Source organism: Pseudomonas extremaustralis (genome assembly GCF_900102035.1).
In the GTDB taxonomy this organism is placed as follows: Bacteria; Pseudomonadota; Gammaproteobacteria; order Pseudomonadales; family Pseudomonadaceae; genus Aquipseudomonas; species Aquipseudomonas extremaustralis.
Window position 1 is genome coordinate 3616576 of the sequence record NZ_LT629689.1, and the last position, 115343, is coordinate 3731918.

Annotated in this window: 97 protein-coding genes and 2 pseudogenes (1 of these 99 running past the window's edge); 44 read left to right on the forward strand and 55 right to left on the reverse strand. The window is 61.5% G+C overall.

Annotated features, from left to right (window positions below; all coding sequences use genetic code 11):
• Window positions 1-591, forward strand: partial view of an ABC transporter ATP-binding protein gene (locus tag BLR63_RS16765; protein ID WP_010564132.1) — the 3' portion only. 516 nt of this gene lie to the left of the window's left edge; 591 of the gene's 1107 nt are visible here — the last part of the coding sequence; its start codon lies off the left edge, out of view; it ends in the stop codon at window positions 589-591.
• Between the two features lie 7 nt (window positions 592-598).
• Here BLR63_RS16765 and ybaK read toward each other — a convergent pair whose 3' ends face one another.
• Window positions 599-1069: a Cys-tRNA(Pro) deacylase gene (ybaK, locus tag BLR63_RS16770; RefSeq protein ID WP_010564131.1), complete on the reverse strand. Its 471-nt coding sequence runs from the start codon at window positions 1067-1069 to the stop codon at window positions 599-601.
• A 326-nt stretch (window positions 1070-1395) separates the two neighbouring features.
• On the opposite strand from ybaK, the gene BLR63_RS16775 reads away from it, so the two are divergent.
• The 11 genes from BLR63_RS16775 to BLR63_RS16825 all read left to right on the forward strand — a co-directional run bounded on the left by BLR63_RS16775 (window position 1396) and on the right by BLR63_RS16825 (window position 13829).
• Window positions 1396-2250 carry an MIP/aquaporin family protein gene (locus BLR63_RS16775; protein ID WP_010564130.1) on the forward strand — a complete coding sequence of 285 codons (855 nt, stop codon included), beginning with the start codon at window positions 1396-1398 and terminating at the stop codon, window positions 2248-2250.
• 77 nt (window positions 2251-2327) lie between these two features.
• Window positions 2328-3833 carry a glycerol kinase GlpK gene (gene glpK, locus BLR63_RS16780; RefSeq protein WP_010564129.1) on the forward strand — a complete coding sequence of 502 codons (1506 nt, stop codon included), beginning with the start codon at window positions 2328-2330 and terminating at the stop codon, window positions 3831-3833.
• Between the two features lie 95 nt (window positions 3834-3928).
• A complete protein-coding gene (locus tag BLR63_RS16785; protein ID WP_010564128.1) occupies window positions 3929-4684 on the forward strand; it encodes a DeoR/GlpR family transcriptional regulator in 756 nt (251 codons plus the stop codon).
• Window positions 4685-4962: 278 nt separating this feature from the next.
• Window positions 4963-6501 (forward strand): glycerol-3-phosphate dehydrogenase, encoded by a 1539-nt coding sequence (gene glpD, locus BLR63_RS16790; protein WP_010564127.1) that lies wholly within the window; start codon window positions 4963-4965, stop codon window positions 6499-6501.
• 312 nt (window positions 6502-6813) lie between these two features.
• Window positions 6814-7740 (forward strand): glutamate/aspartate ABC transporter substrate-binding protein, encoded by a 927-nt coding sequence (locus BLR63_RS16795; protein ID WP_010564126.1) that lies wholly within the window; start codon window positions 6814-6816, stop codon window positions 7738-7740.
• A 194-nt stretch (window positions 7741-7934) separates the two neighbouring features.
• The gene (locus BLR63_RS16800) at window positions 7935-8681 is read left to right on the forward strand and encodes an amino acid ABC transporter permease (protein ID WP_010564125.1); all 747 of its coding nucleotides are present in this window, start codon (window positions 7935-7937) and stop codon (window positions 8679-8681) included.
• Window positions 8681-9352 (forward strand): amino acid ABC transporter permease, encoded by a 672-nt coding sequence (locus BLR63_RS16805; protein ID WP_010564124.1) that lies wholly within the window; start codon window positions 8681-8683, stop codon window positions 9350-9352. Before BLR63_RS16800 ends, BLR63_RS16805 begins: the two co-directional genes overlap by 1 nt.
• Complete coding sequence (locus BLR63_RS16810) at window positions 9349-10083, forward strand: amino acid ABC transporter ATP-binding protein (protein WP_010564123.1); 735 nt, start codon at window positions 9349-9351, stop codon at window positions 10081-10083. The genes BLR63_RS16805 and BLR63_RS16810 overlap by 4 nt, the downstream gene beginning before the upstream one ends.
• A 158-nt stretch (window positions 10084-10241) precedes the next feature.
• Window positions 10242-12143 carry a two-component sensor histidine kinase AauS gene (aauS, locus tag BLR63_RS16815; protein WP_010564122.1) on the forward strand — a complete coding sequence of 634 codons (1902 nt, stop codon included), beginning with the start codon at window positions 10242-10244 and terminating at the stop codon, window positions 12141-12143.
• A 56-nt stretch (window positions 12144-12199) separates the two neighbouring features.
• Complete coding sequence (aauR, locus tag BLR63_RS16820; RefSeq protein WP_231998189.1) at window positions 12200-13480, forward strand: two-component response regulator AauR; 1281 nt, start codon at window positions 12200-12202, stop codon at window positions 13478-13480.
• 10 nt (window positions 13481-13490) lie between these two features.
• Entirely contained in the window at window positions 13491-13829 is a 339-nt protein-coding gene (locus BLR63_RS16825; RefSeq protein WP_010564120.1) for a GlpM family protein, read from the forward strand.
• A gap of 28 nt (window positions 13830-13857) precedes the next feature.
• On the opposite strand, the gene BLR63_RS16830 is transcribed toward BLR63_RS16825, so the two are convergent.
• The 6 genes from BLR63_RS16830 to BLR63_RS16855 form a co-directional block, all read right to left on the reverse strand.
• Complete coding sequence (locus BLR63_RS16830) at window positions 13858-15255, reverse strand: sigma-54-dependent transcriptional regulator (protein WP_010564119.1); 1398 nt, start codon at window positions 15253-15255, stop codon at window positions 13858-13860.
• Window positions 15245-17014 carry a sensor histidine kinase gene (locus BLR63_RS16835; protein WP_010564118.1) on the reverse strand — a complete coding sequence of 590 codons (1770 nt, stop codon included), beginning with the start codon at window positions 17012-17014 and terminating at the stop codon, window positions 15245-15247. The genes BLR63_RS16830 and BLR63_RS16835 overlap by 11 nt, the downstream gene beginning before the upstream one ends.
• Window positions 17011-18138, reverse strand: a complete 1128-nt coding sequence (locus BLR63_RS16840) for a GNAT family N-acetyltransferase (protein WP_042946592.1) — start codon at window positions 18136-18138, stop codon at window positions 17011-17013. Before BLR63_RS16840 ends, BLR63_RS16835 begins: the two co-directional genes overlap by 4 nt.
• A 92-nt stretch (window positions 18139-18230) precedes the next feature.
• Window positions 18231-19106, reverse strand: a complete 876-nt coding sequence (locus BLR63_RS16845) for an alpha/beta hydrolase (protein ID WP_010564116.1) — start codon at window positions 19104-19106, stop codon at window positions 18231-18233.
• Window positions 19103-20497, reverse strand: coding sequence for an aspartate aminotransferase family protein (locus BLR63_RS16850; RefSeq protein ID WP_010564115.1), 1395 nt, complete (start codon window positions 20495-20497; stop codon window positions 19103-19105). The genes BLR63_RS16845 and BLR63_RS16850 overlap by 4 nt, the downstream gene beginning before the upstream one ends.
• A complete protein-coding gene (locus tag BLR63_RS16855; RefSeq protein WP_010564114.1) occupies window positions 20490-21191 on the reverse strand; it encodes an MtnX-like HAD-IB family phosphatase in 702 nt (233 codons plus the stop codon). Before BLR63_RS16855 ends, BLR63_RS16850 begins: the two co-directional genes overlap by 8 nt.
• A gap of 225 nt (window positions 21192-21416) precedes the next feature.
• Between BLR63_RS16855 and BLR63_RS16860 the strand changes: the two genes are divergently transcribed.
• On the forward strand, window positions 21417-22187 hold the full coding sequence (locus BLR63_RS16860; protein ID WP_010564113.1) for a MipA/OmpV family protein: 771 nt from the start codon (window positions 21417-21419) through the stop codon (window positions 22185-22187).
• A 55-nt stretch (window positions 22188-22242) separates the two neighbouring features.
• Window positions 22243-23109, forward strand: coding sequence for a fatty acid desaturase (locus BLR63_RS16865; RefSeq protein ID WP_010564112.1), 867 nt, complete (start codon window positions 22243-22245; stop codon window positions 23107-23109).
• 39 nt (window positions 23110-23148) lie between these two features.
• Here the strand turns inward: BLR63_RS16865 and BLR63_RS16870 are convergent, their stop codons facing one another.
• The 5 genes from BLR63_RS16870 to BLR63_RS16890 form a co-directional block, all read right to left on the reverse strand.
• Window positions 23149-23553: a DMT family transporter gene (locus BLR63_RS16870; protein WP_010564111.1), complete on the reverse strand. Its 405-nt coding sequence runs from the start codon at window positions 23551-23553 to the stop codon at window positions 23149-23151.
• Window positions 23550-23930, reverse strand: coding sequence for a DMT family transporter (locus tag BLR63_RS16875; RefSeq protein WP_010564110.1), 381 nt, complete (start codon window positions 23928-23930; stop codon window positions 23550-23552). The genes BLR63_RS16870 and BLR63_RS16875 overlap by 4 nt, the downstream gene beginning before the upstream one ends.
• Window positions 23927-24847 carry an arginase family protein gene (locus BLR63_RS16880; protein ID WP_010564109.1) on the reverse strand — a complete coding sequence of 307 codons (921 nt, stop codon included), beginning with the start codon at window positions 24845-24847 and terminating at the stop codon, window positions 23927-23929. The genes BLR63_RS16875 and BLR63_RS16880 overlap by 4 nt, the downstream gene beginning before the upstream one ends.
• 204 nt (window positions 24848-25051) lie before the next feature.
• A complete protein-coding gene (locus BLR63_RS16885; RefSeq protein WP_010564108.1) occupies window positions 25052-25705 on the reverse strand; it encodes a DsbA family oxidoreductase in 654 nt (217 codons plus the stop codon).
• 54 nt (window positions 25706-25759) lie between these two features.
• Complete coding sequence (locus tag BLR63_RS16890; protein ID WP_042946608.1) at window positions 25760-26779, reverse strand: alpha/beta fold hydrolase; 1020 nt, start codon at window positions 26777-26779, stop codon at window positions 25760-25762.
• A gap of 182 nt (window positions 26780-26961) precedes the next feature.
• On the opposite strand from BLR63_RS16890, the gene metR reads away from it, so the two are divergent.
• On the forward strand, window positions 26962-27879 hold the full coding sequence (metR, locus tag BLR63_RS16895; RefSeq protein WP_010564106.1) for a transcriptional regulator MetR: 918 nt from the start codon (window positions 26962-26964) through the stop codon (window positions 27877-27879).
• 22 nt (window positions 27880-27901) lie between these two features.
• Here the strand turns inward: metR and BLR63_RS16900 are convergent, their stop codons facing one another.
• The 3 genes from BLR63_RS16900 to BLR63_RS16910 are packed head-to-tail and all read right to left on the reverse strand — an operon-like array spanning window position 27902 to window position 30220.
• Window positions 27902-28408: a GNAT family N-acetyltransferase gene (locus BLR63_RS16900; RefSeq protein WP_010564105.1), complete on the reverse strand. Its 507-nt coding sequence runs from the start codon at window positions 28406-28408 to the stop codon at window positions 27902-27904.
• A gap of 5 nt (window positions 28409-28413) precedes the next feature.
• The gene (locus BLR63_RS16905; protein WP_010564104.1) at window positions 28414-28827 is read right to left on the reverse strand and encodes an NUDIX hydrolase; all 414 of its coding nucleotides are present in this window, start codon (window positions 28825-28827) and stop codon (window positions 28414-28416) included.
• A gap of 46 nt (window positions 28828-28873) precedes the next feature.
• Complete coding sequence (locus tag BLR63_RS16910; protein WP_010564103.1) at window positions 28874-30220, reverse strand: HD domain-containing phosphohydrolase; 1347 nt, start codon at window positions 30218-30220, stop codon at window positions 28874-28876.
• 257 nt (window positions 30221-30477) lie between these two features.
• Between BLR63_RS16910 and BLR63_RS16915 the strand changes: the two genes are divergently transcribed.
• From BLR63_RS16915 to BLR63_RS16935, 5 genes are all read left to right on the forward strand, one after another.
• On the forward strand, window positions 30478-32358 hold the full coding sequence (locus BLR63_RS16915; protein WP_010564102.1) for a putative bifunctional diguanylate cyclase/phosphodiesterase: 1881 nt from the start codon (window positions 30478-30480) through the stop codon (window positions 32356-32358).
• Window positions 32359-32374: 16 nt separating this feature from the next.
• Window positions 32375-33361, forward strand: a complete 987-nt coding sequence (locus tag BLR63_RS16920) for a cytochrome-c peroxidase (RefSeq protein ID WP_010564101.1) — start codon at window positions 32375-32377, stop codon at window positions 33359-33361.
• 10 nt (window positions 33362-33371) lie between these two features.
• A complete protein-coding gene (locus BLR63_RS16925; RefSeq protein ID WP_010564100.1) occupies window positions 33372-35186 on the forward strand; it encodes a DAHL domain-containing protein in 1815 nt (604 codons plus the stop codon).
• Entirely contained in the window at window positions 35183-36586 is a 1404-nt protein-coding gene (locus tag BLR63_RS16930; RefSeq protein WP_010564099.1) for an ATP-binding protein, read from the forward strand. Before BLR63_RS16925 ends, BLR63_RS16930 begins: the two co-directional genes overlap by 4 nt.
• Before the next feature lie 185 nt (window positions 36587-36771).
• Entirely contained in the window at window positions 36772-38391 is a 1620-nt protein-coding gene (locus tag BLR63_RS16935; protein ID WP_010564098.1) for an FMN-binding glutamate synthase family protein, read from the forward strand.
• 47 nt (window positions 38392-38438) lie between these two features.
• On the opposite strand, the gene BLR63_RS16940 is transcribed toward BLR63_RS16935, so the two are convergent.
• The 4 genes from BLR63_RS16940 to BLR63_RS16955 form a co-directional block, all read right to left on the reverse strand.
• Window positions 38439-40034: a glycosyltransferase family 39 protein gene (locus BLR63_RS16940; protein ID WP_010564097.1), complete on the reverse strand. Its 1596-nt coding sequence runs from the start codon at window positions 40032-40034 to the stop codon at window positions 38439-38441.
• Window positions 40035-40127: 93 nt separating this feature from the next.
• Window positions 40128-41651: a glucosyltransferase domain-containing protein gene (locus BLR63_RS16945; RefSeq protein WP_130926086.1), complete on the reverse strand. Its 1524-nt coding sequence runs from the start codon at window positions 41649-41651 to the stop codon at window positions 40128-40130.
• Complete coding sequence (locus BLR63_RS16950) at window positions 41638-42606, reverse strand: glycosyltransferase family 2 protein (protein WP_010564095.1); 969 nt, start codon at window positions 42604-42606, stop codon at window positions 41638-41640. Before BLR63_RS16950 ends, BLR63_RS16945 begins: the two co-directional genes overlap by 14 nt.
• Window positions 42603-42977, reverse strand: a complete 375-nt coding sequence (locus tag BLR63_RS16955) for a GtrA family protein (protein ID WP_010564094.1) — start codon at window positions 42975-42977, stop codon at window positions 42603-42605. Before BLR63_RS16955 ends, BLR63_RS16950 begins: the two co-directional genes overlap by 4 nt.
• A 223-nt stretch (window positions 42978-43200) precedes the next feature.
• Here BLR63_RS16955 and BLR63_RS16960 point away from each other — a divergent pair, with 223 nt between their 5' ends.
• Both BLR63_RS16960 and BLR63_RS16965 read left to right on the forward strand, forming a co-directional pair.
• Entirely contained in the window at window positions 43201-44334 is a 1134-nt protein-coding gene (locus BLR63_RS16960) for an OpgC domain-containing protein (RefSeq protein ID WP_010564093.1), read from the forward strand.
• Between the two features lie 70 nt (window positions 44335-44404).
• Window positions 44405-50899 (forward strand): NEL-type E3 ubiquitin ligase domain-containing protein, encoded by a 6495-nt coding sequence (locus BLR63_RS16965; protein WP_010564092.1) that lies wholly within the window; start codon window positions 44405-44407, stop codon window positions 50897-50899.
• Between the two features lie 42 nt (window positions 50900-50941).
• Here BLR63_RS16965 and BLR63_RS16970 read toward each other — a convergent pair whose 3' ends face one another.
• Entirely contained in the window at window positions 50942-52360 is a 1419-nt protein-coding gene (locus tag BLR63_RS16970; RefSeq protein ID WP_010564091.1) for an amino acid permease, read from the reverse strand.
• Window positions 52361-52760: 400 nt separating this feature from the next.
• On the opposite strand from BLR63_RS16970, the gene BLR63_RS16975 reads away from it, so the two are divergent.
• Entirely contained in the window at window positions 52761-55874 is a 3114-nt protein-coding gene (locus tag BLR63_RS16975) for a transglycosylase domain-containing protein (protein WP_042946591.1), read from the forward strand.
• Window positions 55875-55927: 53 nt separating this feature from the next.
• Here BLR63_RS16975 and BLR63_RS16980 read toward each other — a convergent pair whose 3' ends face one another.
• From BLR63_RS16980 to BLR63_RS17000, 5 genes are all read right to left on the reverse strand, one after another.
• Window positions 55928-56410 carry a CS1 type fimbrial major subunit gene (locus BLR63_RS16980; protein WP_042946606.1) on the reverse strand — a complete coding sequence of 161 codons (483 nt, stop codon included), beginning with the start codon at window positions 56408-56410 and terminating at the stop codon, window positions 55928-55930.
• A gap of 5 nt (window positions 56411-56415) precedes the next feature.
• Window positions 56416-57177, reverse strand: coding sequence for a hypothetical protein (locus tag BLR63_RS16985; protein WP_010564088.1), 762 nt, complete (start codon window positions 57175-57177; stop codon window positions 56416-56418).
• Window positions 57178-57238: 61 nt separating this feature from the next.
• On the reverse strand, window positions 57239-58459 hold the full coding sequence (locus BLR63_RS16990; RefSeq protein WP_010564087.1) for a hypothetical protein: 1221 nt from the start codon (window positions 58457-58459) through the stop codon (window positions 57239-57241).
• A gap of 23 nt (window positions 58460-58482) precedes the next feature.
• Window positions 58483-61002: a TcfC E-set like domain-containing protein gene (locus tag BLR63_RS16995; protein ID WP_042946590.1), complete on the reverse strand. Its 2520-nt coding sequence runs from the start codon at window positions 61000-61002 to the stop codon at window positions 58483-58485.
• 119 nt (window positions 61003-61121) lie between these two features.
• Window positions 61122-61622, reverse strand: coding sequence for a CS1 type fimbrial major subunit (locus BLR63_RS17000; RefSeq protein WP_010564085.1), 501 nt, complete (start codon window positions 61620-61622; stop codon window positions 61122-61124).
• A gap of 500 nt (window positions 61623-62122) precedes the next feature.
• Here BLR63_RS17000 and BLR63_RS17005 point away from each other — a divergent pair, with 500 nt between their 5' ends.
• Together BLR63_RS17005 and BLR63_RS17010 are read left to right on the forward strand one after the other, a co-directional pair.
• On the forward strand, window positions 62123-62671 hold the full coding sequence (locus tag BLR63_RS17005; RefSeq protein ID WP_010564084.1) for a PadR family transcriptional regulator: 549 nt from the start codon (window positions 62123-62125) through the stop codon (window positions 62669-62671).
• Window positions 62668-63435, forward strand: coding sequence for a siderophore-interacting protein (locus BLR63_RS17010; protein ID WP_010564083.1), 768 nt, complete (start codon window positions 62668-62670; stop codon window positions 63433-63435). Before BLR63_RS17005 ends, BLR63_RS17010 begins: the two co-directional genes overlap by 4 nt.
• Window positions 63436-63466: 31 nt before the next feature.
• On the opposite strand, the gene BLR63_RS17015 is transcribed toward BLR63_RS17010, so the two are convergent.
• Both BLR63_RS17015 and BLR63_RS17020 read right to left on the reverse strand, forming a co-directional pair.
• Complete coding sequence (locus BLR63_RS17015) at window positions 63467-64093, reverse strand: Pr6Pr family membrane protein (protein WP_010564082.1); 627 nt, start codon at window positions 64091-64093, stop codon at window positions 63467-63469.
• A 4-nt stretch (window positions 64094-64097) separates the two neighbouring features.
• Complete coding sequence (locus BLR63_RS17020) at window positions 64098-64331, reverse strand: VF530 family protein (protein WP_010564081.1); 234 nt, start codon at window positions 64329-64331, stop codon at window positions 64098-64100.
• Between the two features lie 150 nt (window positions 64332-64481).
• Here BLR63_RS17020 and BLR63_RS17025 point away from each other — a divergent pair, with 150 nt between their 5' ends.
• Together BLR63_RS17025 and BLR63_RS17030 are read left to right on the forward strand one after the other, a co-directional pair.
• Window positions 64482-66500, forward strand: a complete 2019-nt coding sequence (locus BLR63_RS17025; RefSeq protein ID WP_010564080.1) for a TonB-dependent receptor — start codon at window positions 64482-64484, stop codon at window positions 66498-66500.
• A 390-nt stretch (window positions 66501-66890) separates the two neighbouring features.
• Window positions 66891-69302, forward strand: a complete 2412-nt coding sequence (locus tag BLR63_RS17030) for a glucose/quinate/shikimate family membrane-bound PQQ-dependent dehydrogenase (protein ID WP_010564079.1) — start codon at window positions 66891-66893, stop codon at window positions 69300-69302.
• A gap of 79 nt (window positions 69303-69381) precedes the next feature.
• Here BLR63_RS17030 and BLR63_RS17035 read toward each other — a convergent pair whose 3' ends face one another.
• A complete protein-coding gene (locus BLR63_RS17035) occupies window positions 69382-71718 on the reverse strand; it encodes an EAL domain-containing protein (RefSeq protein ID WP_010564078.1) in 2337 nt (778 codons plus the stop codon).
• 470 nt (window positions 71719-72188) lie between these two features.
• Here BLR63_RS17035 and lon point away from each other — a divergent pair, with 470 nt between their 5' ends.
• The 3 genes from lon (at window position 72189) to BLR63_RS17050 (ending at window position 75847) form a co-directional block, all read left to right on the forward strand.
• Window positions 72189-74609: an endopeptidase La gene (gene lon, locus BLR63_RS17040; protein WP_010564077.1), complete on the forward strand. Its 2421-nt coding sequence runs from the start codon at window positions 72189-72191 to the stop codon at window positions 74607-74609.
• Between the two features lie 190 nt (window positions 74610-74799).
• The gene (locus tag BLR63_RS17045; protein WP_010564076.1) at window positions 74800-75189 is read left to right on the forward strand and encodes a protease inhibitor I42 family protein; all 390 of its coding nucleotides are present in this window, start codon (window positions 74800-74802) and stop codon (window positions 75187-75189) included.
• Window position 75190: 1 nt separating this feature from the next.
• Entirely contained in the window at window positions 75191-75847 is a 657-nt protein-coding gene (locus BLR63_RS17050; RefSeq protein ID WP_010564075.1) for a lysoplasmalogenase, read from the forward strand.
• Here BLR63_RS17050 and BLR63_RS17055 read toward each other — a convergent pair.
• The gene (locus BLR63_RS17055) at window positions 75820-76185 is read right to left on the reverse strand and encodes a hypothetical protein (protein WP_010564074.1); all 366 of its coding nucleotides are present in this window, start codon (window positions 76183-76185) and stop codon (window positions 75820-75822) included. The two genes, BLR63_RS17050 and BLR63_RS17055, sit on opposite strands and share 28 nt — an antisense overlap.
• Before the next feature lie 179 nt (window positions 76186-76364).
• Between BLR63_RS17055 and cmoA the strand changes: the two genes are divergently transcribed.
• Together cmoA and cmoB are read left to right on the forward strand one after the other, a co-directional pair.
• Window positions 76365-77108 carry a carboxy-S-adenosyl-L-methionine synthase CmoA gene (gene cmoA, locus BLR63_RS17060; protein WP_010564073.1) on the forward strand — a complete coding sequence of 248 codons (744 nt, stop codon included), beginning with the start codon at window positions 76365-76367 and terminating at the stop codon, window positions 77106-77108.
• On the forward strand, window positions 77105-78061 hold the full coding sequence (gene cmoB / locus BLR63_RS17065) for a tRNA 5-methoxyuridine(34)/uridine 5-oxyacetic acid(34) synthase CmoB (protein ID WP_010564072.1): 957 nt from the start codon (window positions 77105-77107) through the stop codon (window positions 78059-78061). The genes cmoA and cmoB overlap by 4 nt, the downstream gene beginning before the upstream one ends.
• A 141-nt stretch (window positions 78062-78202) precedes the next feature.
• Here cmoB and tadA read toward each other — a convergent pair whose 3' ends face one another.
• The 10 genes and pseudogenes from tadA to lptF form a co-directional block, all read right to left on the reverse strand.
• Window positions 78203-78700, reverse strand: coding sequence for a tRNA adenosine(34) deaminase TadA (tadA, locus tag BLR63_RS17070; RefSeq protein WP_010564071.1), 498 nt, complete (start codon window positions 78698-78700; stop codon window positions 78203-78205).
• The gene (locus tag BLR63_RS17075) at window positions 78700-80082 is read right to left on the reverse strand and encodes a multicopper oxidase family protein (RefSeq protein ID WP_042946588.1); all 1383 of its coding nucleotides are present in this window, start codon (window positions 80080-80082) and stop codon (window positions 78700-78702) included. The genes tadA and BLR63_RS17075 overlap by 1 nt, the downstream gene beginning before the upstream one ends.
• Before the next feature lie 127 nt (window positions 80083-80209).
• A complete protein-coding gene (gene pdxJ / locus BLR63_RS17080) occupies window positions 80210-80953 on the reverse strand; it encodes a pyridoxine 5'-phosphate synthase (RefSeq protein WP_010564069.1) in 744 nt (247 codons plus the stop codon).
• Window positions 80954-81004: 51 nt separating this feature from the next.
• Window positions 81005-81694: a DNA repair protein RecO gene (gene recO, locus BLR63_RS17085; RefSeq protein WP_010564068.1), complete on the reverse strand. Its 690-nt coding sequence runs from the start codon at window positions 81692-81694 to the stop codon at window positions 81005-81007.
• A 143-nt stretch (window positions 81695-81837) separates the two neighbouring features.
• Window positions 81838-82740: a GTPase Era gene (gene era, locus BLR63_RS17090; protein ID WP_010564067.1), complete on the reverse strand. Its 903-nt coding sequence runs from the start codon at window positions 82738-82740 to the stop codon at window positions 81838-81840.
• Entirely contained in the window at window positions 82733-83422 is a 690-nt protein-coding gene (rnc, locus tag BLR63_RS17095) for a ribonuclease III (RefSeq protein WP_010564066.1), read from the reverse strand. The genes era and rnc overlap by 8 nt, the downstream gene beginning before the upstream one ends.
• Before the next feature lie 150 nt (window positions 83423-83572).
• The gene (gene lepB / locus BLR63_RS17100; protein WP_010564065.1) at window positions 83573-84427 is read right to left on the reverse strand and encodes a signal peptidase I; all 855 of its coding nucleotides are present in this window, start codon (window positions 84425-84427) and stop codon (window positions 83573-83575) included.
• Between the two features lie 5 nt (window positions 84428-84432).
• Entirely contained in the window at window positions 84433-86232 is a 1800-nt protein-coding gene (gene lepA / locus BLR63_RS17105) for a translation elongation factor 4 (RefSeq protein ID WP_042946587.1), read from the reverse strand.
• A gap of 151 nt (window positions 86233-86383) precedes the next feature.
• A complete protein-coding gene (gene lptG, locus BLR63_RS17110; RefSeq protein ID WP_010564063.1) occupies window positions 86384-87463 on the reverse strand; it encodes an LPS export ABC transporter permease LptG in 1080 nt (359 codons plus the stop codon).
• Window positions 87456-88573: pseudogene (gene lptF, locus BLR63_RS17115) on the reverse strand (LPS export ABC transporter permease LptF). Before lptF ends, lptG begins: the two are co-directional and overlap by 8 nt.
• A gap of 285 nt (window positions 88574-88858) precedes the next feature.
• On the opposite strand from lptF, the gene BLR63_RS17120 reads away from it, so the two are divergent.
• The 5 genes from BLR63_RS17120 to rlmF all read left to right on the forward strand — a co-directional run bounded on the left by BLR63_RS17120 (window position 88859) and on the right by rlmF (window position 95530).
• Window positions 88859-90349: a leucyl aminopeptidase gene (locus tag BLR63_RS17120; RefSeq protein WP_010564061.1), complete on the forward strand. Its 1491-nt coding sequence runs from the start codon at window positions 88859-88861 to the stop codon at window positions 90347-90349.
• A 159-nt stretch (window positions 90350-90508) separates the two neighbouring features.
• Complete coding sequence (locus tag BLR63_RS17125) at window positions 90509-90937, forward strand: DNA polymerase III subunit chi (RefSeq protein ID WP_010564060.1); 429 nt, start codon at window positions 90509-90511, stop codon at window positions 90935-90937.
• A gap of 7 nt (window positions 90938-90944) precedes the next feature.
• Entirely contained in the window at window positions 90945-91337 is a 393-nt protein-coding gene (locus BLR63_RS17130; RefSeq protein WP_042946586.1) for a hypothetical protein, read from the forward strand.
• 211 nt (window positions 91338-91548) lie between these two features.
• Window positions 91549-94395, forward strand: a complete 2847-nt coding sequence (locus BLR63_RS17135) for a valine--tRNA ligase (RefSeq protein ID WP_010564058.1) — start codon at window positions 91549-91551, stop codon at window positions 94393-94395.
• Window positions 94396-94507: 112 nt separating this feature from the next.
• Window positions 94508-95530 (forward strand): 23S rRNA (adenine(1618)-N(6))-methyltransferase RlmF, encoded by a 1023-nt coding sequence (gene rlmF, locus BLR63_RS17140; protein WP_010564057.1) that lies wholly within the window; start codon window positions 94508-94510, stop codon window positions 95528-95530.
• A 103-nt stretch (window positions 95531-95633) separates the two neighbouring features.
• On the opposite strand, the gene BLR63_RS17145 is transcribed toward rlmF, so the two are convergent.
• Window positions 95634-95915: an HU family DNA-binding protein gene (locus tag BLR63_RS17145; protein ID WP_010564056.1), complete on the reverse strand. Its 282-nt coding sequence runs from the start codon at window positions 95913-95915 to the stop codon at window positions 95634-95636.
• A 397-nt stretch (window positions 95916-96312) separates the two neighbouring features.
• On the opposite strand from BLR63_RS17145, the gene yejK reads away from it, so the two are divergent.
• Window positions 96313-97317, forward strand: a complete 1005-nt coding sequence (yejK, locus tag BLR63_RS17150) for a nucleoid-associated protein YejK (RefSeq protein WP_010564055.1) — start codon at window positions 96313-96315, stop codon at window positions 97315-97317.
• Entirely contained in the window at window positions 97317-97667 is a 351-nt protein-coding gene (locus BLR63_RS17155) for a glutaredoxin family protein (RefSeq protein ID WP_010564054.1), read from the forward strand. Before yejK ends, BLR63_RS17155 begins: the two co-directional genes overlap by 1 nt.
• A gap of 24 nt (window positions 97668-97691) precedes the next feature.
• Here BLR63_RS17155 and BLR63_RS17160 read toward each other — a convergent pair whose 3' ends face one another.
• The 4 genes from BLR63_RS17160 to BLR63_RS17175 all read right to left on the reverse strand — a co-directional run bounded on the left by BLR63_RS17160 (window position 97692) and on the right by BLR63_RS17175 (window position 100892).
• Entirely contained in the window at window positions 97692-98018 is a 327-nt protein-coding gene (locus BLR63_RS17160) for a DUF3325 domain-containing protein (protein ID WP_010564053.1), read from the reverse strand.
• A complete protein-coding gene (locus BLR63_RS17165; RefSeq protein ID WP_010564052.1) occupies window positions 98019-99587 on the reverse strand; it encodes a PepSY-associated TM helix domain-containing protein in 1569 nt (522 codons plus the stop codon).
• Window positions 99584-99886: a DUF3649 domain-containing protein gene (locus BLR63_RS17170; RefSeq protein ID WP_010564051.1), complete on the reverse strand. Its 303-nt coding sequence runs from the start codon at window positions 99884-99886 to the stop codon at window positions 99584-99586. Before BLR63_RS17170 ends, BLR63_RS17165 begins: the two co-directional genes overlap by 4 nt.
• Before the next feature lie 94 nt (window positions 99887-99980).
• The gene (locus tag BLR63_RS17175; protein WP_010564050.1) at window positions 99981-100892 is read right to left on the reverse strand and encodes a LysR family transcriptional regulator; all 912 of its coding nucleotides are present in this window, start codon (window positions 100890-100892) and stop codon (window positions 99981-99983) included.
• A 107-nt stretch (window positions 100893-100999) separates the two neighbouring features.
• On the opposite strand from BLR63_RS17175, the gene BLR63_RS17180 reads away from it, so the two are divergent.
• Window positions 101000-102520 carry an MFS transporter gene (locus tag BLR63_RS17180; protein WP_010564049.1) on the forward strand — a complete coding sequence of 507 codons (1521 nt, stop codon included), beginning with the start codon at window positions 101000-101002 and terminating at the stop codon, window positions 102518-102520.
• 420 nt (window positions 102521-102940) lie between these two features.
• On the opposite strand, the gene BLR63_RS17185 is transcribed toward BLR63_RS17180, so the two are convergent.
• The 4 genes and pseudogenes from BLR63_RS17185 to BLR63_RS17195 all read right to left on the reverse strand — a co-directional run bounded on the left by BLR63_RS17185 (window position 102941) and on the right by BLR63_RS17195 (window position 104671).
• On the reverse strand, window positions 102941-103351 hold the full coding sequence (locus BLR63_RS17185; RefSeq protein WP_010564048.1) for a hypothetical protein: 411 nt from the start codon (window positions 103349-103351) through the stop codon (window positions 102941-102943).
• Window positions 103338-103550, reverse strand: a pseudogene (locus BLR63_RS31910) (polymorphic toxin type 44 domain-containing protein); the annotation flags it as partial. The gene BLR63_RS17185 and the pseudogene BLR63_RS31910, both read right to left, overlap by 14 nt.
• On the reverse strand, window positions 103463-103912 hold the full coding sequence (locus BLR63_RS17190) for a hypothetical protein (protein WP_010564047.1): 450 nt from the start codon (window positions 103910-103912) through the stop codon (window positions 103463-103465). The pseudogene BLR63_RS31910 and the gene BLR63_RS17190, both read right to left, overlap by 88 nt.
• Before the next feature lie 348 nt (window positions 103913-104260).
• Complete coding sequence (locus tag BLR63_RS17195) at window positions 104261-104671, reverse strand: HPF/RaiA family ribosome-associated protein (protein ID WP_010564046.1); 411 nt, start codon at window positions 104669-104671, stop codon at window positions 104261-104263.
• Window positions 104672-105224: 553 nt separating this feature from the next.
• Between BLR63_RS17195 and BLR63_RS17200 the strand changes: the two genes are divergently transcribed.
• The gene (locus BLR63_RS17200; protein ID WP_010564045.1) at window positions 105225-105542 is read left to right on the forward strand and encodes a DUF3509 domain-containing protein; all 318 of its coding nucleotides are present in this window, start codon (window positions 105225-105227) and stop codon (window positions 105540-105542) included.
• On the opposite strand, the gene BLR63_RS17205 is transcribed toward BLR63_RS17200, so the two are convergent.
• Window positions 105539-106027 carry a phosphate-starvation-inducible protein PsiE gene (locus BLR63_RS17205; RefSeq protein WP_010564044.1) on the reverse strand — a complete coding sequence of 163 codons (489 nt, stop codon included), beginning with the start codon at window positions 106025-106027 and terminating at the stop codon, window positions 105539-105541. The genes BLR63_RS17200 and BLR63_RS17205 overlap by 4 nt on opposite strands.
• Before the next feature lie 301 nt (window positions 106028-106328).
• Between BLR63_RS17205 and BLR63_RS17210 the strand changes: the two genes are divergently transcribed.
• Entirely contained in the window at window positions 106329-106589 is a 261-nt protein-coding gene (locus BLR63_RS17210) for a YebG family protein (RefSeq protein ID WP_010564043.1), read from the forward strand.
• 42 nt (window positions 106590-106631) lie between these two features.
• On the opposite strand, the gene BLR63_RS17215 is transcribed toward BLR63_RS17210, so the two are convergent.
• Window positions 106632-107660, reverse strand: a complete 1029-nt coding sequence (locus BLR63_RS17215) for a Leu/Phe/Val dehydrogenase (RefSeq protein WP_010564042.1) — start codon at window positions 107658-107660, stop codon at window positions 106632-106634.
• 186 nt (window positions 107661-107846) lie between these two features.
• Between BLR63_RS17215 and BLR63_RS17220 the strand changes: the two genes are divergently transcribed.
• Window positions 107847-108650, forward strand: a complete 804-nt coding sequence (locus tag BLR63_RS17220) for a SirB1 family protein (protein ID WP_010564041.1) — start codon at window positions 107847-107849, stop codon at window positions 108648-108650.
• A gap of 14 nt (window positions 108651-108664) precedes the next feature.
• Here BLR63_RS17220 and maiA read toward each other — a convergent pair whose 3' ends face one another.
• The 3 genes from maiA to hmgA are packed head-to-tail and all read right to left on the reverse strand — an operon-like array spanning window position 108665 to window position 111889.
• Window positions 108665-109303, reverse strand: a complete 639-nt coding sequence (maiA, locus tag BLR63_RS17225) for a maleylacetoacetate isomerase (protein WP_010564040.1) — start codon at window positions 109301-109303, stop codon at window positions 108665-108667.
• Window positions 109304-109315: 12 nt separating this feature from the next.
• Window positions 109316-110602: a fumarylacetoacetase gene (fahA, locus tag BLR63_RS17230; protein ID WP_010564039.1), complete on the reverse strand. Its 1287-nt coding sequence runs from the start codon at window positions 110600-110602 to the stop codon at window positions 109316-109318.
• Between the two features lie 3 nt (window positions 110603-110605).
• Window positions 110606-111889 carry a homogentisate 1,2-dioxygenase gene (gene hmgA, locus BLR63_RS17235; RefSeq protein WP_010564038.1) on the reverse strand — a complete coding sequence of 428 codons (1284 nt, stop codon included), beginning with the start codon at window positions 111887-111889 and terminating at the stop codon, window positions 110606-110608.
• Window positions 111890-112009: 120 nt separating this feature from the next.
• Here hmgA and BLR63_RS17240 point away from each other — a divergent pair, with 120 nt between their 5' ends.
• Complete coding sequence (locus tag BLR63_RS17240; protein ID WP_010564037.1) at window positions 112010-112789, forward strand: IclR family transcriptional regulator; 780 nt, start codon at window positions 112010-112012, stop codon at window positions 112787-112789.
• Between the two features lies 1 nt (window position 112790).
• Here the strand turns inward: BLR63_RS17240 and dacB are convergent, their stop codons facing one another.
• On the reverse strand, window positions 112791-114248 hold the full coding sequence (gene dacB / locus BLR63_RS17245) for a D-alanyl-D-alanine carboxypeptidase/D-alanyl-D-alanine endopeptidase (protein ID WP_042946604.1): 1458 nt from the start codon (window positions 114246-114248) through the stop codon (window positions 112791-112793).
• 154 nt (window positions 114249-114402) lie between these two features.
• A complete protein-coding gene (locus BLR63_RS17250) occupies window positions 114403-115338 on the reverse strand; it encodes a glutathione S-transferase family protein (protein WP_010564035.1) in 936 nt (311 codons plus the stop codon).
• Window positions 115339-115343: the final 5 nt, after the last annotated feature.

The following is a 115343-nucleotide window of genomic DNA, read 5'->3' on the forward strand; positions in this document are numbered from 1 at the left end:
CGCAAGCTCAGCCTCGAGGTGCGCGAGATCCTCAAGGCACGGGGCACCAGCGCGATCCTGGTGACCCATGATCAGGAAGAGGCGTTCGCTGTCAGTGATCAGGTCGGCGTTTTCAAGGAAGGTCGCCTTGAGCAGTGGGACACGCCCTACAACCTCTATCACGAACCGCAGACGCCCTACGTCGCCAGCTTTATCGGCCAGGGCTATTTCATTCGCGGTCAATTGAGTTCGCCAGAGTCCGTGAGCACCGAGCTGGGCGATCTGCGCGGTAATCGCGCGTACACCTGGCCGACCGGCGGCGCGGTGGATGTATTACTGCGTCCGGATGACATCGTCTATGCGCCCGACAGTCCGTTGAACGCGCGGATCGTCGGCAAGACATTCCTCGGCGCATCGACCTTGTACCGCCTGCAGCTGCCGACCGGCGCACAGCTGGAATCGATTTTTCCCAGCCATGCCGATCATCAGGTGGGCGCGCTGGTGGGCATTCGTGTCGCCGCCGAACACCTGGTGCTGTTCCAGGCTTCCGGCAGCGTCGCGGCGCAGATACCTCGATCCGACTCCGGCGTGAGACGCTACAGCCCGGCCTGATACCCACTCATGCCCGGCCAATTTCCGCGAATTTGGCTTGGGTATGCTCAGCCAGCACCGCAGCGGGCAGTTCGACTTCCAACCCCCGCCTCCCGGCACTGACAAAAATCGTCGCGAACGGCTGCGCACTGACATCGATAAAGGTGCGCAAACGCTTCTTCTGTCCCAGCGGGCTGATGCCTCCCAACAGGTAACCGGTCGAGCGCTGCGCCGCCGCCGGATCGGCCATCTCGACTTTCTTCACCCCTGCCGCGTGGGCCAGCGCTTTCAAGTCCAGACTTCCGACGACCGGCACCACGGCCACCAATAATTCGCCCTTTTCGCTGCTGGCCAGCAAGGTCTTGAATACCTGTGCCGGGTCGAGGCCCAATTTTTCCGCGGCCTCCAGGCCATATGAAGCGGCCTTGGGATCGTGTTCATAACTGTGGATGCGATGTTCGGCGCGAACTTTTTTCAACAAATCCAATGCAGGGGTCATGGCGTCTCCAGGCGTGGCAAACAGGTGGCCAATTCTAGGCCAAGCGCGCACAAAACGCTCTAGCGCGCCCGTGCCTGGGGTACGCCTTGGATGGAATAAGCGTGATCATTCATCAGGCTAATACTTTGAAAGTGACCGATGGTTCACTTTCGACCTTTGACAGCCGTGATTCTTGTCTATATTTTTTCGTTTCCGAATCCTGTAGGAATAGACTCACGGGATTCGAGCAGTAAGCCGTGTCGGAGATGGGGATCTCCTCCACGGTGAAAATCGCGCATGGCACGATGAGGCCAAACGCCAGACAAGAACAACAATCGAGGTTTTCCATGACAACTGCTCTTCAACAGCCTTCACTTTCGAGCCAATGCATGGCCGAATTCCTGGGGACTGCGCTTCTGATCTTCTTCGGTACCGGCTGTGTCGCTGCGCTCAAGGTCGCGGGTGCCAGCTTTGGCTTGTGGGAAATCAGTATCATCTGGGGGATCGGCGTGAGCATGGCGATCTACCTGAGCGCCGGGATTTCCGGGGCTCACCTCAACCCGGCGGTGAGTATCGCCCTGTGTATTTTCGCCGACTTCGACAAGCGCAAACTGCCCTTCTATATCCTCGCCCAAGTCGCCGGCGCCTTTTGTTCGGCGGCCTTGGTGTACACCCTCTACAGCAACCTGTTTTTCGATTACGAACAAACCCACCACTTGGTACGCGGCACTCAAGCCAGCCTGGAATTGGCCTCGGTGTTCTCCACCTACCCCCATGCCCTGCTGAGCACGGCCCAAGCGTTCCTGGTGGAAGTGGTCATCACGGCGATCCTCATGGGCGTGATCATGGCCCTGACCGACGATAACAACGGCTTGCCCCGCGGCCCGCTGGCGCCCCTACTGATCGGCCTGCTGATCGCGGTGATTGGCAGCGCCATGGGCCCCTTGACCGGCTTTGCGATGAACCCGGCGCGGGACTTCGGGCCCAAGCTGATGACCTTTTTCGCCGGCTGGGGTGAAATAGCCTTTACCGGCGGCCGTGATATTCCTTACTTCCTGATTCCGATCTTCGCGCCGATTGTCGGCGCATGCCTCGGCGCCGCGGCCTATCGCGGGCTGATCGCCCGCCATCTGCCGAGCGCCGCACCTGCTATCGCTGAAACAACTGACACGGCTGTCAACGGCAAAACTCGTATTTCCTGAAAGCGCCAGCCTGATCCCCCTGCCCTTCGCGGTCCAGGCTGATTTCCGACTTCCTTATTTCGTCCAAGGCAATTGACATGACCGACATTCAGAATAAGAACTACATCATTGCCCTCGATCAGGGCACCACCAGTTCCCGGGCGATCATCTTTGATCGTGACGCCAACGTGGTCTGCACTGCCCAGCGTGAATTCGCCCAGCATTACCCACAGGCCGGCTGGGTCGAGCATGACCCGATGGAGATCTTCGCCACCCAGAGCGCGGTGATGGTCGAAGCCCTGGCCCAGGCCGGCCTGCACCATGACCAGGTCGCCGCCATCGGCATCACCAACCAGCGTGAAACCACCGTGGTCTGGGACAAGGTCACCGGCCGTCCGATCTACAACGCGATTGTCTGGCAGTGCCGCCGCAGCACCGAGATCTGCCAGCAGCTCAAGCGCGATGGCCACGAGCAATACATCAGCGACACCACCGGCCTGGTCACCGACCCGTACTTCTCCGGCACCAAGCTCAAGTGGATTCTCGATAACGTCGAAGGCAGCCGCGAGCGCGCGCGTAACGGCGAGCTGCTGTTCGGCACCGTCGACAGCTGGCTGATCTGGAAATTTACCGGCGGCAAGACCCACGTCACCGACTACACCAACGCCTCGCGCACCATGCTCTTCAACATCCACACCCTGGAGTGGGATGGGAAGATGCTGGAGATCCTCGACGTTCCGCGGGAAATGCTGCCGCAAGTCAAATCCTCCTCGGAAATCTACGGCCGCACCAAGAGCGGCATTGCCATCGGCGGTATTGCCGGTGACCAGCAAGCGGCACTGTTCGGCCAGATGTGCGTGGAAGCCGGCCAGGCCAAGAACACCTATGGCACCGGCTGCTTCCTGCTGATGAACACCGGCGACAAGGCAGTGAAATCCAAGCACGGCATGCTCACCACCATCGCCTGCGGCCCTCGTGGCGAAGTGGCTTACGCCCTCGAAGGTGCGGTCTTCAACGGCGGTTCCACCGTGCAGTGGCTGCGCGATGAACTGAAAATCATCAATGACGCCCACGACACCGAATACTTCGCCGGCAAGGTCAAGGACAGCAACGGCGTGTACCTGGTCCCGGCCTTCACCGGCCTGGGCGCTCCGTACTGGGACCCCTACGCCCGTGGCGCGCTGTTCGGCCTGACCCGCGGCGTACGCGTGGATCACATTATTCGCGCAGCCCTGGAGTCGATTGCCTACCAGACCCGCGACGTATTGGACGCCATGCAGCAGGATTCCGGCGAACGCCTCAAGTCCCTGCGCGTGGACGGCGGTGCGGTGGCCAACAACTTCCTGATGCAATTCCAGGCCGACATCCTCGGCACCCAGGTCGAGCGCCCGCAAATGCGCGAAACCACGGCACTCGGCGCGGCCTACCTGGCTGGCCTGGCGTGCGGTTTCTGGGGCAGCCTGGAAGAATTGCGCGATAAGGCGGTGATCGAGCGCTTCTTCGAACCTCAGCTGGAAGAAACTGCCAAGGAGAAACTCTACGCCGGCTGGCAAAAGGCAGTGAGCCGCACCCGTGACTGGGAGCCCCACGAAGGCGCTGAATAAGCACTGCGCCGACCCCATATAGGGTTGTAACTGGCAGGGAGCGGATTCCTGCGTCATCATGGGCCACTTTTGTATGGCAGCCCAAAGGACGCCCCATGAATCTGCCTCCCCGCCAGCAACAAATCCTCGAACTGGTCCGCGAACGCGGCTATGTCAGTATCGAGGAAATGGCGCAGCTATTCGTTGTCACCCCGCAAACCATCCGCCGCGATATCAACCAACTGGCGGACGCCAATCTGCTGCGTCGCTACCACGGCGGCGCGGCCTATGACTCCAGCGTCGAGAACACCGCGTACGCCATGCGGGCCGACCAGATGCGCGACGAGAAACAGCGCATCGGCGAAGCCATCGCCGCGCAAATCCCCGATAACGCCTCGCTGTTCATCAACATTGGCACCACCACCGAATCCATCGCGCGGGCGCTGCTCAATCACAACCACCTGAAAATCATCACCAACAACCTCAATGTCGCCACCATGCTCAGTGCCAAGGACGACTTCGATGTGCTGCTGACCGGCGGTAACGTGCGCCGTGACGGCGGCGTGGTGGGCCAGGCCAGTGTCGACTTCATCAACCAGTTCAAGGTCGACTTCGCCCTGGTGGGGATCAGCGGTATCGACGAAGACGGCAGCCTGCTCGACTTCGATTACCAGGAAGTACGGGTTTCCCAAGCGATCATCGCCAATGCGCGCAAGGTGATCCTGGCGGCCGACTCCAGCAAGTTCGGGCGCAATGCCATGATTCGCCTGGGGCCGATCAGCCTGGTGGACTGCCTGGTGACTGATCAGGAGCCGGTGCCGGCGCTGGTGCAGCTGTTGAACCAGCATAAGGTTCGGCTGGAGGTCGTGTAGCGCCTGTACTGACGCTATCGGGAGTAGCCCCCCTCCCACACCGAGCCCCCATGTCGGAACCTAGTCGAATGTGGGGGCTTGCTCCCGATGATGCGCCATCAGAAAGCCCATTTCTGAATCCTGCCCCTGAGCTCATGTTCATAAATTTTCCTTTTCCTGCCCTTCGATGAGTATTTTCAATCGAATGCGGGTGGCTGTGTTCGCGTTTATCAGCTACCATTTTCGCAAATGAACATTAATGTTCGATTTCCAATACGAAAAGATCGCGAGGCCAGCCGATGAACCCTTTTACCTTGCCTGCTCCACCGCTTGCCGAAGTCTATGACGTCGCCGTTATCGGCGGCGGGATCAATGGCGTCGGTATTGCAGCAGACGCAGCCGGGCGCGGTTTGTCGGTATTCCTTTGCGAAAAGGACGACCTGGCCAGCCACACCTCTTCGGCCAGCAGCAAGCTGATCCACGGTGGCCTGCGTTACCTCGAACATTACGAGTTCCGCCTGGTGCGCGAAGCCCTCGCCGAACGTGAAGTGCTATTGGCCAAGGCCCCGCACATCGTCAAACAGATGCGCTTCGTGCTGCCGCACCAACCGCACCTGCGCCCGGCGTGGATGATCCGTGCAGGTCTGTTCCTGTATGACCACCTGGGCAAACGCGAAAAACTGGCCGGCTCGAAAAGCCTCAAGTTCGGCCCCGACAGCCCACTGAAAAGCGAAATCACCAAAGGTTTCGAGTACTCCGACTGCTGGGTCGACGACGCCCGCCTGGTGGTACTCAACGCCATGGCCGCCCGGGAAAAAGGCGCACACATTCATACCCAGACCCGTTGCATCGGTGCACACCGCAGCAGAGGCCTGTGGGAAATGAACATGGAACGCGCCGATGGCAGCCTGTTCTCGATCCGCGCCAAGGCGCTGGTGAACGCCGCCGGGCCGTGGGTGGCCAAGTTCATCAAGGAAGACTTGAAGCTGGATTCGCCCTACGGCATCCGTCTGATCCAGGGCAGCCACCTGATCGTGCCGAAACTGTACGAAGGCGCCCACGCGCATATCCTGCAGAACGAAGACCAACGCATCGTGTTCACGATTCCGTACCTGAACGACCTGACCATCATCGGCACCACCGACCGCGAATACACCGGCGACCCGGCAAAAGTGGCGATTACCGAGGGCGAGACCGACTACATGCTCAAGGTGGTCAACGCGCACTTCAAGAAGCAGCTGAGCCGCGATGACATCGTCCACACCTACTCCGGTGTGCGTCCACTGTGCAACGACGAGTCGGATAACCCCTCGGCCATCACCCGCGACTACACCTTGTCGCTTTCCGGCACCGCGGGCGAGGCGCCGATCCTGTCGGTGTTCGGTGGCAAGCTGACCACTTACCGCAAGCTCGCCGAGTCGGCCATGGCACAGTTGGCGCCCTACTTCCCCCAGATGCGTCCCAGCTGGACCGCTACCGCCAGCCTGCCCGGCGGCGAAGACATGACCACGCCAGAAGCCCTGGCCGAAGCGATTCGCAGCAAATTCGACTGGGTTCCCAAGGAAATTGCGCGGCGCTGGTCCACTACTTATGGCAGCCGTACCTGGCGCCTGCTGGAGGGTGTGCAATCGCTGGCTGACCTGGGCGACCATCTGGGTGGTGGCCTGTACACCCGCGAAGTCGACTACCTGTGTGCCGAAGAATGGGCCACCCAACCGCAGGACATACTGTGGCGCCGTACCAAACTCGGCCTGTTCACCACCCCGCAAGAACAGGACAACCTGCAGCGTTATCTGTGCAAGGTCGAACAAAGCCGCAGCAAGATCGAAGCAGCCTGACAGACCGTTCGTACAAAAGCCCCTGCACCGCGAGGTCCAGGGGCTTTTTCATGCACAGGCTTTCATTCGGTTTTCCGAACGCGATACATCAGCCTATTCGGTTTGCCGTACCCAACAGCTGAAAATTCGTCGCAACCAAAACTTAATATACTTACAAATCAAATAGTTAGTCTTTTACACCGGGTCTGGCACGACTCATGCTCTACACTGCTAGACGATGCCCTGGACGCCTCAGGAGCCGTCACGGGCATTCGCTGTACAAGAGAGCCGTTCAGCGGCTTCATAAAAAAAACAAATGTCGAGGAAGTATTGATGCGCATCGTTCCCCACATCCTGGGCGCAGCTATCGCTGCTGCTCTGATCAGCACTCCAGTATTCGCCGCCGAACTCACCGGCACGCTGAAAAAAATCAACGACTCCGGCACCATCACCCTCGGGCACCGCGACAGTTCCATTCCGTTTTCCTACATCGCGGATGGTTCGGGTAAACCCGTGGGCTACTCCCACGACATTCAGCTGGCCATCGTTGAAGCCCTGAAAAAAGACCTGAACAAACCCGACCTGAAGGCCAAGTACAACCTGGTCACTTCGCAGACCCGTATTCCGCTGGTCCAGAACGGCACCGTCGACATCGAGTGCGGTTCCACCACCAACAACGCCGAACGCGCCCAGCAAGTCGCGTTCACCACCAACATCTTTGAAATCGGCACCCGCCTGCTGGTCAAGAAAGACAAGGATGGCAAGCCGTCCTACAGCGATTTCGCTGATCTGAAAGGCAAGAACGTCGTGACCACCGCCGGTACCACCTCCGAGCGCATCATCAAGGCGATGAACGCCGACAAGCAGATGGGCATGAACGTCATCTCCGCCAAAGACCACGGCGAGTCCTTCCAGATGCTGGAAAGCGGCCGCGCCGTCGCATTCATGATGGACGACGCCCTGCTGGCCGGTGAAGAAGCCAAGGCCAAGAAGCCGGACGACTGGGTCATCACCGGCACGCCACAGTCCTTTGAAGCCTACGCGTGCATGGTTCGCAAAGACGACCCAGCCTTCAAGAAAGCCGTGGACGACGCCATTGTCGGCCTGTACAAATCCGGCGAAATCAACAAGATCTACAGCCGCTGGTTCGAAAGCCCGATCCCGCCCAAGAACCTGAACCTCAACTTCCCGATGAGCGACAAGGTCAAGGAACTGATCAAGAACCCGAGCGACAAACCGGCTCCGGAAGTAAAGATCTAAATCCTGACTAACCTTATCTCCTGAGGGAGCCCTGCTTCCTCAGGCGTCTGTTATTACCTGCTGGCTTTATTTTTTGGAACACTCGACTGGCGGTTTTCGAGCCGATCGTGTGTGCCTGGCGTTCACCGCCAGGTGGGAATGGATTTTCCCCAAGCGGGTGCTTGTACATCGATCGATTTCGAGGGGAGACCCTAATGAATTACAACTGGGACTGGGGCGTGTTCTTCAAGTCCACCGGCGTTGGCAGCGAGACATATCTCGACTGGTACATCGCCGGCCTGGGCTGGACCATCGCCATCGCCGTCGTGGCATGGATCATCGCCTTGCTGCTGGGCTCCATTCTGGGGGTCATGCGCACCGTGCCAAACCGCATCGTATCGGGCATCGCGACCTGCTACGTGGAGCTGTTTCGTAACGTGCCGCTGCTGGTTCAGCTGTTCATCTGGTATTTCCTGATACCCGACCTGCTGCCGCAAAACCTGCAGGACTGGTACAAGCAGGACCTGAACCCGACCACCTCGGCCTACCTGAGCGTCGTCGTGTGCCTGGGCCTGTTCACCGCCGCCCGTGTGTGCGAACAGGTGCGTACCGGCATCCAGGCGCTGCCCCGTGGCCAGGAAGCCGCCGCACGGGCGATGGGCTTCAAGCTGCCGCAGATCTACTGGAACGTGCTGCTGCCCCAGGCGTATCGGATCATCATTCCGCCGCTTACCTCGGAATTCCTCAACGTGTTCAAGAACTCCTCCGTGGCGTCCTTGATCGGCCTGATGGAACTGCTGGCGCAAACCAAACAGACCGCCGAATTCTCGGCCAACCTGTTCGAAGCCTTCACCCTGGCCACGCTGATCTACTTCACCCTGAACATGAGCCTGATGCTGCTGATGCGCGTGGTGGAGAAGAAAGTCGCCGTGCCCGGCCTGATCTCCGTGGGGGGTAAATAATGGAATTCGATTTCAGCGGCATCATCCCCGCCATCCCCGGCCTGTGGAACGGCATGCTCATGACCTTGCAGTTGATGGTCATGGGCGTGGTCGGCGGTATCGCCCTCGGCACGGTCCTGGCGTTGATGCGCCTGTCTTCCAACAAGCTGCTGTCGCGCCTGGCCGGCGCCTATGTGAACTACTTCCGCTCGATCCCGCTGCTGCTGGTGATCACTTGGTTCTACCTGGCGGTGCCGTTCGTACTGCGCTGGATCACCGGCGAAGACACCCCGATCGGTGCGTTCACGTCCTGCGTCGTGGCCTTCATGATGTTCGAGGCCGCGTACTTCTGTGAAATCGTGCGGGCCGGCGTGCAGTCGATCCCCAAGGGCCAGATGGCCGCCGCACAAGCGATGGGCATGACCTACGGCCAGACCATGCGCCTGATCATCCTGCCCCAGGCGTTCCGCAAGATGACCCCGCTGCTGCTGCAACAGAGCATCATCCTGTTCCAGGACACCTCGCTGGTCTACACCGTGGGCCTGGTGGACTTCCTCAACTCCGCCCGCTCCAACGGCGACATCATCGGGCGCTCCAACGAGTTCCTGATCTTCGCCGGTGTCGTCTACTTCATCATCAGCTTTTCCGCTTCGCTGCTGGTCAAGCGTCTGCAAAAAAGGTTTGCCGTATGATCTCTATCAAGCACATCAACAAGTGGTATGGCGACTTCCAGGTGCTGACCGATTGCAGCACCGAGGTTAAAAAAGGCGAAGTGATCGTGGTGTGCGGGCCGTCTGGCTCGGGCAAGTCCACCCTGATCAAGTGCGTCAACGCGCTGGAACCGTTCCAGAAAGGCGACGTGATCGTCGACGGCACGTCCATCGCCGACCCGAAGACAGACCTGCCGAAATTGCGCTCGCGCGTGGGCATGGTGTTCCAGCACTTCGAGCTGTTCCCGCACCTGACCATTACCGAAAACCTGACCATCGCGCAGATCAAGGTGCTCGGCCGCAGCAAGGAAGAAGCCACCAAGAAGGGCCTGCAACTGCTGGAGCGCGTCGGCCTGTCGGCGCACGCCCACAAGCACCCTGGCCAGCTTTCCGGTGGTCAGCAGCAACGTGTGGCGATTGCCCGCGCCCTGGCCATGGACCCGATCGTCATGCTGTTCGACGAGCCGACCTCGGCCCTCGACCCGGAAATGGTCAACGAAGTGCTGGACGTGATGGTGCAACTGGCCCAGGAAGGCATGACCATGATGTGCGTGACCCACGAAATGGGTTTCGCCCGCAAAGTGGCCGACCGGGTGATCTTTATGGACGCCGGCAAGATCATCGAAGACTGCCCGAAAGAAGAGTTCTTCGGCGACATCAGCGCCCGCTCCGAGCGCGCGCAGCACTTCCTTGAGAAAATCCTGCAGCACTAAAAAGCCGCAGCTCGCTCCTCCCGTAGGAGCGAGCTTGCTCGCGAAAAAGCCAAGGACACCGCGTTCATCCAGGATGTGCGCGTCATCATTGTCGTTTTTCGCGAGCAAGCTCGCTTCTACAGGAAGGGGTGAGCGGTAGCTGACCCAAGGCATCTGTGATGAAATGCGACCCCAACCTCTATCGCGCCGCACCGCCATCACTTGCCGTGAAGCCTCGTCTGATCCGCCAATTGTTCCTGCCGCCGTTGGTCATCGCCCTGATGATCGGCCTGGGTTATATCGGCTTCTGGGTCAGCGAGTACTATGGCATCCGCACCCTCAGCGATACCGGCGAACGCCAGCTGGAGCTGCATGCCCGCACCGTCGAAAGTGAAATCAGCAAATACACCTACCTGCCCAGCCTGCTGGAGCTGGAGTCCAGCGTCTCCAAGCTGCTAGCCGAGCCGAATCAGGAAAACCGCAAGACCGTCAACGATTACCTCGAAGGCCTGAACCGACGCAGTCGCAGCCGGGCCATCTACGTGATGGACACCACCGGCCGAGTGCTGGCCACCAGTAACTGGCGCGACGCCGACAGTTACCAGGGTGAAGACCTGTCCTTCCGCGCCTATTTCCAGAATGCCGTACGCGGCCAGCCCGGACGCTTCTACGGCATCGGCAGCACCAACGGCGAACCCGGTTACTACCTGGCCCACGGCCTGGAAGAGCACGGCAAGATCATCGGCGTCGCCGTGGTCAAGGTGCGTCTCGAAGCCTTGGAAGAACGCTGGCAACGTGCCCGCCTCGAAGCCTTTGTCAGCGATGAGAACGGCATCATCATCCTCTCCAGCGACCCGGCCCGCCGCCTCAAGGCCGTGCGCCCGCTGAGCGACGACACCAAGGAACGCCTGGCCCACAGCCTGCAATATTACTGGGCCACGCTGAACGAGCTGGAACCCCTGGCCCGTGAGCGCTTGAACGCGGGCACCGAGAAACTGACCTTTCCGGCCAACAGCGAAGTGGTGAACGACGAGCACGAAGTCAGCTACCTCGCCCAGACCCGCCCGCTCAACGACACGCCGTGGAATTTCACCCTGCTCACCCCGCTCAACGACCTGCGCCGCGCGGCGATCAACCAAGGCATCCTGGTGGCCGTCGCCTTTGGCCTGGTAGCCCTTCTGCTGATTGCCTGGAACGAACGGCGCAAGGTTATCGCCACGCGCCTCGCCGCACGGGAAGCCCTGCAGGAAGCCAACAGCCAACTGGAGCGGCGGATTGCCGAACGCACCGCTGACCTGCGCGCCAGCAACGAACGGCTCAAGGGCCAGATCCGCGAACGGCGCCAGGCCGAAGAAACCCTGCGCCGCGCCCAGGACGAACTGGTGCAGGCCGGCAAGCTGGCGGCCATCGGGCAGATGTCCACCAGCATCGCCCATGAATTGAACCAACCGCTGGCCGCGCTGCGCACCTTGTCCGGCAACACCGTGCGCTTCCTCGAACGCGGCGCCCTGGACACCGCCAGCGCCAACCTCAAGACCATCAACGAACTGATCGACCGCATGGGCCGCATCACCGCCAGCCTGCGCTCGTTCGCCCGACGCGGCGATGATCAGGGCGAAGCCAGCCTGGGCAAAGCGGTGGACGCCGCGTTCCAGGTGCTCGGCGCACGCCTGGACAGCCTGCCGCTGACCCTGCACCGCGACTTCGCCCCGGCCCACGTGCAGATCGACCAGACACGCCTGGAACAGATCCTCGTCAACCTGATCGGCAATGCCCTCGACGCCATGCAGGCGCAGCCGGCCCCCGAACTGTGGCTGGAAGGCAGCGCCGCCGACGGCAAATACCGCCTGCTGGTGCGTGACAACGGCCACGGCATCGACGCCGAGGCCCGCAAGCATCTGTTCGAACCGTTCTTCACCACCAAACCCGGCGAGCAAGGCCTGGGCCTGGGCCTCACATTGTCCGCCAGCCTGGCCGCGGCCACCGGCGGCAACCTCGCCGTGGAACACCCCGCCGGTGGTGGTACTGCCTTTGTCCTCTGCCTGCCGCTGGCGGGCGCTCAAAAAGCCGAGTCGACATGAACGTAGAAAAAAACACTGACCTGACCGTGCTGATCGTCGAGGACGATCCCCATGTCCTGCTCGGCTGCCAGCAAGCCCTGGCGCTGGAAGACATCGCCAGCGTGGGCGTGGGCAGTGCCGAAGAAGCGTTGAAGCGTATCGGCGAGAACTTCGCCGGCATTGTCATCAGCGATATCCGCCTGCCCGGCATCGACGGCCTGGAGCTGCTCACTCGCCTCAAGGCCCTGGATAAAAGCCTGCCGGTGGTGCTGATCACCGGGCATGGGGATATTTCCATGGCGGTCGGCGCCATGCGTAACGGCGCCTACGACTTCATGGAAAAACCCTTCTCCCCCGAACGCCTGGTGGACGTGGCCCGCCGCGCCCTGGAACAGCGCGGGCTGGCGCGGGAAGTCTGGTCGCTGCGCCGGCAACTGGCGGAGCGTGACTCGTTGGAAGGCCGCATCATCGGCCGCTCGCCCGCCATGGAGAACCTGCGCGAACTGATCGCCAACGTCGCCGATACGTCCGCCAACGTGCTGATCGAAGGCGAGACCGGCACCGGCAAGGAACTGGTTGCGCGCTGCCTGCATGATTTCAGCCGCCGCCATGCCCACCCATTCGTCGCGCTGAACTGCGGCGGTTTGCCGGAGAACCTCTTCGAAAGCGAGATTTTCGGCCACGAAGCCAACGCCTTCACCGGTGCCGGCAAGCGCCGCATCGGCAAGATCGAACATGCCCACGAAGGCACGTTGTTCCTCGACGAAGTGGAGAGCATGCCGATCAACCTGCAGATCAAATTGCTGCGGGTCTTGCAGGAGCGCACCCTGGAGCGGCTGGGGTCGAACCAGAGCGTGGCGGTGGATTGCCGGGTGATCGCCGCCACCAAGTCCGACCTTGACGAATTGAGCCGCGCCAACCAGTTCCGCAGCGACCTCTACTACCGCCTCAACGTGGTGACCCTGGAGCTGCCGCCCCTGCGCGAACGCCGCGAAGACATCCTGCAACTGTTCGAACATTTCCTGCAGCAATCGTCGCTGCGCTTTGACCGCACCGCACCGGAACTGGACAACCAGACCCTGTCCAGCCTGATGAGCCACGACTGGCCCGGCAATGTGCGCGAACTGCGCAACGTCGCCGAACGCTTTGCCCTCGGCCTGCCCGCCTTCAAGAAAAGCGGCGCCAGCAGCGGCAGCCAGGGCCTGGCGTTTACCGAGGCGGTGGAAGCCTTCGAACGCAACCTGCTCGTGGATGCACTGCAGCGCAGCGGCGGCAACCTGACCCAGGCCAGCCAGGAACTGGGAATGGCCAAGACCACCCTGTTCGACAAGGTCAAGAAATACGGTTTGAGCCACTAAGGAGCGCAGTGTGGATCTGCTAGTGAAGGCCGCCCTGGGCGCGGCGGTGGTGTTGATATTGGCCGCGCTGGCCAAGACCAAGAACTATTACATCGCAGGGCTGGTGCCGCTGTTTCCGACCTTTGCCCTGATCGCCCACTACATCGTCGGCAAGGGCCGTTCGGTGGAGGATTTGAAGACCACGATCCTGTTCGGGATGTGGTCGATCATTCCGTATTTTGTGTACCTGGCGACGCTCTACGTGATGGTCGACCGGATGCGCCTGGAAGCGTCGCTCGCCGTGGCGGCGGTGGCATGGCTGATGGCAGCCACCGTGCTGGTCAGCGTGTGGGTACGCCTGCACACCTGACACACCCCACAGGTTTAATCGCGGTGGGTCAGCGGACGATCTTGCCCACTTGAATCCCCAGCTTCTTCAAGCGATACCAGAAGCTGCGCTCGGAAATCCCGATCTTCGCTGCCGCCGTTGCCTGTACGCCATTGCTCTCCTGCAAGGCCGCCAATATGTAGGCTTTTTCCACCTCGGCCAGCGCCGCATCGAGGTCGTGGGGAATGCCCGGCCCGTCGCTGAGGATCGCCGTCACGTCACCCTCGCGGGGTTTTGACGCAAACAGATAACCGGGCAAGTCGATATCCTCGATCACCGAGGATGCCGCCACGATAGTCGCGCGTTCAACGCAGTTCTGCAGTTCGCGGATATTGCCCGGCCAGTGATATGCCGCCATGGCCTGCAACGCCTCGGGGCTGAAGCCGGTGATGCGTTTGCCGGTGGTGGCGCTCAGGCTCTGGGCAAAGTGCCGGGCCAGGGGCGCGATGTCTTCCACCCGCTCGCGCAACGGTGGCAGCGGAATCGGGAACACGTTGAGACGGTAATACAGGTCTTCGCGAAACTCTTTGTTGGCCACCGCCTCCAGCAAGTTCTTGTTGGTGGCGGCGATGACCCGCACATCCACCTTGCGCTCGCGGGGGTCGCCCACCGGTTCGATCACCCGTTCCTGCAACGCACGCAGAATCTTGGCCTGCAACGCCAAGGGCATATCGCCCACTTCATCGAGAAACAGCGTGCCCTGATCGGCCTGCTGGAAGCGCCCTATCCGGTCGGCCACGGCGCCGGTAAAGGCGCCCTTGCGGTGGCCGAACATTTCGCTTTCCAGCAGCCCTTCCGGGATGGCCGCGCAGTTGACCGCCACGAAGGGCTTGTCGGCACGGCTGCCATGCTTGTGGATGGCGCGGGCGACCATTTCCTTGCCGGTGCCGCTTTCGCCGGTCAGCAGGATAGTGGCGCTGCTGTCGCGCACCGAGTCCACCGCTTGCAGCACTTTGCGAAACGCCGGGCTGTCGCCCACCAGGCTGTCGAACTGGGCGTGTTCGTCCAGCTCGGCGCGCAGGCGCGCGTTGTCGCGCAGGATGTCGCGAAACTGCAGGGCCTTGGCCACGGTGATGTCCAGCTCGTCGATATCGAAGGGCTTGGCGATGTAGTCGTAAGCGCCGTTGCGAATCGACTGTACGGCGTTTTTCACCGTGCTGTAGGCCGTCATCACGATCACCGGCACCTGGGGATAGCGCACCTTGATCTCGGCCAGCAGCGCCGGCCCGTCCATGCCCGGCATGCGCCAGTCGCTGATCACCAGGTCGATGTCTTCCTGCTCCAGCACCTTGAGTGCATGCAGGCCGTTGCCGGCAATGAACACCTGCACGTCGTTCTGGGCCAGGGCCGAGGCCAGCAGGTCGCAGAGCTTGGGTTCGTCGTCGACCACCAGAATGTTATGCGTCATGACTGTCCTCGTCGTCTTCGCCCACCGCCGGAATGTACAGGCTGAAGGTCGCACCGGCATCTTTCTCGCTGACGCATTCGATGCTGCCGTCGTGACTTTCCATGATCGAATAGACTTTGGCCAGACCCAGGCCCGTGCCCGAGGCCTTGGTGGTGACGAACGGCGTGAAGATGCGCTCGATCATCTCGGCGGCAATCCCCTGGCCGGTGTCGGCAATGCTGATCACGGTGTTGTCGCCCACGCTGCGAATGCCCAAGGTCAGGCGCCCGCCGTCGGGCATGGCGTCGATGGCGTTGAGAATCAGATTGAGACAGGCCTGCTTGAGCTGCCGGGCATCCGCGTAGATCGTCGCGCCGGGGGCCTGGTCATCGATCTGCGCGTCGATGTTATGGGTGGCCAGTTCCGGCGCGCAGAAGCCCAGGATCTCTTCCACCAGCGCGCGGGCCGGCTGCACCACGCGCAACGGCGGGTTGGGCTTGGCGAAGTCGAGAAATTCAGTGATCAGGTCGTTGATGCGGCTGACTTCGCTGATCACGTATTCCAGGTGGCGCTTGTCGGTTTCCGCCAGGTCAGCGCGGCGGTGCAGCAACTGGGTGGCGGTCTTGATGATACCCAGCGGGTTGCGGATCTCGTGGGCCAGGCCCATGGCGACTTCGCCCAGGGCGTGCAGGCGGTCGCGGCGGCGCAGTTGGGCTTCGAGGTGATGCAACTCGCCCAGGCGCTCGGTCATGTGGTTGAAGGTGCTACTCAGTTGTGCCAGCTCATCGCCGCCGCTGACGGCGACGCGATGGTTGTAATTGCCGGAAATCACCGCGCTCACGCCCTGGGATAAATCCCGTAGCGGTTTGGTCAGGCGCCGCGACACCAGCACCCCCGCCGCCAGCGACAGCGCCGAACTGAGCAGGAAAATCAGTACGAACAAATTGCTCTGGTTCACCAGCCCCATCAGGCTGGTATGACGCAGCAGCCCGCTGAAGATCACGCCTTGCAAGTCGCCGGCATCATTGAAGATCGGCCAGTACAGACCACTGTACTTGTTGGTGAACTGCTCGCTGGGCTGCCGGGTGCTGCGCATCGCGGCTTCGACACTCTTGGGGATGCGCGAAGGGTGATCCTGGAAGCGCTGGGTCGCGAAAATTTCCGAGAACCCGTCGGGATTGGCCAGGTACAGGCGCAAGTCGAGGGAGTGCACATCGGCCACACTGGTCAGGAAGCCGCTGTCCAGGTACGTGCCGACCAGCAACTGGTAATCGACGCCGTCCTGGGTGGTCTCGAAGGTCGAGACCACGATGCCGGTAGTGACCCCGGCCACCTGGACGGTCTGCAACACCGTGTTATTGGCCACATTGATCTGTTTGACGATGTCATCGGCCGCGGTGCTGAACACCACTTTGTGATCGCTGGCGCGGATCAGCGCGACCACGTCGATATTGCTGGCATCGGCAATGTCGGCGGTGAGCCTGTCGTGCTTGGCCGCCTGGCGGCTGGAGGGCGGGCTGGTGTAGCGCAGGAACAGTTTGGCCATGCGCGCGTTGTCGTGAAGGATGTCACCGATCTCGTCCTTGACGATCTTGGTCGACTCCTGCAGCCAGATGCGCACGTTACTGTCGAAGATCTGCGACAGCGTGGTGGCGGCCAGCTCCGCCGCGATCATGGTGGGAATCACACTGACCAACCAGAACGCCAGCACCAGCTTGCGCTGGACGCTCCAACGCGAAATGGCCAATGGGCGGGCTTTCTGGCGGGTCTTGGTGATCATCGGGTTTCGCTTATCGCAGCAGCCATGGCAGGGTCGGAACGATCCGGTCGAATAAACAGTTTTACAAGCTTGAGCAGGCCGTTGACCAGCCGGTTGCGATGGCGGAAAAACACCATATTGCCCTCGAATTCGCAGCCCAGGCGCAGCTTACTGGCATACCCGGCCTGACCGCACTCGTACAGCGCAATATTGTGTTGAATACAGTAGTCGACATTGGTCAGCCAACTGCGAAAGTACAGGTTGTAGTCACGGGTGAAGGCCGCGTCGTGCCCGAAGAACTTGTCCACCAGCCGGTGCTCGTCCACCAGGATCAGGTTGAACGCCACCAGTTGCGCGTCGACCCAGTAAAGCGCACACACCGCGCGGTCCCCGAGCCGTTCGAGCACGCCAGTGAAATAACCGGCGGGCAGGCGCTCGAACTGCAACTCGGCACGTGTCAGGGTCGCTTCGTACAGGCGCATGAGCTCGGGGAGTACGTCATCGACGTTGCGCCGCCACTCCACCCGCGGCCCCGGTGCGCGCAGTTTGCGACGCAGGTCCTTGCGCGTGGATTTGCCCAGGGAGCCAAGGTAGGCGTCCACCGAACCGTAGGGCAACGGCAACACACCCGTAGGCAGACTCGGCATGCTTTGAAAGCCCGCGGCGCGACAGCTGTCGAGCCAGTGCGGGTCCTGGCTGGGTGCGTCTTTGACCGCTACGAGGCCGATCCCGAAATCGTCGGCATCCTGGCGCGCGGCCTCCAGCAAGTGCCTGAACAGCAGCGCGCGGCGCGACGCGGGGACGTGGCTGGCCACCCCGGCGTCGCACCGTTCGGCCACCGGTGAACCGATGGCGTACAGCCCCAATTGCATGAGACCGGGCCACAGCCGCGCAAGACGCTCGGTCAAGCGCTTGCCGGCGCCCGACACCGTGGTGTCGAGCCGATAATGAGTGATGAACGCAGCGGCCACGGCCACCAGCGTTCCATCTTCGTAAACCGCCAGGTAACGCCATTGGAAATCAGCGATGGCGGCGTTTTCCACAGCAACGTAGTAGTCCCAGTCCTCCAGGGCACCGGGAAAGCAGTCATTCCAGGCACTACGCTGGAGTGCCCGGATGGTTGGGAAGGCTTGGGTGGTTATCACGTGTTTCCCTTTTTTTCTGTATCCATCGGCCTTGTTGCAGTGGGTGGGCCTGTGGTGATGGGGTGGGCTTGTCCCGCCACCACAAAAAACCGCTAGCCACAAAGGGCCGCCTGGCCCTCCAGGTAGCCGGCATCCACAGCCGAGGTGTGTTGCTCGACGAACTGCGCACTCAACTCGATCACCCGGCGGTACTGCAGGTCGACGGTGATCATGTGATAGCAGTTGTCCAGCAGGATCTTGGTCACCGGCCCGCCGAGGTGGCGTTCCACGTAGTCGGCGTTCCAGCGGCTGGTGATGTCATCCTCGATCGAATGCAGCACCAACGCCGGCACCTTGACCTGGGGCATGCGTTTCTTGACCACGGCGTTCATCCGGTGCAATTCGCGCACGGTGATGCCTTCCATGGTCAGCAACCCCGCCTCGCTGCTCTCCCCTTCCTTCATCTGCCGTTCGACGATGGCCCGCAGGCGTTCATTCTTGATGCCGTAGGGCGGTTTCTCTTCGAAACTGCAGATGTGCACGCCGAACGGGATTTTCATCAGCAACGGCGTGAGGAACGCCAGTTTGTTGATGCTCCAGCCGTCGTACTTCAAGGTGGTGGAATACATCAGCAGACCGGCGACTTGCCCGGGGTGCTCGGCGGCCACGTACATCGACATCACCGCGCCCATGGACAAGCCACCGACGAATACCTGCGCATGCCGCCGACGGATTTGCACGAAGGTCTTGCGCACGCCTTCGTACCAGTCACGCCAGCCGGTGGCCTGCAAGTCGCTGTTGTCGCCGCAGTGCCCGGCCAGGGTCGGCACGTACACCGTGCAATTGCCCGCTTTGGCCAGGCCTTTGGCAACCTGGCGCAATTCCGTCGGGGTGCCGGTCAGGCCGTGGATCAACAGAATCCCGACCGGACCGTCACCGAGAACGAAGCCGGCATCACCTTCACCGAGGTCGATCTCGAGGTTGTTCACCGATTGGTCGCCCGCACCAGCAATTGCTCGAGCAGCTTCAGGCCCAGTTCGATTTCCGGGTAGCTGATTTCCAGGGACGGCGCCAGGGTGATCACGTTTTTGTAGTAACCGCCCACGTCGAGGATCAGGCCGAGTTTCTGGCCGTCCACCACCATGTCGCCTTTCATGCCTTCTTCGACCATGTAGTCCAGGGTCGCCTTGTCTGGCGTGAAGCCGTCCGGGCCGCAGATTTCGCAGCGCAGGGCCAGGCCCAGGCCATCGACATCACCGATGATCGGGAAGCGTTTTTGCAGGTCCTGCAGGCCTTCGAGGAAGAACTTGCCCTTGGCCATGACCATCGCGCCGTAGTCGACTTCGTTGGTCATCTTGAACATTTCCAGGCCTACCGCCGTCCCCAATGGGTTGGAGGCGAAGGTGGAGTGGGTCGAACCTGGCGGGAAGATTTTCGGGTTGATCAACTCTTCACGGGCCCAGATGCCGCCCAGTGGGTTGAGGCCGTTGGTCAGCGCCTTGCCGAATACGATCACGTCCGGTTGTACGTCGAAGTGTTCGATCGACCACAGCTTGCCGGTGCGGTAGAAGCCCATCTGGATTTCGTCGGACACCATCAGGATGCCGTGCTGGTCCAGTACCTGCTTGAGTTCGCGGTAGAAGTTCATCGGCGGGATCACGTAGCCGCCGGTGCCCTGGATCGGCTCGACGTAAAACGCTGCGTATTCGCTCTGGCCGACTTTCGGGTCCCACACGCCGTTGTATTCAGTCTCGAACAGACGGGCGAATTGCTGCACGCAGTGGCTGCCGTATTCTTCCTTGGTCATGCCTTTAGGGCCGCGGAAGTGGTACGGGAACGGGATGAACTGCGCGCGCTCGCCGAAGTGGCCGTAGCGGCGACGGTAGCGGTAGCTGGAGGTGATCGACGAAGCGCCGAGGGTACGCCCGTGGTAGCCGCCTTCGAAGGCGAACATCAGGCTCTTGCCGTTGGTGGCGTTACGCACCACTTTCAGGGAGTCCTCGATGGACTGCGAACCGCCGACGTTGAAGTGCACGCGACCGTCGAGGCCGAATTTTTTCTTGGCGTCGACCGCGATCATTTCCGACAGCTCGATCTTGCCTTTGTGCAGGTACTGGCTGGCGATTTGCGGCAGGGTGTCGATCTGCTGTTTCAGCGCGTTGTTCAGGCGCGGGTTGGCATAGCCGAAGTTGACCGCCGAGTACCACATTTGCAGGTCGAGGTAGGCCTGGTCTTCGGTGTCCCACACGTAGGAGCCTTCGCAACGGCTGAAAATACGCGGTGGTTCGATGTAGTGAACGGTGTCGCCGTAGGAGCAGTACTTGGCTTCTTTATCCAGAAGAATCTGGTCTTCGGCGCTCGCGATTCGGATATCAGACATGGTGGAAGAGTTCCTGGTTGTCAGCAGCAGTAAAGGAGGTAGCGTTGGCGGCAATGCCCTGGGGCAGTTGGGCCAGCAGTGCGGCCACTTCGGCAAAGGTGTCGAAGCGCGCGTGAGGAATGTCATGGGCCACGCAATAGTCGGCGAGGCTGCCCTTGGCGAACACAAAGTCGGCGGTGGAGGCCACGCACATGTCGGACTTGCCGTCACCGATCACCAGCACGCGCTTGTTGCGCGGCGTGGATTTGCACTTGCAGTTGCCGGAGGCGGCACGGCAGGCATCGCTGGCGTAGGGGAAGTCGATGCGCCAGCTGTCCTGGTCGACCTGACGCAGACGGTTGGCGATGATCGGCAGCAAGGTCACGTAGTTGCGCGACAGAATGCGCGCGATGCCTTGCTCGATGCCGTCGCTGACCACTTCGATGGACGCGCCCAGGCCCATGACGTGATCGACGAAATCGGGGAAGTCCGGGTCGATCTCGACGCTGTCGAAATACGCCAACAGTTCCGCCGGGGTGGCTTTGATCAGCGCCAGTTGACGGCTCAGGCATTCGCGTGAACCGATATGCCCATCCAGCCATTGCTGTTCGATGGTTTCCCATTCGGGGCCGGCGAAGCGTTGGAGGACGTTGTCGATGACATCGGTGGGGGTAATGGTCCCGTCGAAGTCACACACGATATGCCAGTGGATCATCTGCGTTTACCTAAGAGGAGCGCGCTGTATGCGCTTGCAACTGGGCTAGAGCAGAGACTGTGCCAACTGGCCATTACCCAGCGGGGCTGGGGCCTTGCGGGGTGTTTCGGGTAATTTATGTCGCCCAAGCTACAATTTTTGTAGCTTGCTACAAACAAGATGAGTGCTTGCGCCAGGGATGCCCTTCGCGCGTTCATGCGCGCATACCAGATAAGGAAAAGCTTCATGTTCAAGGTTACTTCTGCTGTTTTCGCCGGTTTATTGGGCCTTTGGGGCTTTTCCAGCCCCGTCCTGGCGGAAGCAATCACCGGTGAAGCCGGCGCAGGCATCAGCTATCAACCCCACGACCCCACCGGCAGCCGCTACGAAACACGCCCGGTCCCGTACCTGGACCTGGACTGGGGCGACGTCAGCCTGAGCACCGACGACGGCCTGACCTGGAGCGCCCTGAAGACCCACGGTTTTACCGCCGGCCCGTACATCAATTACCTGCAAGGGCGCACGTCCAACGGCTCGTTGCAGGGGCTGCGCAATGTGTCGGATATGGCTGAAGTGGGCGGTTTCATCCAATACGCCCCGGTCGACTTCTGGCGCGTGTACGCACAACTGGGCCAGGCCGTCGGCGGCGGCCACTCGCAGAGCGGCGCGCTGGGCAAGATCGGCGGCGAGCTGGGCTACCCGTTGGGCGGCGGGATCATCGGCAGCAGCGGCCTGGTCGCGCACTTCGCCGATGCGCGCCAGACCCAGACGTTTTTCGGGGTAGACAATAACGAAGCTGCCGCCACGGGGTTCAAGGCCTACAACGCCAGCGGCGGGTTCCAGAACCTCACCCTGACCCAGAGCTTCGAATTCCCGCTGGCACCCCACTGGTCACTGCTGACCAGCGCCAGTTGGGTCCACCTGGTGGGCTCGGCATCGAACAGCAGCATCGTCAAGCAGACCGGCGACGTGAACCAGGGCCAGGTACAGACGGCAATTAGCTATAAGTTCGATTAGGTTGGTCTGAGCTTTGCAATAACGCCCCGGAATCCATTTTTCCAGGACATTTTTCATGGCTCGCCCCGCTTACCGCCTGCTGCAACATTCGCTCTGGGACTTGGTGCCCATCGCCTTGGCCCTGGCGCATTTCGCTTTTGTCATCTGGCTGGTCACCGCCTTCCACGACCTGAGCGGATGGGCCCTGGTGCCCCTGTCGCTGGTCTACGCCGTGAGCCTGTCGTGGAGCATCAACAGCATCTCCCACAACCAGATCCACAACGCCTACTTCAGCCATCACGCGATGAACCGGGCCTTCGACCTGTTGCTGTCGGTGACCATCGGGTTTTCCCAGACGCTCTACCGCGATATCCACAACCGCCATCACCGTGGCAACAGCGACCTGCCGGGGCTGGACGGACGCACCGTCGACCCGCTGTCGATCTACCAGCGCGGTAAGAATGGCCAGCCGGAGAACCCGTGGGCCTACACCTTCCTGAGTTTTTTCCGCGACGATCCCAAGCCGTTCTACGACGAAATGAAACGCAAGCGCCCGGCGGACGCGCGCTGGGTCAAGGTCGAGATCGCCGTGACCGTGGCGTTCTATATCGCCCTGGCCTTCTATCACTGGCAGGCGGTGCTGTGGCTGCTGCCGTTCTGGTATTTGGGCCAGTGCCTGTCCTCGCTCAACGGCTACTACGAACACTTCGGCGCCAACCCCGACCTGCCGATCGCCTGGGGCGTGAGTTCCTACAGCGTGCTGTACAACCTGATCTGGATGAACAACGGCTACCACGCCGAGCATCACTACCGGCCGAAAATGCACTGGACCAAGATGAAGGCGTTTCATCGGGAGATCGCCGAGCAGCAGCGCGCGGCGGGGGTCAAAGTGATTGCGGTGTCCCATGGCCTGGGCTTTTTGGTAGCGAACCGCAAACCCTGAGCACCCGCGGGAGCCGGCTTGCCGGCTCCCACGACGGGGTCAGTTTTCTTCGCCTTCGGCCAACAGCGCGATACCGACGATAATCACCGCCACCCCCAACCAGTGCAGCGGGCTGATATGTTCCCCCAGCCCCAGCCACGAACCGAGCAGCACCCCCACAAACACCAGCGAACTCAGGGGAAACGCCAGGGACAGGCTGCTGCGCCGCAGGATCAGCATCCACACGAAAAACGCGCCGATGTAACAGGCGATCGCCGCCAGGATCCCAGGGTTGCGCGCCACCTCGGCCAGCCACTGCCAGGTGAACGCCATCTGTCCCAGTTGATCCCCGGCAACCTTGGTAAACAACTGGCCGGCGCTCTCGGTGCAGATCAGCAAGGCCCACAGCACTGCCGTGCCCAGGCGCCCATGCAACCAACCGCCATTGATCGTGTGCGTACTCATACCTGACTCCCGGAAATAGCCACCAGCATCACGCCACAAGTAATCACCAGCGTGCCCAGCCAACGACGACGGCTGACGTTTTCCCCCAGCACCACTTTGCCCGCCAGCACCACACCGCAATACGCCAGCGCCGCGGATGGAAACAACAGACTCAACGGCGCGCGGGACAAGGCTTCGAGCCAGACGAAAAACTCCACCGCGTAGGCCCCGATGCCCGCCCACAGCAACGGCGCATTGAACACCTGGCCCCAGAACGCATTCAGGCGGAACTCACCCTCCAGCTCCGGCAAACGGTCCAGGCCGATCTTGAAACACAACTGGCCGATCACATCGAGCACGATGGAAAACGCCACCAGCAACACCACGATAAAGCTCACGGGAACAGCTCCTCGAACAGGTCGATCAGGGCGGCATTGGTCGCCGCGTTACGCTGCAAATCTTCAGCGCTCCAGCGCTCCGGCGGCGGCTGGTCGGACTTGGCTTCCCAACGCTTGAACGCGTTGCTGAACGCCGGCTGGGCGAATTCGCCGCACACGTCGATGCCGATGATGCGCTTGCGCGCCGCCAACGCCCGCAGGGCTTGCAGCAAGTGGCTCAGGCGCATGCCGCCCTGGTCCCAGTTGGTGGCCGCGTCTTCGCTGGCGAGCACGTCTTTGTCGATGGTGATCCAGATCGCTTCGGTGGGCAGGCTGGCGATCATCTGCTCGAGGAATGCCGCCCAATCCAGCTCCGCCAGGTTGCGCCAGTGCAGATGGTTTTCCTGCTGCTGATGCCCGGCGCCATCGCCGATCCGACCCCAGACTTTCGACGGCGCGTGCTGCCAGGGAAACAGCTGCAACTGCCCGCGCTTGAGGGCGCCGAGGTTGCCGCCGCGCAGTTGCGGGTTATGCAGGTCATCGCTGCAGGGACCGAGGGTGACGACACGCTTGATCGCCGGCATCTTCAGCGCGCGATTGACCCACGACCCGCAGTGACGCTTAGGCGCAAAGCGCACCCAGTCAGGGTGGTTGTCGAAGTGGATCAGGCTGACGGGTTCTTTGAGATCGGCAAGAAACGCCGGCGTGAGGTGGTGATAATCGCCGGAGCCGACAAACAGGATTTCCGGTCGCGCATCCGTGGGCCGGGGCCGCTGGGCCAGGCGTTCGGCGAAGCGCTTCCAGGTTTTTTCGGTGGACCACAGGCGTAGCTTCGGCCCCAGGTCCAGCAGGTCGATGCGTGTGGCACGGCCACTGGCCAAACGCCGGGCAATCGGGGCCTGACCGGTGAGGCTGTGGTCGAGGTCAAGAATATTCAAGGTAATGTTTCACCCCTAGTGGCAGCGCCCAGCCGGATACCGGATGGGCTTTAGGGGGTCAATGCAAGGGGCGGGCCAGGGGGTCTCTTGAAGCCAGTGTGCACTCCATGTGGGAGGGGGCTTGCTCCCGATGACAATGGCACATTCAACATCGTCGTTGACTGACAGACCGCTATCGGGAGCAAGCCCTACATTGGACCCGCGTCAGGATCGGGATTCGCGGATGATCTGGCGGATCGCACCGACAAAGGTTTCGACCGGCTGGCCACCGCTGACGGCGTACTGGTCGTTGAACACAATGGTCGGCACCGAGCTGACGCCACGGGAGACCCACAGTTGCTCCTGCTCGCGCACCTCGGCGGCGTATTCGTCGCTGGCCAGAATCTCGGCCGCACGCTTGATATCCAGGCCGACGCTCTCGGCGATGATCGCCAGGGTGGCGTGATCGGAGGGGTCCTGGCCGTCGCTGAAATACGCCTTGAACAGCGCTTCCTTGAGGTTGAACTGCAGGCCTTCCAACCCGGCCCAATGCAGCAGGCGATGGGCGTCGAAGGTGTTGTAGATGCGGCTCTGGCCATCGGTGCGGAAGGCAAAGCCCAGCTCGGCGCCCATGTCGCGGATGCGCGCGCGGTTGGCTTGGGACTCTTCGGCGCTGGAGCCGTATTTTTCACTGATGTGTTCGACGATGTTCTGCCCCTCGGCGGGCATGTCCGGGTTCAGTTCGAACGGCTGGAAATGGATCTCGGCCTGCACCTCGTCGCCCAACTGGTCGAGGGCTTCGGTCAGGCCGCGCAGGCCGATGACGCACCAGGGGCAGGACACGTCGCTGACGAAATCGATTTTCAGGGGAGTACTCATGGTAGGCAACCTCGCTGGCATTCATGCGCCACAAAGGTTGCACGATACACCACCTCACAACACCTTCGCTGGCGCCACCGTATCGATCTGCGCCCAATGGGCGGTGTCCGCGCGATGGGCTTGCAGGTACGGCAACACCGCCGTCAGCAACGGCGCCTTGAAAGCTTCCTGGAAACGATGGGCCATGCCGGGAATCAGCTTCAATTGGCTGCCCTGGATATGCGCGGCCAGGTGCACGCCGTGCATCACCGGCAACAACGGGTCGGCGGTGCCGTGGACCACCAGGGTCGGCACCCGCAGTTGGTTGAGCAACGGCACGCGACTCGGTTCGGCAAGGATCGCCATGATCTGGCGTTTCACCCCCTCCGGGTTGAAGGCGCGGTCGTAGGACAGCGCCGCCTGGTGCAGCAACGCCTGGCGATCGTCCTGCACATTCGGGCTGCCCAGCGCCGCGAGCAGGTCGGCCTGTTGTTCCAGGGCCACTTCACGGTTGGGCGCGCTGCGCCGCGACAGCAACTGCACCAGCGCCGCATTCGGCGCCGGCAGGCCTTCGGCACCGGAGCTGGTCATGACCAGCGTGAGGCTTTCCACCCGCTGCGGCGCCATGGCCGCCAGGTGCTGGGCGATCATGCCGCCCATGCTCGCGCCCAGGACGTGGAATTGCTGGATCTGCAACGCGTCCATCAAGCCCAGGGCGTCATCGGCCATGTCCGTCAAGGTATACGGCGCCGCCACCGGCAGGCCGAGTTTGTAGCGCAGCACCTCGAAGGTCAGGTTGGCGCTGGCCGGGGCCTGGCGCCAGGTGGACAGGCCGACATCGCGGTTGTCGTAGCGGATCACCCGGAAACCCTGCTGGCACAGCGCGACGACGACTTCGTCGGGCCAATGGATCAACTGCCCGCCCAGGCCCATCACCAGCAGCAAGGCCGGGTCGGACGCCCGACCGATACTCTGGTAGGCAATGCTGACCTGAGCGAGGTCGACCGTTTGGGTCGGGACATTGACATCACATCGAGACGCCGCAAAAGACGGCAGGCCGAACAGTAGAGCGGCCAGTAGAACGAACACACGCATGAAAAACACCAAAACGCAGAACCCCAGTAGAGCGCGAGTCTGATGAAGTTCGTTCAAGCGCGCTGCCACACTTGCATGACAGTTTGATGAAGAATGCCCAGCGGTCATGGTCGACACGAGCGACAACATGAGACAAACTCACGTCATCCGACTTTGTCACAAATTGTATTCATGGAGAGCCCGTGCTCGAGATCCGTCACCTCAAGACCCTGCACGCCCTGCGCGAAGCCGACAGCCTGGTGGAAGCCGCCGAACGCCTGCACCTGACGCAATCGGCGCTGTCCCACCAGTTCAAGGAGCTGGAAGAGCGCCTGGGCCTGCCGCTGTTCGTGCGCAAGACCAAGCCGTTGCGCTTCACCAGCGCCGGCCTGCGCCTGCTGCAACTGGCCGACGCCACCCTGCCCCTGCTGCGCGGCGCCGAGCGTGATATTGCGCGGTTGGCCGGCGGCACCGCCGGGCGCCTGCACATGGCGATCGAGTGCCACAGTTGCTTCCAGTGGCTGATGCCGACCATCGACCAGTTCCGCGATGCCTGGCCGGAAGTCGAGCTGGACCTGGCCTCCGGTTTCGCCTTCGCCCCGCTGCCGGCCCTGGCCCGTGGCGACCTGGACCTGGTGGTGACCTCCGACCCGCTGGAACTGCCGGGTATCACCTACGTGCCGCTGTTCACCTACGAAGCCATGCTGGCGGTGGCCAACCAGCACCCGCTGGCGAACAAGTCCTACATCGTCCCGGAAGACCTGCTCACCGAAACCCTGATCACCTACCCGGTGGAACGCGACCGCCTGGACATCTTCACCCGCTTCCTCGAACCGGCCGACGTGGAACCGGCCCAGGTGCGTACCTCGGAGCTGACGGTGATGATGATGCAACTGGTGGCCAGCGGCCGCGGCGTGTGCGGCATGCCCCATTGGGCGCTGCACGAATACAGCTCGCGCGGTTATGTGAAGGCCAAGCGCCTGGGCGAGAAAGGCTTGTTTGCGACGCTGTACGCGGGGATTCGTGCGGACATGCTGGACGCGCCGTACATGCGCGATTTCCTGCTGACGGCCAAGGACACCTCGTTCTCGACATTGGATGGGGTCAGCGCGGTGCGGTGAACGCCACCTCCCACCCCGGCGATCACTGCTCCTGCAGTTCGCGCCACAGGTGGAGCTTGTCGAAATACTCGACGCCCACCCGTACCGCCAGCGGCTCCAGGCCGAACTGAATAAACCCGCAACGCCGGTACAGCGCAAAGGCGGCCGCGTTGCCGGCGGTGACGGTCAGTTGGATTACCTTGAGGCGCGGGTGTTTGCGCGCCTCATCAAGTGCCGCTTCCACCAACCGGCGGCCCAGGCCTTGTTGTTGGTGGGCCGCCGTTACGTACATGCCGAACAGGGTCACTTTGTGCCGGGCCTTCTCTCGAGGCTCGAAGGCCAGCCCGACGATGCCGGCCAGTTCAGCGCCGACATAGGCGCCGAGCACGCGGTCCAGCGGGTTTTCCAGGCGCTTTTCCCACCAGCTCAACGGCATCGCTGCGCGCTCGGCCACGCTGGAGGTGAAGGCCTGGGGATAGGCGCCGTAGGCCTCCAGCATCAAGGCCCGATAAGCGTCGGCATCGCTGGCGCCGAGTGCGCGGATCAGCACCGGCGTCAGGCCGGTGTGCTCAGCGAGGCGCGATAGAACGGCAGGATCTGGTCACGGGTCAGGGGCGCCAGCAGCAAGCCGCCATCGCCGGCCGGGTCGATCCAGCGTATCTCTTCGATTTCGGCGGCGGGGGTGACGGGGACGTCGATCCGCACTTGGAACAGTTCGGCGTGCACCGTGAAGCCGGGTTCGTTGGCGGCCGGGGCCGAGAAACCGCCGAGGTAGGCCGCCTGGCCCGGTTCGATCCGCAGGTTCAGTTCTTCGTGCAGCTCGCGGGCCAGCGCCTCGACCGGTTGTTCACCGGCATCGATCTTGCCGCCCGGTTGCATGAACGCCTGGGTGCCGCGCTTGCGCACCAGCAAAGTCTGGCCGTCGCCGCCGATCAGGAGCGCGGCGGCGATACGGATAGTGGTTGGCATGAAAAATCACCTTGAATGTAATGACACGAAAATCCGATGAAATGCCTCAGCCCAACAGCTGCGGATCTTCCGGCTCCTTGATAAATACGCTGTAGCGGGCACCCTCCATCGCTTCAAACGCGATCAGCTTGTCCACCAGCGGCAGGTTGAGCACCTTGCCGGCATTGAGCAGCAACATGCCGTTATCGGCGTTGAGATTGCGCGCCAGGACCATGCCGGCGGCCAGTTCGCGGGTGGTCAGCACTTTGACATTGGGGTCGCCCAGGGTCACGTCGCTGAGGAACGCGGCGCAGGCCAGGACGAAGTCTTCGACCATGTCCGGATCATAGAGGCGCCCCGCGTATTTGCGGATGTACAGCAGCGCTTCGTCGCTGTTCATCTGGCGTTCCAGGATCAGGCCCTTCTGCAGCTCGATGAAGTCCACCGCCAGTTTGAGCAACCGTGCGCCTGCGGGAATCGCGTCACCCTTGAGGTGATCGGGAAACCCGCTGCCGTCCCAACGTTCCTGGTGATGGCGGATCAGCCGTGCGGCGTCCTTCATCGGTTCCAGGGCCATCAATAGCGACTCGCTCTGGGTCGGGTAGGCGCGATAGCGTTCGCGATCATTGCTGTGCAGCATGTCCGACGGGGCCGCCATCATGCCGTCGCTCCAGCTCAACTTGCCGATGTTGTAGAGCGCGGCGGCCATGGTCAGGTCACGGGCGCTGGCTTCGTCCAGCGCCTGGGCCTTGCAGTACACGCGGATCAGCTCGATCAACTGGCGGTTGGTCTGCTTGTGCCGGGGCAGGCGCAGGTTGGCCAGCAGGGAAAACACCTCGGTGCCGGTCACATAGCTGCGCTTGAGCTCCTCGTAGGCCAGGTCGAGCATGTCGGCGGTTTGCTGCAGCTCGCTGGTGCGCGCTTCGACGCGTTTTTCCAGGGTGGCGTTGAGGGCCTTCAACTGCTCGTTCTGATCGCGGGTCAATCGCTCCAGGCGCACGCGCTCGCGCTCGGAATGCTGGAACTCCAGGGACTGGCGCAAGATCAGGAGCATTTCCTCGTCGTTCCAGGGCTTGCTGATATAGCGGTGGATCTGACCTTCGTTGATCGCCTTGATCATCATGCTTATGTCGGCATAGCCGGTCAGCAGGATGCGCGTGGTGCCCGGGTACAGGCGGTGGGTCTCGGCCAACAGCATCGCCCCGTCCATCCCGGGCATGCGCGCATCGGTCATGATCAGGTCGATGGGCTGGGCAGCCATGATATCCAGGGCCTGGGCACCGCTGCCGGCCAGCAGCACATCGTAAGGCTGGCCACGCAGCAGGCGGCGCAGGCTGTTGAGGATCGACTCTTCATCGTCGACCAGCAAAATGGTTGGCTTGTAGGTGGACGTCGTAGCAGTGTGTTCATCCATGGCGACATCTCCTGGCAAGGGTATTCAGTGGCTTCATTGCGCCCCGACGTGATCCGTCGCTGTACTTGCACAAGCAATGAGCGCTAGATGCACGGTGGGCAAACTGAGGCTGATTTGACGCCAACCGGCGTACTTATTCAAGGGACCCGTCTATGCTTATGGCATGAAGCCAGTACCACGCCCTGTTTACCGAAGCATTCAAGGTAAGGAAGCCCGATGCGTAAGATCCTTCAGTTGCCCGCGTCCCGGTGTCAGCCATGAACCCGCGCTCAGGGCGGGCCAATCGACGGATTCTGATCGTCGACGACACAACTTCCATCCACGAGGATTACCGCAAGATCCTGTGCGCCGACGCCACCGGCAGCCAATCCCTGGACAGCATCGAGGAAACCCTGTTCGGCACCGCCCCCAGCGTGCGCCAGACCTTTGTGCTGGACTCTGCCTATCAGGGCCAGGAAGCCCTCGCCCTGGTGAAAAAAGCCCTGGCCGACAACGCGCCCTATGCCCTGGTGTTCATCGACATGCGCATGCCGCCGGGCTGGGATGGCCTGGAAACCATCGAACAGTTGTGGAACGTCGACCCGAACCTGCAGATCGCCCTGTGCACGGCCTATTCGGACTATTCCTTCGAAGCCATCGAAGCGCGCATCCAATACAGCGATCAGTTGCTGATCCTGAAAAAGCCGTTCGACAACCTGGAAATCCGCCAGATGGCCTGCGCGCTGACCTGGAAATGGCAGTTGGCCCAGGACGCGGCGCTCAAATTGATGGGGCTGGAGCGCACGGTTGAAGAACGCGTGCAGGAACTGCTCAAGGTCTCGCACCTGCTGCAATACGATGTCCTGACCGAATTGCCCAACAGCACCCTGCTGGGCGACCGGCTGACCCAGGCCATCGCCGTTTGCAGGCGCCATGACACCCAATTGGCCGTGATGTTTATCGGCCTGGATCGCTTCAAGCGCATCAACAATGCCCTGGGCTACCCGGTCGGCGATGAAATGCTCAAGCAAGTCAGCCAAAGCCTGGTGGCCACGGTGCGTGAGTCGGATTCGGTGTTTCGCTATGGTTCCGACGAGTTCGTGCTGATCCTCAACGACATCAAGCATCCCCAGCAAACCCAGTACATTGCCGAAAAACTGCTGGCTGCCATCAGCGTGACACGCTACGTGGCCGGGCATGACTTGAGCGTCACCGCCAGCCTGGGCATCAGTATTTACCCCAACGACAGTTTCAACACGGTGGCGCTGATCAAGAACGCCGAAACCGCCATGCACAACAGCAAGGCCCGTGGCCCCAACGATTTCAGTTTCTTCATCAACGAGATGAACCTGCGCGCCCAGGCCCAGCAGAGCCTGGAAAGCGCGATCCGGCAGGGCTTGCAGCGCGATGAGTTTATTTTGCATTACCAGCCGAAACTGGATTTGACCAGCGGGCGGATCGTCGGCGCCGAAGCCCTGATCCGCTGGCATCAGCCCGAGCGCGGTTGGATCCAGCCGGTCGACTTCATTCCGGTGGCCGAAGACAGCGGCCTGATCGTGCCCTTGAGCCAATGGGTGTTGCGCCAGGCCTGCAAGCAAGTACAAGCCTGGCGTGCCGCCGGCCTGCCAGAGATGCGTATCTCGGTGAATATTTCGGCGATTGATTTTCGCCAGCGCAACTTTGTCGCCAACCTGACCGCGATTCTGGAGCACACCGGCCTGGCGCCCGGCTTACTCGAACTGGAGATCACCGAGAGCATGCTGATGCAAAACGTCGAGGACACGTTCGTCACCCTGCGCGGCATCAAGGACCTGGGCGTGCGGCTGTCCATCGACGATTTCGGCACCGGTTATTCCAGCCTCAGTTACTTGCGAAGGTTTCCCGTCGATGTGCTGAAGATCGATCAATCGTTCGTGCGCGGCTTGGGCGAAAACAGCCAGGATGCGCGATTGATCAGTGCCATCATCAGCCTGGGCAAGAGCCTGGACTTGAACATCATTGCCGAAGGCGTCGAAACCCTTGAGCAGTTGGAATTCCTCCAAGCCCACCACTGTGAAGAAGGTCAGGGTTTCCTGTTCAGCAAAGCCGTGTCTGCCGATGACTTCGCCCAATTGATCCAGGCCGGGCACCCCAGCCTGATGCCCGGCCGATCACTGTGACCCAAGGAACGAATACTTGAGCCGCCACCCTTCACGCTCCCCGCGTCTGTCTCTCCGGGGACTCGGCCTTGCCGTCGCCCTCGGGCTTGGCGCCGCGCAGCCGGCGCTGGCCGCGCCGCTGGATGAACCGCTCACACCGTTGCCGCCGGTACCCCGGCTGGATCCGGCAACGGTGGAACTGGGTCGCCAGTTGTTCAACGAGAAACGCCTGTCGGTCAATGGCAGCCTGTCCTGCGCCAGTTGCCACCGACTGGCAACCGGCGGGGCCGACGACAAGCCGTTTTCCCTGGGTTTTGACGGCCAGCCGGTCAAGCTCAATACGCCCACGGTGTTCAACGCCAGCCTGAATTTCAAACAGTTCTGGAACGGTCGCGTGGACACCCTCGAGGCCCAGATCGAACAGGTGGTCATCAGCCCGGCGGAAATGGGCAGCGACTGGAAAACCGTGGTCGCCAACCTCACGGCCATCCCCCAGTACCAGGCCGCATTCGCCCAGGTGTACCCCGACGGCGTGACGGCGGCCAATGTGCAAAATGCCCTGGCGACCTACGAACGCACCTTGCTGACGCCCAACTCGCGTTTCGACCAATACCTGCAAGGCAACACCGACATCCTCACCCTCGAGGAAAAATACGGCTACCAACGCTTCAAGGAATATGGCTGCATTGCCTGCCATCAAGGCCTGAATATCGGCGGCAACATGTTCCAGAAATTCGGCGTGATGGATGACTATTTCAAAGGCCGTCCCCCCACCGAGACCGACCTGGGCCGCTACCTGGTGACCCACGACGAAGAAGACCGTAACGTGTTCAAGGTGCCCAGCCTGCGCAACGTCGCCGTCACCGCGCCGTATTTTCACGACGCCTCGGCCAAGACCCTGGAAGATGCCGTGGATGTGATGTTCAGATTCCAGCTCGGCCGGGTTCCCTCAGCGGAAGACAAGGACCAGATCATCAAATTTCTCAAGACCCTGACCGGCCAATGGGCGGGCAAACCTTTATGAGCAGACGGTCATGAGACTCTCGCGCCACAACGTCGTCCAACTGCTGCTGGGCACCGTGACCCTGCTGCTGGCCTCAGTCCTGGTGTTCCTGTACATCAAGTCGACCGCCGACCAGACCAGCCGCTACACCGAATCCCGCGACCTGATCCGCCAGATGCAGCAGCTCAACGCGCAGTGGGACAGTGAAGTGCTCAAGGCCCGAATCGCCCTGACCCACAACTACGATCCCCTGGTCACGCCGCTGACAGAGATCACCCGACTCTGGGAGCAACTGCGCCAGCATGAGTCGTATCACGCACCGAAAGACCAACCGATCTGGCAAGCCCGCCTCGACGCTGGCGAAGCGGCGATCCAGGACAAAGCGCGGCTGATCGACCAGTTCAAGTCCCATAACGCAGTGCTGCGCAACTCCCTGGCGTTCCTGCCGACCGCCGAAGACGATATCCAGGCCGAGTTCTCCCGGCTCGATGACGAGCAGCGGCTGTCACTGCAGAGCGTGGCCACCGACACCTATGACTTGTTGCTCAGCAGCATGGAGTTCGCCCAGGTCGCCAGCGACGAACGCGCGGCCGAGATCCTGCTGGGCCTGAATCTGCTGGCGGTGAACAAAGACCGCTTGCCGGCCGACTTCCATCTGCCGGTGGACATTCTCAGCAACCACATCGCGCTGATCCTGCGCGAACAGCCGCTGGTCAACGCCCTGCTGGAACGCATCGCCACGGTTCCCGTGGCCGAGCGCCTGGACGACTTGACCACCCATCTCAACGAGGATCAGCAGACCTCCGACCTGGTCGACCAGAAGTACCACAACTACTTGCTGGTGTTCTCCACCCTGCTGGTGGCGTTGCTGCTGTACCTGGCCATCCGGCTGTTGCGCAGTTTCGCCGAAATCAACCGGGTCAACCGCGCCCTGCACAGCGCCAACGCCAGCCTGGAACAGCGGGTCGAAGAACGCACCCGCCAGCTCAAGAATGCGCAAAGCGAACTGCTCGACAGCGCCCGCCAGGCCGGCATGGCGGAAATCGCGACCAATGTGCTGCACAACGTGGGTAACGTGCTCAACAGCGTGAACATCTCCGCCGACCTGGTCGCACGCAAGCTGCGCACCAGCAAGGCCCAGGGATTGGGCAAGGCCATGCAGTTGATCAACGCGCACCCCGATGACCTGGGCACTTACCTGCGCGAAGACGAAAAAGGCAAACTGCTGCCCGACTACCTCAACCAACTGGTGGAAGCCATTGCCGTCGAGCAACAGGGCCTGACCGACGAGTTGGCCCAATTGAGCAAAAGCGTCGACCACATCAAGGACATCGTCTCCACCCAGCAATCCTACGCCGGGGTTTCCAGCGTGCTGGAGCCGGTGCAGATCAGCGCCCTGATGGAAGACGCGCTGCGCATGAATTCCGGCGCGCTGAACCGCCACCATGTGACGGTGGTCAAGGAATACGCGCAGGTGCCGCAGATAATGGCCGATAAACACCGGCTGCTGCTGATCATGGTCAACCTGATCAGCAACGCCAAGTACGCCATGTCCAGCCTGAGCGACCGACCTCGGCAGATGACGTTGTCGATCCAGACGGTCGAGAACGACATCCTGCAAATCAGCGTCAAAGACGAAGGTGAAGGCATTCCCGCCGAAAACATGGCGCGGATCTTCACCCACGGATTCACCACCCGCAAGGAAGGCCATGGCTTCGGTCTGCACAGCTGCGCCCTGGCGGCCATTGAAATGAATGGCCGGCTGACCGCCCACAGCGACGGGCCGGGCAAAGGCGCGCTGTTCACCTTGCAAATCCCCCTCAACGATGCAGCAGGTCCTGTATGAACCAACCACCGAACCGGCGCATTCTGCTGATCGATGACACCCCTTCGATCCATGAGGACTTTCGCAAGATCCTCAAGCCGCCCATGGAACAGAACCAGGCCCTGGACGAAATGGAAGCCGCGCTGTTCGGCACCCGCGAAAAATCCCAGAGCCCGCTGTTCGATCTGGACTCGGCCTATGGCGGCCAGGAAGGTCTGAAGCTGCTTGAGACCGCCATGGCCGAGCAACGGCCCTATGCCCTGGCCTTTGTCGACATGCGCATGCCCCAGGGCTGGGACGGTGCGCAAACCATCGAAGAACTGTGGAAGGTCGACCCGAACCTGCAGGTCGTGGTGTGTACGGCGTACTCGGATTATTCCTGGGAAGAGCTGCTGTTTCGCCTGCACGCCCATGACCGCCTGCTGATCCTGAAAAAGCCGTTCGACAACATCGAAGTCCAGCAAATGGCCAACACCCTGACCGCCAAGTGGGACATGGCCCGGCGTGCCTCGTTGCAAACCAGCCACCTGGAGCTGTTGGTAGAACAGCGCACCCAAGCGCTGACCCACGCCAGCCAGGCCCTGCAATTGGAAATCGACGAGCGCAAACAGCTGGAAAGCCAACTGGTGCAATCGGAAAAACTCGCGTCCCTGGGGCAACTGGCCGCGGGCGTGGCGCACGAGATCAACAACCCGGTGGGGTTCATTTCCTCCAACCTCGGCACCCTCGACGGTTATTTCAAACAGCTGCAACAGATGCTCGACGCCTACCGCGAAGCCGAAGCCGCGATCGACGACGGCCAGCTCGAAGCCCTGCGCCAACGCCTGGACCTGGACTTTCTCAGGGAAGATATTCCGACGCTGATTCGCGAATCCAAGGAAGGCATTGGCCGTGTGGCGCAAATCGTCAAAGACTTGAAAGACTTTTCCCGGGTGGACAACGACCAGACCTGGCAGTGGGCCAGCCTGCAACAAGGCATCGACTCGACCCTCAACATCGTCGCCAGCGAGCTCAAGTACAAAGCCGACGTGATCAAGCACTACACGCCCTTGCCGGACATCGAATGCCTGGCCTCGCAACTCAACCAGGTGGTGATGAACCTGGTGATCAACGCCGCGCAAGCCATCGGCCCGCAACGCGGCACCATCACCATCAGCAACGGCGTGGAAGGCGAAAACGTCTGGCTGGAAATCGCCGACAACGGCTGCGGGATTGCCCCGGAGACCTTGCAGAAAATCTTCGATCCGTTCTTCACCACCAAGCCGGTGGGCGAAGGCACGGGGCTGGGGCTGTCACTTTCGTATGGCATCGTCAAGAAACACGGGGGCGAAATCTCCGTCAGCAGCGAACTGGGCAAAGGCACCACGTTCCGGGTGGTGTTGCCTATTCGCCAGACTCTCAGTGAAGCTGATATGACTTAGCGCCGGGCAGATTCGACAGCCACCCACGCGTTTTTTTCCCATCATGGCTCGCCGCCAAGCGTCTATATCGGCCCAGTCCGCCGTGTCTATGCGACCCAAGCGAATGCACCTATAGGTTGTTTAGGTTTTCCTTACTGGCGCAAAATGCGCGACCGACCAGAAGAGTCCGAACCCAAGGTAACCGTATGAGCCTGTCCTTGCTAAGCCGTTATGCGGTGTTTGCCGTGTGCGTCATTTTCACCCTCGCCAGCTTGCCCTTCATCGAACACGAATGGTTATGGCCCATCACCCTGGTCACCGGCATCCTCAGCCTGCTCGGCCTCTTCGACCTGCTGCAAAGCCGCCACGCGATACGCCGCAACTACCCGATCCTGGGCAATATCCGTTACCTGGTGGAAGGCATCCGCCCGGAAATCCGCCAGTACCTGCTGGAGTCCGACAGCGACGCCCTGCCCTTCTCCCGAGCCCAGCGCTCGCTGGTGTATTCGCGCGCCAAGAACCAAACCTCCGAGCAACCCTTCGGCACCCTGATCGACGTGTACCAGTCGGGCTTCGAGTTCATCGGCCACTCCATGCGCCCCGCGCCGCTGAGCGACCCGAACTCGTTTCGCGTGATGGTCGGCGGCCCGCAATGCAAGCGGCCGTACTCGGCCTCGGTATTCAATATCTCGGCCATGAGCTTCGGCTCCCTGAGCGCCAACGCGATTCGCGCCCTCAACCAGGGCGCCAAGCTGGGCAACTTCGCCCATGACACCGGCGAAGGCAGCATCAGCCCCTACCACCGCGAAAACGGCGGCGACCTGACCTGGGAGCTGGGCAGCGGCTATTTCGGCTGCCGCACCCGCGACGGCCGTTTCGACCCGGAACGCTTCGCCGAGCAGGCGCAGAACCCGCAGGTGCGCATGATCGAAATCAAGATGAGCCAGGGCGCCAAGCCGGGCCATGGCGGCATCCTGCCCAAGCACAAGGTCACTCAGGAAATCGCCGAGACCCGCGGCATTCAGATGGGCGAAGACTGCATCTCGCCGTCGCGCCACAGTGCGTTTTCCACCCCCATCGAACTGATGCACTTCATTGCCCAGTTGCGCGAACTGTCCGGCGGTAAGCCCGTGGGTTTCAAGTTCTGCCTGGGCCATCCGTGGGAATTCATGGGCATTGCCAAGGCCATGCTCGAAACCGGCATCCTCCCGGACTTTATCGTGGTCGACGGCAAGGAAGGCGGCACCGGCGCGGCGCCCGTGGAGTTCACCGACCACATCGGCGTGCCACTGCGTGAAGGCCTGCTGTTCGTGCACAACACCCTGGTGGGCCTGAACCTGCGCGACAAGATCAAGCTCGGCGCCAGCGGCAAGATCGTCAGCGCCTTCGACATCGCCAGCGTCCTCGCCATCGGCGCCGACTGGGCCAACTCGGCGCGCGGCTTCATGTTCGCCATCGGCTGCATCCAGTCGCAAAGTTGCCACACCAACAAATGCCCGACCGGCGTCGCCACCCAGGACCCGCTGCGCCAACGCGCCCTGGTGGTACCGGACAAGGCCGAGCGCGTGTTCAACTTCCACCGCAACACCCTCAAGGCCCTGGCCGAAATGCTCGCGGCAGCGGGCCTGGAGCATCCGTCGCAACTGTCGGCCAAGCACTTGGTGCGGCGCATGTCGGCGACCGAGATCAAGCTGTTCTCGCAGTTGCACGTGTTCCTCAAGCCCGGGGAACTGCTGACCGGGGAAGTGAACGGCGAGTTTTATTCGCGCATGTGGCAGATGGCGCGGGCGGATAGTTTTGAGGCGCGTGAGGTGGAGGCGGCTTGAGACATCGACAAGCACTGTGCCGGCGGGAAGGCACTGCCCGTTGGTGATTACTCGCGTAAGGGCACCTTTCCCAAGGCAGGATCACGGATCTGTGGCGCAGGAGGACAGGCAGCGCCGTCGGCACTCGGCGGCGTGACAAGCAGATGCAATGAGACGATCCCAAACGGGCGCTGAAACAGTTCTTTCCAGCGCGTAGGAATGATCGTCTTGGTATCTGTCGAAACGACCCACCAGATCCGGCAGCCGCCGTCAGGCAAAACCCTCAGACTGCGCAGGTACACCTGATCCGTATAAGGAGAAAACAGCGCCGATGAGCCATAACCCGATGCGTGGTAAGTCGGCGCTCCCGGGTAATAAACCTGTGGCTGAGTGGTGGTTTGATTGTAGTAAACAAGGGCAAGGAACCAATAGGAGCCCTCCACCACAATGTAATCGCCTGGCCGTGAACGCCTGGCTATTTCGTCGGACAGTGGCTCGATTGCAAATCGAGAATTCTGGCGATTACCGTAGTATTCCTCTTCTCTCTCATAAATCACCGCAGCCCCATTTAACTGCAGTGCTATCACGCTTAAAACAACGAAAAATTTCCAGACTCGCCGTCGAAGGCTATCCACGATCAACGCAACGAGGATAGGCAGGCAGGTCAGTGCAAAAAACAAATAACGCTCGACAAATATCGGTTTGATCAACGAGATCAAAAACAATACGAATAAAGGCAACATTGTATAAATCACCAAGCCCATTTTAAAAAGGCCAGGATGCTGATCACGGTAGGCCACGCGAAGCGCCATCAGAAAAAGCACTGCCGGGAGCAGAATATAAAATAGCCAGTATTCATCTTTACCGGTACGTGCTGTCAGCGTTACCCAGAAGATCAATGGCAGTCTATTCAGACTGGGAGGTGCAATCCAGGCCAGACCGCCTTCACCGAGGAAGGTGTCGAAATGGGTCACTAGATCCAAAATTGAGTACAACCACGGCGCATAAAGAACAACCACGAATACATTTGCCAACCACCACGACGGGCGCATCAGATAATGGGGCTGCCCCTCCTGACGCTGCCCGAGTAACAGCAGATAAAGCCAATGAGACAACACACAGGCAAACGAAATGTAATGGGTATAAAAGCTGGCGCTTATCAACAGCGTATAGATCACCAAATACCTGCGCCGATTGGGCGCTTTCACCCAATAAAACAGAGCAAGGGTTGCACTCAATAAGAAAAATGCAGCCAACACATACATCCGCGCTTCCTGGCTGTAGCGCAGTGCCAGCGGCAATAGTGCAACAAGGGTTCCGGCCAAAAGTGCCGTATTTCGATTGGAGGCCAGTCGGGTCAGCCAAATGATCAGCGCGACGTTCCCCACGCCAAACACCACACTCATCGAGCGAACGGCAAATTTGCTATCGCCCCACCACTCGATCCAGTAGTGCAAAAAAACATAATAAAGCGGCGGGTGAATATCCCGCGCGGTGATAGAAAAAATCTGCTCGGGGGCATGTCGACTTAAAAGAATACTAAATGCCTCGTCAAACCATAAATAAGGCTCGCTCAATCCATAAAAACGCATCGCAGTGGCGAGCATCAGAACGGCCAATACCCCACAAGAAAATATCCACGCCGGTTTCGATGCATTAACCATGTGCGCGCCCCTTCTTCACATTGACCACGTCCTTCACCCCTACCTCGGCCGAGGCTTGCGTGAATGAAGGCGCCTGGCAAAAAAGCATAACGACTATGGTTTGAATCGCTCAGTGTAATCTTCAGAGTCGGCTCTATTTTTGATCGCGATAAAGCCACTGTCACCGACCACACAGATCGAATAAAACGGATTATCCACCACAGGTTCGCACACCTCTTTTTTCAGCGCAGTTATCTCACTCTGAAACCCTTTAAAATAGCCATTAACCACATTCGTAACACCCAACCTTGGAAAAAATTCCGGAAACAACATCGCATTTGAACCGCTTAAAATATAACGCTGCACCGGCATGTGAGTCATCGCACCGTGGGCACTGGGAATCCAATTATTGGAAATACCATGGGACATATAATAAAACACCCTTTTCGTATTAAGCTCGCTTCGCGAAATCAAGTCATAGGCAATATAAGTAGCCATCGCAACTTCAAGTTCTTTCTTGGCAATCAGCACCTGACCATAGGTGTAGGACAACGAAAACATCATCATCGTGGGCACGACTAAAAACCAGGCCATCCCCTTCCTCACTATCGAAAACAGCTCATAGCTCAACAAGAATAGAAACACCAACACCACCGAGAACCCAATATAATTTCTTGCATCCAAACTCTTCTCCGCCACGAACAACATGGCACCAGGAACACAGAGCACCAGTATTGGAACAGCCAAAAGATAAAGGCCGACGACCACGGCTCTGCCCAGCGTGCCTCCCTTCATCTCCTTAAAATGCCTCATCCACATCAAATAGCTAAAACCTGCGGTTACCAACAATATACTCGCGACCACCCACAGCGCAGGGTTGAACAACAACATCACTTTGTTCATCGTCAATAACAATTTGGTGGAGACACCTTCCCACCAATCCATGTTCAGGGGCAGCAATCGTCCGCGCTCATCGCTCGCTAACTGGAAGGCACTAAAAAAATAAATCAAGCATCCCGCCATCAACTGTCCGGCCCTGGTAACGACCACCGACAACACGTCGTTGATGGGCTTCTTATTCCTGACATTCCATACAAACTCAACCACGCAGAGCCCCACAAATACGCTTACCGTCAACTGATAAAGCGCCAAGACAACCGCAATCAATATCGCCGAGACCAAACAGCGCACCGCCGCAGATTTCGCATTATTCGTGATCGCAAAGACGGCGGCCGACACTGCCAGAACCATCCCTGGCCCGTCATATTGATACGTCAGATTGCCGAGGAAAAATGGATTACATAACAGGGGTAAAAACACCAGACAGGTGAACAGGGATGGACCAGAAAAAAAGTACATCGTCACACTGGCCATTGCCGCCGCCATTACCCCTATGGAAACAAACAAGGGCAAAGGAAACATATTAACCTTGGCCGGAACTAACGAAAGTCCCGTCAGCGTATACTCCAGCAGCATCCGTCCCTGATCGCGCCACTGATCATAATCCAACAACAGCGAGCGCCAGTTGTCGTCGATATACCTGAAGTCAGCATGAATAATAGGAAACACATAAAACATCGAAGCAACTAAAAAAAAGTAAAAGACTTCCTTTTTAGTCAATACCCTATCGGCCCACATTTTCAACGCCCTCACGTTCACTTTTCTGAACTGTAAGCCTCACGATTTCCTTCACCACATACTTGGGCCGATGCTTAGCCTCCATATAAATCCGCCCTACATACTCCCCCAATATCCCGATCCCAATCAGTTGCACCCCGCCCAGGAACAAGATCGCCGTCATCAACGACGGATACCCCGGCACCGCATTGCCGAACAGCACTTTGTCCGTCACCAGGTACCCGGCATAGGCCAGCGCCAGCAACGAAATGCAGCTGCCGACGTAGCTCCACAAGCGCAGCGGCAAGGTGCTGAAGGAGGTGATGCCATCCAGCGCCAGGTTCCACAGTTTCCAGGCGTTGAACTTGCTTTGCCCGAGGGTGCGCGGTGCGCGGTCGTATTCGACGATGGCCACGTTGAAGCCGGCCCAGGACAGTACGCCTTTCATGAACAGTTGCTGTTCGGGCAAGGCCTTGATCACGTTTACCACCTTGCGGTCCATCAGCCGGAAGTCGCCGACGTTTTCTTCGATGTGGGTGTAGGAAATGCGATTGAGCAGGTGATAGAACAATGACGCGCTACGGCGTTTGAGGTAGCCGTCGCTGGAACGATCACGCCGTTTGGCCAGCACCACGTCGGCACCGCCTTGCCATTTGGCCAGCAGGCGCGGAATCACCTCCACCGGGTCTTGCAGGTCCACATCCATGGGCACCACCGCCTCCCCCGTGGCGTATTCAAGCCCGGCGAACAGCGCCGCTTCCTTGCCGAAGTTGCGCGATAGATTGATCAGCACCACATCGCTGTCGGCCAGGGCGATCGCGCGGGCGACCTCGGCGGTGCGGTCGCTGCTGCCATCGTTGATAAACACGATGTCGACCACGTGCCCGTGCAAGCCGGGCTCGCGCCGGACCGCGTCGTAGAACGCACCGATCGTCTGCTCCTCGTTGAACAGCGGCACCACCAGCGAGACCTTCATGGCCCTGGCTCGCGAAACACCACCCACCGGGACAGCAGGAAACCGCAGACCAGGCTCAACAACGAGAACACCAGCACCGTGACAAGCCCCGGCAGGCGCCAGCGATCCGCCAGCCAGCCCACGCCCAGGCTCAAGCCGCCCATGCACAGCATGAACAGGCCATAGCGCGGCCACGAGGCCGGCATCGCAAAGGTGTAGATCGCATTCACATAGAAGGAAAAGCTCGCCGCCACGCAAAAAGCCAGCAGGTTGCTGACGGCCTGGCTCAGTTCAAAGGCGGCCCGGAACACAAAAAACAACTGCCAATGGATCACCGTATTGGCGATGCCAATCACCGTATAGCGGCTGAATCCCTTCCACAGTCTGGTCATGTGCGGGTCCTGTCGTGGCCATCTCCAGCAAGCCATACGCCCCGCCATGCGTCTACTGTCAGAATTAACAGGTGCCCGGCGCCCACAGTTGAGACATTCAGAAATACCCAGCCTTTGCAATTGCTTACAAATACCGCCAACCTGCGCCCGCCCGACGTGCGGCGTAAGAAATCCCGCGTCCGCGCCTGTCACTACTAAACCTATTGTTCAAGAGCCCGCTGCCATGCTGAACGGACGCGACCCGCGCATCGATTTTTTTCGGGGCCTGGCGTTGATCTTCATTTTCTGGGATCACGTCCCCCACAACCCCCTCGGCCAGATCACCCTGCGCAATTTCGGTTTCAGCGATGCGGCCGAAATCTTTGTATTCCTGGCCGGCTACGCCGCCGTGCTGGCCTACGGCAAGATCCTGCAGCGCGACGGCTACTGGATCGCTTCGCTGAAAATCCTGCGCCGCACCTGGGTGTTGTACGTGGTGCATATCTTCCTGCTGGCGATGCTGATGGGCATCGTGTTCTTCGCCAACAGCCATGTGGAAACCCGCGATCTGGTCGAGGAGATGGGCCTGACGCACTTCGTCACCCACCCGCAACAGGCCCTCACCGATGAGCTGCTGCTGCGCTTCAAGCCCAACCTGATGGACCCGTTGCCGCTGTATATCGTGTTGCTCGCCGGCTTGCCCCTGGTGTTGCCGTTGCTGTTGCGCAAGACCTGGCTGGTGGTGGCGGCGTCCATGACGGTGTACCTGCTGGCGCCCTGGATGGGCTGGAACCTGCGGGCGATTGCCGACGGCGTGTGGTACTTCAACCCGGTGACCTGGCAGTTCCTGTTCATCCTTGGCGGCGCGGCCGCGCTCCATGCCGGGCGCAAGCATCCTGGCGAACACCGCGCGCTGGCGCGCCAGCCGTTGTTCGTGGCGGCGGCGCTCTACACCCTGGCGGCGGCGGTGCTGACGTTGTCGTGGCGCTGGCCCGAAGTGCACGATGCGCTGATGCCGACGTGGCTCAGTGAGTTGATCTACCCCATCAGCAAGACCGATCTGTCGCCATTGCGCCTCCTGCATTTCCTGGCCCTGGCGTATGTCACCGCCAAGCTGCTGCCGGGGCGTGGCTGGACGCAGAACTGGCCGGCGCAACAGTGCTGCCGCATGGGCCGTTATTCCCTGGAAGTGTTCTGCCTGGGGGTGTTGCTGGCGCCCCTGGCGGACATGCTCAACGCCCAGGCCGACGACGCCTGGCCGATGCAGATATTCAGTGCCTTACTGGGCCTGCTGTTGATGGCGGCACTGGCGGCGTGGCTGGCGTTCAACCAGCAGCTCGACGCATCGAGGCACGGCCAATGGGTCGCGGGTAAATAGTTAAGCCCAACCGCCGAAGCTGCGGTGATTACATCGGCCTTCCACTTAATTTGTGAAAGGCCACTCATCCATGCCGACCCCTCAATTGATCAACGGTTTGTCCGGCAATCTGCAATCGAGCACCACTTGGGCCCAGCAAGAAGCTGTGGAGCAGATCAGGCAAAACCTGACCCAAGCCTTGAGCACCCTCACGCGCGATGAAAAAAAGCGCTACGTGCAACTGCAGCATGAGGCCCTCAAGGCACTGACCGCCGTCGAAGCCGAAAAAGAACGGCTGGTAAAGGCCTTCAAGACCGAAGGCCTGGCCCAGTTGCGCAGCCGTATCGGCGACCGCGATCCCGAAGCCTATCGTTTCGAAACCACCTACCGGGAAACGGTGGAAAAACCTTTCCCCTGGGAGCCGACGCCCAACGAACGCAAGCGCTTCCGCCGCCGGTCCTACGCAGAGGGCTGGAAATACATCGACCACGTCAAAAGCATGTCGCTGTGGGAAGCGGCCTGTATCAACGTGGGTTTTACTTATTCCAGAATCACCGAATCCGGCTCCAGCCTGGTCCAGGCCAGCAGGGTCGTGGGCCCAGGGGATGACCGCAGCCTCAGCGCCCAGGAATTCATCGAGGTGATCCGTGAACTGGACCTGGGCAGCCAGCTGCAAGCCCGTATCAATGACACCCTGGGCAACAACGGCAAATTGCGCCGTCTGATGGGCGTCTCGGCGCGCGCGCTGCTGCAATTCGACGTGCTGGACGCCTGGCGCAACCGCGCCAATAGCGGCCTGACCCGCGAGATGTACGAGCAACTGAACGCCGCGATCGATGACAAAGGGCCGCAACCGGAGATCGATTCACTGGGCCTGACATCGGGCGTGACGCTGGTGGTGGCGGTGCCCTTCGTGGCCTGGGAAAGTACGATTCCCGTGCCGCTGCTGCTGATCCGCGTCGGGGCCCTGGGCGTGCTGTCGTACTTTCCGTTCCGCCCGGGCGGCGCACTGCGCTATCACGCCGACACCCAAGCCGCGGAGCAGGCGTTTCGCGAACAACTGCTCGAAAGCCATGAGCGAAAGGACCTGGGCTGGTTTTCCCGACAACTGCCGCTGGTGGGCATGTCCGTCTTCACCAAACTGGTGACGCCAGCCCTTCGCCCGGATGACATGAGCTGGCTGGCGGAAAAATTCTACGACGGCTTTCACAAAGCCTTTCCAGCCAGGGTACTCAAGGACATCCGCTTCGCCGCCGACCCCAAGACAGCGCGACCGGTGGGGCTGGTGCAGGCGCTGACGTACCGGCAGATCCAACGCTGCCAGGCAGACCTGGACACCCTCGCCGCCACGCGTTCGCAGGCCGACTGGCAAGCACTCAAGGACGCCGCGCAGCAGATCACCGCCGAAGTCCTCGGCTTGCTCCTGACCCCCGTGCCCGGTGGCGTCACGGGCATGATCCGCACCACCCAACTGCTGATGCTCGGCAACCTGACCTACAGCGTGATCGAAGGTGTGGACCAGGCCGTCAAGGGCGATGCCAGTGCCTTCGCCAGCAGCCTGGCGGATATTGCCGACCTGATCGTCAGCGCCCGTCTGCACGCCACCGCCGGGCGCTTGCAACAGCGGCGCCTGCACGCGCTCATGCAACGCATCGGCAACCCGCGCAAAGTCACCCTGCCCAGCGGCAACGCGCAACTCTGGAAACCCGACGCGCAGCGCTACGCCCACGATAGCCAATCCCTGCTCGACGGTCGCCGCCCCGATGCGCTGGGGGTGTACCGCGTCGACGGCGAGCAATACGTCAAACTCAACCAGGGCGAACAGTTCCTGGTGGTCAAGGTCAAGCACGACGACCAACAGATGCGCTACGTGCTCAAACACCAACACAGCGATGGCTACACGCCGCCGATCCTCTTCGACCCGGCCAGACAGGCCTGGATGTTCGACCTGCACAATGCCCACGCCCTCTCGGACATCCAACTGCTGCAACGCATGCTGCCCGACGGCCCCGCCTCGGTATCGGAACAAGACCTGAAAACCATGCTGCGCAGTACCGCCACGCCACGCCATGTACTGGAGCGGGTATGGCGCTCGGAGCCGGCGCCGTTGAACCTGATCGAAGGGGTCCGGCGCCTGCAGGCCGACCGGGTGATCCAACTGATCATCGACCACTTCGCCGAGCCCGGTTACCTGCCGCCCCACGGTGACAGCGCGGTCCTGTGCCTGCTGACGCAACTGCCCGACTGGCCCGAGAACACCACCCTGAGCATTCGCGAACCACAGGGGACGCTGATCGAGCGCTACCGTAAACACGAGCGTCCCATCACCCCCGCCCATGGGATCGAAATCATCCGCGACGAAGACGGCAACTACAGCGCCACCGACGTTGCACACCTGCCCGCCGATACCGCCGAACCGCTGCTGAGCCTGGTGATCGCGCTGCAACCGAATACCTCGCGACTGGGCCTGGAAGGCCACGCGCCGCACACCCCGGAGCAACGCATCAGCGTGGTTCGACGACACGTCGCGGACCTGGCCGGCACTGAACGCATCACCTTGTTCAGCGCCCTAGTCAATTACGCCGGCTATGAAAAAAGCGAGCGGCTCGCACCGGACACTGTGCGTCGCTTCCTTCCCGTCAAGGCCTCGCCGCCGCTGGTCGCGGTCACGCCCTTGCTGAAAAAACTGCGCGACCTCAACCGTCCCCTGTCGCCAGCCGGCCTGGAGCGCTTGCTGGAGCAGCACCCACTGACGCCACGCCAGCAACAGGCGTACTTGCAGAACGGCACGCTGCCCAAGGCCTTCAGTGAACGCCTGGACAATCACCGCACCGCGCTGCGTATCGACGCGGCCATCGACGGTTTGTATCACTCCCGCGCCTACAGCGACGACATCGATCAATGGGCCAGGGAGTTCGCCTCCGCCCTGGTGCGAAACACCCTCAAGCGCCCGTTCGTGATCACCGAAGTCGTCGCCGGGAACATCGCCAAGCCCTATGCATCCAAAGGCCCGCAGGACCCGACGGTGGAATTGCGTCATTACGGCAACGGTGTGTACGAGGCCTATGACATGGTCAATGGCGGCACGATTCCGGTGCCCGCCACCGTGGACAGTTTCTACCTGGCCATCGGTTCGGTGCTGCAACCCCACGAGCGGCAATCCCTTGGCATGCACAGCGCCACGGACGTCCAGGGCCTGCGCACCCGACTGGGCGATTACATGAGCAGCCAGCGCAGCGCCAGCGGTTTTGTCAGCCTGGTCGACGGTTCGCTGATGCAATACGAACAAAACCTCACGCTGCCCGCCGGCCAGGCACCCGATACCCAGGGCATTTTCAACTGGAATGCCAGACACTACCTGCCGCTCTATGGCTCGTTGTACCGGATCGAGTTCGACAAAAGCCTGCACAAATGGCGCATGCATCATCCGCAGAAAGTCGGGGTCGATACCCCCCTGCTGGCCCACAACGGCGACGGTGCCTGGCGTCTGGCCAGGGAAAACCCCATGACCTGGGACAACCACGAACTGCTCTACCGCCTGGGCAACCAAACCTATTCCTTCACCCAGACAGAGTCCGAGCATATCCTCGCCCTCACCAACACCCCGCCCCGGCTGCTGCGTCATGTGCACCACGCCGGACAAGCCGCGCCCCCGCTGCTGGCCGACACCTGCAAACGCCTGAAAATCGAGCAGGAAATCCAGCAGTTCATCGAAGCGCTGGGCAACACCCCCAACTCGCCCATTGCCCGTCCTGACTTGCAACTGCTGGTGCTGTCCAGCCTGCCGAACTGGCCGGACAGCCATGTGATTCGCGTGGTCGACACCGACGACCGGGTTATCCAGCAATACCCGGCGCGACAACGCCCCGACGACAAGGCCTTGCTGGTCAAGAAAAGCGACTATGAAAACGCCCGGCTGCTGAACAAGGTCATCACCGACGATGAAGTGACCCAGGCCTTGCTCGGTGAACTGCCGACGTCCAGCGACGACCGTCTGTTCAAACTGGTCAAGCAGATCGTCGAGTTCACTGAACGGGAAAAAACCCAACTGCTCGAATCGATCTATCAACGCAGCGAGGAAGAGGGTCCAGCGCTGGTCAGGCACTTCAAGGCCCATCACCCGCAATTGCCCACCAGCAGCGTGCGGGCGATCCTCGGACAAGCCACGCCCAAGGAACTCCGGCAACTGCACCAAAAGAAGGTCCCCGGTTTGCGCCTCGCCGAACAGGCGCGTGTGTCCGCCGACGATGTCCGCCTGAACCGGGCCTATGAGGGGCTGTACAGCGAAGCGTGCATCAACGCCGACAGTGACAGGATCACCCTGCATGTACTCAAGGATGTGCCCACCTGGCCGGCCGACGTGCGCATCGACCTTCACGAAGGCGACCACCGCGGCCGCCTGCTGCACAGCGCCGGCCCGCTCACCGGTACCGACCGCCGCCTGATCGCCAGGACCCAACGCGGCTATCAGGCCTATGACACCTCAGGCGAGCCGCTGGGCGAGCCGTCGAACCTGTTGCTGCGGGTCATCCTCTCGACCTTGTCCGACAGCGAAAAAAGCGCGCTGGAAGTCAACGATGAGGTGGGGATTTCAGGGTTGCGCCAACAGTTGCTCACCCTGGCTCTCAACCAGCGGGTGGAAATCAAGGGCCTGCTGGACCTCAAGCACGTGCAGCCGTGGATGCTGCCGTCGATGGGTGCCGAACGCACCTACCTGGTGTACCCGATGTGGCGCAGGTTCTGGCCGTTCAGCGGGAGTCGGCCACCGGACCTGGTCTCCAATGTTCAGGAACTGTACCCGCGCATGAGCAACGATCAGGCCCGCCAGTTGATCCAGGGGCTGAACCTGAGCGAGCCGGCGGCGCTGATTGAAATCGAACGGCGGCGCACCGAGTACCAGGCCATGGACGTCGCGCTGTCGCGCTGGGCCGACACGCCCCAGAGCGCCGATGAACACCTGAACGACCCCGTCGGCTTGAACCTGGCCAGCCGCCGCTACATCGCCCAACAGTTGCGCGCCGCCTGGCGCCAGGAGAATCGCTCGCTTTACCTGGCCGGGGTAGTGGATGCCCAATTCGTCGAGCTGCAACTCGATAGCGGCGACCTGCCCCCCGCCGATTTCATCAGCGGTACCCAAGGGTTTGCGCATATCGATTTCCTGAAAATCGCGGGCAATCACTTTCCGGAAACGGGAAATGCGTTCCTCGGCAAGTTTGTCGGTCTCAGAGGCTTGCACCTGGATTGCCAGTTGAACGAGTTGCCCAGCGTCATCACCGACATGACGCAACTCACGCACCTGAACCTCAGTAACAACGATATCCGCCTCACCGACGCGTCGGCCCAGCGCCTGGCGGCGATGGTCAATCTGCAACGGCTGGAACTGAACGACAACCCGAACCTTGGCGTATCGCCGGATGTCAGCGCCATGGCGCGCCTCAACCGCCTGAACCTGGCGAACACCGGGCTGACCCAGTGGCCCACCGGAGCAGAAACGCTGTCTCTTCTGGAGGACCTGCACCTGCAGGGAAACGCTATCACCGAGCTGCCCGAAGCGCTCTTCAGTGACGGGCGCGCCGGCTCGCGCGGTCGCAACATCCTGCTGCATGAAAATCCCCTCTCTGCGGCCACGCTGGAACGCATCGAACAGTATCGGCAGACCACCGGCATCAGGCTGGGGGGCGCACTGGGGCCCAGGCACCAACCGGTAACGGCGGACAGTATTTCCCATTGGCTGAGCGGCGTTCCCGCGACCGAAATCCCGGCGCGCAAGGCCTTGTGGGAGCAACTCAAGGCCCATGAGGGCGCCAGTCCCGACGATACCTTCCGAGTGCTCGCGGACCTGACGCGCACCTATGCCTACCTGGCAGACAACAGGCGACGCGAGGCCTTGACCCAACGCGTGTGGGACTTGCTGATCGCCATGGGCGAATCCACCGAGTTACGCAATAACGTGTACCTCAACACTTATGGTTCCGGCGACTGCGGCGACAGCGTGCTGCTGGCCTTCACCAACATGGAGCTCGAGCATCAGATCCACCTGGCCAAGTCGCTGAGCCGCAACTACGACAGCGACCGGATGCTGATCGAGCTGTCCACCGGGCGCTTCTACCTCAACCAGCTGGACCATATCGCCGACAAGTTCATTCATGAGCGCGAAGTGGCCGGCCTGGAAGTCGACCCGGCCGAAGTGACGATTTATTTCCGCGCCCGATTGGCCGCAGAGTTCAAACTGCCTTTCTATGCGCTGGAACTGCTGTACACCGTTGAAAGCTATGTGACCACCGACGTGATCGACAACGCCCGCAAGCAACTGCGCCGGCTCGGCGAAAGCCCGGCCCTGCAGGAGTGGTTGTTGATGGAAGGGTTCTGGATCGAATACCTGGCCAGGAGTCATCCGGAGCCCTTTGCAACGGTCAAGGATGTCATCCGCTATAAAGTCGGCCTGCTGGATCAGGCAGTGCCGGACCGCCACTCCGATGAGTACCTGGAGCGGCGCCAGTCACTGGTGGATCTGGAGCAGTCCGAACAGAATCGCCTGGTGCGACAACTGACCCTCGCCACCCAGGCCGCCTTGCAACACGCCTGAACCATGCCCCGGTGCCGAGGACCGGCACCGGGGCGTGTTCCGTCACGCCGAGCGGGGCACGCCGTCGCTGGCCGTGGTCGGTTGCAGGTTGAACACGTAGAACAACACGGTCAGCAGTACCAGGAACACCGGGCCGACAAACAACGCAACGCGGGTGTCCGGGAAGTACGCCATCAGGCCCACCACCAGCACCAGGAACGCCAGCGCCAGGTACGAGCTGACCGGGTACAGCCACATGCGGTATTTGAGGGCCTTGCACTCGGCGGGGCTCAGGCTCTTACGGAACTTGAGCTGCGCCAGCAGGATCATCACCCACGTCCAGATCGCGCCAAAGGTGGCGATGGACGTCACCCACACAAAGACTTTTTCCGGCACCAGGTAGTTGAGCAGCACGCCCAGCAGCAGGGCAAAGATCGACAGCAGCAGGGCTTTGCGCGGTACGCCGTTGCTGGCGGTGCTGGCAAAGGCCGCCGGCGCCTGGCCGTTCTGCGCCAGGCTGTAGAGCATGCGCCCGGTGCTGAAGATCCCGCCGTTGCACGAGGACAGCGCGGCGGTGATCACCACGAAGTTGATGATGCCGGCCGCGGTCTTGATCCCCAGGCGCTCGAAGGTCATCACGAAGGGGCTGCCCTGGGTGCCGATTTCGTTCCACGGGTAGATCGACAGGATCACAAACAAGGCCCCCACATAGAACAGCAGGATGCGCCAGAACACCGAGCCGATGGCGCTGGGGATGGTTTTCTGCGGGTTCTTCGCTTCACCGGCGGTGAGGCCGATCATCTCCACGCCGAGGTAGGCGAACATCACCATCTGCAAGGACATCAGCACACCCTGCACACCGTTGGGCATAAAGCCGTCGTGGGCCCACAGGTTGGAAATCCCCAGGGCCACGCCATCGTTGCCAAAGCCGAACGCGATGACACCGACGCCGCCGACGACCATGGCAATGATGGTGACGATCTTGATCAACGCGAACCAGAACTCGAATTCACCGAAAGCCTTCACCGCGATCAGGTTGATGGTGCCCATGCTCAGCAGCGCGGCCAGGGCCCAGATCCAGCGCGGCGTGTCGGGAAACCACACGCCCATGTACACGGCCACGGCGGTGATTTCCGCCACGCAGGTCACCAGCCACAGGAACCAGTAGTTCCAGCCCGTGAGAAAGCCCGCCAACGGCCCGAGGTAGTCCTGGGCATAGCGACTGAACGAGCCGGCCACCGGATTGTGGACAGCCATTTCGCCCAGGGCGCGCATGATCACCAGGATCGCCAGGCCGCCGATGATGTAGGACAGCATGATGGCCGGACCGGCCATTTCGATGGCCTTGGCCGAACCGAGAAACAGACCGACACCGATACAGGCGCCGAGCGCCATCAGGCGAATATGCCGTTCACCCAGTTCACGTTTGAGCGGACCGCTCGAAGCGGCCTCGCCATGGGGCAGGGAATTGCCAACAGGCATAGGGGTACAACCTCATCTTGTTATTGGATAGGAACCACCCAGCGTCCGCCTCACAGCGGGTAGCCATAAGGACGTCGTGACAGGCTCGCCTTGTGGACAAGCCCGCCTGGCCAGGTGAAACCGGCCAGCTCGGCGGCCGTGCAGTATAAAAAGGCGTAGGCAGGGATTTTCACTCAATAAACAGCAAGATTCAGAGATAAGTCCCGGTAAGAACCGGCCATGTAGAGAGGGATTAGCTGGACTCTGTAGGAATTGCCTTCAGGCATGGTTGAGGGCGGTTGTCTGTGGTGAGGCGGCTTGTGCCCTCACCTCCAACCACAACAATTGCTCCCCCAACGCCAACCAGCGTCTAAGCTTCAGTTCAAGTCCGATCAATCTGCCGGCACGGGATCAATCGACTATGGGCGTTTTATGGCAAACCGGTTCGACCAAGGCTGCGGCTCTCACCGACAGCAGGGATGAACAGCCATTGCCACCACGCCCCCGCAGGCAGTCGTACCGGTGGCGAGCGGTGTGGCTGCTGCTGGTGATCGCGCTGATCGCTGCGGTTTTTTTCGCCCAGCGCGAAATGCGCACCGCGCACTGGCAGGCCCGCGAACTGAGCCGCCTGGCCGCGACCTTGAGCTATCGGGTCGAGCCCGGTGCCAGCGATGCCATGGTGTATCCCGGCGATGGGCCCTTCGACAAACGCCTGGGTTACAGCGCCCTCGATGAGTTCCTGCCGCGTCTGCTCAAACGCAATTACCTGATCCAGCGCCAGGTGCGTTTTTCCGCACCGTTGATGAGCTATGCCAAGCACGGCCTGTTCGTGCCCTACGCCGAAAAAATCCAGGCCGGCTTGTCGATCAGCGACTGCCGCGCCGCGCCGCTGTATCAGTTCACCTATCCCCAACAGTCGTACCAGCACTTCGCCGCGATCCCGCCGGTGGTGGTCAACAGCCTGCTGTTCATCGAGAACCGCGACCTGCTCGACCCGGCCCAGCCACAGGCCAACCCGGCGGTGGACTGGCCGCGCTTCGCCAAGGCAGCCTGGTCGCAAGTGGCCAGGCTGTTGCACTTGCCCGGGCAAAGCGCCGGCGGCAGCACCCTGGCCACCCAACTGGAAAAATACCGTCACTCGCCCGACGGCCTGACCCTGTCCGGCGGCGAGAAATTGCGCCAGATGGTTTCCGCCAGCGTGCGCGCCTACCAGAACGGCCCGCAGACCCTGCCCGCACGCCAGAACATCGTGCGCGACTACCTCAACAGCATGCCGCTGTCCGCCGTTCCCGGTCACGGCGAAGTGCATGGCATGGCCGAAGGATTACGGGTGTGGTACGGCGCCGACTTCAACCGCACCAACGCACTGCTGGCCGATACCGGCACGCACGCGCTCGCGCAAAAAGGCCTGGCGCTGCGTGAAGTGCTGTCGTTGATCATCGCCCAGCGGCGGCCTTCCCATTACCTGTCCAAAGGCCGCGCCGAACTTGCGGACCTGACCGACAGCCACATCCGCCTGCTCAAACAGAACGGCATCATCGACCCCGAACTGGCAGCCGCCGCGCTGGCCAGCCAGGTGACTTACCGCGACTGGCAGCAACAACCGACGCTTCAACCGATTGAAACCAACAAAGGCATCAGCGTCGCCCGCCGACGCCTGGCCGCCCTGCTCGACCGCCCGCTGTACGACCTCGATCGCCTCGACCTGGCCGCCACCAGCACCTTGCAGGACGATCTGCAAACCCAGGCCACCGCCTACCTCAAGCACCTGGCCGACCCGGCCTTCGCCGCCCAGCTCGGCCTGCTCGGCCCGCGCCTGTTGACACCCGCCAGCACCGCGCAAGTGCGCTACAGCTTCACGCTGTACGAGATGACCGCCGACGGCGCGCGCGTGCGGGTGCAGACCGACAACACCGACCAGCCCTTCGATATCAACGAGAGCAGCAAGCTGGAATTGGGCTCCACCGCCAAGCTGCGGGTGCTGACCACCTACCTGCAAATCATCAGCGAACTGCATGACCGCTATGCCGGGCAAACAGCTGCGGCGTTGAAAAAGGTCACGCTCGACGAACAGGATCGCCTGTCGCGCTGGGCCGTGGATTACCTGGCGCAAAACAGCGACCGCAGCCTGGCGAAGATGCTCGAAGCGGCGCTTGATCGAAAGTATTCCGCCAACCCCGGCGAACGCTTTTTCACCGGTGGCGGCCTGCATCACTTCAACAACTTTCGCAATGAAGACAACGGCCGCAACCCGACACTGCGCGAGGCCCTGCGGGAGTCGATCAACCTGCCGTTCATCCGCCTGATGCGCGACCTGGTGCGCTACAGCACCTACCAGGGCCCGAACAACAGCGCCGAGTTGCTCAAGGACGACAACGACCCGCGCCGCCAGGAATACCTGGCTCAGTTCGCCGACCGCGAGGGCACCACCTTTTTGCTGCGCTTCTGGAAACGCTACCGCAACAAAGACACCCAGGCCCGGCTCGATACGTTCCTCGACGGCATGCACCCCACTGCCATGCGCCTGGCCGCCGTGCACCGCTACCTGATGCCCCAGGCCAGCCAGGACAGTTTCAACCGCTTCGTGCGCGCGCACCTGGCCAGCAAAACCCCCGAAAAACTTACCGACGAACGCTTGGCCAAGCTCTACAAGGACTACGGCCCCGGCGCCTACGACCTGCCCGACCAAGGCTATATCGCCAAGGTCCACCCCCTGGAGTTGTGGCTGCTCGGTTACCTGCTGGAACACCCCGACGCCACCTTCACCCAGGCGGTGGCCGCCAGCGAGCATGAGCGCCAGGAAGTCTACGGCTGGCTGTTCAAGAGCCGTCACAAGAGCGCCCGCGACAGCCGTATCCGCACCATGCTGGAGATCGAAGCGTTCCTGGACATTCATCAACGCTGGCGGGCGGTCGGCTACCCGTTCGACCACCTGGTGCCGTCCCTGGCCACGGCCATCGGCAGCTCCGGCGACCGCCCGGCGGCGCTGGCGGAACTGGTGGGGATCATCCTCAACGACGGCGTGCGCGAACCGACCCTGCGCATCGACAGCCTGCACTTTGCCGCCGACACGCCCTACGAAACCCGCCTGGTCAACAACCCGGATCGCGGTAAACGGGTGATGCCCAGTGAAGTCGCCACGGCCCTGCGCGGGGCGCTGTCACAAGTGGTGGATGCCGGCACCGCCAAACGCGTGGCCGGCAGTTTCAAGCTGGCCGACGGCACACCGCTGACCATGGGCGGCAAGACCGGCACGGGGGATAACCGCATCGAAGCCATTGGCGCCGGCGGGCGGATTCTCAGCTCCAAGGCCATCAACCGCACCGCCACCTTTGTGTTCTACATCGGCGAACAGCACTTCGGCACCCTGACGGCGTTCGTGCCCGGCAGTTTGGCGCAGGGCTTCACCTTCACCTCGGCACTGCCGGTGCAGGTGCTCAAGGGCATGGCACCGATCCTCACGCCGTACCTGCAACCGGGGGGGCATACCTTGTGTGCGCCGCTGAAGAACTTGTCTGTGGTGAGGGGCTCGTAGGGGGGGAGGGCGCTTGTCCCCTCATCCCCTACGAGCCCCCTCCCCCACAAAATTCACGGCGCCAGGAAATCAAACACCAAATGCACCGTGCCGTAATACTCGCCACCGCGATACCCGCCTTCGGGTTCGATGGCCGCGATGTTCAATTCGGCGCGGCGGCCTTCGCGGGCTTCCTGGGCGTTGACCACTTCGACCGGGTCCAGGGTCAGTGCCACCTGATTGAACAGCACTTGCAAGTCGATGCGGTTGCGCCCGTTGTACAGATACGGCTCAGCCCCCAGGCGCGCGGCGACGCCGCCGTTGAGGTTCTTCACGTCGAAGTTCTTGCGCAAGCGGCCCAGTTGCGAGGTCACCAGGTTCCAGGCCAGCAGTTGGTCATGGCCCATCCAGTCCGACTCGGAGGGCAGCACATAGGCCTCATGCACCGGGATGGTCACCGAGACGTCGAACGAGTGGCGCTCCTGGATCGCCGCCGTGTGGGCCGCGACCAGCGTGCAGGCCGTCAGTACAGCGAGTCTTGTCAGTTGCTTGAACATCATGATCACCCGTTACTTTTCTCGACCTTCATCGGTTTTTTGGCCTGCCCTTCCACCAGCACGAAGCTGTAGCGCCGACCCGGCTTTTTCTCGAACGTCAATTGCCGCTCGGGCAGGATGTGGTGCTTGGTGGTGGGCACGCAGTCGGTGGGATTGCTCACCGAACAATCGTGGAACTCGTCGAGCACCACTGTGCTGTTGCCCGAGTTGCGCAGTTGGTATTGGTCGGCGCTCTCGTTGATGCGGGTGTCGAAACGCGTGTCTTTGGGACGGACGAAAAACACCGTGCCGTAGCCGGCCATCACGTTGATCCCGGCGGCCAGATGGTCTTTGTAGTCGGCACGCTCTTCGTCGCTGATGCCGAAGTTGTCGTCCTTTTCCGGCACCACGGGGATGAAGCGCAGGCGGAAATAACGCTCCTTGTCCCGTGGCCCCATGTACAACAGACGGGTGCCCTGGCGCCCGTTGACAGGCACGATCAGGCGCGACGGGCTGGCCATCAGGCCATCGCGGCTGGTGGTGACGCCCTTGTCGTCGGTGATCGACGGCACCGGTATTTCGCGGGTGGTGCCGTCTGGGTTGTAGACGATCTCCAGCACGTTGACCTTGATGAACGCGGTGCTGGTGCCGCCGTTGAACACGCGCTTGAGGTAAGAACTGCGATCGCCTTCGAGGTAGTCATACACCACCCCGACGTTGATCAACGGCCCGGCGTGGGCCGTAAGGGACATCAGGCACAATCCGATCCATAACACTGCTTGTTTCATCTTTGTTTCGCCTCATTGATTGACTGCGGCGGGCCCGGCCCGCCGAGGGTGCGGGGCCGGATTAAACCTGCGAGTCCCAGATCACGGTTGCCACGCCCGTATAAGTGCTGCCCGGCTGCTTGAGCATCTCGGCCATGTCATCGCGCAGCACTTCGAAGTGCAGGGTGCCGGGACGGTCGTTCACATAGAACTGCGGCTGGAATAGCTCGGTGCCGTCGCCATCCAGGCGCAACGGGCGCTTCTGCACGGCCTGGTTACCGCGCCCGTCAATGCCACTGGGCAGCGTCACCGCGATCTGCAACGGCACTTCATCGCCATTGGCGTTGCGCAGGCCACAGGTGTTGCCCATGACGATCGAGCACTCCAGTTGCATCTTGAATCGCGAACTGGCGGCGATGCGGAAGGTCTGGTCGCGGTACAGCCGCGTCGGCGCGCGCCCGCGGTTGAGCCAGGCCTGCCAGCCACCGTCGGGAATCAACTCGATGCGGTTGCCGCCGGGTGGGATGTCGACCTTAAGGTCGTGCTCCACGCTGAGGATGAAGTTGAAGGTCAGGGCGCTTTTATTCGGGACCATCACGTCGCCGAAGTCGTAATCGCCGCCGGGGCCCATGGTGTAGGTGATGCTGCCGTAGTATTGGCCACCGGACATGGTCAGGGGGTTAGGCGTCCTCAGTTCGTAGGCGTATTCCATCGTGTTGAACCTCAAGGAACTCAGCTCCATCGACGGTTTACGGCTGCACGGCCCCGCCCCTTCAGGGGTCAACCAGAAATAGGAGCCAAACGCGACGCCTGCGGCAAGGTGCCCTGTGCGTCGACAGGGGCTTGGGGCCTCGCGCCACTGATTCCCCCAAGCCACGCCCGGTTGCTGCCAGGCCGACACCCCCGGCGGTCTCGGCACGTGCCATAACGAGCCGATACCGGCGATACGCAGTTGGACCGTCTCGGTTTCTCCGGTCCCCGCATGGGTCACTTGCAGGTCGCGCCAGTCCGACGGCACCTTGACCATGAAGCCTTTGCGCTCATCCTCGTGGTTGGCCAGGATCGGCTGATTGGAAAGCGCGCTGAAGTCGTTATCCCTGAGGCTGAAGATCCCCAAGGCCCTGCACTGGGTTGGAATGTGCGCGGCACAGATCGAGCTGATCGGCGTGGTGTTTTCAAACGCGTTCTTCATCGGGTTGGCCGGATCGGGCTTGAACCGCGCGGTGATCTGCTCGTCCGCCAGCAGCGCGGACGACATCAACGCGGCGCCCACGGACAGGATCAAGGTACTGAGGGGTTTCATCGTGAGAGTTCTCGTCATGGCACTCAACCTGCGGTCTGGGTGCTGGAGGTGTTTTCGGCCAGGGTGTCCGGCGTGCACCGCAGGTCACCGATCATCAACACATCGTGTTCATTGGCTGTGGTGGCCGGGTCCAGGCGGAACTGGCACAGCAGCTGGTTCTGGTAGCGCACTTCCAGGGTCGGCGCGCTGGCGCTCATTTCCATGGAGAAGAACCCGTCGACTTCGCTGACCCCACGGCTGGCGTGGTTGATCACGTGATGGCCCTTGAGCGGCTGGCCCTGGGCATCGAGCAGGCGACCGAGCACCGACACGGTCTTCATCACCGTGACTTTGCGGTAGTCCACCCCACCCCGGTTCAGGTGGTAGGTGGTTCGCGCCGGCTGGATGTTGGCCGCTGGCGGGTGGTTGCCCTCGAAGTCGAAATTCACCGTGCTGCTCTTGTAGGCCGCCAGCGGTACGAAGTTGCGCCCTGGGCGCAGGATCGCGCCGCCGCCGCTGAAGTCGTCGGCACGCAAGGTGATGTCGTCCAGGTCGGTCTCAATGTCGACGATCATGCCCGCGCCATTGGTCTGGTACTGGCTGGTCATCAGCATCTGGTCGCCCCCGGCGACAAAGGTGCTGTGCAGGTTCAGGCCGCCGCTGAGGTCGCCGTTGAACGAACTGCGCTGGATGAAGCCGTCGCCGCTGACCACGTCGCTGTCGAAGCTGGCCATGCCCGACAGGCCGATGCCGTAGGTGTCGGTGATCGCCGTGGCCGAGACGCTTTGCAGCAGGTGGTCGGTCAGGTCCTGGCGATAGGTGACCGAGGCATTGTTATCGCGGCCGCCATCCCGCGCGGTGCGGGTACCGATGCTGCCGGAGATCTGCCGGCCATCGCTGCCCAGGGCCAGGCTCACGGACAGGTCCACGCCACGGTTGCGTTGGTCGTTGGTGCCGGACGTGCCCGGTCGGTCGAATACCGAGAAGCGCCAGTTGGCGTCGCTGCCCCACAAGATGTCGCGGCGGCTCCAGCCCAGGTCGAGGCCGGCGCCTTCGGCATTGCCTTCGCTGTGGGACAGGCGCAGGTTCCAGGAATTTCTCGCGTCGACCCGGTGGTTCACCGACAGCGCCGAATTGCTGGTCTGGCCGACAAAGGTATTGCGCCGCAGGCGGGTGCCGTCGGGCAGGGTTTCATAGGTGTCGCGGGTGTCGAGCCAGCTGCGGTTATGGCTGAACACCAGGTTGGTGGCGCCAAAGGTGTAGAGGCCCTGCAGGTCCATGCCGGTGCCGTGCTCGCGGGTCTGGTAGAGGTTGGCGTAGAGGCTGGTGTTGTTGGCCACCGTCCAGTCCACCGAACTGCCGTATTGCAGTTGATCGCGCACTTCCCGCGCCGACAGGCCGAGAATCACCCGTGGGTGCAGCAGGTAGTTGACCGAGGCACCGGCGGTGATCGAACCGGAGGCCTGTTCATCCCAGTTGCTGAACAACTTGGTTTCGCGCCCGGCGAACAGGTTGTAGCGCCAACGGTCATCGACGTTGCGCCAGTTGCTGGGTTTGTACACCAGCTCCTGGGTGGTGCTGACGGTCTGGCCGTCCTCGACCAGGCGCACTTCCACTTCATAGATGCCGCCGGGCAAGGAGCGCGTGTCCAGCGTCTGCAAACCGGCCGCGACCGCCTGGGTGTTGATCAGCAGGCCGTTGCGGTAGATCTCCACGGCGGCCTGGCGATTGGCGGTGACGTAGATCGGGTAGACACTGGCCTTGGCGTTGTTGATGGCCAGGCTGTCGGAGCTGCCGTACATGACGCCCAGCGCCGTATCGGGGCTGGCGCCAAAGCTGCGCAACTGACGGGTCAGGCCATCGGAGTTGGGGGTGAAATGGCCGAGGCGCAAGAACTGCCCTTCCAGTTCACGCTGGGTATACAGCTCGTGGATCGCATGGCGCACTTGCTCTTCGTCGCCACTCTGGCGCGCCAACTGCAAATTGAACACCTGGGTCCAGTTGCCCAGGCTGGCACTGGCCTGCAAGCCATAACGCCCGCCGAGGTCTTCGTCCTGGCCGCCGTTGAGGTTGAGCTGGTTGTTGATGATCAAGCCACGACTGCCACCTTCGGGCTGTTGGTAAAAGCGCGGGGCATCGCCGGCACGTTCGACGTTCTGGGTGATGATCGACAGCAGCGAGCTTTCCAGGTTGTAGTGCACGGACACCAGTTGCTGCGGGCAGGACTGGGTGCAGGCGCCAAGGGCGACGCCCTTCTCCAGCACCGACTGCCAGGTGTCGCGGGTGGCGGCGGCGACCTTGCTGCCACCGGCGTCGGTAAACTCCAGCAGCGTCACACGCTCGTCCTGGGACAGCACAATCAGCGCCTCACCCAGAGGCTGCTGATCCAGTTCGACCTGTACCGCCAGGGGCACATCGAAGAAATGGTCGCTGAACCCGGCAGGCAAACCCTGGGCCTGGGTCAACAGACTGGCAGGCGTGACAGTGCCTGGCGTGGGTGCGGCCAAGGCACTCGTACAAATCACTAGCGCAAGCGCAACCGCGATGGGCGTCATCGGGAACATGAAAGGAATACTCTGAGGGCCAGGAGACAAGGTGAAAAATCAGGCCGGCCGATGGGGATGCTCGGCCAGCCTGAATGCAGATACCCGAGGGCCTTGCGGCCCCACGGGCACTAACACCCTTAAGGCGCAGGCGTTGGCAGCACTGCGTCGAACACCAGCGCCACAGCAGAGGTGTAGGCACCGCGCTGAGTCGCCGACGGCTTGGCCGCCGAAATGCGCAGCTCGGCACCCACGCCTGGGGTGGAGTCGGCATCGTTCACCACTTCTTTTGGCGTGCCGTCGAGCTGGACGCCGTGCAGGGTGGTGGTCAGTGGGATGTTCTGCGAGGTGTTACCGTTGAACAGCACTGCCGGGCCGCCTTCGATGTAGGCGTGGACCGAGCCGTTGGTGTTTTTCAGGTCGTAGATGGCGGTCAACGGCGCCAGCTCACCGCTGACGATGTTGTAGCTCATGGATTCATCGCGACCGAAGTTCGGGTCGCGTGGCTGAGCGTGGAACACCGTTGTCGGGATATTCGCCTTGATGTTGACGGTGTGGTTGGCTTCGCCGGCCGCGAAAGCCATCGACGAGTTCAGCGCCAGGAGGGCCAGGGGAGCAGCAATTGCGAACTTCTTGAACATGGTGATTTCCTGTTTTTTTCAGACAAGTTGGCGACCCATCGAAAGTTGAACTAAGGGTTCAACGTGCAATGAGATCCGTTGCAATAAAACTCAGAGTGAGTGCAACGCGGGACACATAATCCACCAACTTAAAAAACAGGTATGCAGGCCGGTTCCTATGCCTTCGTAGCCAATGGAGACTGGGCTCGACGGAAAAGTATGGCATTTTGCCAAAACTTTAATTTTATCCGTAAGACATGGACTACATGAATAAAACAATGAATAAAATCATGAACTATCCGTCAGAACGGTACCACAAACTTAATAAATACAAGCACCATAAAGGTCGATAAAAGTTTGAGCACTGACACTAACAACCGTGTTGAAACTATTGGCCGTCGGATTTGATTCAACGCTGCCAAAGGGCCCTGGCCCGCGCTTGACCGTTGGTCGTACGCCTCTATCCACGCCATAAGATATATCTTACGTTATGTCTTACACACACAACGAGCGTACGAAAAATGAGAGACCATCATTCCCACCGTGAACCCGGTGACGACCGCGACGGCTTCGAACGACGTCCAGGCCGCGAACGCGGCGGGCGCGGCCCACGGGTGTTCGCCCCCGGCGATTTGAAATTGCTGCTGCCGGCGTTGATCGCCGAACAGCCGTGCCACGGCTATGACCTGATCCGCAAGATCGAAGCCCTGTTCGAGGGCGCCTACAGCCCAAGCCCTGGGGTGATCTACCCCACGCTGACGTTCCTTGAAGAAAGCGAATTGATCGTCGGCGACGCCGAAGGCGGAAAAAAACGCTACACCATCACCGACGCCGGTCGTCTGTTCTTGAGCGAACAGGCGGTTGCCCTCGAGGGCATTCGCATGCGCATGGACGTGAGCAAACGCTCGCTGCGCGGCCATGATCGCCCGGCGCAAATTCACGAAGCAGTGCACAACCTGCGCCATGCCTTGCATTCGCACCACGGGCGCTGGAGCCCGGAAGAAATCACACGGGTCGCCGCCCTGCTCAACGGCGCCGCCCAAGCCATCGCCGACGGAAAAACTCAATGAATACTCAAGCCATCCATCGCGTCAGCCACGAAATCAAACGCCGCCGCCTGGACGTCCTGCGCGTGGTCGACATCACCCCGCGCATGCGCCGCATCACCTTGGGCGGCCCGGAACTGGCGGGCTTTATCAGCCTGGGCAGTGACGATCACGTCAAGCTGATGTTCCCGCAGAACGCCGTCGAACAAACAGCGTTGGAAAGCCCGGGCTTCAATATCAAAGGCGACGGCCCGCAACCGGCGATGCGCGACTACACGCCACGCCGCTACAACCTGGACACCGGTGAGCTGGACATCGACTTCGTGCTGCACGGCGATGGTCCTGCCTCGACCTGGGCCGCACAGGCCGCGCCCGGCCAGCACCTGTACATCGGCGGCCCACGCGGCTCGATGATCGTGCCGGACATGTTCGACAGCTACTTGCTGATCGGCGACGAAACCGCCCTGCCCGCCATCGGCCGGCGCCTGGAAGAACTGCCGGCGGGCCGCCGGGTCCTGGCGGTGATCGAGATCGACAATCCAGCGGAACGCCAGGCCCTGCACAGCGCGGCCGAGGTCGAGGTGATCTGGGTGGTAAGGGGTCGGGACGACCTGCTTGAGACGGTGCGCAACCTGAAGCTGCCAGGCGGCACCCTGTACAGCTTTGTCGCGACCGAAACCAAACTGTCGCGCCAGTTGCGCCGCGTGTTGCTGGACACCCACAAGGTCGATGAGGCGTTCCTCAAGGCCGTGGGTTACTGGCGTGCCGAAGGCAGCGAAGAAGACTGAAACCTGTGGGAGGGGCTTGCTCCCTCCCACATCAGACGGAGGGTGACTTCAAATATTTATCCAGCCCCACCACCGCCATCGCAATCGCCACAAACCCCGCCAGAATCCCCCCGGCATTCACAAACACCTGTGGATAACCCAGGGTGCCGACGTCGATGAACGGGTACTGATACTGCCCAAGTAAATCCCCGCGCAGCAGCACATAGCCGAAATACACCAGCGGGTAGATCACCCACAGGCCGATGTGTTTGAGGCACAGATGGCCCTTGGGCACACATCGCCACCAGTACACGACAAACACCACCGGCATCACGTCGTGAAGCAATTCGTCGGCAATGAATTGAAAGCCTTCGGGCTGCCATAAATGCCGCAGCAACAGGCTGTAGGCCAGGCCCACCAGCACGATGCTCACCGCAATGCCACTGCTGACAGCGGGCGCCAGAAAAAACCGCCTGGCCGCCGAGTCGCGCCCCACCCACGCATAGCTGAGCACCGTCGCCACCAGGGTATTGGTCAGCACGGTGAAGAAACTGAAGAAGTTGATCAGCCCGCCCAGCAGGCTGGCGCCGGTGTCCCAGCGCGAATAGAAAATCAGGTATTGCTGAATCGCCAACCCCATCCAACCGGCCAGCGCGGCTGCCCCCACATACCGCTTCATGGGGTCAATCCAACGGGCGTTTGGTGCGCATCAGCTTCACGTACAGCGCTTCGACTTTCTCCCGCGCCCAGGGGGTTTTGCGCAGGAACGTCAGGCTCGATTTGATGCTCGGGTCGCTCTTGAAACAGCGGATATCAATGCGTTCGGCAAGGCCTTCCCATTCGTAATGTTCCACCAGGGTGGTGAGGACGTGCTGCAGGGTCACGCCGTGGAGTGGGTCGTTGCTTGTCGCGGTCATGCCGGGCCTATGAAAAAAATGCTCACGAAGGCGCACACCTTAACACCCCGTCCCTTCAGGTAAAAAAAGTTCCCGTTTGCAGCGAAAAAGAGATGTTATATTGTAACGACTCCTCTCAAATCTTTTCGCCGTTTTTCCAAGGAATGTCCGATGTCCCTCTCCCCCCTCTGGCGCTTGACCCCACTTGCTGCCGCCCTGCTGATCGGCTCCCAGGCCCGCGCCCTGGAACTGCCGCCCCAAGTCATCACCGCCAACCCGCTGGGCAGCGAGCAACTCGCGGCGCCGACCACCGTGCTGGACGGCGATGAGCTGACCCTGCAACAAAAAGGCAGCCTGGGCGAAACCCTGAACAAACAGCCGGGCGTGTCGTCCTCGTACTTCGGCCCGGGCGCTAGCCGGCCGATCATTCGTGGCCTGGATGGTGACCGCATTCGCCTGCTGCGCAATGGCGTGGGCGCACTGGATGCATCGTCACTGTCCTACGACCACGCGGTGCCGCTGGACCCGGTCAACGTCGACCGCATCGAGATCGTGCGCGGCCCGGCGGCGCTGCTGTATGGCGGCAGCGCCATCGGTGGCGTGGTCAATACCTTCGACAATCGCATCCCCACCGAAGCCATCGAAGGCATCCACGGCGCGGGTGAGTTGCGCTACGGCGGCGCCGATACCACGCGCAGCAGCGCGGGCAAACTGGAAGCCGGCAATGGCACGTTCGCCTTGCACCTGGACGCCAATGCGCGGGAATTCAACGACCTGAAAATCCCTGGCCAGGCCCGCAGTCGCCACGCGCCGCCAACCGATGACGCCCCCGGTAAAAACGGGCGCCTGGGCAACAGCGACGGGCGCCAGGACGGCGGCGCGGTGGGCGGTTCCTACACCTGGGACGACGGTTACGCCGGGCTGTCCTACAGCAGCTATGACGCCAACTACGGCTCCCCCGCCGAGCAGGATGTGCGCATCCGCATGAAGCAGGACCACTACGCGTTTGCCTCCGAAATCCGCAACCTGCAAGGCCCGTTTACCTCGGTGAAAGTCGACGCGGGCTACACCGACTACGAGCACCGCGAAATCGAAGGCGGCGAAACCGGCACGATCTTCAAGAACAAGGGCTACGAGGCGCGGGTGGAAGCGCGTCACCAGCGGATCGGCCCGTTCGACGGCGTGGTCGGCGCACAAGTGACCCGCAACGAGTTCTCGGCCCTGGGCGAAGAAGCCTTTGTGCCGCAGACCGACACCAACGCCGGCGCGCTGTTTATCCTCGAAGAAATGCAGGCCACCGAACGCCTGAAACTCAGCCTCGGCGGGCGCCTGGAACACACCCGCGTCGACCCGGACGCCAAGGGCAACGCGCGGTTTGCCGGGGCCGACAACAGCAATGACTTCACCGCCGGCAGCCTGTCGTCCGGGGCGGTGTATAGCCTCACGCCGATCTGGTCCCTGGCTGCGACCCTGGGCTACACCGAACGCGCGCCGACCTTCTACGAGCTGTATGCCAACGGCGCCCACGTCGCCACCGGCACCTACGAGTTGGGCGACGCCAACCTGAAGAAAGAAAAAGCCGTGTCCAGCGACCTGGCCCTGCGCTTTGACAACGGCACCCACAAGGGCAGCTTCGGCGTGTTCTACAGCCACTTTTCCAATTACATCGGCTTGCTGGGCACCGGTCGTACGTTGAACGACGAAGGTGAAGAAGACGCCGCCGGCATCCCTGAGTACGAATATTCCGGTGTGCGCGCACGTTTCGCCGGCTTCGAAGCCCAGGATCACTGGAAGCTTGGAGAAAGTGCCTACGGCAAGTTCGCGTTGGAACTGTCGGGCGACTACACCCGCGCCACCAACCTCGACACCGGCGAAGCGTTGCCGCGCATTGCACCGCTGCGTTTGAACAGCGGTTTGCTGTGGGAGCTGGATCGCTGGCAGGCACGCATCGACGTCGAACATGCCGCCGGCCAAGGCCGCGTGCCGGACAACGAGAGCGGCACCGACGGCTACACCACCCTGGGCGCCAGCGCCGGGTATCGCTTCAACATGGGCGGCAGCCAGTGGCTGGCGTTCGTGAACGGTGAGAACCTCACCAACCAGACCGTGCGTTACGCCAGCTCGATCCTGCGCGACATCGCCCCGGCGCCGGGGCGGAGTGTGCAGTTCGGGGTGCGTACCACCTTCTGATCGGAGCTTTGTGGCTGAGGGGGGCTTGTCCCCCTCAGACCAGTCCCCCATGCACCCCATGCAACAGCGACATTCAGTCACTGTTACCCAATCGGAAATGATGCATCTTGCGATTTGCGCTTTCTCTCGGCGCGCACTCCCTTTATCCTTGCCGACACAAACTGAAACGTTTAATCCCGCAGTCGACCCGCTATTACCGAATTTCCCCTTTTCAAAAGACAGCGCTGTCTTAAACCGACCCGCGCCTGGGGGAATGAGTCGCCCGCCTGTGGATAACTCCACTATCCGCAGAAAACCCGCATCAATGCTGAACCAAGCCTGTGTGGAATCGTCATCTACAGTGAAGAAACACACGGACACATAATTCCAACGTAACGGAGAAAAACGACTATGAGCACTGACGGTGCCTCAAGTCCAAGCCGCCTGCTGCCCAGGCTACTTGGCGTCTTGCTGCTGATCATGGGCCTGGCCTTGCTGGCCGGGGGTATCAAGCTGAGCATGCTCGGCGGGTCGCTGTACTACCTGCTGGCCGGTATCGGCATCACCTTGACCGGCCTGCTGCTGCTGGCCACCCGCCGCGCCGCGCTGGGCCTCTACGCACTGGTGCTGTTCGCCAGTACCGTGTGGGCCCTGTGGGAAGTCGGCCTGGACTGGTGGCAGTTGGTGCCGCGCCTGGCGCTGCTGTTCGCCCTGGGCATCGTCATGTTGCTCCCATGGTTTCGCCGTCCGTTGCTGCGTGGTCAACCGGCCCCGTTGGGCACCGGTGCGCTGAGCGTGGCCGTGGTGCTGGCCGGTGCTGCCGCCGTTGCCAGCCAGTTCACCCACCCGGGTGAGATCAAAGGCCAACTGGACCGCGACGCGGTACCGGGCATGGCCAGCGCTGCACCGTCCCAGGCCGATGGCGACTGGAATTCCTACGGCCGTTCGGCCTATGGCGATCGCTACTCGCCCCTGGCGCAGATCACCCCGGAAAACGCCCACAAACTGGTGCCGGCCTGGACCTTCCGTACCGGCGACATTCCCGGCGCCGGCGACCCCGGCGAAACCACCGCGGAAAACACCCCGCTGAAAGTCAACGGCATGCTCTACGTGTGCACGCCGCACAGCCAGGTGATCGCGCTGGACCCGGACACCGGCAAGGAAATCTGGCGTTTCGACCCGAAGATCTCCACCCAGGGTGCCGAGAACTTCAAGGGTTGGGCGCACATGACCTGCCGTGGCGTGTCGTATCACGATGACGCCGTCTATGCCTCCGAACAGAGCCCCACCGGCAGTGCCAGCCCGGCGCCCGTAGCGAACGCCTGCCCGAAACGCATCTTCGTACCGACCGCCGACACCCGTCTGATCGCCCTCAACGCCGACACCGGCAAGATGTGCGAAGACTTCGGCGACAAAGGCCAGGTCGACCTGCGCGCCAACATCGGCAGCTTCGCCCCAGGCGGTTACTACTCCACCTCGCCACCGGCCGTGACCAAGAACTTGGTAGTGATCGGCGGCCACGTCACCGACAACGTTTCCACCGATGAGCCCAGCGGCGTGATCCGCGCGTTCGACGTGCACACCGGCAAGCTGGTGTGGAACTGGGACAGCGGCAACCCGGACGACACCACGCCGTTGGCCGAAGGCAAGACCTACACCCGCAACTCGCCGAACATGTGGTCCATGTTCTCCGTGGATGAAAAACTCGGCCTGCTCTACCTGCCGATGGGCAACCAGATGCCCGACCAATACGGCGGCGATCGTACCGAAGATTCGGAAAAATACAGCGCCGGCCTGACCGCCCTGGACATCGACAGCGGCCACGTGAAGTGGACCTTCCAGTTCACCCACCATGACCTGTGGGACATGGACGTGGGCGGCCAGCCTTCGCTGATCGACATCAAGACCGACGCTGGCGTGAAGCAGGCGGTGATGGCGTCGACCAAGCAAGGCAGCATCTATGTGCTGGACCGCGCCACCGGCCAACCGGTCGTGCCGATCCACGAAGTGGCCGTGCCGCAAGGCGCAGTCGCAGGCGATCACACCTCGCCGACGCAACCGAAGTCCGAGCTGAACTTCATGCCGCCACCGCTCAAAGAGCGTGACATGTGGGGCGTGACGCCGTTCGACCAACTGCTGTGCCGCATCGATTTCAAATCCATGCGCTACGAGGGCGCGTTCACCCCTCCGTCGCTGCAAGGTTCGATCGTCTACCCTGGTAACTTCGGCGTGTTCGACTGGGGTGGCATTTCCGTCGACCCGGTACGCCAGATCGCCTTCGTGAACCCCAGCTACATGGCGTTCAAATCCAAGCTGATCCCGGCCGCCGACATCGCCAAGCAAGGCCCGCGCGTCAGCGAAACCCAAGGCGTGCAGCCGAACAAAGGCGCGCCGTATGGCGTGATCCTCGAAGCCATGCTGTCGCCGATGGGCCTGCCGTGCCAGGCGCCAGCATGGGGTTATGTAGCGGCGGTCGACCTGACCACCCACAAAACCATCTGGATGCACAAGAACGGCACCGTGCGCGACAGCTCGCCGGTTCCGGTGCCGCTGTCCATGGGCGTGCCTAGCCTTGGCGGTACGTTCACCACTGCCGGTGGCGTGGCGTTCCTCAGCGGTACCCTCGACCAGTACCTGCGTGCCTATGACGTGAAAAACGGCAAGCAACTGTGGGAAGGCCGCCTGCCCGCTGGCGCGCAAACCACACCGATGACTTACACCGGCAAGGACGGCAAGCAATACGTGCTGGTCATGGCCGGCGGTCACGGTTCCCTGGGCACCAAACAGGGTGACTACGTGATGGCGTTCAAACTGCAGGATTAAGCTTTACCCGCAGTCAGAAAAAGGCGGCTACCCGATGGATAGCCGCCTTTTTCATGCCCGCTGCAAACCCACTGTCCCATCAGATCGGCGTGCGCTCGCGGCGCATCCACATCTCGAACGCCATGGCGTTTAACGGGCGGCTGATCAGGTAGCCCTGGGCCGTGTCGCAATTCCACAGCTTGAGCAGCGTCAAGCTGGGCGCGAATTCCACGCCTTCGGCCACCACCTTGAGCCCCAGGCTGTGGCTCATTTCGATGGTCGAACGCACGATCACCGCGTCGCCGCTGGTGCTGTCGAGGTTGCGCACGAAGGACTGGTCGATCTTCAACTCCTGCACCGGCAAACGCTGCAATTGCGCCAGCGACGAATAGCCGGTGCCGAAGTCATCCACCGACAGGCTGATGCCGCAGCCGCGCAGTTGCTCCAGCACGCTGAGGGCCTGCTGCGGGTTGTGCATGATCGCGCTTTCGGTGATCTCGAAAATCAGTTGCTGGGCCGACACGCCGTAGTGCGCCAGCAAGGTGGTGACGCGAGTCGCCAGGTCGTCATCGACCAGGTCATCCACCGAAATATTCACCGACAGTTGAATGTGCATGCCGCGCTGCCCCCATTCACCGATCTGGCGGATGGCTTCTTCGATCACCCATTGCGTCAGGCCGCCCATGCTGCCGGTGCGCTCGGCCAGGGGGATGAATTCGGTCGGCGACACCAGCCCCAGGTTCGGGTGCTGCCAGCGCAGCAACGCCTCGGCCTGGAGGACATTGCCGTACTTGAGGTCGAGCTTGGGCTGGTAACACAGGTACAGCTCACCTTCCACGGCGGCGCGACGCAGGTCGCGGATCAGGGTGATCTGGCGTTGGTGGACCAAGTCACGGTCGCGCTCATAGATCTGCAGATAGCCGGGCAGCGCCGCCGCATCGTGGCGGGCAATGGCGGCGCGGCTGATCAGTTCTTCGACCTGCTGGCCGTCGGTGGGGTACGCGGCAATGCCGATGCTCACTTCATGGCGCAGTTCATCGTTGCCGATGCGCTGGGGTTCGGTGAGCAGCGCGTAGAGGCGGTCGGCGCGGGCCACGGCGCGGTCGATCTCGGTGTTTTCCAGCAACAGCAGGAATTCGCTGCCGGTGATGCGCGCCGCCGTGTCGCTGGCCTGCAGGCTCATGGACAGGCAGCGGCTGGCTTCGCGCAGCATTTCCTCGACCCCATGGGGGCCGAAGCCTTCGTTGATCACCCGGTAGTTCTCGATGCCCAGGTACAGCAACACCACCGGCCGCCGCGCACTGATCGCACTGCCCAGGCGCTCCATGACCAGGGCGCGATTGGGCAGGCCAGTGAGCGGATCATGCAACGCGTTATGGGCCAGTTGCCGTTCGCGCACGGCGATGCCGCTTTGCATGGCATTGAAGGCGCGGGCCAGCAAGCCGAACTCATCGTGGCTGCGCACCCGTACCGGCGTGCGGTAATCACCGGCGCCGATGCGCCCCGCCGCGTCCACCAGTGCATTGAGCGGGCGCGACACGTGACGCGCCAAGAACAACGCGCCGGCCAGCGACACCAGCAGCACCCCCAGGGCAATCCCGAGGAACTGCCGGTCCAGCGGCGCGAAGGATTCCACGGCATGGTCCAGCGGGCTTTGCAGCAGAACCCGCACTTGATCGCCGCCGCCACTGTTGCCCAGTGGCAATACCTGGCTGAGCACGCGCTGGCCGTAAAACTGCTGGATCTGCGGCTCAGGGTCCGGATGCGCCTCGCGCAGCAGGCTGAGGGCCGCAGCCTGATGGGCCTCGGGCTGGGTGCTGAACAGCGTGCCGGGCCGCTCGTTTTGCAGGCTGAGGAACGACACATCCAGGCCGCTCATGGAATGCAGCTCATTGGCAAACAACTGATCCATGGGAAAGCCCATGACCACCCGCGCGATGGGTTGTGCATCGGCCACTTCGTCCTGCACCAGCAGATAGGGCCGTCCGTCCACGGGCACGATCAGCATCTGCAGGCCCGTGCGCCGCGCCCGGCGCAGGCCATCGTCATAGGGAAACGGCTGGCCGCGCGACAGCCCCGGCAAGGTGCTGACCATGACCTTGCCATCCAGGCCCAACACCACCACTTCACTGGAACGGATGCCGGTGCCGTGGCAGCGCAGGGCGGCGAGGATCGCCCCGGCATTGTCGTCGGTCACCGCCTGTTTGAACGGGCCGTCGACGATCAGCCAATCCAGACCGTATTGCAAACGACGACCGCGCAGGTCCAACAGGCGTTCAAACACCTGGCTACCGTTTTTCAGTTGGATGCGCGCCTGGTTTTCCACGGCGCGGGAGGTGGCGGTCTTGACCGCCAGGTAGGTGGCGGCGACCACCACCAACAGCAACAATGCCAGCACCCCGGCAATACGGGTTTGAAACGTATGGCGCCAGCGCATTGCAGTGCCCTGGGGCAGCGTTCGCCTCTCTGTGCCACTGCGTCCCTTTGTCATAGGCTTTCCTGAAAACCGCCAACCGAACGTCAAAAAAACATCTATTTTGACAAAAAATTTAGTTTGAGCAGATTAGCTGGGACAAAGCAGGAGTGCACCCAATAAAAGCAGGGATTTAACTGTCATTTTATTGGCGGCATAGGGTTGACTGATTGGAGGGGTCCCTATCCGGTCACCTGTAGGAGCGGGCTCGCCCGCGAAAAACGTCAACGATAACGCCGCGCTTTCAGGCGCCCTACGTCGCCTATACGTTTTCGCAGGGTGGCTCCCGATAGCGGCGTGTCAGTGCCCCCCCCCCACATGGGAGGGGGGCCATTCTGAAAATGTCATGCAATTTGTTGCTAACTCCGCCGCACCATTGAAACCGCCACTGCCCTGCCCCATCTAACTTGCATACTTCACTGTGCAGGTGCCCCATGAGCGACCAGCAAGATACTCCTGATTACGAACTCAACGATTACGCAGACCCCGAAAACGCTGAAACCCACTCGTCCAACACCGGGTTGGCCCTGCCTGGGCAGAACCTGCCGGACAAGGTCTACATCATCCCGATCCACAATCGGCCTTTCTTCCCGGCGCAAGTGTTGCCGGTGATCGTCAATGAAGAGCCGTGGGCCGAAACCCTGGAACTGGTGAGCAAATCCCCGCACCACTCCCTGGCCCTGTTCTTCATGGACACGCCGCCCGAAGACCCGCGCCACTTCGACACTTCCGCCCTGCCGCTGTACGGCACGCTGGTGAAGGTGCACCACGCCAGCCGCGAAAACGGCAAGCTGCAATTCGTCGCCCAGGGCCTGACCCGCGTGCGGATTCGCACCTGGCTCAAGCACCATCGCCCACCGTACCTGGTGGAAGTCGAATACCCGCACCAGCCCACCGAGCCGACCGACGAGGTCAAGGCCTACGGCATGGCGCTGATCAACGCGATCAAGGAACTGCTGCCGCTCAACCCGCTGTACAGCGAAGAGCTGAAGAACTACCTCAACCGCTTCAGCCCCAACGACCCGTCGCCGCTGACCGACTTCGCCGCCGCCCTCACGTCGGCCACCGGCAACGAGCTGCAGGAAGTGCTGGACTGCGTGCCCATGCTCAAGCGCATGGAAAAAGTCCTGCCGATGCTGCGCAAGGAAGTCGAAGTCGCGCGCCTGCAAAAAGAACTCTCCGCCGAGGTCAACCGCAAGATCGGCGAGCACCAGCGCGAGTTCTTCCTCAAGGAACAACTCAAGGTCATCCAGCAGGAACTGGGCTTGACCAAGGACGACCGCAGTGCCGACGTCGAGCAGTTCGAACAGCGCCTGGAAGGCAAGGTGCTGCCGGCCCAGGCCAAAAAACGCATCGATGAAGAACTGAACAAACTGTCGATCCTCGAGACCGGCTCGCCGGAATACGCCGTGACCCGCAACTATCTGGACTGGGCCACCGCAGTGCCATGGGGCGTTTACGGCGAAGACAAACTGGACCTCAAACATGCGCGCAAGGTGCTCGATAAACACCATGCGGGCCTGGACGACATCAAGAGTCGCATCCTCGAATTCCTCGCCGTGGGCGCCTACAAAGGCGAAGTCGCCGGTTCCATCGTGCTGCTGGTGGGCCCGCCGGGCGTGGGCAAGACCAGCGTGGGCAAATCCATCGCCGAATCCCTGGGCCGGCCGTTCTACCGTTTCAGCGTCGGCGGCATGCGCGACGAGGCCGAGATCAAGGGCCATCGCCGCACCTACATCGGCGCCCTGCCGGGCAAACTGGTGCAGGCGTTGAAAGATGTGGAAGTGATGAACCCGGTGATCATGCTCGACGAGATCGACAAGATGGGCCAGAGCTTCCAGGGCGACCCGGCCTCGGCGCTGCTGGAAACCCTCGACCCGGAACAGAACGTCGAATTCCTCGACCACTACCTGGACCTGCGCCTGGACCTGTCCAAAGTGCTGTTCGTGTGCACCGCCAATACCTTGGACTCGATCCCCGGTCCCTTGCTGGACCGCATGGAAGTGATTCGCCTGTCGGGCTACATCACCGAAGAAAAAGTCGCCATCGCCAAGCGTCACCTGTGGCCAAAACAGCTGGAAAAAGCCGGCGTGTCGAAAAACAGCCTGACCATCAGCGACGGCGCCCTGCGCGCGTTGATCGATGGCTACGCCCGCGAGGCCGGGGTGCGTCAGCTGGAAAAACAACTGGGCAAACTGGTGCGCAAGGCCGTGGTCAAGCTGTTGGATGCACCGGACTCGGTGATCAAGATCGGCACCAAGGACCTGGAAAGCTCCCTGGGCATACCGGTGTTTCGCAACGAGCAAGTGCTGTCCGGCACCGGCGTCATCACCGGCCTGGCCTGGACCAGCATGGGCGGCGCCACCTTGCCGATCGAGGCGACGCGCATCCACACGCTCAATCGCGGCTTCAAGCTCACCGGGCAGTTGGGTGACGTGATGAAAGAGTCCGCTGAAATCGCCTACAGCTACATCAGCTCCAACCTGAAGTCGTTTGGCGGTGATCCGAAGTTCTTCGACGAAGCCTTCGTACACTTGCACGTTCCCGAAGGCGCTACACCGAAGGACGGCCCGAGTGCCGGCGTGACCATGGCCAGCGCGTTGCTGTCCCTGGCGCGCAACCAGCCGCCGAAGAAAGGCGTGGCCATGACCGGCGAACTGACGTTGACCGGGCATGTACTGCCGATTGGCGGGGTGCGCGAGAAGGTCATCGCGGCGCGGCGCCAGAAGATTCACGAGCTGATCCTGCCGGAACCCAATCGCGGCAGCTTTGAAGAATTGCCGGAATATCTGAAGGAAGGGATGACCGTGCACTTCGCCAAGCGCTTTGCGGATGTGGCGAAGGTGCTGTTCTGATCGTCCTTTAGCGCTTGGGCGGGCGTCATCGCGAGCAAGCCCGCTCCCACACTTGACCGAGTACATCCTTTGGAGTGCGGCCAAAATGTGGGAGCGGGCTTGTTCGCGATGGCGTCCATCGCCCCCTCCTGTCACACCCTGTCGCATCTTCGGTTATGCTCGCCCTTCGTCGCCCAACAACGGAGCTTCCATGACCGCTGCCCGCCTGCTTCTCCCCTTGAGCCTCGCCCTGCTGGCCGCGTGCGCCAGTGCGCCGAAGCAAAACATCACCGTGGACAACCAGAGTGCCTGCCCGCTCCAGCTGAAAACCGGCCAAAACCTGACCCTCACCCTGCCCAGCAATCCCACCACCGGCTACCGCTGGGCGATCCAGGATTCCGCCGGCGGCGTGTTGCGTGGGCTCGGTCCCGAGGTCTATAGCAGCACCGAATCCGGGGTGATCGGCGGCGGTGGCCAGTCCGCGTGGCGCTTCCAGGCCTTCGCGGCCGGTCAGGGCCGTTTGCGCCTGACCTCCCAGCAACCCTGGGAACCGGAAGCCGAACCCGTCGAGGTGTTCGACTGCGCCATTACGGTGAACTGATATGCCCTGGCTGATCCTTGCGTTGATGGGCGCCGGCACCTTTATCTACGGGCTGAGCGTCCACGCGGCGTTACTGTGCCTGTTGGTCAAACCGTTGCCGGTGCTGGCGCTGCTGGGTTGGTTGCATGACGCGCCGCCGAGCGACTATCGACGCTGGATCAGCCTGGGGCTGATTTTCTCCCTGATCGGCGATGTGTTGCTCGCCTGGCCGGGCGACCTGTTTATCTTTGGCCTCGGCGCCTTCCTGTTTGCCCACCTGGCCTATCTCAAAGCCTACTTCAGCGACTGCCGCCGCTTAGCGTTGCTACCGTTGGCGCTGGCGCTGGGCGCCGGCGCGATTCTGCTGAGCATCCTGATCGCCCACGGCCTCGGCGAGTTGCTGATTCCGGTGGTGGTCTACGCCTCGGTGATCAGCGCGATGCTCTGGCGGGCATTGGCGCGCCTGGGCAGCAAGGTACCGAAACGCTCCGCGCTGCTGGCGGCCGCAGGCGCGCTGTCGTTTGTGGTGTCCGACATGCTGATCGGCATCAATCGCTTCGTGGTGGCGTTCGAAGCGGCGCCGTACTTGCTGATCGTCACCTATTGGCTCGGCCAGTGGGGCATCACAGCTTCTGCCTTCGGCCAACAGCGTCACAGCTTGTCGAGTGTGAACTCGTAGCTCTTGAGCACATAAGCCAATTGGTATTCAACTGCCCGTTTGAGTGCTGCCTTCTCTGCGTTTTTCTTGTCGTTCTTGAGCGGATCTTTGTCGGGCACCCCATAGTCGAGACGACGTAATTCCAGATACAGGATCTTCAGGGCATCCGCCAGGATGTCGGCGGCATTGGCAATGATCCGCATATTGTCCCGCACAGGCAGCAGTGCGCTTTTCGCGATCTCATCGTCTGCCTGTTGCCTGAGTTTTATGAACTCGGCAGGGTCGATCTTTTTATCTTTATCGATCGCTGCCAGTAGCGCGCTCAACTGTGTGTCAGTGGTGCTCAATTGCAGGCTCATGATTGCCTCCTCAATGAATATCAGGGTCGCGAATCCAGACTAGGTTCGAGGAAAAAGTTCGTCTACTGTCAGAATTAACAGGTAGCCGACACGGGTTGACTAACGGTCCGATCAATCATGCACGCCCAGGCCAATTTGGCTAAAATGCCGGCCTTTCCCCCCTTGTCGCCGGACCCACCGTGAGCAAAGAACCCGATCGCCTATTCGCCCAGCCCCTGCCCCAGGTGCCGGACTTCGCCTTTAACGAAGACGTGGTGCGGGTGTTCCCGGACATGATCAAACGCTCAGTGCCCGGTTACCCGACCATCGTCGAGAACCTTGGCGTCCTCGCGGCGCAGTTTGCCCAACCCAACAGCGTGCTCTACGACCTGGGTTCGTCCCTCGGCGCGGTGACCCAGGCCCTGCGCCGTCATGTGCGCACAGATGGCTGCCGCGTCATCGCGGTGGATAACTCGGCGGCCATGGTCGAGCGCTGCCGCGAATACCTCAATGGCCAGGACTCGATGTTCCAGGAGTTGCTGCCGGTGGAAGTGATCGAGGGCGATATCCTCGCGCTGCAGTTCCAGCCGGCCTCGGTGGTGGCGCTGAACTTCACCCTGCAATTCATCGCCCCCGAACAGCGCCTGGCGTTGCTCGGACGCATTCGCCAGGCGCTGTTGCCCGGCGGTGCACTGATCCTCTCGGAAAAGCTGCGTTTCAATGACCTTGAAGAACACGCGCTGCTCACCGACCTGCACATCGCGTTCAAACGCGCCAACGGCTACAGCGAACTGGAAATCGCCCAGAAGCGCAGCGCCATCGAAAACGTCATGAAGCCCGACAGCCTCGAAGAACACCGCGAACGCCTGTTGGCGGCCGGGTTCTCGAAAGTCGTGCCGTGGTTCCAGTGTCTTAACTTTGCCTCGTTGATTGCCTTGCCATGATTGATCTGTCCCCCCTCGCCCGCCATCTGGTCGGCACTCCCCTGGCCGTGTGGGCCCAGGGCCTGCAAGCGCAACTCGATAGCAAGATGGAAAAGGGCCATGGCGACCTGGAGCGCTGGCAGAGCGCGCTGGATGCCTTGCCGAAAATCCAGCCCAGCCATGTCGACCTGCTCAATGGCCTGACCCTCGACACCGATTGCGACGACGCCACCCGCGCGCAGATGCACAGCGCATTGATGGGCCTGTGCCCGTGGCGCAAGGGCCCGTTCCACCTATTCGGCGTGCATGTGGACACCGAATGGCGTTCGGACTGGAAGTGGTCGCGGGTCGCACCGCACCTGGACCTGAAAGGCAAACGCATCCTCGATGTGGGCTGCGGCAACGGCTACTACATGTGGCGCATGCTCGGCGCCGGGGCCGACAGCGTGATCGGCGTGGACCCCAACTGGCTGTTCTTCTGCCAATTCCAGGCGGTGCAGCGTTACCTGTCCGAGCCCAGGGCCTGGCACTTGCCGTTCCCGTTCGAGGACCTGCCGCCGAACCTGGAAGGCTTCGATACTGTGTTTTCCATGGGCGTGTTCTATCACCGTCGCTCGCCCATCGAACACCTGCTGGCGTTGAAGGAAACCCTGGTCAAAGGCGGCGAGCTGGTCCTGGAAACCCTGGTGATCGAAGGCGACCAGCAACAAGTGCTGGTACCGGAAGACCGCTATGCGCAGATGCGCAACGTGTGGTTCCTGCCGTCGGTGCCGGCATTGATGCTATGGCTGCGCCGTGCCGGGTTCAGCGACGTGCGTTGTGTGGATGTGAGCGTGACCACGGTGGAGGAACAGCGCGGCACCGAGTGGATGAAGTACCAGTCGCTGAGTGACTTCCTCGACCCCGACGATCACAGCAAGACGATTGAAGGGCTGCCGGCGCCGATGCGCGCCGTGATCATCGCGCGCAAGTAAGCGTAAATTCCGCTGAAAAAATGAAGGTCAAAAATGTGGGAGGGGGCTTGCTCCCGATAGCGGTGGGTCAGATACAGATAAGCTGACGGATACACTGCTATCGGGAGCAAGCCCCCTCCCACATTTGAAACCCAGTGTTGGTTAGATCTGAGGCTTGGCCCGGCGGGCCTTGAAGAACTCACTCAGGACAGTCCCGCATTCCTCGGCCAGCACACCGCCTTCGAACAGCACTCGATGGTTCAGGAAGCCCTGGGTAAAGAACTGCCCCTGGCTTTGCACAATCCCCGCCTTGGGCTCCAGCGCGCCATACACCACCCGCGCGATGCGCGAATGCACGATCAGGCCGGCGCACATGCTGCACGGTTCCAGCGTCACATACAGCGTGCTGCCGGGCAGGCGATAGTTGCTGAGCGCCTGCGCGGCGGCGCGGATGGCGACCATTTCGGCATGGGCGCTGGGGTCGTTGCCGCTGATGGGGCAGTTGAAGCCGCGGCCGATGATTTCACCGTCCTGCACCAGCACCGCGCCGACAGGCACCTCGCCCAGCGCGGCGCCTTGGGCGGCGAGGGCCAGGGCTTCGCGCATGAAGTCCTGGTCGCGGCTGCGGTCGATGATCGCCGTGGGACGAATCTGACGCATCACGCCACCTCGATCGCAGCCATCAGGCCGGTTTCCATATGGTCGATGACGTGGCAGTGGAACATCCACACCCCAGGGTTATCCGCCACCAGCGCCACGCGGGCGCGTTCGTTCTTGCCCAGCAGGTAGGTGTCGGTGAAATACGGAATCACCGCGTGGCGGTTCGAGGCGATCACCTTGAAGCTCATGCCGTGCAGGTGGATCGGGTGCTGGTACTGGGTCATGTTCTTCAATTCGAAAATGTAGCTCTTGCCCTTTTCCAGCTTGGCAATCGGGCGGTCGGCGCAGGTCTTGTCGGTGATGTCCCAGGCCTGGCCGTTGATCTGCCACAGGCTCGGCGGTTTGCCGTTGTCGACGTTGACCGAGACCGAGCCGACCCACTCGAAATTGAAGTTGAGTTTCTGTGCATTGGCCAGGTCTGGCTCGGCGATCGGGTTGGCGGGCAATGCCGGTGGCCATTCGCTCGGCGCATCGGCATTGGCCACGGAACGGAGGGTGCCGAGGCGCACCGGGCCATTGCGGATCGACAGCTCTTCGCCCGCGGGCGGGGCCTTGATCGCCAGGCAGATACGCATGCCTGGGCCCAACCAGTATTCCTTGCCGAGCGGGCGCGGCTCGACGGGGTTGCCGTCCAGTGCGTAGATCTGCGCTTCGGCGTCGGGGATGTTGATGCGATAGGTCAGGGTGTTGTCGAGGTTGAGCAGGCGCACACGGGTGATCTGCCCGGCGGGTAAGTCGATCACCGCCTGGGACACGCCATTGATCGTCGACAGACGCCCGGCCGTGCCGCCCCGCGCGGCTTCACGGGGGATGCTGAAGGGGACGAAAGCGCCCTCTTCGTCTACGTGCCAGCTTTTCAGGCTCAGGGTGCGTTCGTGCTTGAAGCCGGTGGGCTCGCGCTCCTCGACGATCAGCGGGCCGACCAGGCCACGGCCGAGTTCTTCGCTGCTGCTCACATGGGGGTGATACCAGTAGCTGCCGGCGTCGGGCACGCGGAATTTGTAGTCGAAGTATTCGCCGGGCAGTACCGGCAATTGCGAGACGTAGGGCACGCCGTCCATTTCCAGCGGCAGGCGGATGCCGTGCCAGTGGATGGTGGTGGCGACCGGCAGGTGGTTGATAAAGCGCACCCGCAGCCATTCGCCCTGGCGCACGCGCAACTCAGTGCCCGGCGCCGAAGGGCCGAACGCCCAGGCTGGGGTCTTGTGCCCCGGCACCAGCTCGACGTCGAGCGGCGCGGCGATCAGTTCGTAATCGTGCCCCGCCTCGGCCTCGGCAACTTTCCCCAGCCAGTAGCGGTAGGCGCCACCGGCACCGACGCCCACTACAGCCAGGCCTGCAAGACCACCCAGGATTTGTCGACGGGAAAAGGATCGGGACACAACAACCTCACGTATCTGCCACAGGCCAAGGGCCCGCAAAGGGCGGATACGATACACCTGCACCGGCTAAACAGTAAGGGTTCGCATTGCCATATGGCAGAAAGATGGCTGAAACCTGTAGGAGCGGTCAGGCCTTGGCAGCGGCCAGGATCAGGGCCTTCATCTCAGCCACCGCACCTTTGAAACCGACGAACAGCGCGTGTGCCACCAACGCATGGCCGATGTTCAGCTCATTGATGCCCTTGATCGCCGCCACGGCTTCGACGTTGTGGTAATGCAGGCCATGGCCGGCGTTGACGATCAGGCCTTCTTTAAGGCCGCAGTTCACGCCGTCGATGATGCGTTGCAGCTCGTCGGCCACTTCAGTCGGCGTGGTCGCGTCGGCATAACGGCCGGTGTGCAACTCAATGGCCGGCGCGCCGACCCGGCGCGCGGCTTCGATCTGGCGCTCGTCGGCATCGATGAACAGCGAGACTTCGCTGCCGATCTTCGACAAACGCTCTACCGCCGCCTTGATCCGCGCTTCCTGGCCGGCTACGTCGAGGCCGCCTTCGGTGGTCAGTTCCTGGCGGGTTTCCGGGACCAGGCAGATGTGCGCCGGGCGGATGCGCTCGGCAAAGGCCATCATTTCTTCGGTGACGCCCATCTCGAAGTTCATGCGGGTTTGCAGCACATCCTTGAGCAAGAGCACGTCGCGCTCCTGAATGTGGCGGCGATCTTCGCGCAGGTGCACGGTGATGCCATCGGCGCCCGCTTCTTCGGCGTCCAGCGCGGCCTTGACCGGATCGGGGTAACGGGTGCCCCGGGCCTGGCGCAGAGTGGCGACGTGGTCGATGTTGACGCCAAGAAGAATGCGATTGCTGGTGCTCACGGAAGCGCTCCTGAAAAGGGAAAGAAACGCCGCACAGCATACACGGGGATGTCAGGGCTTTCGAAACAACTCGCGACTGACCAGCGGCCGTCCGCCCAAATGCACGGCGAGGGCCTGGCGCATCAGGCGCTTGGCGGCAGACAGGGCGCCGGGGGCGGTCCAGTCGGCTTCGCTCATGGCCAACAGCTCGGTGCCCTGGAACAGACCCGGTTGCAGCAGGTAGACACGCTCGAGGCCAGCGTCTACTTGCAGGCGGTACATGCCGTCGGCGGCGATAGGGTCGCCGTGCAGGTCGTTGCTCAGTTCGAAGCCATAGCCCAGGTCGTCGAGCAAGCGCCACTCGAACGCACGCAGCAGCGGTTCCAGGGGGCGACCTTCGGCCAGGGCCAACAGGGTGGCGGCGTAGTGATCGAAGACCGCCGGGTGCGGGTCTTCGGCGGGCAGCAGGCGGATCAATAGTTCATTGAGGTAAAGGCCGCTGAACAGCGCCTCGCCATTGAGCCAGGCCGAGGTACCGACACTTTCCATGCGCCCGACGTTCTTCAGCTCGCCCTTGCCGCGAAACTCCACATCCAGGGCCACGAACGGCCGCGCCAACGTGCCCGCCTTGCCCCGCGCACTGCGCAATACCGCGCGCAGTCGTCCTTGAGGCGTGAGGAAGTCCACCAACGCACTGGTCTCGCGGTAGGCGCGGCTGTGCAAGACGTAGGCGAGCTGGCTGGGAGGTGGGGATTGGGACATGGGGTTCTCGATCCTGAAAACAACATAAACCTAATGTGGGAGGGGGCTTGCTCCCGATGGCGGTGGTTCAGTCACTTATTCATCAACTGACCCACTGCTATCGGGAGCAAGCCCCCTCCCACATTTTTTGCCCTGCGGTGTGCTTACAGGTCGCCGTAGCCCAGGGAGCGCAGTGCACGCTCGTCGTCGGACCAGCCGCCTTTAACCTTCACCCACAGGTTGAGCATGATCTTGGAATCGAACAGCAATTCCATGTCCTTGCGCGCTTCGGTGCCGATGCGTTTGATGCGCTCGCCCTTGTCGCCAATGATGATTTTCTTCTGGCCGTCACGTTCAACGAGGATCAGCGCATGGATATGCAAGGTCTTGCCCTGCTGCTTGAACTCTTCGATTTCGACGGTGATCTGGTACGGCAGCTCGGCGCCCATCTGGCGCATGATTTTCTCGCGCACCAGTTCGGCGGCGAGGAAACGGCTGCTGCGGTCGGTGATCTGGTCTTCCGGGAAGAAGTGCTCGTTCTCCGGCAGGTAGCCGGCGATCACACGCTCCAGGGCGTCGAGGTTGTGGCCGTGCTGGGCCGAGATCGGCATGATCTGGGCGTTCGGCAGTTGCTCCTGCAACCAGCTCAGGTGCGGCATCAGCTCGGCTTTGTCTTCGATGCGGTCGGTCTTGTTCAGCGCGACGATCAACGGGCCGGTGACGTACTGCACACGCTCGAGGACCATCTGGTCTTCGTCGGTCCACTTGGTGCGGTCGACCACGAAGATCACCACGTCGACGTCCTTCAACGCCGCCGAAGCGGTCTTGTTCATGTAGCGGTTCAGGGCTTTCTCGCCGCCTTTGTGCATGCCGGGGGTGTCGACGTAGACCGCTTGCACGTTGCCTTCGGTCTTGATGCCCAGCATGTTGTGGCGGGTGGTCTGCGGCTTGCGCGAGGTGATCGCGAGCTTCTGGCCGAGGATGTGGTTGAGCAACGTGGACTTGCCCACGTTCGGACGGCCGACGATGGCAACATAGCCACAGCGTGTTGCGGTTGAATCAGTCATGGCCATTCTCCACGCCCAGGGCAATCAGTGCTGCGGCGGCCGCTACCTGTTCGGCAATACGACGGCTCACACCCTGACCTCGGCTTTTTTCGTTCAGTAAGGTGATTTCACATTCCACGAAGAACACGCGGCAATGGGGCTCACCCTGGATATCCACCACTTCGTAGCGTGGCAGTTCGCACCCGCGCGACTGCAGGAATTCCTGCAGGCGGGTCTTGGGATCTTTGTTGGTGTCGACCAGCGTGAGGCTTTCGATCTCGGACGTCAGCCAGGCGGTGACACGTGCCTTGGCCGCTTCCATGCCTGCATCGAGGTAGATCGCACCGATCAACGCCTCAAGGGCATCGGCCAGGATCGATTCGCGACGGAAACCGCCGCTCTTCAACTCACCGGAACCCAGGCGCAGGTATTCGCCCAAGCCAAAGCCACGGGCCAGCACGGCCAGGGTCTCGCCCTTCACCAACCGCGCACGCAAGCGCGACAGTTGGCCTTCACGGGCTTGGGGAAAACGCTCGAACAGCGCTTCACCGGCGACGAAATTGAGGATGGCATCACCGAGGAATTCCAGGCGCTCGTTATTGCGCCCTGCAAAACTGCGGTGTGTGAGGGCAAGGACCATTAATTCCTGATCCTTGAAGGTGTAGCCGAGCTGACGCTCGAGACGACTTAAAGAAACGCTCACGGTTTACCCATATCTGTTTGGTGGCACCGGCGGCCATCGACGATTGACGCAGTGTTCAAATTCAAATCCTGGTTGGTGCTGCATGAGGCAGGACAGATTTGTCCCAGCCCCAGAAAAGCATTCGGCGCTGTGATCACAGCGCCGTCTGTATTACTTGATCAGCCCGACCCGCGAGAAGTTCGGCAGGTGGCTGAGCTTGGGTTCCGGCCAGCTCATCCAGACCGCGAAGGCCTTGCCGACGATATTCTCGTCGGGAACCATGCCCAGCAGGTCCTTGGGAATGGTGGGGTCATCCCAGTAGCGGCTGTCGTTGGAGTTGTCGCGGTTGTCGCCCATCATGAAATAGTGCCCGGCCGGCACTTTCCATTCGCCATCGGGCTGTGCACGGTAGCGGGTCATTTCCTTGCGGATCTGGTGCTCGACGGTGCCGAGTTTTTCCTGGTACAGCTCGGCGCTGCCCAGGGTGTTCGGCTCGATGCCCAGCAGCTTTTCGGCCACCGACTCACCGTTGATGAACAGGCGTTTGTCGCTGGTGTAGCGGATCACGTCACCCGGCAGGCCGACTACACGCTTGATGTAGTTGACGTTCGGATCGCTCGGGTAGCGGAACACCATCACGTCGCCGCGCTGCGGATCGCCGACCTCGATGACCTTCTTGTCGATCACCGGCAGGCGGATCCCGTAGGAAAACTTATTCACCAGGATGAAGTCGCCCACGTCCAGGGTGGGTTTCATCGACCCCGAAGGGATCTGAAACGGCTCCACCAGGAACGAACGCAGCACCAGCACGATGAACAACACCGGGAAGAACGACTTGCCGTATTCAACCAGCAAAGGCTCTTTGTTCAGCTTCTCGATCACCACGCCATCGGGCTGGCTGACGCTGCCTTGATAGGACGCGATAGCCGCCCGCCGACGCGGGGCGAAGAACACCAGATCGAGCAACGCCAGGAGTCCGCAAACGGCAACGGCGATGACCAGCAACAGCGGGAAATTTAGCGACATAGGACCTAACTATCCAACCTGAGCACCGCAAGGAAGGCTTCTTGTGGAATTTCCACGTTGCCCACTTGCTTCATGCGTTTTTTACCGGCCTTTTGCTTCTCAAGCAGCTTGCGCTTACGGCTTACGTCACCGCCGTAGCATTTGGCCAGTACGTTCTTTCTGAGAGCCTTGACAGAGGTCCGCGCAATGATCTGCCCGCCAATGGCGGCCTGGATCGCGACGTCGAACATCTGGCGCGGAATCAGTTCTTTCATTTTCTCGGTCAACTGACGACCTTTGTAGTGCGCGTTGTCCTTGTGCACGATCAGTGCCAGGGCATCGACCTTGTCGCCGTTGATCAACACATCCAGTTTCACCAGATTAGCCGATTGGTAACGATCGAAATGGTAGTCCAGCGAAGCATAGCCGCGACTGGTGGATTTGAGACGGTCGAAGAAGTCCAGGACCACTTCGTTCATCGGCAAATCGTAGGTCACTTGCACCTGGGTCCCGAGAAACAGCATGTCGTGCTGTACGCCACGCTTCTCGATACACAGGGTAATGACGTTGCCCAGGTGTTCCTGCGGCACCAGGATATTGGCGCGCACGATCGGTTCGCGCATGTCTTCGATGGACGACAGGTCCGGGAGCTTGGACGGGTTGTCGACGTAAATCGTTTCACCGTTTTTCAGCAACAGCTCAAAAATAACGGTTGGCGCGGTGGTGATCAGGTCCAGGTCGTATTCGCGCTCGAGGCGCTCCTGGATGATCTCCATGTGCAGCATGCCCAGGAACCCGCAACGGAAACCGAAGCCCAGGGCGTCGGAGCTTTCCGGGGTGTACTGCAACGACGAGTCGTTGAGGGTCAGCTTCTGCAGGGCTTCGCGGAAGTCTTCGAAGTCGTCGGAGCTGACCGGGAACAGGCCGGCGTATACCTGCGGCTGGATGCGTTTGAAGCCCGGCAGCACGTCGACGTCAGGGGTGCTGCTCAAGGTCAGGGTGTCACCTACCGGTGCACCGTGGATGTCCTTGATGCCGGCGATGATGAAACCGACTTCGCCGGCTTTCAGATCAACGGTGGCGGTATGTTTCGGGTTGAACACACCGACGCTGTCCACGAGGTGGATCTTGCCGGTGGATTTGACCAGGATCTTGTCGCCTTTCTTCACACGGCCGTGGCGTACGCGGACCAGGGAGACAACCCCCAGGTAGTTGTCGAACCAGGAGTCGATGATCAACGCTTGCAGCGGATCTTCGATGTTGCCGGTCGGGGCGGGGATGGTCTTGACCAGGCGCTCGAGCACTTCGTCGACGCCCAGGCCGGTCTTGGCGCTGCACTCGACGGCGTCGGTGGCGTCAATGCCGATGATTTTTTCGATTTCTTCCTTCACGCGGTCCGGATCGGCCTGGGGCAAGTCGATCTTGTTCAGCACCGGCATGACTTCCAGGCCTTGCTCGATGGCGGTGTAGCAGTTGGCCACGGACTGGGCTTCAACGCCCTGCCCCGCGTCCACCACCAGCAGCGCGCCTTCACAGGCCGCCAGGGAGCGGCTGACTTCGTAGGTGAAGTCAACGTGGCCGGGGGTGTCGATGAAGTTCAGTTGGTACTTGATACCGTCTTTGGCGGTGTAGTACAGGGTGACGCTGTGGGCCTTGATGGTGATCCCGCGCTCGCGCTCGAGGTCCATGGAGTCCAATACCTGGGCTTCCATTTCACGCTCGGCAAGGCCGCCGCACATCTGGATGAATCGATCGGCCAGCGTCGACTTGCCATGGTCAATGTGGGCGATGATGGAGAAATTGCGGATATGACTCAAATCACTCACGGATCAACACTCAAAAAGGCTGCAGGCAGATTGCCCGCTGAAAAATAGCCGGGAATTGTACCTGAAGCTCAGACCAGACGTCATCTTTGCTGACCAGAACAAAAATGCCCCGATCGCTCGACCGGGGCATTTTTTGTTCATAAGCGCAGCATCAACCGGCGCGACGCAACAGCCACAACCCGGCCAGGGCGCAGATGGCGGTGGGTACCAGCACCGCAAACAGCGGTGAGAAACCGAACACCAGGCTCGATGGGCCAAGCAGGTCCTGGGCGATACGGAAGGTGAAGCCCACCAGCACGCCGGTGAATACACGCTGCCCCAGGGTCACGGAGCGCAACGGGCCGAAGATGAACGAGATCGCCATCAGCACCAGCGCGGCGGTCACCACCGGCTGCAACACCTTGACCCAGAACGCCAGCCAGTAACGACCGTTATTCAGGCCCTGCTCCTTGAGGTAATGGATATAGCCCCACAGCCCGGAGATCGGCAGGCTTTCAGGGATCATCACCACCGTGTTGAGCAGTTCCGGCTTCAGCGCGATATCCCACTGTTCGGTCGGCACATTGATGACTTCGGTGCTGGCCTTGGTGCCTTGGCCGACATTACGGAAGTAGGTGGTGGTGACATCGCTCAACTGCCACTGTTCGGCGCTGTACTGCGCACGTTTGGCGAAGCTGGACGACAACATGTGGCGCTCTTTGTCGAACGTGTAGCGCGTCACCCCAAGCAACAGGCCGTCGGGCTGCACGGCGTTGATGTGGATGAATTCGTCACCCTGACGGTGCCACAACCCGTGCCGGGAGCTTTGCGCATCGCCCGAGCCCTGGGCCAGGGCACGGTTGGCCTGGGCGGTGGTTTCGGCCGGTGGCGCCACGTATTCGCCGATCAGCACGCTGCACAGCATCAGCAGCAACATGGGTTTCATCACCGCCCAGACGATACGACCAATGGACACCCCGGCGGCGCGCATGATGGTCAGTTCGCTGTTGCTGGCCAGGCCGCCCAGGCCGATCAGGCAGCCGATCAGCGCGGCCATCGGCATCATGTCGTAGAGGCGACGCGGCGCGGTGAGGGCCACGTAGCTCAGCACATCCCACACGGTGTAGGTGTCGCTGACGTTGCCCACTTCATCGATGAAGGCGAACAACGAAGCCAGGCCCAGGATGATGCCCAATACCGCCAGGATGGCGATCAGTACGCTGCTACCAATATAGCGATCGAGCTTAGCCACGAGCCAACTCCTTCTGGCCACGATGGCTCATCATTTTCAAGCGTAGGGGCTCCCAATAAAGCAGCCCCAGGCCGATCATCAGGAAGATCCCGTGTACCCACCACAGGCCGAGGAGCGGCGACAGCTTGCCTTTCTCCAGGGAGCCACGGGCGGAAATCAGGATAGTCAGGTAAGCCATGTACAGCAGGATCGCCGGCAACAGCTTGAGGAAACGTCCCTGGCGCGGGTTGACGCGCGACAGCGGCACCGCCATCAGGGTCACGATAAACACCAGCAGCGGCAGGGAAATACGCCATTGCAGTTCGGCGATCGAGCGCAACTCCTTGCTGCCCAGCAGCTCGGATGTGGGGAGAGCGTCGCGGTCGGTGACTTCGTCGCTGATATCCGGGCGAGCCAGCATCGCGCCATAAGTGTCGTACTTGATCGCACGATAATCAGCCATGCCGGGGCTACCGTCGTAGCGATAGCCATTTTCCAGAATCAGGTAGCGGCTGCCGTCAGGACGCACTTCCTGGCGACCGGAATCGGCCACCAGTACGGAAATACCACGGTCTTTCTTGTCCTGGCCCAAACGTTTCTCGGAGATGAACACACCGCCCAGATTGGCGCGATCGTCGGTCAAGGTTTCCGTGTAAGTCACCCGCGAACCGTCACTGAGCGCCTGGAAGCGGCCGGGTTCAAGGGTATCGAACTCAGTCATCGCATCCTGTTTGTTCAATACCAACTGAAATTGCATGGCGCCCTGGGGGCCAGGCTCAGGCTCAGCCAGGCCACGATCAGCGCGACGCCGGCGGCCGGGATCATGGTCATGCCCAGCAGGCGCTGCTGGCTCATGCCGGTGGCCGAGAGCACGGTCATTTCGCTCTCAAGGTACAGACGGCCATAAGCCAGCAGAATCCCGAGGAACAGGCCCAAGGGCAGGATCAGTTGCAGGAACCCCGGCAGGCGAAAGCCCATGATCAGGAACAGCGAGCCCGGGTCCAGGGCGCCGGAGGCAGCCTGGGCCAGGTATTTGACGAAACGACCACTCATGATGATGACTAGCAACACCGCACTCACGGCACTCAGGGTCAACAGGACTTCGCGGGACAGATAACGGAAGACGATCAAACCAGACACTCCAGGGTTGTCAGGCTAAGGCGGCCAAACAAGCAAGCATACCGAGTCAGCCCGTTTCAAAGGGGCCGGCTAAAAAGATGGCGCATTATCCTGTGATTGACCGCGCCTGTCACGGAGCTTGCTCACGCGCAGGCACAAAGCGTGCACCAAGGGTTGTCAGGCTCCGCCGGCGAGGTTCAAACTGCGGCCTTTGCCGCTGGCGGTTTACACGGCTGCCGCGCTTTAAAGCCTGGTTACGAATGCCAGGCTCTCAGACCTTTATAAAGGGACCCGAACATGGAATTGGTTGTAAAAAGCGTTAGCCCCGAAACGTTGAAAACCGCCACCCTCGTGGTCGCCATCGGCGAAGGCCGCAAGCTCGGCGTCGCCGCCAAGCAACTCGACGAACTCAGCGGCGGCGCGATCAGCGCCGTCCTCAAGCGCGGCGACCTGGCCGGCAAAGTCGGCCAGTGCCTGCTGCTGCAAAGCCTGCCCAACCTGAAGGCCGAGCGCGTATTGCTGGTGGGCGTGGGCAAGGACGCCGAACTCGGCGACCGCCCGTTCCGCAAGATCATCAGCGCCATCCTCGGCACCCTCAAGGGCCTGGGCGGCAGCGATGCAGCGCTGGCCCTCGATGAAATCGTCGTCAAAGGCCGCGACAGCTACGGCAAGACCCGCCTGCTGGCCGAAAGCCTGGTGGATGGCAGCTATATTTTCGACCAGTTCAAGAGCCAGAAAGCCGAACCCCGCGCCCTGAAGAAAATCACCCTACTGACCATCAAGGCCGCCCAGGCTGAAGTCGAACGCGCCGTGACCCACGCCCAGGCCATCGCCAACGGCATGTCGTTCACCCGCGACCTGGGCAACCTGCCGCCGAACATCTGCCACCCGACCTACCTGGGCGAACAGGCCAAGGCACTGGGCAAAGAGTTCAAGGGCTTGAAAGTCGAAGTGCTGGACGAGAAAAAAATCAAGGAACTGGGCATGGGCTCGTTCTACGCCGTGGGCCAGGGCAGCGACCAGCCACCGCGCCTGATCGTCATGCAATACAACGGCGGCAAGAAGTCCGAGAAGCCTTATGCCCTGGTCGGTAAAGGCATCACCTTCGACACCGGCGGCATCAGCCTCAAGCCGGGCCTGGGCATGGACGAAATGAAATACGACATGGGCGGCGCCGCCAGCGTGTTCGGGACCCTGCGTGCCGTGCTGGAACTCAAGCTGCCGATCAACCTGGTGTGCATCCTGGCCTGCGCCGAGAACATGCCGAGCGGCGGCGCGGCCCGTCCGGGCGACATCGTCACCACCCTGAGCGGCCAGACCGTGGAAATCCTCAACACCGACGCCGAAGGCCGCCTGGTGCTGTGCGATGCCCTGACCTACGCCGAGCGCTTCAAGCCGCAAGCCGTGATCGACATCGCCACCCTGACCGGCGCCTGCATCGTCGCCCTGGGTTCCCACACCTCCGGCCTGCTAGGCAACAACGACGAGCTGATCGAGCAACTGCTCAGCGCCGGCAAATCTGCCGACGACCGCGCCTGGCAACTGCCGCTGTTCGATGAATACCAGGAACAACTGGACAGCCCGTTCGCCGACATCGCCAACATCGGTGGGCCGAAAGCCGGCACCATCACCGCAGCGTGCTTCCTGTCGCGCTTCGCCAAGAACTTCAACTGGGCGCACCTGGACATCGCCGGTACCGCCTGGACCAGCGGCGGCAAGGACAAGGGCGCCACTGGCCGTCCGGTGCCGTTGCTGACCCAGTACCTGCTGGACCGCGCCAAGGCCTAAGCATCACTGACCGGCCACGGCCCGCTGTAGGAGCGAGCTTGCTCGCGAAGATCATCAACGATAACGCGTTCATGCTGAATGAACGCATCGTCCTCAGGTTTTTCGCGAGCAAGCTCGCTCCTGCAGTAAGCCGGCGCGACGGCAGTTCCAGGAAATGCAATGACCCAAGTCGACTTCTATATATTGCCCAGCGCCGACCCGCTCGCGCGCCTGGACTTTGCCTGCAAACTCACCGAAAAAGCCTGGCGCATGGGCCACCGCATCTACCTGCATTGCAACGATGCCGCCCAACGCGACGAGCTCGACGCCCGCCTGTGGCGCTTCAAGGGTGAAAGCTTCGTGCCCCACGGCACTGCCGAATCGGAACCCGAAGGCCAGGTTGTCCTGGGCCTGGGCGAAAGTTGCGGCGATCACCATGACCTGCTGATCAACCTGGACCTGAAAGTACCGCCGTTCGCCAAGGCCTTCGCCCGTGTGGCGGAAGTGGTGGTGGAGGATCCGGCTATTCGTCAGGCCGCGCGGGAGAGTTTCCGTTTCTACCGCGAACAGGGCTATCCTTTGCAAGATCACCGGCTACAACGACTTTGAGCACATGATGGACACTCCCAACCCTATAAAAAAAGATGGCCACCTGCTGGACGACCTGGAGTCGATCCGTCAGTTGCTGGGTGATGATGGCTTGCAACCGCCGCTGCTGACCGAAGCAGTCAATGGCGAAGTACAGATTCCGCTGTTGTTCGACATGGTTGGCAGCAAGCCGGACGCGCCGCAACCGCCTGTCGAAGCCCCCGTGCCCCCGCCCGTCGCCCCTGCTGCCGCCGAAAAAAGCGCCGACGCCCTGTTGCTGCACCTGGATAACGAACTGCGTGCCGCCGCCCAACTGATCATGCAAGACGTGATCGACGACTTTGCCCCGCATATCGAAACCGAGATCAAGCGGCGCATGGATGCGCGGATGGAGCGGTTGCTCAGCCAATACCAGTCCTGAGCCCCCCACATCCCTCTGTGGGAGGGGGCTTGCTTCCGATGGCGGTGGGTCAGTTTATGGCGAGGGAGACTGACACGCCCTCATCGGGAGCAAGCCCCCTCCCACACTCGATCGCATGCACCTTAAGCCTGTCTTCACCTCGCCCTGCGCCCTATCCCCCGTTATACTTGCCGGCTTTCCTGAATTAATGCCAACTAGGGTCCCGCCGCGCATGGATAAGACCTACCAGCCGCACGCTATTGAAACTTCCTGGTACCAGACCTGGGAGTCCGAGAATTATTTCGCTCCGCAAGGCGCGGGCGATTCCTACACCATCATGATTCCGCCACCGAACGTCACTGGCAGCCTGCACATGGGCCATGGCTTCAACAATGCGATCATGGATGCACTGATCCGTTTCCGCCGCATGCAGGGCCGCAACACCCTGTGGCAACCGGGTACCGACCACGCCGGTATCGCCACCCAGATGCTGGTGGAACGCCAACTCGAAGCCACCGGCCAGAGCCGTCACGACCTGGGCCGCGAAAAATTCCTGGAGAAAATCTGGGAATGGAAGGACCAGTCCGGCGGCAACATCAGCCGTCAGATCCGTCGCCTGGGTTCGTCCGTCGACTGGAGCCGCGAGCGCTTCACCATGGACGACGGCCTGTCGGAAGCCGTGAAAGAAGCTTTTGTGCGCCTGCATGAAGACGGCCTGATCTACCGCGGCAAGCGCCTGGTCAACTGGGATACCAAGCTGCACACGGCGATTTCCGACCTCGAAGTGGAAAACCACGACGAGAAAGGTTTCCTGTGGAACCTCAAGTACCCGCTGGCCGACGGCGCCAAGACCGCTGAAGGCAACGACTACCTGATCGTCGCCACCACCCGTCCGGAAACCATGCTCGGCGACGCCGCCGTGGCCGTTAACCCGAACGACGAGCGCTACCAGGCCCTGATCGGCAAGTTCGTCGAGTTGCCGCTGGTCGGCCGCCGTATCCCGATCATCGCCGACGACTACTGCGACCCTGAATTCGGCACCGGCTGCGTGAAAATCACCCCAGCCCACGACTTCAACGACTACGAAGTCGGCAAACGCCACAACCTGCCGCTGCTGAACATCTTCGACAAGAATGCTGCCGTGCTGCCGGCCTGCCAGGTGTTCAACCTCGATGGCACGCTGAACGACAGCATCGACGGCAAGATCCCGGCCGAATACGTCGGCCTCGACCGCTTCGAAGCGCGCAAGCGGATCGTTGCCGACTTCGACGCCGCCGGCCTGCTGGTCAGCGTCGACGATCACAACCTGAAAGTGCCGAAGGGCGACCGCTCCGGCACCATCATCGAGCCGTGGCTGACCGACCAGTGGTACGTGTCCACCAAACCGCTGGCAGAGCCTGCCATTGCAGCGGTGGAAGACGGCCGCATCCAATTCGTGCCTAAACAGTACGAAAACATGTACTTCTCGTGGATGCGCGACATCCAGGACTGGTGCATCAGCCGTCAGCTGTGGTGGGGCCACCGCATTCCGGCCTGGTACGACGAGTCGGGCAAGGTCTATGTCGGCCGCGACGAAGCCGAAGTTCGCGCCAAGCACAACCTCGGCCCGGACGTGGCGCTGCAACAGGACAACGATGTTCTGGACACCTGGTTCAGTTCGGGCCTGTGGACCTTCTCCACCCTGGGCTGGCCGCAGCAGACCGAATTCCTGAAGAAATTCCACTCCACCGACGTGCTGGTCACCGGCTTCGACATCATTTTCTTCTGGGTTGCCCGGATGATCATGCTGACCATGCACCTGGTGAAGAACGAAGACGGCACGCCGCAGGTACCGTTCAAGACCGTGTACGTCCATGGCCTGGTGCGTGATGGCCAGGGCCAGAAGATGTCCAAGTCCAAGGGCAACGTCCTGGACCCGCTGGACATCATCGACGGCATCGACCTGGAAACCCTGGTGCAGAAACGCACCTCGGGCCTGATGCAGCCGAAACTGGCGAAGAAGATCGAGAAGCAGACCCGCGAGGAGTTCGCCGACGGCATCGCCAGCTACGGCACCGACGCCCTGCGCTTCACTTTCTGCTCGCTGGCGTCCACCGGTCGCGACATCAAGTTCGACATGGGCCGCGTCGAAGGCTATCGCAACTTCTGCAACAAGATCTGGAACGCTGCGCGCTACGTGCTGGATAAAGGCGAAGACTGCGGCCAGAACGGCGAAGAAGTCGAACTGACCCTGGCCGATCGCTGGATCATCTCGCAACTGCAGCGCACCGAAGCCGAAGTGACCCGTCAGCTCGACCAGTTCCGTTTCGACCTGGCCGCGCAGGCCTTGTACGAGTTCATCTGGAACCAGTATTGCGACTGGTACCTGGAACTGTCCAAGCCGGTGCTGTGGGACGAAAACGCGCCGATCGAACGCCAGCGCGGCACCCGTCGCACCCTGGTGCGCGTGCTGGAAGTGGCCCTGCGTCTGGCCCACCCGTTCATGCCGTTCATCACCGAAGAAATCTGGCAGCGCCTCGCGCCGCTGGCCGGTATCCAAGGCAAGACCATCATGCTGCAGCCTTGGCCGGTGGCCAACGAAGCCCGCATCGATGAGGCCGCCGAAAGCGATATCGAATGGCTCAAGACCCTGATGCTCGGCACGCGCAACATCCGCGCCGAGATGAACATCGGGCCTGGCAAACCACTGGCCGTGTTCGTGAAGAACGCCAGTGCCGAGGATCAGCGTCGCCTCACCGAGAACGATGCCCTGCTCAAGAAGCTGGCGAAGCTGGAGTCGATCACCGTATTGGCTGACGGCGCCGAAGCACCGCTGTCCGCCACCGCGCTGGTCGGCGACATGGAAGTGCTGGTGCCGATGGCCGGCCTGATCGACAAGGGCGCCGAACTGGCCCGTCTCGACAAGGAAATCCTGCGTCTGCAAGGCGAAGTGCAACGGGTGGGCGGCAAGCTGTCCAACGCGGCGTTCGTCGACAAGGCGCCGGCTGAAGTGATCGAGAAAGAACGCGCCAAGCTGGCCGAGGCTGAACAGGCCTTGGGCAAGTTGGCCGAGCAACATGCGCGGATTTCCAGCCTGTAAGGGGCAAGCCGTATAAAAAGAGAGACCTTCGGGTCTCTTTTTTTTTGCCCGCCATAACAAGCTGGGGAATGTGGGACAATGCCCGCCACTTTGAGCCAACACCAGAATCAACATGACCGCCCCGAGCACACCCAAACCTGCGCGCAAGAAGCCTAAAACCGCCACCCCGGCCAAACCCGTGGTGCCGCGTAAAGAAGCGACCCTGCACCCACGCAACCGCCACCAGGGCCGTTACGACTTCCCGGCGCTGATCAAGACCACGCCGGAACTGGCGCAATTCGTGATCATCAACCCCTATGGCAAGGAAAGCATCGACTTCGCCAGCCCGGACGCGGTGCGGGTGTTCAACCGGGCGCTGTTGAAAGCCTTCTATGGCATCCAGCATTGGGACATCCCGGCGGACTACCTCTGCCCACCAGTGCCAGGGCGTGCGGACTACGTGCATTTCCTCGCCGACCTGCTGGCCAGCGTCAACGGCGGTGAGATTCCCCGCGGTGCGCCGGTCAAGGTGCTGGATATCGGCATGGGCGCCAACTGCGTCTACCCGCTGATCGGCTACAGCGACTATCGCTGGCACTTTCTCGGTTCGGAGATCGATCCGACAGCCGTCGCGGCCGCCAAGGCCATCGTGCAGTCCAACGGGCTGAACAAGGCGATCCAGTTGCGCCAGCAGACCAACCCCAAGCACATCCTGCTGGGCCTGCTGGAGCCGGGCGAGCGTTTTGACCTGACCATGTGCAACCCGCCGTTCCATGCATCCATGGACGAAGCCACCAAAGGCAGCGAGCGCAAGTGGCGCGCGCTGGGCAAGGCAGACCCCAAACGCAAATTGCCGGTGCTGAACTTCGGTGGTCAGTCGGCCGAGCTGTGGTGCGAAGGCGGTGAAGCACGCTTTGTGACGCAACTGATCGCCGAGAGCGCGCATTTTGCCCACAAGGTCTTGTGGTTCAGCACCCTGGTATCGAAAGCGTCGAACCTGCCCGCCATCGAGATCGCGCTGAAAAAAGCCGGTGTGCTGGAAAGCCAGGTGGTGGAAATGTCCCAGGGTCAGAAGCAGAGTCGCTTCGTAGCCTGGACCTTCCAGACCAAAAGCGAGCAACAGGTATGGCGCCAGCGCTGGGCGCGCAAAGACTGAACCCTGTGGCGAGGGCGCTTGCTCCCTCGCCACTGCGCACAAATCGCAGGCAACAAAAAACCGTGCCCGGATCGCTCCGGAGCACGGTTTTTTTTGCTGCGTCTTACTTGTTAACAGCGTCGGTCAGGCTTTTGGCCACAACCAGCTTGATAACTTTCTTGGCAGCGATTTCGATGGCAGCGCCAGTCGAAGGGTTACGGCCAGTACGGGCAGGACGCTCGGTCACTTTCAGTTTGCCAACGCCTGGCAGAGTGATTTCGCCGCCGTTTTCCAGCTGGTCAGCAACAACTTGGCTCAGTTGGTCCAGCAGAGCGCGCACGGTGGTTTTCGGTGCGTCTACTGCTTCAGCCAGGTCAGCGATCAGTTGGTCTTTAGTAATAGCCATTGTGGTGTTCCTTCCCTATCAAATTCATATGGATTGCAGAGTGCAGTGTCAGCCGTCGAGCCCGACCGTCATGGCCTGGCCCCCCCGGCTATAACCTCGGAGATCGGGGTTATAGATGCTTGAAACGGGGATTGGTTCGACCTGACAGATGCTGAATGCACGCTTAACGCCGAGTCATGGCGTAAGACCGGGCAAAACTAGCACAGAGACGGGGAAATATCCGCCTCAACATACCCATTTGGTCAGCTTTATCGCTCTAAACCGTGAAAAAAAGGCATATGGCCCGTGGGAGGCCGGCCAAAACCGCCTTGGACGCGTGTCTTGGCCAATGGGTGCGGTACACTGGGCAACTTTTCGGGGAGACCAACCGCTCCCCTATCAACCAGCCGAGAAGCCTATGCCGATCCGTCATTGCATCGTCCACCTGATCGACAAAAAACCCGACGGCACACCCGCAGTTCTCCACGCCCGCGACTCCGAGCTCGCCGAGTCGGCCTCCATCGAGAACATGCTTGCCGACCTCAACGAGAGCTACAACGCCAAACAAGGCAAGGCCTGGGGGTTCTTCCATGCCGAGTCGGGCGCGCACCCGTTCAGCGGCTGGTTGAAGGACTATTTCGACGGTGGCCAGGATTTCACCACCTTCAGCCGCACGGCCGTCGAGCACCTGCAGAAGCTGATGGAAGAGTCCAACCTGTCCACCGGCGGCCACGTACTGTTTGCCCACTACCAGCAAGGCATGACCGACTACCTGGCCATCGCCCTGCTGCACCACAGCGAAGGCGTGGCGGTGACCGATGAGCTGGACGTGACCCCGTCGCGCCACCTCGACCTGGGCCAACTGCACCTGGCAGCACGCATCAACGTGTCCGAGTGGCAGAACAACAAGCAGTCCAAGCAGTACATCTCGTTTATCAAAGGCAAGAACGGCAAGAAGGTCTCGGAATACTTCCGCGACTTTATTGGCTGCCAGGAAGGCATCGACGGCCCCGGCGAAACCCGCACGCTGCTCAAGGCCTTCAGCGACTTCGTCGAAAGCGAAGACCTGCCGGACGAATCCGCCCGGGAAAAGACCAAGACCCTGGTGGATTACGCCAGCAGCCAGGCCAAGCTCGGCGAGCCCATGGGCCTGGAAGAATTGTCGGGCTTGATCGATGAAGATCGGCCTAAGGCGTTCTACGACCATATCCGCAACAAGGACTACGGCCTGTCGCCGGAAATCCCCGCCGACAAACGCACCCTCAACCAATTCCGCCGCTTCACCGGGCGCGCCGAGGGCCTGTCCATCAGTTTTGAAGCGCACCTGCTGGGCGACAAGATCGAGTACGACGAGGCTGCTGGCACCCTGATCATCAAGGGCCTGCCGACCCAACTGACCGACCAGCTCAAGCGCCGTAACTGATGCTTGGCGGGGTCTTTAAAAAAGTCCTGCTGGTGCTGCTGGTGGTGGTCGTGATCCAGAACTGGGGCAAGATCGAGCGGGTGTTCAACCCGTCCCAGGTGGTTTCGGAGCAGACACGCGCTTCGGCGCGGGTGGTGCTCTATGCCACCGAGTGGTGCGGCTACTGCAAGCAGATCCGCCGCTTTCTGGACCAGAAAGGCATTCCGTACCAGGCCGTGGATATCGACAAGGACGCCCAGGCGCGCAAGGCGTACGAGGCGTTGGGCGGAGGCGGGATTCCGTTCGTGGATGTGAACGGCACGCTGATTCGCGAGTACAGCCCCGAAAAAATCATGGCGGCGCTGGAATAATCCACAACAGGCACGCGGCAGGGCTCAGAGAGTGGCGAAGGCCGCAACGGGGCTGACCAGTACGCCGAGACCCGCAAGGATCAAGGCCAGCCTCGGCCGATACGGCAACAACAGCACCAGCAACAGTGCGCTGAACATCAGGACAGCGCACCACTGCACCAGTCCCAAGCCCCAACCGGCGACGGCCACCGCCGGCCAGATCGACACCGTCAGCACTAACCAACCGGCTATGCGCAAACCCAAGCGCCGACGCGGCGACGGCTTGCTGTGCAGCAGCTCGTCGTGATGCCGGTCGGTGGACAGGCACAGCGCGGTAAACCCGGCATAGCACATCAATAGCGCGAGCAGCATTCAGTGCACCTGGGACTTGAGGTTGAGCGAACGGGCAGCCTTGGGCGCAGGCGCCGCGCGGCGCTGCATCTTCCAGGCAGCCCAGGCAAGGAATACACCGCTGGCCAGGCAAGTCAGGTCGAAACCGGCCATGGCCCAGTCGCCCGTCGCCAGCGAAACATCCAGCGCGTGGGATGTGGTCAGCGCGTTGAGCAGTGGAATCGCCACAAACAGCAGCGCGCCGAAGCTCAATTGCTCGACCCACCCCCGACGACCGCGACGCAGGATCGCATGCAAGAGGCTCAAACCCCAGGCGATAAAGAAGGTTTGCACTTCCCAGCCGGAGCGCTCGGCGACGCTTGCCGGCAATAATCGATTGGCCCAGAAAAACGCCGCAATCGCGATCATCAGTCCGGACATGCTGGCGATGTTCAGCACTTCAACCAGTCGCAGCTCAAACGGCATCACGCCGGTTTTCGCATGTTTGAGCTGACGCTTGCCGAGCCAGATCACCAGTCCCGTACCGATCATCGCCGTGCCCGCCAGGCCGCAGATAAAGTACAGCCAGCGCAACACCGGACCGGCGAAATGGCCCATGTGCAGGCCGTAGAAACTGCCGCCGATCACCGCCGGCAGCGACTGCTCGCCACTGACCCGCAGCAGCTCGCCGCTAACGCCGCTGAACGACACGGTGCTGCCGAAATCATGCACCACCCGGTCAGACGCGGCGCGGAATACATTCACCGACGCATTCGCATCGCCCGGGTTATTCACCGCCACCCGTCCGACATGGCCGCCGGCCCACTGCGCGCGCGCCTGTTCATACATCGGTACCAGCGATTTCAACTGCCCAGGCTGACCGAGTGCCGGAGCATTGTCGGTGGCCGGGAACACCTCGTTGAAGAATGCGCGGGTGTCATTGCCATAGGAGGCCAGGATCGGCGCCGGCATCACCATGCTCATGAAGATCACCAGGCTGCTGTAGGTGATCATCAAGTGAAACGGCAGCACCAGCACACCCACGGCGTTATGCCCGTCGAGCCAGGAACGCTGGCCCTTGCGGGGGCGGAAGGTGAAGAAGTCCTTGAAGATTTTCTTGTGGGTGATGATCCCGGTGATCAACGCGACAAACATCACCATGGCGGCTGCGGTCGACAACCAGCGGCCCCACGGATGGGGCATCTGCAGCTGGAAGTGGAAACGATAGAAGAACTCGCCGCCCATGCTGTCGCGGGCCTGCACCGCCTGGCCGCTGACCGGATCGAGGGTTTTCTGGATGAAGTTGCCGCGCTTGCCGGGGTCGACCTTGTCCTGCCACATCACCGAAAGGCCCGGGTCACGGCTGTCCGGCAAGGTGATGAACCAGCGCGCGGCAGTCGGTGCCACTTGCTGCAGATAGGTTTGGGCGACACTCAGGCTGCGCGTATCGTCCATGGGGCGGGCCTGCACTTCAGGCTGCATCCAGTGGCTGATTTCGTCCTTGAAATACGACAGGGTACCCGTCAGGAAAATCGCGAATAGCAGCCAGCCAAAGATCAATCCGGCCCAGGTGTGCAACCAGGCCATCGCCTGGCGAAAGCCCTCTTTCATGTGCGTGCCATCCACCACCCCACACCCGCCAAGGCAGCGAACGCCACACTCGGCACCATCACGCCCAACCAGGCACGCGCCGCATTGCGACAGGCGAAACACCAGAGCACCGCCAACAGGTAGAACACAAATGAACTCATCATCCCGGTGATCACCGCATCGGCACGGGCTGTGGGCGTCCACAACGCCAGGCAGATACTGGCCAGGGCCGCCATCAGGTAGCCGCCCACCACCGCAGCCAGCACGCGGGAGGTCACGCCAAGACGATAGGAGACGGGCAACGCGGTTTTGCTTTTCATGGGAGAAGCGCCAGGTTCATCAGCGCGCAATATTAATGATAAATATTCTCATATGCAAAAGAGAACGGATGAATCTCCGCGACCAAGGCGTGATCTAACTGCCCGCCAGGCAACTGGGGGTGCCCGCGACCAAGGCATCGATGGCGTAACGCGTCTTGGCCGGCATGTGTGCCGCCGTGGGCCAGATCACATGGATCGGCGCGGGTTGCTCGCGGTAACTCGGCAATACCGCGACCAGTTGCCCGCGCAATACATAGTGGGCGATCAGCCAACTCGGCAACCAGGCCAGCCCCGCGCCGGCGATAGCGGCATCGGCCACGGCCTGGAGGTCGTCCATCATCAGCGGCGAAGCGACCCGCGCGCGGTGCGGGCGGCCTTGGGCATCATTGAGTTCCCATTCCAGGCGCGGCGCATTGCAGCGATAGGCAATGCCGCGGTGCCCGGCCAAATCCTCGAGACGCTCGATTCGACCGACGCGCTGCAAATACGCTGGTGCCGCCGCCAGCCCGATGGCCTGTTCACCCAGGCGTCGCGCGCTCAGGCGGTCGGTATCGGGTAACGCGCCGATGCGCACCGCCAGGTCGAAGCCTTCCTGGGCCACGTCGATCAGCCGGTCGGAAAACGAAATATCAATCTCCAACTGCGCAAAACGATCCAGCAGGCCCCACAGCGCCGGCGCCGCATAGTGGTGCCCGAAGGCCAGTGGCAAGCTCGCCCTCAAGCGCCCGCGTGGCTGCTGCCGACCGCTTTCCAGCACGGACTCAGCCGCTTCCAGCTCGGCCAGCGCGCGCAGGCAATGCTCGTAATAGGCCTGCCCGTCATCGGTCAACCGCTGGCGGCGGGTGGAGCGCTGCAATAAGCACGTGCCCAGGCGTGCCTCCAGGCGCGCCAAGCCTTTGCCCACCGCCGAACGGGTGAGGTTCAGGCGTTCGGCGGCTTCGGTCAGGTTGCCGCTCTCGACGATCTGCAGAAAGAGTTCAACACCATCAAAACGTGGGGTAGCCATGGGGTGATTGTCGCCTTTTATTCCCTTATTAAAGGAAAACTTGTCACGAATAAAGAATCCACTTCCCGCGAGAATGACACGCTCCCCCTCTCGAAAGGAAGACCCCCATGCCTCCCGCCGTCGCCGTATCGACCGTCAACCCGACAAGCACCGCCAGAAATGCGCTCGCCCTCACGGCCGTGTGCCTGGTGGCGCTGATGTTCGGCCTGGAAATCTCCAGCGTGCCGGTGATCCTGCCCACGCTGGAACAACAACTGGGCAGCGGATTCCAGGATGCTCAATGGATCATGAACGCCTACACCCTGGCCTGCACCAGCGTACTGATGGCTGCCGGTACGCTGGCCGACCGCTTTGGCCGGCGACGCATGCTGGTGCTGTGCTTGTGGCTGTTTGGCCTGGCCTCGCTGGCCTGCGGGCTGGCTGAAGACGCGTCCTTGCTGATTGCGGCGCGATTCGTCCAGGGCGTGGGCGCGGGGGCGATGATGATCTGCCAGTTCGCGATTTTGTCGCACCAGTTCCGCGAGCCAGCAGCGCGGGCGCGGGCGTTCGCGGTGTGGGGCGTGATCGCAGGCCTGGGCCTGGGCTTCGGGCCGATGGTCGGGGCGTTGATCCTGGCGGTAGCGGACTGGCGCTGGGTGTTTCTCGTGCATGTGCCGCTGACCCTGCTGACCCTGGCGCTGCTGCACGTCAGCGTGCAGGAGTCGCGCGACCCGGCCAGCCATCGCCTCGATATCGCGGGCATGTTCACCTTGACGCTGTCGGTGTTTGCATTGGTCTACTTCATCACCCAAGGCGCCGAGAACGGCTTTGGCACTCCACCCATGCGGGGCTGGGCCGGCCTGTCGCTGGCCGCGCTGCTGCTGTTCATCTTGATTGAGCGACGCAGCGCCCATCCGATGTTCGATTTCTCGGTGTTTCGCATCCAACGCTTCAATGGCGCGTTGATGGGTTCGATCGGCATGAACTTCAGTTTCTGGCCGTTCATGATCTATCTGCCGTTGTACTTCCAGGCTGGCCTGGGCTACGACACCCTGACCACCGGCGGCGCCCTGCTCGCCTATACCCTGCCCACCTTGCTGGTACCGCCGCTGGCCGAACGCCTGGCCCTGCGCTACGGCGCCGAACGCATCATCCCGTTGGGCCTTGGGGTGATGGGCACGGGCTTTATGGCCATGGCCGCCGCCAATGGCGCCACGCATCCAAGCATCGTGCTGGTGCTGTTCAGTTGCGCAATGGCGGGCGTGGGCCTGGCGCTGACCAACTCACCGACCACCAACACCACCACCGGCTCGGTGTCGGCGGATCGCGCTGGCATGGCCTCGGGTATCGACCTCAGTGCGAGGCTGATCACCCTGGCGGTCAATATCGCGCTGATGGGCCTGGTGCTCTTGCTGGGAATCGGTCATCAACTGGCCGCCGTGTTGCCAGCCACCACCGCGCCGGATTGGCCCGCCATCAGTCAGTACGTTGCAGCAGGCAAGTTGGAGGGGCTGGCATCAATGGGCCTGACGCGCCCGGATGCCCAGGCCGCGCTACGCCACGGCGCCGGCTGGGCGATGCTGTTCGCGGGCATAGGGGCATGCGGGTTGGCGTTGTTGAGCAGGTATTTTTTCCGACGCGGTAGGTAAACGAAAACGGGCCTGCATAACGGCTTATACCTAAACGGTCCATAGATTTTTAGGAGATCTATTAAAATCAGAACTTTGAGCATCACGGGTTTACGACGTATGCGTACATCGTAATGCATCGCTGCTCCCGAGCGCCGCAGTAACGTCGGCGTTATTATCGGATCCATAACTCCTTGCACTGCACCACTTCGCATTCGCGAGCCCGCAGAATTCGGAAGAAATCGTACGCTAAGGATTTTTTTCCGAGTTCGGCGGGTTCCCAACGAGGCGCTAGAGTCATTTGTCGCGCTTGAACATACCAAGGCAACTCCATTTGCTTGCGGGTCTCTTCAGCTACGTCCTCCATCATGCCGGGATGAGGGCAGGCTTTCGGAATGCGAGCAATAACGATTGAATAACTTGACCCCAGTGAAAACCGCGTTATGGCTTTGCCGAGCCCGCAACGCACGGCTTCAAGCGATCAGCATCCGTGCCACTTCCTTCACTGTTGTCGATATCACCGTTACGGTCGAGGTGAATTTCCGTTGTCGGCCATCTTGGTGTGATGTTGATGCAATGACTACGGCCTTTGTTGCTCCACCAATCGAGTCTCATAAAGAAGTCTTCATTGGGGAAGATGTGTCCAACATCACCGGTCGTCTCGCCCGGACGCAAGTTCCCTCGGACGATCCTATTTTGCGTGTTGAGTACATAGCTGAAGTCCTCGGCTCCATCTTTCGAATAGAAAACGTAGAGCTTTGGCGGTGCGTAGTACCAGAATGCAATCGCTGCCACTAGCAACAGGACAACCCATCGTCCGATGTGTAGCGGTCTTTTCTCACTTGCAAACATGCTTTTGAACCCCTCCAGCCCATTCGGCTATTGGTACGGCCAACACCTTGTCCATAATGATTTGTGCGTTAACACCACCGTTCGGGTACTCCTTGTAGAGGTTCATTCCGATCATGATAGAGACCCTATCGGGTACATCGTCCCATGCTCGCATCCCTTCAACGCCTTCCGTTCTGCGTGGACCTTTGAATCGCTCAGGGTGTTGCGTTTGCCGTGGTTGGGCCCTTCTTCTGGATTGGGCTCTGAGGCGTACTCATGACGCACCAGGCAGAACGAGTTGGAGTATTTGAGTTTCTGGCCCGCGTCACCGAAGGTCGTTTGCCGATAGTCGTCATTGAGCCGATATGCCACAACTTCCCCATCGGCCATGCAGCGCAGCGCGTCGTCCGAGACGCATTGCGGTGCACTCTGGTCGGTGATGTGAATACCGCCATGCCAAAACCTGTTACTGCCCATCAGGTAATGCCCATACGTTTCCTTTTCGAGGGTTCGAAAAAGTTCGGAGGCGTCAGTGAAAGGCGTTCCGTCAGGTTTTCTGATCGGGTAGTGGAAATTCATCATGGGTGACTATTCCGGGCATCAAGATTGCGAGAAGGACGGTCAGAACTTCAATGGGTTACGGCGATCTTCGGAAGCTTTTTGGCGTATGCGCTCACCTTGGGCTTGCTTTTTATCCATGGGAAATCCCGGCCTAAGACCTGAGTGTGCTAGGGAGCATGTGAGAAGGTGATTCTTGTGAGGGAGCCTCGGCCTAGCAAGGAAATGACTTTTGCAGCATTTGTCCGCTCAGGATTTCTCCGTGGCAGCCTACATGTAGGTCACATTCTTCCAGGTCAAGGTATAGCTTTCGCAACAACAGAATAAAAAATACCCCTCGAAAGAGGGGTATTTTCAGCAAATGAAAAACTGTCAGCTGTTAATTGCAGCGTTTTCGTTTTCCAGGAATTCCTCTTCAAGGGCGTCATCGTTCACTTTGTTGGCCGGCACGTTTTTCGCGGCAGCGCGTGGCTTGCCTTGCAGTTTGCCGAACAGGTGTTCCAACGCATGGTCCAGCTTGGTCGCCGCACCGTCGATCGCCAGTTCCAGGGTATCGGCCTTATGCAGAACCGAAACGGGTTGATGGCCCTTTGGCCGTGCTTCCAGGCGGCAGCTTAAATCGTGGGGACCGGGCTTGTCGCCGTTCTCATCCCGCAGGTAGACCTCAACGCGGGTCAGGTCTTCGTCATAACGTTCGAGCGTGCTTTCGATGGTGTTACGTACCCACTCCTCCAGTCGGATGCTGCTTTCAATATGGTTATCGCTATTGACTTGGATTTGCATAGTTCTTCCCTTATTTCAGCTAGCTCGCGAGAGATCACAAACTGCAACACCGGGGTGGTGAAACCATGACCTCTTGGTTACACAATTGAGCAGTCAGAAGAACAATTCAAGCCCTTTGCAAAGATAAATCCTACATTACAAATTAAGTCTGACTACGAGCAAAAACACTGTTAGGGTGGGGAGTTAGTTACATCTTCTTACACCCACGCGCTTCATCATTACCCCTGCCTCCTCCAGCGAATCATGCACCGCTTTCTCGCTATTGCCCTGAAACAAAGCACGATGCCACCCCATGCGGGAGGGGCTTGCCTGCAATTGCGCTGGATCAGCGAACGAATCCCGGGTCAATCCACCGCAATTGCGGGCAAGCCCCTCCCACAAGCGTGTCCCGGCGTCATATAGGTCGCTGTACGGCACGCCCCTTGCTGTACTGCCATGGGGTAAACGGATTTTGTGAACCCTCAGCGACGGAGTGGCCGGTGGTCAGGCAACGCGAACTAATCCAGACGCCGGTCGTCAATGACTGCATGTTCTTATCAGGCGGTAACGCACCATGGACAATCCTTTTCAGATCATCACCGACACTTTCACCCCGAAATACCGGGTCAATTTAAGCATCCAGCGGTTGGACGGCAGCATCATGCTCACCCTCTCGAACGAGAGTGGCGTGGTGGCCAAACGCATGATCAGCGCCGAACAACGCAAAGACCCCCAGCGCCTCAAACGTTTGGTGCAAAGCATCCAGTTCGGCATTGCCATCGAGCAAGGCCACAGCGCCATGGAGATCCTGGCGGTCATGACGGACGGCGACAGCCATAAAGTCTTGCAGCGCCCGCCCAACCGCTCCCTGCCCGTCAGCGCCGGGCTTTAAAGCTCACCCTTCTCGGTCTCCTGGCTCGCCTCGCCCTTGCGTCGCGGGCCTTCGACCTTCACCGACGGAAACGCCGACGACGCATAGCGCACCACCAGGATCGAGAACGCCAGCAGCAGAATCCCGCCACACAGGTAGATGATGCCGAGGTCGGGCGGGTTGTGGTGGGACACGTTGGAGATCAGCAAGCGCGTCAACGCCGTGATCGCCACGTAGATCAGGAAGCGCACCGGCATGTGGTTGGTCTTGAAGTAAATCCCGACCATGGCGCCCAATTCCAGGTAGATGAACAGCAGCAAGATGTCATCGATCTTGATGTGCCCGTTCTCCAGCATCCCCAGAAATTCCATCACTGCCGCCCAGGCGGTCACCGCACCGATGGCGAACAACGCCATGTAGTGGAACGTCTCGACAAACAGATTACCCAGCGACTCAGCCAGCCCATGGACGTTCTGGCGTAGTTTTTCGGCCCAGTTGATTTTCACGATGATACTTCCTTAGGTCGACTCGACCGGATAATGCGGGTTGGACGTGACGGTTATTCTGCATGCAGAAAAAAGGCCAGGGGCAAGGATAAGATGATAGCGGGATGATATGAGGCACAGAGGGATGAAGACGACCGCCTGGCCCGTGGTGAGAAATGTCCGTTGCGGCCGCTCCCGCCTCTATTTCGCGGCTACATTAAAAAACTGCTACCCAAACCCCACGGTTTGGCTTACCCTTTTCGCTGTATATAAATACAGTAGTAGCAAAAGACAACTATCGTGAAGGCATGTGAGGTGGTGAATGGCCGTCGAAGTGGTATACCGCAGCAGCCGAGATCTGGAGCGTTTGTTCATGGATAAAGCCGAAGCTGACCGTCATGACAAGATGCTTGAACTCGCTGAGTTGCTGGCAGAAGTGTTGCAAAAAGCCGTGCCGTCGTTGAGCGAGCAACAGGTGGAAGAAGCCGGGATCTACATGGCGAAGAATCGCGATGTATTTGCCAAGGCGTTCAAGAGCCAACCGGACGCGCTGTCCGAGTTGTTGAACCCGCCGGCGGAATAAGCCCGAATTGAACAGGCCCTGAATCGTTGATTCAGGGCCTTTTTAATGCGCGGCTGGGTAGAGCAGGCGTTCGGCCAGTTCGTCTGCCACCCGTGCGGGGGAACGCTTTTCGGCTTGGGCGTGGGCGAAGATTTCGGTCAAGCGCGTGCCGATGTTGGACAGGTGCGCGGTGATGGTGGGCAGTTCGGCACCGCTGTGTTTAAGCGCGACGTAGATCAGGCCACCGGAGTTGATCACGTAGTCCGGGGCGTAGAGGATGCCACGGCCCTCCAGTTGATCGGCCACTTGCAGGTTGGTCAGTTGTGTACTGGCTGAACCGGCGACGGCGGCGCAGCGCAGTTGGCCGACGCTCTGGCGATTGAACACGGCGCCCACGCCGCAAGGCGCGAGGATGTCGCACGGGGTGCTGAGCAGCGCATCGTTGGCGATGGGGTGCGCGCCAAGCTGCTCCATGGCCAGTTGCACTTTGCCATGATCGATGTCGCTGACCAGCAGTTCGGCACCGGCGGCGTGCAGTTGTTCGGCCAATGCATAACCGACATTGCCCAGGCCCTGGATCGCTACGCGCAGGCCTTCGAGGTTGTCGCTGCCCAGGCGCGCCATGGCGGTGGTGCGGATACCGGCGAATACGCCCATGGCGGCGTGGGGCGACGGGTCGCCAGCGGCGGTGGTGCTGGTGACGTAGCGGGTGTGCTGGGCGATGCAGTCCATGTCGGCCACTGAGGTGCCGCTGTCGATGGCGGTGATATAACGCCCGTTGAGTTGCTCGATGCACCGACCGAAGGCTTCAAACAGTGCCGCACGGCTTTCCACATGGGCAGGGCGCAGGATCACCGCGCTACCGCCGCCCACCGGCAAACCGGCCAGGGCGGCCTTGTAGCTCATGCCCTGGGCCAGGCGCGCGGCATCGGCCACAGCACTTTCGTCATCGGGGTAAGCGAGATAGCGACAGCCACCCAAGGCTGGGCCCAGGCGGCTGTTGTGGATGGCTATGACCGCCTTCAACCCCGACACCGGGTCGATGCTCAGGTGCAGCGATTCAAGGCGGGTGCTGTGCATGAGAGCAAACATCGTCGAGCTCCCGAATCACTTCTTGTAGTCGCCAAGTATAGGCGTGCAGCAGAAAACTGCCGAAGTGCGCAGGAATAAGCCGTCCGGTTTTGCAGGCTCCGGGAAATAAGCAGGCGGGATATTTCTCAAGCTACTGGACGAAAATTCCCAGCAAGGCTAAAACGGGAGCATCCGCCGGAGAATGCAATGAATCCCCGCAAAGCCTTTTTCGCCTGCCTGGAACGCTCGCCGCCTGCGCTGTTCGAAGCGGCGCTGTGGATCGCCGCCGAGCACGACCCGGCGGTGCAACCGCTGGCGATCCTGCAGGCGCTGACCACGCTGGCGCAACAGGTGAGCATGGGCATGCCCATGCTGCCGGCGGATGAACTCGGCCAGCCACTGTTACGGCGCCTGAATGACCTGGGCTTTGCCCAGGATGACTTCACCCCCTTGCGCCCCGCCGCTGCCCTGCTCGACAAGGTCTTGCAACGCCAGCGCGGGCAACCCCTGGCCATGGGGTTGATTGCCATGGAAGTGGCGCGACGCTTGGATATTCCCATGGTCGGCGTCAACTTCCCGGGGCATTTCCTCCTGCGCGTGCCCGGTACCGACCACCTGCTGGACCCCTGCGGCGGTCGGCGCCTGTACCCCAAGGATTGCCGCGAACTGCTGCAACGCCAATACGGCCCCAATCTCAAGTTGCAGGCCGAACACCTGCACACCGCCACGCCACGGGCGATCCTGCAACGGCTGTCGCGCAACCTGCGCCAGTTGCACCTCTCCAATGACAACCCCTTGGCCGCCCTGGTCGACGCCGAACGCGTGCTGGAACTGGGCAACGCCAGTGCCGCCGATTACCTCGCCCGCGCCAGCCTGTATCAACGCCTGGACTGCCCGAACGCCGAGCGCTTCGATCTGGAACACGCGCTGCTGCTCAGCGAAGACCCGATCCAGCGCCTGCGCCTGACCGAGCGACTGGGGCACCTGCCGCCCAATTCAGTGGTGCACTAGCCCCCCCCCCGCCCCTACGCCGGTGTGTCGGGCTGGTTGGCCGGATGGGCCTTGATGAACGCCGGATGCGCCGCCGCCAACGCGGCCACCCGCCCGATGCGCGGATACGCTGCCAATGGCACCTTGAAGCGCTCGGCGGCATACAGCTGCGGAATCAGAAACGCATCCGCCAGCCCCGGCCGTTCGCCAAAACAAAAGCCATGATCGCCGATCAACTGCTCCACCGCGCCCAACCCCTGGCTGATCCAATGACCGATCCAGGCCAGCACTTGCGTTTCATCATGCCCCCACTGGCGCAGCAGGTTTTGGGTGCTGGAGTTGTGCAGCGGGTGAATGTCACAGGCGACGATCGACGCCACCGCGCGCGCATGGGCGCGCATCGCCACATCCTGGGACAGCAGCGGTACCTGTGGATAACGCTCCTCCAGGTACTCGATGATCGCCGACGACTGGATCAACAGTTCGCCGTCATCGGTGCGTAGGGCCGGCACGCGGCCTTGCGGGTTGATCGCCAGGTACTCCGGCTGGTGATTGGCGCCGCCCGCCGGCACCAGCAAGTTGACCGGCACGGCGGTGTAATCCAGGCCCTTGAGCGCCAGTGCGATCCGGACCCGATACGACGCGGTGGACCGATAGTAAGTGTAGAGTTGCATCGCCCGCTCCTCTCAGCGCGCCGCGACCACGGTGCCGCGGCATTCGCCGAAGCCGATGGAGGCAAAACCGTCGCGGCTGCAACGGCCACGCAAAATGATTTCATCGCCGTCTTCGAGGAATTTACGCACCTCGCCCGACGCCAGTTCAATCGGCTTTTTACCCCCCTCGGTGATCTCCAGCAAGCTGCCGAACTGCCCCGGCTGCGGCCCGGACAAGGTGCCCGAACCGAACAGATCACCGGCCTGCAACTGGCAGCCATTGACGCTGTGGTGTGCCACCATTTGCGCCACGGTCCAGTACATGTACTGGGTATTGCTCAGGGTCAGGCGCTGGGCCGGCAGGTTCTGTTCGCGCATCGACGCCGTGGTCAGCAACACCTCCAGCTCGATATTGAACGCGCCCGCGGCCTGATCGCGTTGATCCAGCAGGTACGGCAGCGGTTGCGGATCGCCTTCGGGGCGCGCCGGTTGGGCCTGGCGGAACGGCGCCAGCGCTTCGGCCGTCACGACCCACGGCGAGACAGAGGTGATGAAGCTCTTGGACAAAAACGGCCCCAGCGGCTGGTATTCCCAAGCCTGGATATCCCGCGCCGACCAGTCGTTGAGCAGGCAGAAACCGGCGATATGCTCGGCCGCGTCGCCAATGGCAATCGAGTCGCCCATGGCATTGCCCTGGCCGATCCAGATGCCCAGCTCCAGCTCGTAGTCCAGCCGCGCGCACGGGCCGAAGATCGGCTCGCTCCCGCCGGCCGGCAGGGTCTGGCCTTTGGGGCGGCGTACCTCAGTGCCGGACGGGCGGATGGTCGACGCACGGCCGTGGTAACCGATCGGCACGTACTTGTAGTTGGGCAGCAGCGGGTTGTCGGGACGGAACAGTTTGCCGACGTTCTGCGCGTGTTCGATGCCGACGTAGAAATCGGTGTAGTCATTGATTTTTGCCGGCAGGTGCATCTGGCAATCGGCGGCGCGATACAGCACCTCGGCCTCACGGGCTTGCAGCGCACTGCCCTGCGCCAGCAATGCCAGCAGGCGCTCGCGCAGAGCCACCCGCGGGCCACGGCCCAGTTCGAAGAAGGCATTCAACTGCCCGCCGGCGGTAGCGTCGACGGCGCGCAGGGCTTCACCGTCAAATGCATCGCGGGCGGCCTGCAGGTCGAGGATGCAGTCGCCAATCGCCACGCCACTGCGCGGTGCCGAGCCGTTGATACTGAACACGCCCAGCGGCAGGTTCTGCAGGGGGAAATCGCGGTGACCGTTGGCGCTGGCCACCCAGCTGCGGGTAGGAGTGGGTTCAGTCATGGGTTATCTCCGGTTCGGGTTGAAGGTGATGGGCAACGAGGCCCAGCACGCGTCATAAGCAGGTTGCAGTTGCGGGCACTCGAGGGCGAACTGGGTCGGACGCAACACCTGGCTGGTCTCGAACATGAAGGCCATGGTGTTGTCGATCTTGTGCGGCGCCAAGTCCACGTTGATGGCCTTGGTGCAGGTCTCGCCATCCGGGCCGTGGGCGCTCATGCAACTGTGCAGCGACGCGCCGCCGGGCACGAAGCCTTCGGCCTTGGCGTCGTAGGCGCCCTGGATCAGGCCCATGTATTCGTTCATCAGATTGCGGTGGAACCACGGCGGGCGGAAGGTGTTCTCGGCCACCATCCAGCGCGGCGGGAAGATCACGAAGTCGAGGTTGGCCAGGCCGTGCACGCTGGTGGGCGAGGTCAATACGGTAAAGATCGACGGGTCCGGGTGGTCGAAACTCACGGTACCGATGGTGTTGAAACGGCGCAGGTCGTATTTGTACGGCACGTTATTGCCGTGCCAGGCGACCACGTTCAACGGCGAATGGTCGAGTTCGCAGGCCCACAGTTCACCGAGGAATTTCTGGACCAGGGTCGTCGGTTGCCTGAGGTCTTCGTAGTGGGCGACCGGGGTGAGGAAATCGCGCGGGTTGGCCAGGCCGTTGCTGCCGATGGGGCCAAGGTCCGGCAGGCGCAGCGGCGCGCCGTGGTTTTCGGCGACGTAGCCGCGCGCTTGCGCATCCAGCAGTTCGACGCGGAATTTCAGGCCGCGTGGCAGTACGACGATTTCCAGCGGCTCGACGTCCAGCACGCCCAGTTCGGTGGCAATCCGCAGGCGACCCTGCTCAGGCACGATCAACAGTTCGCCGTCGGCATTAAAGAACACCCGCTGCATCGAGCGGTTAGCGCGGTAGGTGTGGATGCTGATGCCCGAGGGCGTTTGCGATCCCGAATTGGCGGCCATGCCCACCAGCCCATCAATGAAGTCCGTCGGTTCAGCGGGAATATCCAGCGGGTTCCAGCGCAGCCGGTTCGGCGTCACCGCCCCCAGCGGCCCGCCGGCCAATTGCCGTGCCAGCTTGACGAATGCCGGGTGGTTGGCCGATGGCTGGATGCGATACAGCCAGGTCCGGCGTGCTTCGCTGCGCGCCATGGTGAAGGCCGTGCCGGAGAACAGTTCGGTGTACAGCCCATAGGGGGCTTTTTGCGGGGAGTTCTGGCCGACCGGCAGCGCGCCGGGCAAGGCTTCGCTGGCGAATTCATTGCCAAAACCCGAAAGGTATTCGAGGTTCATGGATCATCCTCTGTGCGCAAGTTGTTTTTATCGTAATCCAGTTACGCACAACGTAATTTGATCGCTATCGACCGTCAAGCTATAAAGACGCCCATTCATCTCTCGGATTCTCGCCCCTCCATGGAAAAGCCCCGCGACACCGGTAAACAGAAAGTCCGCTCGGCCGAAGTGGGCACCGATATCCTCAAGGCCCTGGCCGAACTATCCCCCGCCACTTCGCTGTCGCGCCTGGCCGAGCATGTGCAGATGCCGGCGAGCAAGGTCCACCGCTACCTGCAGGCGTTGATCGCCTCGGGGTTTGCCGAACAGAACAGCGCCACCAACCACTACGGCCTGGGCCGCGAAGCCTTGCGCGTGGGCCTGGCCGCGCTGGGCAGCATCGATGTGCTGAAGGTCGGCGCGATGCCCCTGGCGCAACTGCGCGACGAGTTGAATGAAACCTGCTTCCTGGCGGTCTGGGGCAATCAGGGCGCGACCGTGGTGCAGATCGAACCGGCGGTGCGCGCGGTGACGGTAGTGACGCAGTTGGGTTCGGTCTTGCCGCTGCTCGGCTCGTCCACCGGGCTGGTGTTCAGCGCGTTCCTGCCATCGCGGGAAACCGTCGAGTTGCGTGAGCGCGAGATCCAGGCCGGTATCGCCCATGCGTTGGTGGACGATCAGGCCTACGCAACTTTGTGCAAACAGATCCGCAGCCGTGGCCTGCACTTTGTGCATGGTTTGCTGATGCCTGGGGTGGATGCGTTGTCCGCGCCGGTGTTCAACGCGGTCGGGCACGTGGCGGCGGTGATGACCGTGGTCGGCCCCACTTCGCTGTTCCATGCCGATGAAGACGGCCCGGCGGCCCAGCGTTTGCTGGCGGCGACGCAGGCCGTGAGCTGGCGGATGGGCTATCAGCCTTGAGCTAGTGGTGCCATTGGGCCAGGGCCAGCGCCAAGCGGTTCTCCAGGGCGCGGATGGGCGCGGCGTCGCTGACGTAGTTATTGCTGATCATCGAAAAGACCAGGCGCCGACCCTCGCCATCGGTGAGGTAGCCGCTCAACGATGACACCCCGGCCATGGAGCCGGTCTTGGCGTGCAGGTTGTTTTCAGCGGCGGTCCCCCGCAGCCGGTAGCGCAGGCTGCCGCCGGTCATTCGGTCACTGTTCCCGGCAATCGGCAAGGCGTTGTACCAGGCCTCGAACCAGGGTTGCCTGGCCGTGGCCAATAACAGGTCGGTGAGGTTCTGCGACGACACCAGGTTACGCCGCGACAAGCCCGAACCGTCGACCTGGCTCAACGTCGCCGGGTCCAGGCCCTGGCGCCGCATAAAACCCGCCACCGCGGCAACGCCCGCTTCTGCCGTGCCGGCATTCGCCGTCTGGCGACCCATGGCCTTGAGCAAGGCTTCGGACATGTTGTTGTTCGAGAGCTTGAGCAGCGGCGTGATCAGTTCCTGCAACGGTGCCGATTGGTGCTCGGCCACTACCGTGGCGGTTGCCGGCGTTGCCGCGCCGATGATCCGCCGGCCAAGCACGCTGATGCCCTGTTGCGCCAGCGCTTGCTCAAACAGATTGGCCACCAGTTGCGTCGGCTCCCACACGCTCACCCACTGACGGCTGCGTGTGCCCGGCGCCAGCGTGCCCGTCAGTTGCAACAGGTTGGTGCCGTGCTGGCGGGTGATCGCGTAGTTGTTGGCGGGGCCGCTGACGGCGCGGTTGTTCAGGTGCACGTAGTCAGTGGCCGGACTCACCGCCACATTCACCGGCTGACCGATCATCACCGGCGCCTGGGCGGTGACCAGTAAAGTGCCTGCATCAAAATCGGAATTGGGCGACACGGTCAGCGCCGAAATTTGCGCGGCGTAGTAAGTGCTTTCGTCATCCTGGGCCCAGTCCACACCAAGGCGCTCGGCGTCGAACCAGGTGTCGTCGAACACCAGATCCCCCTGCACCTGGCGTACGCCCTGGCTCGCCAGTCGGGCGGCCAAGGCCTGATAGTCGGCGAACTGTGTCGTGGGGTCGCCCAGGCCGCGCAAGTAGAGATTGCCGCTCAGGCGCTCGCCTTGGCGCGTGCCGTTGCTCAGCAGTTGAGTGGAAAACCGATACTGCGGCCCCAGCACATCCATCGCCGCGGCGGTGGTCAACAATTTGAGGTTGGAAGCCGGAATCAAACGGGTGCGGGGGTTGTGTTGATAGAGGGTGCTGCCGCTGCGGGCGTCGCGCACCATCAGCGAAACCGTGGCGCCGTTCAAGGCCGGGTCGGCCAGCAGGCGGTCAAGGGTGGCCGGGGTGGATGTCGACGAAACACTCGCGCAGCCGCCGAGCAAAAAGCCCAGGCCGAGCAGCAGTGTGCCGGTGTGTAACCATTTTCCAAGGTGCATCGGCATTGGGTTCCGCAAACCATTGATGGCGGCAACGCTACCATTGTCGGGGCGAGCTTGCTTGCGAAGCCGTCAACGGTAGCGCGCTGGTGCAGGAAGTCCGCGTGAACATTGAGGTTTTTCGCGAGCAAGCTCGCTCCTACAGGGGAGAGGATTATTGCGCCTGAAGGCGGAAACCCATGCGTGGGAAATGCACATGCACGGTGCCGGCACGTTCGTCGGTGCGGCGCAGGATCAGTTCTTCGCGCCCGACAAACAGCAGTTCACCAGCCACGGCGTCGGTGCCGTAGTCAGTGGCCGCGATGCTGACCTGCTGACCGGCCTTGTAGCCGTTCAAGTCCTCGAAGCGTTCATCCGGCACCTCGGCGGGGGTGGCGTTACGCGCCACGTCGAGGGCCTGCTCGGCGCTCATCTGGGTTGCCGTGCCATGGCCGAAACTCAGCACCCGTTCCAGCCAGGTGGTAACGGCGGGATAAGCATCCACCAGGGGTGCGGTCACGGACGAGCCTTTGAGGAACCACAAGGGATGGGCCAAGGCAAAGTCGGCAATCGACGGCTCGCCAAAGAGGAAATCCCCCTGCTGGTGCTGCAGTTGCTGATTGATACGGCCGACGATCGCCGGCCATTGGTGCAGGGCCTGGTCCAATTGCACACGGGCAGCCGTGCCACCGCTGAACAGTTTGCTGCGGTCGGCCACCAGGACCTGGAGCATTTCCGGTGGCACCTTGGCGAATTTGACCGCCAGGGATTCAGGCTGGAACACCAGCGCGACGGCATGGGCAAACACCAACGAATCGGCCCAGGCGGCGAAGCCCTGGGCAACCAGCTCAAGGCCTTGGGGAAACAGCGCCGGGCCGGCTTTTTCTTGCTCCAGGCGTCGGGCGATCAAGGCGGTGTCGCAGTAGATATCGGCGCCCACTTGCAGCACCGGGGTCTTGCGATAGCCGCCGGTGAGGGCGGTCAGGTCTGGCTTGGGCATCACCGGCGAGATATGCACCGAGTGCCAGGACAAGCCCTTGAAGCCCAACATCAGACGGGCTTTTTCAGCGAACGGGGACTGCGGGTAGTGGTGGAGGATCAACTCGGACATGCCAG

What these genes read in the sequence shown, in the direction of transcription:
- ybaK (WP_010564131.1), bottom strand. Translation starts at nt 1,069, where the DNA reads ATGACCCCTGCATTGGATTTGTTGAAAAAAGTTCGCGCCGAACATCGC.
- BLR63_RS16775 (WP_010564130.1), top strand. Translation starts at nt 1,396, where the DNA reads ATGACAACTGCTCTTCAACAGCCTTCACTTTCGAGCCAATGCATGGCC.
- glpK (WP_010564129.1), top strand. Translation starts at nt 2,328, where the DNA reads ATGACCGACATTCAGAATAAGAACTACATCATTGCCCTCGATCAGGGC.
- BLR63_RS16785 (WP_010564128.1), top strand. Translation starts at nt 3,929, where the DNA reads ATGAATCTGCCTCCCCGCCAGCAACAAATCCTCGAACTGGTCCGCGAA.
- glpD (WP_010564127.1), top strand. Translation starts at nt 4,963, where the DNA reads ATGAACCCTTTTACCTTGCCTGCTCCACCGCTTGCCGAAGTCTATGAC.
- BLR63_RS16795 (WP_010564126.1), top strand. Translation starts at nt 6,814, where the DNA reads ATGCGCATCGTTCCCCACATCCTGGGCGCAGCTATCGCTGCTGCTCTG.
- BLR63_RS16800 (WP_010564125.1), top strand. Translation starts at nt 7,935, where the DNA reads ATGAATTACAACTGGGACTGGGGCGTGTTCTTCAAGTCCACCGGCGTT.
- BLR63_RS16805 (WP_010564124.1), top strand. Translation starts at nt 8,681, where the DNA reads ATGGAATTCGATTTCAGCGGCATCATCCCCGCCATCCCCGGCCTGTGG.
- BLR63_RS16810 (WP_010564123.1), top strand. Translation starts at nt 9,349, where the DNA reads ATGATCTCTATCAAGCACATCAACAAGTGGTATGGCGACTTCCAGGTG.
- aauS (WP_010564122.1), top strand. Translation starts at nt 10,242, where the DNA reads ATGAAATGCGACCCCAACCTCTATCGCGCCGCACCGCCATCACTTGCC.
- BLR63_RS16830 (WP_010564119.1), bottom strand. Translation starts at nt 15,255, where the DNA reads ATGACGCATAACATTCTGGTGGTCGACGACGAACCCAAGCTCTGCGAC.
- BLR63_RS16835 (WP_010564118.1), bottom strand. Translation starts at nt 17,014, where the DNA reads ATGATCACCAAGACCCGCCAGAAAGCCCGCCCATTGGCCATTTCGCGT.
- BLR63_RS16850 (WP_010564115.1), bottom strand. Translation starts at nt 20,497, where the DNA reads ATGTCTGATATCCGAATCGCGAGCGCCGAAGACCAGATTCTTCTGGAT.
- BLR63_RS16855 (WP_010564114.1), bottom strand. Translation starts at nt 21,191, where the DNA reads ATGATCCACTGGCATATCGTGTGTGACTTCGACGGGACCATTACCCCC.
- BLR63_RS16860 (WP_010564113.1), top strand. Translation starts at nt 21,417, where the DNA reads ATGTTCAAGGTTACTTCTGCTGTTTTCGCCGGTTTATTGGGCCTTTGG.
- BLR63_RS16865 (WP_010564112.1), top strand. Translation starts at nt 22,243, where the DNA reads ATGGCTCGCCCCGCTTACCGCCTGCTGCAACATTCGCTCTGGGACTTG.
- BLR63_RS16870 (WP_010564111.1), bottom strand. Translation starts at nt 23,553, where the DNA reads ATGAGTACGCACACGATCAATGGCGGTTGGTTGCATGGGCGCCTGGGC.
- BLR63_RS16885 (WP_010564108.1), bottom strand. Translation starts at nt 25,705, where the DNA reads ATGAGTACTCCCCTGAAAATCGATTTCGTCAGCGACGTGTCCTGCCCC.
- BLR63_RS16890 (WP_042946608.1), bottom strand. Translation starts at nt 26,779, where the DNA reads ATGCGTGTGTTCGTTCTACTGGCCGCTCTACTGTTCGGCCTGCCGTCT.
- BLR63_RS16905 (WP_010564104.1), bottom strand. Translation starts at nt 28,827, where the DNA reads ATGCCAACCACTATCCGTATCGCCGCCGCGCTCCTGATCGGCGGCGAC.
- BLR63_RS16910 (WP_010564103.1), bottom strand. Translation starts at nt 30,220, where the DNA reads ATGGATGAACACACTGCTACGACGTCCACCTACAAGCCAACCATTTTG.
- BLR63_RS16915 (WP_010564102.1), top strand. Translation starts at nt 30,478, where the DNA reads ATGAACCCGCGCTCAGGGCGGGCCAATCGACGGATTCTGATCGTCGAC.
- BLR63_RS16925 (WP_010564100.1), top strand. Translation starts at nt 33,372, where the DNA reads ATGAGACTCTCGCGCCACAACGTCGTCCAACTGCTGCTGGGCACCGTG.
- BLR63_RS16930 (WP_010564099.1), top strand. Translation starts at nt 35,183, where the DNA reads ATGAACCAACCACCGAACCGGCGCATTCTGCTGATCGATGACACCCCT.
- BLR63_RS16935 (WP_010564098.1), top strand. Translation starts at nt 36,772, where the DNA reads ATGAGCCTGTCCTTGCTAAGCCGTTATGCGGTGTTTGCCGTGTGCGTC.
- BLR63_RS16940 (WP_010564097.1), bottom strand. Translation starts at nt 40,034, where the DNA reads ATGGTTAATGCATCGAAACCGGCGTGGATATTTTCTTGTGGGGTATTG.
- BLR63_RS16945 (WP_130926086.1), bottom strand. Translation starts at nt 41,651, where the DNA reads ATGTGGGCCGATAGGGTATTGACTAAAAAGGAAGTCTTTTACTTTTTT.
- BLR63_RS16950 (WP_010564095.1), bottom strand. Translation starts at nt 42,606, where the DNA reads ATGAAGGTCTCGCTGGTGGTGCCGCTGTTCAACGAGGAGCAGACGATC.
- BLR63_RS16955 (WP_010564094.1), bottom strand. Translation starts at nt 42,977, where the DNA reads ATGACCAGACTGTGGAAGGGATTCAGCCGCTATACGGTGATTGGCATC.
- BLR63_RS16960 (WP_010564093.1), top strand. Translation starts at nt 43,201, where the DNA reads ATGCTGAACGGACGCGACCCGCGCATCGATTTTTTTCGGGGCCTGGCG.
- BLR63_RS16965 (WP_010564092.1), top strand. Translation starts at nt 44,405, where the DNA reads ATGCCGACCCCTCAATTGATCAACGGTTTGTCCGGCAATCTGCAATCG.
- BLR63_RS16970 (WP_010564091.1), bottom strand. Translation starts at nt 52,360, where the DNA reads ATGCCTGTTGGCAATTCCCTGCCCCATGGCGAGGCCGCTTCGAGCGGT.
- BLR63_RS16975 (WP_042946591.1), top strand. Translation starts at nt 52,761, where the DNA reads ATGGGCGTTTTATGGCAAACCGGTTCGACCAAGGCTGCGGCTCTCACC.
- BLR63_RS16980 (WP_042946606.1), bottom strand. Translation starts at nt 56,410, where the DNA reads ATGTTCAAGCAACTGACAAGACTCGCTGTACTGACGGCCTGCACGCTG.
- BLR63_RS16985 (WP_010564088.1), bottom strand. Translation starts at nt 57,177, where the DNA reads ATGAAACAAGCAGTGTTATGGATCGGATTGTGCCTGATGTCCCTTACG.
- BLR63_RS16990 (WP_010564087.1), bottom strand. Translation starts at nt 58,459, where the DNA reads ATGAAACCCCTCAGTACCTTGATCCTGTCCGTGGGCGCCGCGTTGATG.
- BLR63_RS16995 (WP_042946590.1), bottom strand. Translation starts at nt 61,002, where the DNA reads ATGTTCCCGATGACGCCCATCGCGGTTGCGCTTGCGCTAGTGATTTGT.
- BLR63_RS17000 (WP_010564085.1), bottom strand. Translation starts at nt 61,622, where the DNA reads ATGTTCAAGAAGTTCGCAATTGCTGCTCCCCTGGCCCTCCTGGCGCTG.
- BLR63_RS17005 (WP_010564084.1), top strand. Translation starts at nt 62,123, where the DNA reads ATGAGAGACCATCATTCCCACCGTGAACCCGGTGACGACCGCGACGGC.
- BLR63_RS17010 (WP_010564083.1), top strand. Translation starts at nt 62,668, where the DNA reads ATGAATACTCAAGCCATCCATCGCGTCAGCCACGAAATCAAACGCCGC.
- BLR63_RS17015 (WP_010564082.1), bottom strand. Translation starts at nt 64,093, where the DNA reads ATGAAGCGGTATGTGGGGGCAGCCGCGCTGGCCGGTTGGATGGGGTTG.
- BLR63_RS17020 (WP_010564081.1), bottom strand. Translation starts at nt 64,331, where the DNA reads ATGACCGCGACAAGCAACGACCCACTCCACGGCGTGACCCTGCAGCAC.
- BLR63_RS17025 (WP_010564080.1), top strand. Translation starts at nt 64,482, where the DNA reads ATGTCCCTCTCCCCCCTCTGGCGCTTGACCCCACTTGCTGCCGCCCTG.
- BLR63_RS17030 (WP_010564079.1), top strand. Translation starts at nt 66,891, where the DNA reads ATGAGCACTGACGGTGCCTCAAGTCCAAGCCGCCTGCTGCCCAGGCTA.
- BLR63_RS17035 (WP_010564078.1), bottom strand. Translation starts at nt 71,718, where the DNA reads ATGCGCTGGCGCCATACGTTTCAAACCCGTATTGCCGGGGTGCTGGCA.
- lon (WP_010564077.1), top strand. Translation starts at nt 72,189, where the DNA reads ATGAGCGACCAGCAAGATACTCCTGATTACGAACTCAACGATTACGCA.
- BLR63_RS17045 (WP_010564076.1), top strand. Translation starts at nt 74,800, where the DNA reads ATGACCGCTGCCCGCCTGCTTCTCCCCTTGAGCCTCGCCCTGCTGGCC.
- BLR63_RS17050 (WP_010564075.1), top strand. Translation starts at nt 75,191, where the DNA reads ATGCCCTGGCTGATCCTTGCGTTGATGGGCGCCGGCACCTTTATCTAC.
- BLR63_RS17055 (WP_010564074.1), bottom strand. Translation starts at nt 76,185, where the DNA reads ATGAGCCTGCAATTGAGCACCACTGACACACAGTTGAGCGCGCTACTG.
- cmoB (WP_010564072.1), top strand. Translation starts at nt 77,105, where the DNA reads ATGATTGATCTGTCCCCCCTCGCCCGCCATCTGGTCGGCACTCCCCTG.
- tadA (WP_010564071.1), bottom strand. Translation starts at nt 78,700, where the DNA reads ATGCGTCAGATTCGTCCCACGGCGATCATCGACCGCAGCCGCGACCAG.
- recO (WP_010564068.1), bottom strand. Translation starts at nt 81,694, where the DNA reads ATGTCCCAATCCCCACCTCCCAGCCAGCTCGCCTACGTCTTGCACAGC.
- era (WP_010564067.1), bottom strand. Translation starts at nt 82,740, where the DNA reads ATGACTGATTCAACCGCAACACGCTGTGGCTATGTTGCCATCGTCGGC.
- lepB (WP_010564065.1), bottom strand. Translation starts at nt 84,427, where the DNA reads ATGTCGCTAAATTTCCCGCTGTTGCTGGTCATCGCCGTTGCCGTTTGC.
- BLR63_RS17120 (WP_010564061.1), top strand. Translation starts at nt 88,859, where the DNA reads ATGGAATTGGTTGTAAAAAGCGTTAGCCCCGAAACGTTGAAAACCGCC.
- BLR63_RS17125 (WP_010564060.1), top strand. Translation starts at nt 90,509, where the DNA reads ATGACCCAAGTCGACTTCTATATATTGCCCAGCGCCGACCCGCTCGCG.
- BLR63_RS17130 (WP_042946586.1), top strand. Translation starts at nt 90,945, where the DNA reads ATGGACACTCCCAACCCTATAAAAAAAGATGGCCACCTGCTGGACGAC.
- BLR63_RS17135 (WP_010564058.1), top strand. Translation starts at nt 91,549, where the DNA reads ATGGATAAGACCTACCAGCCGCACGCTATTGAAACTTCCTGGTACCAG.
- rlmF (WP_010564057.1), top strand. Translation starts at nt 94,508, where the DNA reads ATGACCGCCCCGAGCACACCCAAACCTGCGCGCAAGAAGCCTAAAACC.
- BLR63_RS17145 (WP_010564056.1), bottom strand. Translation starts at nt 95,915, where the DNA reads ATGGCTATTACTAAAGACCAACTGATCGCTGACCTGGCTGAAGCAGTA.
- yejK (WP_010564055.1), top strand. Translation starts at nt 96,313, where the DNA reads ATGCCGATCCGTCATTGCATCGTCCACCTGATCGACAAAAAACCCGAC.
- BLR63_RS17155 (WP_010564054.1), top strand. Translation starts at nt 97,317, where the DNA reads ATGCTTGGCGGGGTCTTTAAAAAAGTCCTGCTGGTGCTGCTGGTGGTG.
- BLR63_RS17160 (WP_010564053.1), bottom strand. Translation starts at nt 98,018, where the DNA reads ATGCTGCTCGCGCTATTGATGTGCTATGCCGGGTTTACCGCGCTGTGC.
- BLR63_RS17165 (WP_010564052.1), bottom strand. Translation starts at nt 99,587, where the DNA reads ATGAAAGAGGGCTTTCGCCAGGCGATGGCCTGGTTGCACACCTGGGCC.
- BLR63_RS17170 (WP_010564051.1), bottom strand. Translation starts at nt 99,886, where the DNA reads ATGAAAAGCAAAACCGCGTTGCCCGTCTCCTATCGTCTTGGCGTGACC.
- BLR63_RS17175 (WP_010564050.1), bottom strand. Translation starts at nt 100,892, where the DNA reads ATGGCTACCCCACGTTTTGATGGTGTTGAACTCTTTCTGCAGATCGTC.
- BLR63_RS17180 (WP_010564049.1), top strand. Translation starts at nt 101,000, where the DNA reads ATGCCTCCCGCCGTCGCCGTATCGACCGTCAACCCGACAAGCACCGCC.
- BLR63_RS17185 (WP_010564048.1), bottom strand. Translation starts at nt 103,351, where the DNA reads ATGTTTGCAAGTGAGAAAAGACCGCTACACATCGGACGATGGGTTGTC.
- BLR63_RS17190 (WP_010564047.1), bottom strand. Translation starts at nt 103,912, where the DNA reads ATGATGAATTTCCACTACCCGATCAGAAAACCTGACGGAACGCCTTTC.
- BLR63_RS17195 (WP_010564046.1), bottom strand. Translation starts at nt 104,671, where the DNA reads ATGCAAATCCAAGTCAATAGCGATAACCATATTGAAAGCAGCATCCGA.
- BLR63_RS17200 (WP_010564045.1), top strand. Translation starts at nt 105,225, where the DNA reads ATGGACAATCCTTTTCAGATCATCACCGACACTTTCACCCCGAAATAC.
- BLR63_RS17210 (WP_010564043.1), top strand. Translation starts at nt 106,329, where the DNA reads ATGGCCGTCGAAGTGGTATACCGCAGCAGCCGAGATCTGGAGCGTTTG.
- BLR63_RS17215 (WP_010564042.1), bottom strand. Translation starts at nt 107,660, where the DNA reads ATGTTTGCTCTCATGCACAGCACCCGCCTTGAATCGCTGCACCTGAGC.
- BLR63_RS17220 (WP_010564041.1), top strand. Translation starts at nt 107,847, where the DNA reads ATGAATCCCCGCAAAGCCTTTTTCGCCTGCCTGGAACGCTCGCCGCCT.
- maiA (WP_010564040.1), bottom strand. Translation starts at nt 109,303, where the DNA reads ATGCAACTCTACACTTACTATCGGTCCACCGCGTCGTATCGGGTCCGG.
- fahA (WP_010564039.1), bottom strand. Translation starts at nt 110,602, where the DNA reads ATGACTGAACCCACTCCTACCCGCAGCTGGGTGGCCAGCGCCAACGGT.
- hmgA (WP_010564038.1), bottom strand. Translation starts at nt 111,889, where the DNA reads ATGAACCTCGAATACCTTTCGGGTTTTGGCAATGAATTCGCCAGCGAA.
- BLR63_RS17240 (WP_010564037.1), top strand. Translation starts at nt 112,010, where the DNA reads ATGGAAAAGCCCCGCGACACCGGTAAACAGAAAGTCCGCTCGGCCGAA.
- dacB (WP_042946604.1), bottom strand. Translation starts at nt 114,248, where the DNA reads ATGCACCTTGGAAAATGGTTACACACCGGCACACTGCTGCTCGGCCTG.
- BLR63_RS17250 (WP_010564035.1), bottom strand. Translation starts at nt 115,338, where the DNA reads ATGTCCGAGTTGATCCTCCACCACTACCCGCAGTCCCCGTTCGCTGAA.